Genomic DNA, 114,944 nt, shown 5'->3' with positions numbered 1-114,944 from the left:
CTGCACGGTCCGGGCCAGCCGCCGCCCGGTCTGCGCCTCGCTGCGCGCCAGGATCAGCAGCGCGTCGACCAGCCCGTTGGCCCGCTCCGACGCGTCGCGCACCACGTACGCCATCCGGCGGAACTCCTGCACGTCCGCCTCGTCGTCGGTCACGGTCACGTCGATCTCGGTCCGCATGACCGCCAGCGGTGTGCGCAGCTCGTGCGACGCGTTCGCCACGAACCGCTTCTGCGCCTCGAACGACTCGCCCAGCCGGTCCAGCATCGCGTCGAACGTGGCCGCCAGCTCCGCCACCTCGTCGTTCGCGCCGGTGTACCGGATCCGCTGGTCCAGCGTCTCCTCGCCGAGCCGCTGTGCCATCGCGGTGACCTGGTGCAGCGGCCGCAACGACCGGCCGGCCACCACGTAGGCCGCCACGACGCCGAACAGCCCTATCACGCCGAGCGCCACCAGGCCCTTGGCCAGCAGCTCCGCCCGGGACTGCGCGACGACGAGATCCTGCCACTCGCCGACCGGCAGCCGGGTGCCGTCGCCGAGCTCCACCTCGGTGCCGAGCCGCAGCGAGCTGGCCGGGTGCAGCACGTCGTCGATGGTCAGCCAGGCGACCGCCAGCATGATGGCGCCGGCGCCGACCAGCAGGATCCCGTTGAGCAGCGTCAGCCGCAGTCGCAGTGTGGGCCGCAGCGCCCGGAGCAGCGTGTTCATGCCGCGTCCGGTACGCGGTAGCCGGCCCCGACCACGGTCTCGATCAGCGGCGGGTCGCCGAGCTTGCGGCGCAGCGTGTTGATGGTGACCCGCACGGTGGTGGTGAACGGGTCGGTGTTCGCGTCCCAGACGCGCTCCAGCAGCTCCTCACTGGAGACCACGGCGCCGCGTGCCTTGAGCAGCTCCTCCAGCACGCCGAACTCCTTGTTGGTCAGTTCCAGCAGCGTGCCGGCCCGGGTGGCGATCCGCTTGGCCTGGTCGAGCAGCAGGTCGGCGACGCTGAGCACGGGCGGGGCCTGCGGTGTGGCCCGGCGGCCCAGCGCCTGCACGCGCGCGACCAGCTCCTCGAACGCGAACGGCTTGGGCAGGTAGTCGTCCGCGCCGAGCTGCAGCCCCTCGACCCGGCTTCCGACGCTGGCGCTGGCGGTCAGCATCAGCACGCGGGTGAGCGCGCCGGAGCGGACCAGGTCGGCGCAGATCTGATCGCCGGGCATGCCGGGCAGGTCGCGGTCGAGCACGACCACGTCGTACCGCGTCACGAACGCCATCTCGTGCCCGGTCAGGCCGTCGTAGGCGACGTCGACGGCCATGCCCTTGCGGCGCAGGCCGCGCACGATCGCGTCGGCCAGGTTCCGCTCATCCTCCACGACCAGAATCCGCATGATCCCGCCAATCCACAGAAGACACAGCAACCCGAGACAAGAGGACGCACCCGCCCGAAGCCAATCAGGCCCGGTGTTAAACCACCGTGAGGAAAGGTACTTGATCTTCAGCGGGAGATCGGCAGCTCCCACATCCCGACCTGGTTGTCCTGGGTGCGGCAGAGCAGCACCGTACCGGAGGAGGCGCAGTCCACGCCCACCTCGTGGATCTTCCCGAGCACCCGCAGGGTCAGCGCCCGCACGTCCAGCTCGGCCACGAGCATCTCGGTCGCCGTCGCGTTGACCTGCGTGACCAGCACGCTCTCCGCGGTGCCGTAACGCCCGTACCCGATCATCTGCCACCGCCCGAAGTCCCGCAGCGTCTGCCCGGTGCCGGGGTCGACCACGATCAGCGAGCCCTGTCCGTCCGGATGGCTGCTCGCGTCCGCTACCAGCACCGGCCCTAACCGCAGGTACCCGATCTGGGACGGCCTTTCCCAGCGCACGTCGCCGGTGGCCGGATCGAGCCCGATCGTGCGGTCATCGCCGGTGTGCAGGCAGAACACCGAGTCGTCGCAGTAGGTCCATCCCGTGACGGTCGCGAACTCGCGCTCCCAGGTCAGCCGCAGGTCCGGCAGCGAGTACCCGGAGAGCCGGTCGCCCACCGAGCCCACCGCCACGTTTCCCTGCGCGGTGAGCTGGAGATCCTCGGGGAACTCGGCCGAGGTGACCATCCGGTCGACGGTCGTCTCCCAGATCTCCACCCGTCCGCCCGGCAGCGTCGCCATGAACTGCTCGGCCTCGACATCCGACACCTGCAACTGCGTGCCGGACGGGAACTCGCGCCGCCACATTCGCTCGCCGGTCCCGGTTCGCACGCGCTCCCAGAAGACCGGGCCGTCACTGTCCGTATAGCCGCCGATCGTGAGGAGCAGGATGGACTCCGGCCCGGTGAACACCGGTCCGCCGGTGCCCTCCCACCGCAGCGCGCCGGTCCCGGCGTCCAGTGCGACGAACCGCTGCGCGCCGGGCTCGCCGCTGACGTAGGCCAGCACGACGTCGCCGGCCGCGAGCACGCCGAAGACGTGGTCCGTCGTCAGCGGGCTCTGCCAGCGCCGCTCGCCGCCGGGCACGGAGTGCGCCGTGATGGTCCCGTCGCCCAGCAGGTACAGCGTGCCGCCGTCCACGGAGTACGCATCGCCCGACCCGAGCGGCACGCGCACCTCGGGCAGCACCTGACGCTCAGACCGCGCGGACGCGCCGAGCAGCCCGGCGGCCAGCAGCAGGCAGACCGCCAGCGCGACGACGCGCCCCGGGCCGGGGCCCGGTGGGCGGGAACGCAGGTCCGGACGGTCGTCCGAGACCACGCCGAGATCGATCGAGATCGTCACGCGTCCATCCTAGGAACACGCCTCCATCCCGGGAACACGCCGCATCAGCGCACAGCCGACAGATCCCACATCCCGATCGCGCCGTCCTGAAGCCGGCAGAACAGCGCGTCGTGCTCCGCGTAGCACTGCCCCGCGACCGCTCTGACCTGCGCGAGCACCCGTACCGTCATCGTGGCCTGATCCACCTCGGCAATGGTCGCCGGCGCCGGCGCGAGTGCGAAGCGTGCCACCACCACCGGGTTCGCCGCCGCCTGCGGGGTCCGGGAGCCGATCACCCGCCAGCGCCCGAGGTCCCGGATCGTCCGTCCGGTCCTGATGTCGGCCGCGAGCAGCGACACGTCGCCGCGGTCGAAGGCCCCCACCCCGGCGGTACGGACCGGCCCGTCCGCCAGCAGGAGCGGCCCGGCGCGGGTCAGCCAGGAGTACTCGGCGCTCTCCCACAGCGCCTCCCCGGTGTCCGGATCGAGCGCCAGCACCCGGTCCTCCAGATCCGTCCCGGCGCAGAGCACCTCGGGGCCGCACGCGCCGAGACGCAGCCCGCCCTCGTACTCACGCGCCCACAACCGTTCCAGTCCGGGCAGCGCGTACGCGGTGACGTTCACCCGGTCGATCGTCGGCCACAGCACCAGCGCCCGGTCCCCGTCGATGCTGACGCCGGCCTGCGAGGACGCCTGTGCCGAGGACAGCATCCGGTTCTCCACCAGGTCCCAGACCTGGGCCTGATCGCCCGGCAGCATCACCAGCACCCGGCCGGGGTCGTCCGGGAACGGTGTCCAGTACGCCTCCGCCGGGAACTCGCGCCGCCACAGCCGCTCGCCGGTCGCGGTCCGCACCGCCTCCCAGGCGATCGGTTTCCCCGTCCCGTCGCCGCTCCGGCCGAAGACGGTGACCTCCCCCTCGGTGACCATCGGCCACCCGGCCTGCCGGCTCCACCGGGTCTCGCCCGTGTCCCGGTCCAGCGCGAGGGCGTGCTGCGTGTTGTCCCAGTTCTGCAGCATCGCCAGCAGCGTGTCGCCGCTGCCGGCCTCCACCCAGACGACCTGGAACCGCGGGGGCACCGGTTGCTGCCACAGCCGCTCGCCGCCCGGGACGGCGAAGGCGGTGAGCGTCGCCGGCCCGGCCACGTAGAGCCGGTCCCCGGCCGGGAAGAACGGGTCCACCTCGGCCGCCGGCACCCGCACGCCCGGCAGCGCCCCCTCCCCCGCCCGCGCCGACCCGGTGAGCAGCCCGCCGGCCAGCGCCACGCAGAGCGCCACCGCGACCGCCCGCCGCGTTCCCGGCGGAATCCCCCGGGAGACCGGCTCCGGCGGCTCCCCGGACATCACGCCGAGGTCGATGGTGACCATTCAGGCCGCTTCGGACGGCGAGATCCAGTGCATCAGCGCCCGTGCCGCCTCCAGCACCAGTTCCCGGTCGTGGGTGAGCGCGTACTCGAAGCGCCGCTCCGGCTCGCTCCCGCCGGTACCGAGGTCGCGGGCGGTGAGCGCGGCGGAGAAGTAGGGCCCGACCACGATCACGTTCCACTCGCCGCGCAGCGGATCGTCCTCGCTGAGCCGTGCGCCGCGCACGCCGGTCGCAGGCCGCTCGTCCAGCCCGACGCCGAGCACCGCGACGAACGCGGCCGTGCCCGCGGTCTCCGCGAACCGCTGTGCCACGGCCGGCGTGAAGAACCGGGCCTCCTGGAAGCAGGCGAGCAGCACCGGCGGCTCGACCTCGTCGCGCGCCTTGGACTCCAGGAACCGGCTGATCGGCGCGAGCCGTGCCTTCGTGGTCTGCAGCACCGGACGGGTCGCGGCGACGATCTCGAAGGGCGTCCTCGGCGGTACGGACACCGGCCCGACCCCGTCCGGCGACAGCAGCGGCACCCCGTCGGAGCACACCGAGGGCGGCGACGGCAGCGGTGCCGGCGCGCCGAAGAGCAGGCCCTGCCCGAGCGTGGCCCCCATGGTCCGGGCCATCTCCAGGTGTTCCTCGGTCTCGATCCCCTCCGCGAGGATCACCGCGCCGGTCCGCTCCGCATACGCTATGGCCGCGTTGACCACGTGCGCGACCTCGGCCCGGTGCGGGTTGTGCAGCAGTCCCATGTCCAGCTTGACCACGTCGGGCCGGACCAGCGGCATCAGCGCCAGCGAGGCCGGGTCGCTGCCCACGTCGTCGAACGCCACGCCCCACCCGATCGCCCGGCAGGCCGCGGCCGTGCTGAGCAGCGCGGACGGGTCGTCCCCGATGGCCCGCTCGGTGATCTCGGTGACCACGCGCAGCCGTCCCTGCGCCGCGACGGTGACCGGGAAGAGGTCGTCCGGGCAGGGTGTGCGCAGCGCCATCGGCTCGATGTTGACGAACAGCGTCATCGAGTCGTCGAGCCCGGCGGCCAGCGCGGCCTGATAGGCCCGGACGCGGCAGATCCAGTCCAGCTCGGCGGCGCGCCCGATCTCCCGGGCCGCCTCGAACAGCGCCATCGGCGCCTGCCAGGGCGTGCCGGCCGGGCCGCGGCTGAGCGCCTCGTAGCCGACCGGCTCGCGGCGGTCCAGGTCGACGAGCGGCTGGAACAGCGTGGTGACCGCGCGCGTGTCGATGATGTCGTCGACCGTGCGGATCTGCTGCGCGGAGCCGGTGACGGTCACGGCCGTACCCCCTCCAGCTGCCAGACCCGGATCTCCTCCAGCTCGGTGCGGCACGCGACCATGGTGACCGTGGACTGGCAGTCGAACGCGCCGGACGCGAGGCTGCCCAGCTCACGCGGCGCGCCGGACGCGGGCAGCGCGGCGAGCCACACCCGGCCGTCGCCGTCGCGGGTGAGCAGCACCGGCGCCTCGGCGGTCCGCCCGGACACGGTGGAGCTGGGCGGCACCAGCGTCCAGCCGGGCAGCGCCTCGGGGGTGCCGCCTGGCTCGGGCGCGATGCGCAGATCCTTCTCGTCCGTCTGCGGGACGAGCAGCGTGTGACCGCCCTGCCGGTGCACGGAGGCGGAGCGGACCGCGTAGGACACCGCGCCGGTCGCCGGGTCGAGCAGCCGCAGGTCGGAGACCTCGGTCGCGCAGGGCACGTCCTCGCAGCCGGTGACCACCATGTTTCCCGGCATGCGCAGGTGCCAGGCTTCTGCCAGCGTGTCCGGCCGGTACGCGAACGTCTGCCCGCCCCGCCGCCCGGACTGCTGCGCGATGATCAGCTCGTCCGAGACCGAGAACCCCTCGATCGCGAACCCGCCGGTGAGCAGCGTGGACCGCAGCACGTCGCCGCTGCGCGCGTCCAGCACCTGCACGCCGGACTGGTCCGCGACCACCACCTCGGTGGTGCCGGGCCGGGCCGCCTGCCGCGCGCTGCCGCCGAAGCTCCTGGTCCAGAGCGTGCCGCCGGTCGCGAGGTCGACCGCGCTGAGCGTGGTGGAGTCCGGCGCGGGGAAGAACCGGTTGCCGTTGGTGTCCAGGAACTCGGGGGCGCCGTCCGCGGGCACGCCGGTGAAGGCGGTGGCCGTGATCAGCCCGGTGCGGCCGTCGGCCAGCGGCTCGACCTGCGCGCCGAGCGACCACAGTTCGTCGCCGGTGAGCGCGTCGACGGCGGCGGTCTGGGCGGTGCCGGACCGGTTCACGTTGATCAGCAGCGTGTTGCCGGCCTCGCGCAGGAACACCGCGTCGCCGTAGCGGGACGCGGTCTGCCAGAGGCGCCGGCCGTTCAGCGTGTACGCGGACAGCGTCGGCCCGGCCCCGCCGGTGTAGATGTAGAGCCGCTGGTCGCTGAGCGTCATCGAGGCGCCGGCCGGCACCCGCAGCGTGGCGGTCTGATCCAGGTAGCGCGCGATCGGCACCGAGCCGGCCAGACCCAGCAATAGACATAGAGTGATTGCCGAGGCGACCCAGCGTGACCCGCGTATCCAGTCGCGCGGCGCCGGCGCCCCCTCCCGCACCGTCTCCTCGCGCAGGTCCAGCTCGATCACGCCGGCGCACCCACCCGCAGCACACGCTCAGTCAAGCGCCCACACCCCCAAGATCCCGCCCCCTTGACGGCAGGCCAGCACACCACCGCCGGCGCGACAACCGCCCGAGGCCGCGGGAATCGCGCCAAGGACACGCACCGACCGCCGATCGGAGGCCACCGTGGCGACGAGCGTATCCCCGCGGGCGGGGTCAGGGTGAGCCAACACGACGGCATCGGTCACACTCGTCACCTGCTGCCACGCGCTGAGGTCGAGCAGTGACCCACCGGTCATGGGTTCGACCAGGGCAAGCTGCGCGTCCACGCCGGTCGGTCGTCCATACGCGACCGTCACGTCACCCCACGTGAGCGCGCGCCGCCAGGACTGACTGACCCAGGCGTTCGTGCCGTCGTCCGCCCGGATCGCGCGTACCCCGATCGTGGTGCCCAGACAGACCAGCCCGCCGCACTCGTCCACGCTCTGCAGGCCGCCGACCGTGCGCGACCACAGCGGTTCCAGCGTGCCCGCGTCGTACCCGCTGATCCTGCTCGTGTTCTCCCCGGGGTGCCGCAACACGATCGTGTCGCCGACCAGCAACGGGTTGTCCGGCGCATACGCGGCGGCGGGAAACTCGCCGGACGCGCGCACCCCGGCGTCGGCCGCATCGCGGATCTCCACCGTGCCGTCGTCGCGCACCAGCAGGAACCGCCCGTCCGGCAAGGGCGTGACGACCGCGGTCGACGGCAGCACGATCGACCAACGGCGCATGCCGAACGCGTCCAGGCCGTCGATCGTGCCGGAGAGCCGCCGGCCGGAGGACGAGACGCTCGGCACGTCCGTCACGGCCAGCAGCACGTCCGAGCCGGGCAGCGTGATCAGCCGGCCCCCGTTCCGCCAGCGCGGGCGCCCGGTCGGCGCGTGCACCACGAGGCTCTCCAGCGCGCGGCCGATCCCGTTGAGCGCGCCGATCACCAGCAGGTCGCCGACGCGGGCCAGCGAGTGCCGCTCCGCCTCCGTCACCGGCAGTGTCCAGACCAGATCCAGATCCGGCACGCGGTACGCCGTGACCGTCGACTTCTCGGCCACCACCAGCAGGTCCCCGGCCAGTGCGAAGTCGTCCCCGGCCGCGATCGTCAGCTGACCCGTGCTCCACCCGGTGGTGGAGCGCACCGGCCCCGACCCGGCGACCGTGAACGCGACCAGCACCGCGAGCAGCGCGGCCAGCACCGTCCGGGACGGGCGGGGGAAGCCGTCAGCGCCGCCGGGCCCGTCCGGCTCGTCGATGGGAATGCCCAGGTCAATGGTCACCTCAGCCGGCACGAGGCGAATGTACCGCCCGCGGATGACAACACATCGAAAGCCGAGAATCCGATCGGTACGAAGGAGAACTTAAGGGACAGCTAACCGCCGGCCAATGGAGTCGTACCGCTGCGCATGATCTGGTATTTCTCAGCCGCTCGGCCCATGGCGGCGCCGTCGGCCGCACCGGAAAGCAGGAGTTATGCCCACAAAGAGGCGTCTCTACGCGGGCCTCGCCGCGACCGCCATCGTCGGGTTCACGACCGCCGCGCTCGCGCTGACCGTGCCGCCCGCGTCCGCGTCCACGCTGTTCAGTGAGGACTTCGAGGCCGGCGCACCGGCCGGCTGGTCCACCGCGGGCGGCGACTGGTCCGTGGTCGAGGACGGCTCACTGGCCTACCGGCAGTCCAAGGGCACCGGCGCGGCGGCCCGGGTCCTCGCCGGCGAGCCGGACTGGACCGACTACGCGGTCCGCGCCCGGGTCAGACCGATCACGGTGGACGGGGGCGGCTTCGCCGGGGTGGCGGTCCGCGCGTCCGACCCGGCCACCATGTACCGGCTGGTCCTGACCTCGGCCGGCACCGCGGAACTGCACGCGGTCCGGGGCGGCGAGGTCACGGTGCTGGGCGCGGCGCCGGTCGCTGCCGCGATCGGCACGTTCCACACGCTCGACGTGCGGGCGGACGACGACACGATCACCGGCTGGGTCGACGGCGCGCTGATCGGCACCGGCACCGCCGAGGCCTCCGACCGGGGCCGCCTCGGCCTGGTCACCTCGCTCGCCACCGCCTCCTTCGACGACATCTCCGCCGTCACCCCCGGCGAGGACGACCCCGCCCCCGGCCAGGACGGCAGCGCCCCGGTACCGACCCGGTCGTGAGGCGACCTCACCGGACGGGAAAGGGCCTCTCTCCGCACCCGGAGAAAGGCCCTTTTTCACACCATCAGAAACCTCAGTGGGTACGCACCGGAACCACCCGCGACGCCCACTTCACCACGTCGCGCGTCACGTCCTGCGCCGTGATGCCCAGGTCCGCCAGGATCTGCGCACGCGTGCCGTACGGGTGCCAGTCGTTGGGCACGCCGATGTCACGCAGCGGCACGTCCACCTCCGCGTCGCGCAGCGCCTTGGCCAGCGCGTCGCCGACGCCGCCGTTGCGCACGCCGTCCTCCAGCGTGACGACCAGGCGGTGCTCGCGGCTCAGCGCCACCAGCTCGATCGGCACCGGGCGGACCCAGCGCGGGTCGACCACGGTGACGCTGTAGCCCTGCGCGGCCGCACGCTCCGCGACCTCCATGCCGAGGTGCGCGAACGCGCCCACGGCGACGATCAGCACGTCCCTCGTGCCGTCGGACGAAGCACCGTGCTCGGCGAGGATGTCCACCCCGCCGGAGACGCCGTCCGAACCACCGATGCGACGCAGCGCCGGGAGATCGGCGGGGACCGAGCCGGTCGGGAAGCGCAGGATGGTCGGGCCGTCGTCGACCGTCACCGCCTCGCGAAGCTCCTCACGCAGCGTCGCCGCGTCGCGCGGGGCCGCGATCCGCAGGCCGGGAACCACGCCGAAGACCGCCATGTCCCAGACGCCGTAGTGACTCGGCCCGTCCGGTCCGGTGATGCCGGCCCGGTCCAGCACGAACGTGACCGGCAGCCGGTGCATGGCCACGTCCAGCAGCACCTGGTCGAACGCGCGGTTCAGGAACGTGGCGTAGACCGCGACCACCGGGTGCATCCCGGCCAGCGCGAGCCCGGCCGCGGAGGTGGCCGCGTGCTGCTCCGCGATGCCCACGTCGTAGACGCGCTCCGGGTACTTCTTCGCGAGCTTCGCGATGCCGGTCGGCTCGGCCATGGCCGCGGTGATGCCGACGACGTCGGGGCGCTCGTCCGCGACCGAGACCAGCTCGTCCGCGAAGACGCCGGTCCACTTGACGGAGGAGGACGCGAGCAGCTTGCCGCTCTCGGCGTCGAAGACACCGGGGCTGTGCAGGCAGTCCGCCTCGTCCTCCTCGGCCGGGCGGTAACCGAAGCCCTTCCGGGTCACCGCGTGCACGATCACCGGGCCGTTGAAGCCCTTGGCGCGGCGCAGCGCGGAGTCGACCGCGGCCTGGTCGTGCCCGTCGATCGGGCCGATGTACTTCAGGCCGAGGTCCTCGAACATGGACTGCGGCGCGACCGCGTCCTTGATGCCGCGCTTGACCGCGTGCAGCACCTCGTAGACCGGCTTGCCGACCAGCGGCGTGGCGCCGAGCGAGTCCTTGACCAGGTCGAGAACCTTCTCGTAGCCCGGGTTGAGCCGCAGCGTGGCCAGGTGGTCGGAGAGGCCGCCGATCGTGGGCGCGTAGGAGCGGCCGTTGTCGTTCACGATGATGACCAGGCGGTTGTCGGTGGCGGCGATGTTGTTCAGCGCCTCCCAGCACATGCCGCCGGTGAGCGCGCCGTCGCCGACCATGGCGACCACGTGCCGGTCCTCGCCGCGCAGCGCATAGGCCTTCGCCATGCCGTCCGCGTAGGAGAGCGCGGTGGAGGCGTGCGAGTTCTCGATGAGGTCGTGCTCGCTCTCGGCCTGCGAGGGGTAGCCGGAGAGGCCGCCGCGCTGCCGCAGCAGGTCGAAGCCGTCCTGACGCCCGGTCAGGATCTTGTGCACGTACGCCTGATGGCCGGTGTCGAAGAGGAACCGGTCGCGCGGCGAGTCGAACACCCGGTGCATGCCGAGCGTGAGCTCCACGACGCCGAGGTTGGGTCCCAGGTGACCACCGGTCCGCGAGACCTTCGCCACCAGGAAGTCCCGGATCTCCGCGGCCACCACCGACAGCTGTTCCGCCGTCAGGCGCTTGAGATCCTGCGGCCCGGCGATCGTGCCGAGAAGGCGGCCGTCAGTCACCTGATCCTCTTCAACGCTCATGAGGTGCCAGTCTAATGGTGGACGCCAGCCGGCCCACCTTCCGAGACCATCGCGTGATCAAGGAACAGGGCGAGCCGCATCACCCGAGCGGAGGACCAAAACCCCATAAAACCCCTAAAGGGGTACGATGGGCAGAGCTTTTTATCCAGAAGGTCGGTTTCATGAACGCTCAGTCGTCCGCACAACCTTCACCGAACCTCCCCCTGCCGAGCCGCCGGCCGACCGTGCCGCGCCCCTCCCACGAGACGCGACCCATGGACAACCCGCAGTCCGGCTGGAACCCGCACCCGGCCCCGCGCGACCTCCGCGGCGCGCCCGCGGCCGCCCACATCCTCGGGATGATCGCGATCGGCGTCCTCGCTGTCGCGCTGGCGCCGATCGCCATCCCGGTCATCCTCTGGATCCGCTTCCGCGACCGCCGCCGCTGATCCGCACGCCGCCGAGATCCGCACGGCACAGCCCGAGCCCGCACGCCGCGACAGAGGCCCGCGTGCCACGGCTGAGCCACACGCGTCGCTCAGCGCACCGGCGGCAGCAGCAAGCCCACGCACTCCACGTGGTGCGTCATCGGGAACAGGTCGAACGCGCGCAGCGACGCCAGCCGCCACCCCGCCGCCCGGAACCCGGCCACGTCCCGCGCGAACGCGGCCGGATCACACGCCACGTACGCCACCGCGCGCGCCTGCGTCCGCGCGATCGCCTTGACCACGGCCGCGCCCGCCCCGGACCGGGGCGGGTCCAGCACGATCAGGTCCACCGGTCTCGGCAGCCGCCCCTGGCGCAGCGCGGTCTCCACCTTCGCCTCGACCACCGCGACGCCCGGCAGGTCGGCCAGGTTGCGCCGGGCCGCGGCCACGCCCTGCGGCGCGGACTCGACCACGGTCACCGGCCCGGTCGGCCCGACCGCCTCGGCCAGTGCGGACGCGAACAGCCCGGCGCCGCCGTAGAGGTCCCAGGCCGCCTCGCCCGGCTGCGGTGCCAGCAACTCCAGCACGGTCGCGGCCAGCGTGTCCGCGGCGGCCGGGTGCACCTGCCAGAACGCGTCGCCCGGGATCGTCCACTCGCGGCCGGCCGCCTTCTCGCGCACCTCGCCGGAGGCCGCGGCGCCGTCCAGGACGTCTGATTCCTCACTCACGGACACCGCGCGCCGCGGTGTCACCAGCACGTCGCCGCCGCCGGACGCCACCACGTGCACCTCGTCCGCCTCCGGCCAGCTCCGGGACGTGACCGGCGCGTCCTGGATCGCCGGGTGCGCGATCAGGCACCGGTCGACCGGCACCACCTCGTGCGAGCGGTGCTTGAGCAGCCCGGCCCGGTCGCGGCCGTCGACCGCGTACCGCACGCGGGTGCGCCAGCCCAGCCCGTCACCGGGGAGCGGCTCCACCCGTACCCCCAGAGCCTGCACGTGATCCTGGGGCAGCTTCCCGATGCGGAGCAGCTGCTCGGTCACGACGGAGGCCTTCCAGGACAGCTGCGCGGGCGGCGCGACGTGCTGCAGGTCGCAGCCGCCACAGCCGTCCGGATGCGCGAACGCGCAGGGCGCGGTGACCCGGTCCGCGGACGGCGTCAGGATCTCCACCGCGTCCGCGCGCGCGAAGCCCCGGTGCACCTCGGTGACCTGCGCGATCACCCGCTCGCCGGGCAGCGCGTGCCGCACGAACAGCACCGGGCCGCCGTCGCCGCCGACCCGGGCCACGCAGTGCCCGCCGTGCGCCACCGCGCCGACCGTCACCTCGACGCGCTCGCCCTCGCCGGGCATCTCCACCTGTGTCACTTCTGCTCTGCTCCGGTTTCTTCCAACGTGGGGGCGCCGGCGCGCGGACCGCGTGCGGGCCCCCGGGTCAGCGCCTGGTCGAGCCGGTTCAGGTCACGGCCGGCGCTGGACTGCAGCTGCCAGGGCACGCTGGTGACCATGACGCCGGGCTCGAAGAGCAGCCGGGTCTTCAGGCGCAGCGCGCTCTGATTGTGCAGCAGGTTCTCCCACCACTTGCCGACGACGTACTCCGGGATGAAGACCGTGACCACGTCGCGCGGCGAGTCCCGCCGCACGCCCTTCACGTAGTCGATGATCGGCCGGGTGATCTCCCGGTACGGCGAGTCGACCACGGTCAGCGGTATCGGGATCTCCCGCGCCTCCCACTCCTGGAGCACCTGCCGGGTGTCCAGCGGGTCGACGCCCACGGTCACCGCGGTCAGCGTGTCCGGCCGGGTCGCCTGTGCGTAGGCCAGCGCGCGCAGCGTCGGCATGTGCACCTTGCTGACCAGCACGATCGCGTGGTTGCGGGACGGCAGTACGTACCGTTCCGCGGTCGGTGCCAGCTCGGCCGCGACCCGGTCGTAGTGCTTCCGGATGCCCAGCATGAGCACGAAGATGCACGCCATCGCCGCGATCGCGATCCACGCGCCGAGCAGGAACTTCGTGATCAGCACGATGACCAGCACCACGCCGGTGAGCACCATGCCGAACGTGTTGATCGCCTTCGACCGGTGCATGCGCCGCCGCTCGGCCGGGTCGCGCTCGGTACGCAGATGACGCGTCCAGTGCCGGATCATCCCGGCCTGGGACAGTGTGAACGACACGAACACGCCCACGATGTAGAGCTGGATCAGCCGGGTCACCTCGGCCTGGAACGCCACGATCAGCACCACGGCCGCGACCGCCAGGAACACGATGCCGTTGGAGAACGCCAGCCGGTCGCCGCGCGTGTGCAGCTGGCGGGGCAGGTACCGGTCCTGCGCCAGGATCGAGCCGAGCACCGGGAAGCCGTTGTACGCGGTGTTCGCGGCCAGGAACAGGATGAGTGCGGTCGCGCCGGCCACGACGTAGAGCATCACCGACCCGGCCCCGAAGATCGCCTCGCCGAGCTGGGTGGTGACCGTCTTCTGCACGTAGCCGGGCGGGCCGCCGACGATCTGCCGCATCGGGTCCTCGACGTACTGCAGGTGGGTCGCCTGCGCCAGCCAGATGATGCCGACCAGCATCCCGATCGCCACGGTCCCGAGCAGCAGCAGCGTGGTCGCCGCGTTCTTGCTCTTCGGCTCCTTGAACGCGGGCACGCCGTTGGAGATCGCCTCCACGCCGGTCAGCGCCGCGCAGCCGGAGGAGAACGTGCGCAGCAGCAGGAACACCAGGAACACGTCGGAGAGGTGCTCCTCCTCCGCACGGATCTCCAGGCTCGCGCTGGGCGCCTCCAGCGGCTGGCCGAGCACGACGATCCGGACCAGCCCGGTGAGGATCATCCCGACGATAATGATCATGAAGCCGTAGGTGGGGACCGCGAACGCGTTCCCCGACTCGCGGATGCCGCGCAGGTTCAGCGCGGTCAGCACCGCCACCGCGATCAGCGCGATCGTGACCTTGTGCGTGTCCACGAACGGCACGACCGAGCCCAGGTTCGCCACGCCCGACGAGACCGACACCGCGACCGTCAGCACGTAGTCGACCAGCAGCGCGCTCGCCACCGCCACGCCGTACCGCGGCCCCAGGTTGACGGTCGCCACCTCGTAGTCGCCGCCACCGGACGGGTACGCGTGCACGTTCTGCCGGTAGCTGGCCACCACGGTCAGCATCACGACCACGACCGCCAGCGCGACCCACGGCGAGTACAGGTACGCCGTGGCACCCGCGATCGACAGCGTCAGCAGGATCTCGTCCGGCGCGTAGGCCACGCTGGACAGCGCGTCGGAGGCGAACACGGGGAGCGCGATCCGCTTCGGCAACAGCGTGTGCTGCAGCCGGTCGGACCGGAACGGTCGCCCCAGCAGCAGGCGCTTCACGAGTGAGGTGGGACGGGCCACAACGGGTAAGGGTACGGCCACCGGATCACCACGGCGACGGGCGCGCCCGATGCCGCGGCAACCGCCGGATCATGGCACGCTTCCACTCGGACGCACGCCGCTGACAGGGGGCTTCGGTGCACATCGTGATCATGGGTTGCGGGCGGGTCGGTTCGACCCTCGCCCACAGCCTGGAGGAGCGCGGCCACTCGGTGGCCGTCATCGATCAGAACGCGGACGCGTTCCGCCGCCTCGGCCCGGAGTTCGGCGGCCTCATCGTCACCGGCATCGGGTTCGACCGCGAGGTGCTCCGCGAGGCCGGCATCGAGCGTGCGGACGGCTTCGCGGCCGTCTCCAGCGGCGACAACTCCAACATCATCTCGGCCCGGCTGGCCCGCGAGACGTTCGGCGTGCCGCGGGTGGCCGCGCGCATCTACGACCAGAAGCGCGCGGAGGTCTACGAGCGCCTCGGCATCCCCACGGTCGCCACCGTCCGCTGGACCGCGGATCGCATCCTGCGCCAGGTGCTCGCCACCGGCGGCCTGGAGGTGTTCCGCGACCCGACCAGCACGGTCTCGATCATCGAGGTGCCGGTGCACGACGCCTGGATCGGCCGCAAGCTCTCCGCGTTGGAGGCCGCGGCCGGCGCCCGTACCGCGTACGTGATGCGTTTCGGCCTCGGCCACCTCCCCACGGCGTCCACCATGGTCCAGGACGGCGACCAGGTCTTCATGCTGGTCACGGACGAGATCGCCGACACCGTCCGCCGCCGCACCGGCACCGCACCCGAAGGAGCGCACTGACATGCGCGTCGCCATCGCCGGAGCCGGCAACGTCGGCCGGTCCATCGCCCAGGAGCTGATCGGCAACGGCCACGAGGTCATGCTGCTCGAACGCGACCCGAAGATGCTGCGGCCCGAGCGCGTGCCGCAGGCCGAGTGGGTGCTGGCCGACGCCTGCGAGGTCGCCAGCCTGGAGGAGGCCGAGATCGCCCAGTGCGACGTGGTCGTGGCCGCCACCGGCGACGACAAGGTCAACCTGGTCGTCTCGCTGCTCGCCAAGACCGAGTTCGCGGTCGCGCGCGTCATCGCCCGGATCAACCGCGCCGAGAACGAATGGCTCTTCACCGACCAGTGGGGCGTCGATGTCGCGGTCTCCACGCCACGCCTGATGGCCGCGCTGGTCGAGGAGGCGGTCACGGTCGGCGATCTGGTCCGGCTGATGACGTTCCGCCAGGGCGAGGCGAACCTGGTCGAGATCACGCTCCCGCCGGACGCGCCCTACGTCGGCCACCCGGTCCGCACGGTCCCGCTCCCCCGCGACTGTGCGCTGACCGCGATCCTGCGCGGCAAGCGCGTCCTGGTCCCGCGCCCGGACGACCCGCTGGAGGCCGGCGACGAGCTCATCCTCGTCTGCATCGCGGAGGCCGAGGACGAGGTCCGCGCCGTCATCCTCGGCCCGGACGCACCCCACAACCTCTGAAAGCCTTTTTCCCGCTTCCGGCGTGGTCCGGCAGCGCTGCTCCCGCGGGCACCGGTCGGCCGCAGGCGGCCTCCCTGCCGGTCCCGCGGGGGTCCGGCAGATCAAGACCCCGTCGCGGGCGGGCCGGTGCGGCCACGTCACGCCGCCGGGTCGTCCGCTGATCCCGCGTCACACCGCCGACCGGGCCCGCGTCACCCTGCGGACCGGGCCCGCGTCACGCCGCCGACCGGGCCCGTCAGGCGCGGTCGGTCTCCGTCAGGCGCGGTCGGTCTCCGGGACCAGCGCCTCGGAGGCCCTGGTCGTGCGCCGGACGGCCCACACCGTCAGCGCCAGCATGCCCACGTAGATCGGCCAGCTGACCGCCAGCCGCGCCACGCCCAGCAGGTCCGGCTGCTTCGCGATGTAGAGCACCGCCTGCACGCCCGCCCGCACCACCAGCGACCCGGCCCAGGCCAGCGTCAGCCACTGAAACGTACGGAACAGCGCCGGGTTGTCCCGCCAGTCGTGCTTGCCGCCGGCCGAGATGATCGCCCAGATGTAACCGATCAGCGGCTTCCGCACCCCGACGGAGATGACCAGCGCCGCGGCCTGCGCGAACGTCAGCAGGATGCCCGGCAGGTAGAAGTCGCGGGCCTCGCCGGAGCGCGCCGCCAGGTATGCCCCCAGCGCGATGCCGAACAGCCCGTTCACCGCGTGGCGGATCGGCTGCTTGCGGATCAGCCGGTAGATCGCGATCGCCACCGCGGTGCCCACCGCGCCGAAGATCGCCGGGTACAGGTCCCACACGAAGTTGAGCAGCACGAACGCGCAGACCGGGATGCTCGACTCGATCAGCCCGCGGATGCCGCCGAGCTGCTCCGACATCTGCTCGGAGATCGTCGGGATCCGCTCCTCCTCCGGCTCCTCCTCCGGCTCCTCCTCGGGGTCCGGATCCGCTGATGCGGCCACCGCGTCCCGGACCGCGCCGGGCGAGTAAGGATCGTACGGATCGGCTGCTCTGTCGGGACCAGTCATGCTCACCTGGGCGCTTCCAGCTCGTAATGCGGGTTGTATATCACTTTACGGTCATCACGGACGGCGATCCGTCCGCGGGCCGTCAGCTGCCGGCCCGGCTCGATCCCGGCGATGTGCCGGCGACCGAGCCAGACCAGCGTGATCACGTCGCTGCCGTCGTAGAGGTCCGCCTCCAGCGTCGGCAGATTGGTCCGGGGTGTGTAGACGACCGTGCGCAGCCGGCCGGACACCGAGGCCAGCTGGCCGCGCAGACAGGTCCCGACCGGGGTGGCGCCGCACTCCGCGCTCTCCCGCTGCAACTCCTCCGCGTCCAGCTCGGCCTCGGAGGCGGTGAGCCGCTGAAGGAACCGGCGCAACGTCGACCGTCGCTCATCGATCGTCATGGTGCGGATGCCACCCTTCTCGGCCGGTCAGCGCGGCGATGCCGGTCCGGCCCTGGGAAACCCAGCCCCGATCCGCTGTCCGACCAGAGTACGCCCCGCGGGCCGCTACGACCGGGGACGCGGCGACGGCCTGCGGCGCTGCTCGTCCGCCGGGGGCTCGGCGGCCGGCACCGGGGCCTGCTGCGCCGCCACCTCCTTCGGCAGCCGCAGCGGCAGCGGCTCCTTCACCGGCTTCGCCTCGTTGCCCCGGTCCACGACCAGGCCGCGCAGGCACTCGCCGAGCAGCGGCGCGCTGGCCGGCGCGGTCGCCACCGGCCCCTGGAAGACCGCCTGCACCATCCAGCGCGGCCCGTCGACGCCGGCGATCCGCAGGTCGACCGGGCCGTTCGGGGTGGGCACGCGGGCCAGCAGCTCGACGCCGTACGGCCCCTCGGTCTCCTGCAGCTGCCCGCCCTGGGAGACCAGCGACGCGCCGACCTCCTCGCGGACCTCCTCCCAGATGCCCTCGCTGCGCGGCGCCGCTACCGCGATCAGCTGGAGCGTGCTCGGCCCCTCGCCCAGCACCACCTGCTGGACCTGGCCCTCGGGACCGGCCTGGACGCGCACCTCTACGCCCGGCACGGCCGGGATCTGCATGCTGCCCAGGTCGAGGCGCTGCACGCCCTCCGGCGCGTCGCTCACGTCGTACGGCCCGGTGGTCCCGGCCGACTCCGTGGCGGTCGGAATCGGGGTTTCCTCGGCACGCGCGTGACGCCCGCCCCGCGAGAAGATCGCCATGATCACCTTTCCGGATGAACCGAGATGTCGTTGATGGTCGGAGAACTCGGAGAACCTAGAGAGCCGCGTGCCCGCCGGTCGACCCGTGCCCGCCGTCGCCGCGCACGGAGTCCGGCAGCGCGTCGACGACCTCGAAGACGGCACGCGACACCCGCTGCACCACGAGTTGGGCGATCCGGTCGCCCCGCGCGATCTTCGCGGTCCGCGCCGGATCGTGGTTGATGAGATTCACCAGGATCTCGCCCCGGTAGCCGGCGTCGACCGTACCCGGCGCGTTCAGCAGCGTCACGCCCAGGCGGGCGGCCAGCCCGGACCTCGGGTGCACCAGCCCCACGAACCCCTCCGGCAACGCCAGCGCCACCCCGGTCTTCACCAGCGCGCGGTGGCCGGGCAGCAGCTCCACGTCCTCGGCGGCGTACAGGTCGGCGCCCGCGTCCCCCGGGTGCGAGTAGGCGGGAATCGGCAGGTCCGGGTCGAGTCGCTGCAGCGGCACGGGCACGGTCTCGGTCACGGGTTCGGATCCTCATCGTCGGCAGCACGTCACGAACCCCCTTATCCTGCCGTGCCGCCCCGCGCGAAGCACTCGTACCCTGGCTGACGTGGCACCCCCCGGCACCCGCACCCCGCAGACCGTCCTCCACCACGAGCGACTGACCGTCACGTGGTGGCTCTGGATCCCCGCGTTCGCGGCCGCGGCGGGCCTCGCCACCGAGGTCTGGATGGGCGCGCCCGGCGTCCGCGCCTGGCTGCCGTTCGCCGTGCTCCTGCCGCTCACCGCGCTCGGCCTGTGGGCGCTGGGCCGCATCCGGGTCGCGGTCGCCCCCGGCGAGTCCGGCGAGCCCGAGCTGCAGGTCGACGACGCACGCCTGCCGGTCCGGTTCGTCTCCGAGGTCGTGCCGCTGGACCTGGAGGGACGCCGCGAGATCCTCGGCGTGGCCGCGGACCCGATGGCGTTCGTGGTGCAGCGCCCCTGGATCCCCGGCGCGGTCCAGGTGCTGCTGAACGACCCGGCCGACCCCACGCCGTACTGGGTGGTCAGCACCCGCCACCCGATCGCGCTCGCACAGGCCGTCCTCGACGCCAAAGAACAGCACAAACCCTGACAACCGCATCGGGGGTACGACTCAGGAGCGCTTCTTCTCCGTACCCTCGATGATCTTGGGACTGCCTTTGATCTCGCGCCGTTGACGACGCAGATCCTCACGGAGCCGGTCACCGAGCCCGCGGGTCGCCCGCCGGTTCAGGTAGCTGGCCACGGCCGCGCCGGTGAGCAGCGGCCCCAGCGTGGTCAGGTTCCGGCCGAAGCGCTTGAGCAGCATCTCGCGCAGCTCGCGGCGCGCGGCCGTGCCGAGCACCGCCCCCACGCCCGCACCGGGCAGCAGCGGGTTCACGCCACGCTGGGTGGACCAGGCGTGCAGCATCGAGACCGCCCGCTCGCCCGCGGTGCCGGGGACCGGCTGCCCGTAGATCTCGTGCAGCTCGCCGATCAGCTTCAGCTCGACCGCGACCACCGCCACCGTCTCCGTGGCCAGCAGCACGGGCGTGGTGAGCAGCGTGGGCGGCACGGCCCACTCGATCGCGGAGACGCCACCTCCGGCGGCACCGATCCCGGCCGTGGCGCGGGACGCGTTGCGCACGAGACGGTCGGCGAGCGCCTCGTCGTCCAGGCCCGGGTGGTGCTGCCGCAGCGTCGCGAGGTCCCGGATCGGCACGTAGGGCGCGATCTGCCCGACCGAGTCGAGCATCCACTGGATCGCGACCTTGGGGCGGATCATCCGTCCCGCGCCGCTCGTCCGGACCTGCTGGACGAGACGGCCGAGCAGCCGGCGGCGGACCGGCGGCGGTAGCTCCTCGTCGGCCAGCTCCGCGAGGGCCTGGCTCAGACGCTCCGGGTCGCCGGTCTCGGCCGGCGGCACGCCCGGCTCGGTCACCGGCGCCAGATCGTCGATGTCCTTGCGCTGCTGGTGGCTGGCGTCCGTCATCTCGCCCTCCTGCCTCGATCCGTCGACCGGTACTACCCACGCGGAAGGCGCGGCAACCGGCCACAGCGGTGGATCGAGTCAACCAGATCCCCGCCACGCGCAGATGGCTGTCAAAGCCTTTAAAAGGCATCGCCGCGTCGCGGACCGCCACCACCTCAGGAGACCAGCCCCGCAGCGTGAAGCCTTAGCCAGGCATCGCCGCGTCGCGGACCGCCACCACCCCAGGGAACCAGCCCCGCAGCGTGAAGCTTTAGCCAGGCATCGCCGCGTCGCGGACCGCCACCCTCGGCCCGCAACGCGGTGTGTGCCCTATTCGGTTGTGCGATTGACGGTCCGATCCCCTGAGGCGGGGATCAGGCGCACTCGTGGCAGATCAGCTCGCCGTTTCGCTCGTGTGCGAGCTGGCTGCGGTGATGCACCAGGAAGCACCGCGAGCAGCGGAACTCGTCCTGCTGCATCGGCAGCACCTTGACAGTCAGTTCCTCGTCGGCCAGGTCAGCACCGGGCAGCTCGAAATTCTCGGCTACCTCGGCCTCATCCACGTCGACGGCGCCGGACTGCGAGTCGACGCGACGTGCCTTGAGCTCCTCAAGGCTGTCCTCGCCGAGGTCGACCTCGTCGCGACGCGGGGCGTCGTAGTCGGTGGCCATCGGTTGTCACTCTCCCGTATCGATGTGTCGTCCGGCGTCTGTAACGCCGGACGGCGATGTTCGGTTCCCTGGGGGCCAACGTTGGCACGAACTGCCACTGTGACGTCACCCTCAGCGACGATGCTGATAGTGACACCACGTCGTCAGCTCACCAAGAAACTCCCCCCAGCGAGCGCGGTACCTTACCGCTCTCGTGCGTTGCTTGTACGCCCCGGCCCGCCCAGATGTTCCCAATGTGATTCAGGCGACACCAAGGTAGGGGGTCGTCCGCGTCGATCATCGTCGGCGCGCCGGGACCGCTCGTCACTTTCCCGGGCGGGCCTCGCAGGCGATAACCTCAGCGGGACATCCGGAAACTACCGGGCGCTGACTTTCCGCGGGGAGCCTCCACCAACATGAGCTATGCGCGCATGCGGGCGCTCATCGTCCTGAGCGTGCTGACCGTCGCCGCGATCGTGTTCGTCGCGGTCGCGTTCGTGCGGGACAGCCAGACCGAGGCCACCGTCGCCGAGGAGTGCCCGGCCGGTTTCATCCGGGCGAACGTCGCGCTCCCGGAGCCCAAGGACGTGAAGCTGAAGGTGTTCAACGCGGCCGGCACCGACGGCCTCGGCGCCCGGGTCAGCACGGACTTCGGCAACCGGAAGTTCCAGGTGGAGAAGGCCGAGAACAGCGACAAGACCAGCGACGCGGTCGCCACCCTGCGGTACGGCCCGAAGACCGTCGGCGCCGCCCACCTCCTCCGGGCGTACTTCCTGGACAACGCGCGCACCGAGTACGACGAGGCCCGCGACGACGACGTGGTGGACGTCGTGATCGGCACCCGCTTCGAGCAGCTCGCCACCACGACCGAGGTCAACCAGTCCCTCGTGGAGCTCGGCCAGGCCAAGCTCCCCCCTGGCACCTGCGCGGCGTAAGACGCCCCCCGACGTTCAACCCGGGCTCGTGGAAGTTGCTCCTGCCCCCGGCGCGAGTCGGCCACGTCGTGAGACGCAGTCGACCAGAGATGGCGGGCCGGCATCAAGACACGCTTTTCGTCTTGATGCCGGCCTGTCATCGCCGGGAGTGGCGGCGAGCCCGGAGGAGCGAAGCGACGACCAGAAGCTCAAGCGCCGCCTGAGGCGTTCAGGGCCACCAGGTGGTCGTGGAGCGGGCCGAAGAGCGCGGGCGGGGCCGCGATCAGCATCGGCAGGCCCGGCTCCGCGCCGTTCAGGCCCTCGACGGTCAGACCGGCCTCGCGTGCGATCAGGCCGCCGGCCGCGTGGTCCCAGGGGTTCAGGCCCTTCTCGTAGTACGCGTCGATCAGCCCCTCGGCCGCGAAGCAGAGGTCCAGCGACGCCGCGCCCCACCGGCGGATGTCCCGCACGTGCGGCAGCAGCCCGGACAGCACGCCGGCCTGGTGCAGGCGGCGCGCCGCGTCGTACCCGAACCCGGTCCCGACCAGCGTCTGCGCCAGCTCGGTCTGCGCGGAGCCGCGGATCGGCCGCCCGTCGTGGAACGCGCCGCCGCCGAGCGTGGCCGTCCACTCGTCCCCGGTGGCCGCGTTGCGCACCACACCGGCCACGACCACGCCGTCCACCTCCGCGGCCAGCGACACGGCGTACTGCGGCAGGCCGTAGAGGTAGTTCACGGTGCCGTCGATCGGGTCGACGATCCACCGCACCGCGCTGGTGGAGGACGCCGTCGAGCCGTACTCCTCGCCGAGCAGCGCGTCACCGGGCCGCAACGTACGCAACTCCTCGGCGACCTGGCGCTCCACGGCGCGGTCGGCGGCGGTCACCACGTCGGTCGCGGTGCTCTTCGTGTCGATGGCCGAGCTGACCGCCTCGGCACGCATGCGCCGGGCCGTGTCGGCGGCGCGCCGGGCGATCTCGACGGCGGTCTTGAGCAGGTCCACGGGCTCGAGCTGGTTCAGGGGCTCAGGAGAAGTCTGTCGCACGCGGTCCATACTGCCGTCCCGCCGGATTCGTCCGCATGTCCGGCGGGGTAACATCGTCCGCAAACCCTGTCACCACCGACTTCTCGCGCCTCACGCCGTCGCCGGCGGCGCGGGGCGCAAGCTGTTTGCCTCAGACAGCGTTACAATTCACGCTGCCCACGTGTCACGGACGGTCGCCACGCCGGCCAGTCCGCGCCACAGGGGCCACTACATCACCGGCCCGCAGTCTGCTCGCGCTGCCCGCCGGATCGGCCGTGCTCGTTCTTCGCCTCCGGAAGGTCATCCGTGTCAGAAGCCCGCCACACCGGCGCCGACGTTCGCTCGCTCACCGACACCCTGATCGCCAGCGCCGCCAACGCCGGTGGCCAGTTGACGTCGGCCGAGCTCGCGCGCAGCGTCGAGGCTGCCGAGGTGACCCCGGCCCAAGCTAAGAAGCTCTTGCGAGCGCTGGCGGACGCCGGCGTGACCGTCGTGGTGGACGGCTCGGCCAGCACCCGCCGCCCACGGGTCGCCGCCGCCCGCTCGGCCACACCGGCCTCCAAGGCCACCACCGCAAAGACCACCAAGTCCACCGCCGCCAAGAAGGCCGCGCCCGCCGCGCCGAAGCAGGCCGCCCCCGCGGCGCCCGCCGACGCGAACGGCGCCGGTCCGGCCAAGCGTCCGGCGAAGGCCGCCGCCGCGCCGAAGACCGGCCCGGCCAAGGCCGTCCCCGCGAAGAAGGCCGCGGCCAAGACCGGGGCCAAGGGGCCTGACGGTGAGCCGCTCGAGGACGACATCGATCCCGAGGAGCTCGCCGCCGAGCTGGAGGACGTGGTCGTCGAGGCCGCGCCCGCCGAGGTCGCGGCCGCGACCGCGGATGCCCAGGCCGACAGCAACGACTTCGAGTGGGACGACGAGGAGTCGGAGGCGCTGAAGCAGGCGCGTCGCGACGCGGAGCTGACCGCGTCCGCCGACTCCGTCCGGGCTTACCTCAAGCAGATCGGCAAGGTCCCGCTGCTCAACGCGGAGCAGGAGGTCGAGCTCGCCAAGCGGATCGAGGCCGGCCTCTACGCCTCGGAGCAGCTGCGCGTCGCCGAGGAGGGCGGGGAGAAGCTGGCGTTCCAGCTGTCCCGCGACTACAAGTTCTCCACCTACGCCACCTGGTGGATCCGGCAGGCCATCACCCGCGCCATGGCCGACCAGGCCCGCACCATCCGCATCCCGGTCCACATGGTCGAGGTCATCAACAAGCTCGGTCGCATCCAGCGCGAGCTGCTCCAGGATCTGGGCCGTGAGCCCACGCCGGAGGAGCTGGCCAAGGAGATGGACATCACCCCGGAGAAGGTGCTGGAGATCCAGCAGTACGCCCGGGAGCCCATCTCGCTGGACCAGACGATCGGCGACGAGGGCGACAGCCAGCTGGGTGACTTCATCGAGGACTCGGAGGCCGTCGTGGCGGTCGACGCGGTCTCGTTCTCGCTCCTGCAGGATCAGCTGCAGCAGGTCCTGCAGACGCTCTCCGAGCGCGAGGCGGGCGTGGTCCGGCTGCGGTTCGGCCTGACCGACGGCCAGCCGCGCACGCTCGACGAGATCGGCCAGGTCTACGGCGTGACCCGCGAGCGGATCCGGCAGATCGAGTCGAAGACGATGTCGAAGCTGCGGCACCCGTCACGCTCACAGGTCCTCCGGGACTACCTGGACTGAGCCTGCCCCACCGCTTTCAGGCGACGGCCGTACCCCCGACGGGGTGCGGCCGTCGTCCGTTTCATGGTGATTCAAGGGGGACACCCGAACGGGCGATTTCGTTTGGCCGAACCGGCGAAGGTCCTGAATGCGACAAACGGACCATGGGGCGCATAAGATGCCGGAGTAGCGTAAAAATCGCCCGGTCCAGCGGTGCGCCCAACGATCAATTATCCGGATGCTGACTTCAGAGTCAACTTTCCGTGCCCGTTTGACCACCAACCGTACATCCTTCGGTGGTGATCAAAGAGTTGTGGGGTTGTGATCGTTGACGTGGCACCCTTGGTGCACGGCACACTGTCCATACCAGGTGTGACCTCGGTCCCCCGAGGGCACCATGGGAAGGCCGCACCCGGCAAGGGTGTTGGACAATGGGTGAAGCACAACCGAAGAACCTGTTCATCGGTGACGACCCGAGGAGGTAGGCGATGACCCCGACCCTCACGCCGCCGCCAGAAACGGCGGCTCCCCCAGCCGCCGATGAACGCTGCGATCGTTGCAGCGCGGCGGGCAAGTTGCGGGTGACCATTGCCGGCGGCAGTGAGCTGGTGTTCTGCGGACACCACGCGAACCGTTACGCCGACGATCTCGTCAAGATCGCAGTGCAGTACGTGTCCGAGCCGGAGTTCACCTGGCGCGGCGCGGACATGATGCGCCGCTAGGACTGGCGAAGTCACAACCGGTCCCGCCCCCGGGCGGAACCCGGCACAACCGAACGAGTCGACCCGATGACGGGGGCGCCCAGGTGTGGGGCGTCCCCGTTACCATCCCGGCTCCAGGCATCACACCGACCGTGCCTGGACCCAGACTCGTTCTAGGCCGGCCTCGGCATCCGGCCCGGCGACCCGGGCACGGCGGCGCCGAGCGCGGCCGACACGTCCCGCGCCGCGGCGATCACGTCCGGCGCACGCATCTCCAGCGAGCTCATGGTGCTGTCCATGGCCAGTGTGGAGATGGAGATGCCGCCGAGCACCTGACCGGTGTGGTCGAAGACGGCCGCGCCGACGCAGCGGATGCCCGGCTCGTTCTCCTCGTCGTCGACCGCGTATCCCAGCGCGCGGACCCGGGCCAGGTGGGTCAGCAGATCTTCCTCGCTGGTCAGCGTGTGCCTGGTGCGCTGGGTCAGGCCGGTCCGCCGGCAGATCGCCCGCACGTCCTCGTCGCTCAGCTGGGCCAGCACCGCCTTGCCGATCGCGGTCGTGTGCAGCGCGACGCCCATGCCGATCCGGGACGGCATCTGGTACGGCCGCCGCCCCTCCTGCTTGTCCACGTAGACCGCCTCGTCCGTGTTCCGGATCGCGAAGTGCGTGGTGTAGCCGGTGGCCTCGCAGAGCGCCCGCAGCGCGCCGGACGCCTGCCGCGCCGGATCGAACCGGTGCATCACCCGGCCCGCGAGCGTCAGGATGCGCGGACCGGGCTCGTAGCTGCCGAGTCCGTCGGGCCGGGCGAACCCCCACAGCACCAGCGCCTGCAGGATCCGGTGCACGGTCGACTTCGAGACGCCGGTCGCGGCCGCGATGTCGGTGACGCGGTGGTGCTCGGCGAGCGCCTCCAGCACCGCCAGCGTCTTGTCGATGGAACTGCCTTCCCTGGCCATGAGATCCAGCCTATCGGGGGTGGTGGCGGCGGGATCCGGCCTCCGTCACCGCAGGTCGCCGATGGAAACCGGCTCCACGTCCTCGTACGCCTGGTTCTCCCCGCCCATGGCCCACACGAACGCGTAGCTGCGCGTGCCGAACCCGCAGTGCACCGACCAGGACGGCGAGATCACGGCCTGCTCCGGCGCCACGATCAGGTTCCTGGTCGCGTCCGGCCGGCCCATCAGGTGCACCACGCGGTCGGACTCGGGCAGGCCGAAGTAGAAGTACACCTCGGTGCGCCGCTCGTGCGTGTGGGCGGGCATGGTGTTCCACATGCTGCCCGGCGCGAGCACGGTGACGCCCAGGACGAGCTGGCAGCTCTGGATGCCCTTGACGTGGATGTACTTGTAGATCGTGCGCTCGTTCGAGCCCTCGGCCGCGCCCAGCCGCACCGGTTCCGCGTCGTCGAGCGTCGCCTTCACGGTCGGGTGGCTCTCGTGCGCGGGCGTGGAGACCAGGTAGAACCGGCCGTCGAAGCGCACGTCGCGGGCGCCGCGGCCGACGTAGAGCACCTCCCTGGCGGCCAGCTCGTGCCGGACGCCGTCGACGGTGACCGTGCCGGGCCCGCCGATGTTGACCACGCCGAGCTCGCGGCGCTCCAGGAAGTACTCCGCGCGCAACGCGTCCGGGCAGGGCAGCGTGGCCGTGCCGTCCGCGCCGCCGATCACGATGCGGTCCTCGTGCGAGTACGTCAGCCGCACCTCGCCGGGCGCGAACAGATCCTCCACCAGGAAGCGCCGGCGCAGCTGCTCCGTGTCCATGCCCGGCAGCTGATCCGGGGCGGTGGCGTGACGTGAGTCCATGAAGAATCCTCCTCGGGTGGGGGCCGGAGAACATTCTCCGGCCCCGTCGCATCACGCCGCGGGCACCGGCTTCGCATCCGCGGCCGGGTCGTTCTCCAGCGAGTCGATCAGGTCGTCGCGGTCCGGCGTGCGCTCCGGGCGGAGCAGGCCGATCGCCACGTAGAGCACGAGCGAGGTGACCAGCGGCACACCGACCACCATGGTCTGGCTCGTCTCCTCCAGGATCCACTTGACCACCACCCAGACGCCGAGCCCGGCGGCCCAGGAGACCAGCGCCGCGGTCGGGCCGCTGCGCCGGAACCAGGGCAGCAGGCCGAGCATCAGCGGGATCGAGATCGGGCCCATGGTGGCGGCGACCAGGTCCACCACGATCTTGAGGACCACGCCCTGCCCCTCGGTGCTGATCGCGATGACCATGCTGACCACCACGAACAGGAACGTGGTGACCCGGGCGAAGGTCAGCTCCGCGCGCTCGCTGAGGTTGCGGACCGCGCGGACCAGCACGGGCGCGATGTCGCGGGTGATCACGGACGAGATCACGTTCGCGTCCGAGGAGACCATGGCCATCGTGTGCGAGAAGAAGCCGGCCAGCACCAGGCCGATCACGCCGGGCGGCAGCAGCACCTTCGCCAGCTCGACGTAGGCCTGCTCCGGGTTGGCCAGGCCGGGGACGATCAGCGGCGCCGCGATCATCGGGAGGAACAGGAACAGCGGCCAGACCAGCCAGAGCCCGCTGGACAGCAGCGCGGACCGCCGGGCCGCGGAGCCGGACGGCGCGGCCATGTAGCGCTGGGCGAGGTTCCACATGCCGCCGTTGTACTCGAACGTCTTGATGAACAGCAGCGCGAGGAAGAACGTCACCGTGTACGGCCCGCTGAACGGGTCGCCGTGGCCGGGCGGCAGCGCGTCCCACATCGTCCACAGTGCGGAGACGCCGCCGAGGTGGGACAGGAACGCGACGAACATCGCGACGCCGGCCACGCCCTGGATGACGAACTGCCCGAAGTCGGTGAGCACGTCCGCCCAGAGCCCGCCCGCGGTGATGTAGACGAGCGTGACCGCGCCGGTGAGCAGGATGCCCCAGACGATCGGCACGCCCGCGAAGCCGCGCAGCAGCACGGCGATCGCCACCCACTTGGCCGCGATGTCGACGACCTTGAGCAGCGCGCCGCTGTAGGCCAGCGCCTGCTGGGTGGGCAGGTTGTAACGGCGGGCCAGGTACTCCAGCGGCGAGGCCACGCCGTACTTGGAACGGAGCCGGTTCCACCGGGCGGCGAAGACGAACGCGCCGACCCCGACGCCGAGGCCGATGGTCAGCGCCCACCAGACGTACATGGCCAGCCCGACGTTGTAGGCGACGGCCGCGAAGGCGACGAACATGACGGCGCTGTATCCGGACATATGGTGTGAAATCCCCGACAGCCACCAGGGGATCATGCCTCGTGCGGTGAAGAAGTCGGCGACGCTGTGGATGCGGCCCTTGGCCCACAGGCCGATGCCGACCATCACCAGGAAATATCCGCTGAGAATTACCCAATCGAGCGTGGTCATGTGCGCTCCCTCCAGCGCTGTAACGCGGGCGTTACACGATGTTCCGGTACATGGAACATGCTGTCAACACATGGAACGCATCGGCTTTTGTGCATGCATGATCGAGTCGGGATGATCGGCGATCCGCCGCACGCCACCCGCCTCGACAGACGCGCCTTGCAGGCTTTAAAGATCTACATCGATAACAAAGACATCGACGATGGTACGACCCGGAGAGCCCTTGACGGCGTTCCGTTGTACGGGACAATGTTCTCGTCAACGAAACAGGGAGGGTCCATGCCCAACATCACCGTGGAGCTGCTGTCCGGCCGCTCGCTGGATCAGCGGCGGGAGTTCGCCGAGGCCGTCACCGCGGCCGCGGTCGACATCCTGAAGGCGCGCCGGGCCTCGGTGCGCATCCGCTTCGACGAGATAGAGCGCGAGGACGTGGCGAACGGCGGCACGCTGGAGTCCGACCGCACCGACTGAGCCCTGTGGACGGGCCCGCCCGGCGTCACATGGTCTGTATGGTGGCGATCCGCTCTTCGAGCTGTTCGATCGTCGCCTGGGCGCTGGGCGGGCCGCCACAGAGGCGCCGCAACTCAGCGTGGATCTTGCCGTGCGGCAGCCCGGTCCGGTGGTGATGCGCGGCCACCAGCGTGTTCAGCTTCCGGCGCAGCCCCACCCGGCGCTCGCCGGCGGTGAGCGGCGCGACCTTGGCCGGCGCCGGCTCGTCGTCCTTCTGCGCGGCCTTCCGCCGCTTCTGCGCGGCCAGCTGGTCGGCCTGACGCTTGTTGAGCAGCGTGGCGACCTGGTCCGGGCTGAGCAGGCCGGGCAGGCCGAGGTACTCCTCCTCCTCCGCCGTGCCCGTCTGGGCGCCGGTGCCGAAGGACGCGCCGTCGTAGATGACCTGGTCCAGCTCGGCCGTGGCGGAGAGCGCCTGGAAGCGCTTCTCCAGCTCGCCGGATGCGTCCTCCTTCTTCTGCGCGCGCTCCAGCAGCTCGTCGTCCAGCCCGTCCTTGTCCTTCGGCGCGCCGAGCACGTGGTCCCGCTGGACCTCCATCTCGCTGGCCAGGCCGAGCAGGTGCGGGACGCTGGGCAGGAAGACGCTCGCGGTCTCGCCCTGCTTCCGGGCGCGCACGAAACGGCCGATCGCCTGCGCGAAGTAGAGCGGCGTGGACGCGCTGGTGGCGTACACGCCGACGGACAGGCGCGGGATGTCGACGCCCTCGGACACCATCCGGACCGCGACCATCCAGCGCTGGTCGGAGTCGGAGAACGTGGCGATCCGCTTCGACGCGTCCGGATCGTCGGAGAGGACCACGGTGGCCCGCTCGCCGGTCAGCTTCTCCAGCAGCTTCGCGTACGACCGGGCGGTCTGCTGGTCGCTCGCGATGACCAGCCCGCCCGCGTCCGTGATGCCGTGCTTGCGGATGATCGAGAGCCGGTTGTCCGCCGCGCGCAGCACCTGCGGCATCCAGTCGCCGGCCGGGTCCAGCGCGGTGCGCCAGGCCTGCGCGATCAGATCCTGCGTCATCGGCTCGCCGAGCCGGGCGGACAGCTCGTCGCCCGCGTTCGTCCGCCATCGCGTCTCGCCGGAGTAGGCGAGGAAGATGACCGGCCGGACCACGCCGTCGCGCAGCGCGTCGGAGTAGCCGTACGACGAGTCGAACCGGGACTGCTGCAGGCCGCTGTCGTTGCGCTCGTAGAGCACGAACGGGATCGGGTTCTCGTCCGAACGGAACGGCGTGCCGGTCAGCGCCAGCCGTCGCACCGCGGGCTCGAACGCGGCCTTCACGCCGTCACCCCAGGTGCGCGAGTCGCCCGCGTGGTGGATCTCGTCCAGGATGACCAGCGTGCGGCGGGTCATGGTGCGCCGCCGGTGCACGTGCGGGGCCATGCCGACCTGCGCGTACGTCACGACGGCGCCGTGGAAGTCGGCGGCGGAGTGCAGGTCCGCGTTGCGGAACGCGGCGTCCAGCTGGATGCCGACCCGGGCCGCCGCGGAGGCCCACTGTGTCTTCAGGTGCTCGGTCGGCGCGACCACGGTGACCGCGTCGATCGTGCCGTCGACCAGCAGCTCCGCCGCGATGCGCAGTGCGAAGGTGGTCTTGCCCGCGCCCGGCGTCGCGACCGCCAGGAAGTCCTCGGAACCCTGCCGGAGGTACTTGACCAGGGCCTTGCGCTGCCAGGCTCGCAGCGGGGGGAAGGTCTCCAGCACCGGCGCCTTCGGACTCAACCCGCTCGCTCCCCCACCGTAAAGAACTGATTACACAAAAATGCCGCCGCGTCAATCGGCGCGGCGGCCCGGACCAGCATAGCCCCGCGCGAGGCTGACGGGCTGGCCGGAAGGAGACAGATCACCGCCGTGCCGCGCCGCCGGTCAGGTCAGCGACGGCGGGACCGGCGCGGACCAGGAACGCAGCAGCGCCACCACCCGGATGACGAAAATCAGGAACGCGGGCACGGCCAGCGCGAAGCCGTCGTGCTGCCCGGTCCGCACCAGCACCGCCACCAGCACGGCGCCGGCCAGCGCGGCCACCGCGTAGATCTCCCGCCGCAGCACCACCGGGATCTCGCCGAGCAGCATGTCACGGCCCACGCCACCGCCGATGCCGGTGATCATCCCGGCCAGGCAGGCGCCGACCGCGGGCAGCCCGGCGTTGAGCGCCTTGAGCGTGCCGGTGACCGTGATCAGTCCGAGGCCGGCCGCGTCCAGCAGCAGCACGGTCCAGCGGAGCCGGGAGAACTGCGGGTGCAGCCAGAACGTGGCGCCGGAGGCGATCGCGGCGGTGATCGCGTACCGCCAGTCCGCGAACGCGAGCGGCGGCACGGCGCCGATGATCAGGTCACGGACGATGCCGCCACCGAGCGCGGCCACGAAGCCGACGAAGATGACGCCGAAGAGGTCCAAGCGTTTCGCCACTGCCGCCGAGGCCCCGGACGCGGCGAAGACGGCCACGCCGGTCAGGTCGGCGATCAACAGGGCGCTGGGGGTGCTCACCGCCGCAGAGTAGATCAACTCCTCGGCGGCGCCAGAGAACCGCGCCGGTCACGTAACCGTCCCCCGGCGATCCGGCGCGGGTCAGGATCGGCCGTCGGTCAGTCCTGCAGGGACTCGTAGATCTCCTTGCACGCCGGACACACCGGTGAGCCGGGCTTCGGCGACTTGGTGACCGGAAATTTCTCACCGCAGAGCGCGATCACGTAGGTGCCCATCACAGCACTCTCCGCAATCTTCTCTTTCCGGACATAGTGAAACATCTCCGGTCCGGTATCGGCTTCCTTGATCTCAGGGCGCTCAAGGATCTGGGTCGTCATTTTGCCTCACACCTCCAAAGGTCCCAGTCTGACAGCTCACTCGGCACCGGTCCACCGGACTACGCGCAACCGCAGGTCCGTACCGTGGTGATCGTGAAAAACTCATCACTTCGCTACGGCGCCGAGGTGGCCGACGCGCTCCGCGACGGCCTCCCGGTGGTGGCCCTGGAGAGCACGATCATCTCGCACGGTCTGCCGCATCCGGACAACATCCGGGTGGCCGGCGAGATCGAGGATGCGGTCCGGGCCACCGGCGCGGTTCCCGCCACCATCGGCATGATCGGCGGTGAGCTGGTCGTCGGCCTGGACGCCGCGCAGATCAGCCACCTGGCCAGTGCCGACGACGTGGCGAAACTCTCGGTCCGGGACCTGGCCGTCGCGGCCGCCCGGCGCGCCGACGGCGCCACCACGGTCGCCGCCACCAGCGCGGTCGCGGCCGCAGCCGGGATCGGCGTGTTCGCCACCGGCGGCCTGGGCGGCGTGCACCGCGAGGCGAACATCACGTTCGACGAGTCCGCGGATCTGACCACGCTCGCCCGTACCCCCATCGTGGTGGTCTGTGCGGGTGTGAAGTCGATCCTCGACGTGCCCGCGACGCTGGAGCGGATGGAGACGCTCGGCGTCACCGTCGTCGGCTACCGGACCCGCCGGTTCCCCGGCTTCTTCATCACCGACAGCGGGTACGAGCTGGACTGGTCCGTCGACTCGCCGGAACAGATCGCGGAGATGGCCGCCGCGCAGGCCGCGCTCGGCGCCACCCTCGGCGCGACCGTGGTCGCGAACCCGCTGCCGGTCGACGAGCAGCTGGACATCGCGCTGCACGACAGGACGCTCGCGGACGGCCTCGCGCTGCTGGAACGGGACAAGATCACCGGCAAGGCCGTGACGCCGTTCCTGCTCTCCTACTTCCACTCCGCGACGGACGGCGCCAGCCTCGCCACCAACGTCCGGATCATCCTGCGCAACGCCACGCTGGCCGGCCAGATCGCGGTCGCCGCCGCCAAGCGGTCCTGACCGTGGGCCGCGTCCTCGTCGTCGGCGACGTGATCACCGACGTCGTGGCCGTGCTCGGCGGCCCGCTCGCGGCCGGCTCCGACACCCCGGCGGCGGTCCGCGTCGCCGGGGGCGGACAGGCCGCGAACACGGCCGCCTGGCTGGCCGCCACCGGCACGCCGGTCACGCTGGCCGGCGTGGTCGGCGACGACCCGGCCGGCGACGCGCGGCTGGCGGAGCTCGCGGCCGCCGGCGTCACCAGCGCGGTGCGCCGGGCGCCCGGCGCGGTCACCGGCACCATCATCGTGCTCAGCTCCGGCGACGACCGCTCGATGATCACGGACCGCGGTGCGAACCTGCTGCTCCGCCCGGCGGACGTGGACGCGGCGCACGCCGAGGACGTGGTGCACCTGCACCTGTCCGGTTACGCGCTGCTGGACGCGGACTCGCGGCCCGCCGCACGGCATGCGCTCCGCATCGGCGTCCCGGTCAGCGTCGACGCCGCCTCCGCCGCGCCGTTGCGCGAGATCGGGGCGACAACCTTCCTCGATTGGGTACGCGGCTGCGCGCTCCTGCTGGCCAACGCGGACGAGGCGCTGGTGCTGGCCGGCCCCGGCGACGCACACGACCAGGCGCTGGCCATCGCGGCCGCGACCGGCGGCGTCGCGGTCGTCAAGCGCGGCGCGGCCGGCGCGGTGCGGGCGTCGGCGGACGGCACGGTGATCGCGCTGCCGCCGTCGCTGGCGGTCGCCGTGGAGCCGGTGGACCCGACCGGCGCGGGCGACGCGTTCGCCGCGGGCCTGATCGCCGCACTGATCGGCGGCGCGTCCCCGCTGGACGCCCTGGCCGCCGCCCACACCCTCGGCGCCCGCGCCGTCACCACGATCGGCGCACGCCCGGCACGCTGACCCGGCGCACGCCCGGCACGCCAGCTCGGCGCACGCCCGGCACGCTGACCCGGCGCACGCCCAGCACGCCCGGCACGCCGGCTCGGCGCACGCCCAGCACACCCCAGCACACCCGGCACGCCGACTCGGCGCACGCCCGGCACACGGCCCACCACCATGCGACGGCTACGCACCACCGCGTGTGCAGCGCACCATGCGTGCCGCACTGCCACCGCGCGCACAGCACACCAACACGTGCCGCGCCGCCGTTGGGCGCGGCACGGGACGCGCCTCGATCGGCGCGAGCGCGACGGGGGTCGCGTGCTTTTCCCGGTGTCGCGCGGGACCGGCTCCGATGCCGGGAGGCAAGCGGAGCGCCAGCGAAGTCTTGGCGTACGGCGAGGTTTGCCCGCGGGAGCAGCGCTGCCGGACCACGCCGGAAGCGGGAAAATGAACTAGATCTTGAACTTGATCTGTTCCGTGAGGCTCGGCTAGGGCTCGTAGTCGATCGTGTGCGGCGCCTGCTGGGCCGGGAGGGCGGTCTGGCCGGGCGCGATGCGGTCGGTGGGGCGCCGCATGCGGTGTTTCTCCTTGGGCGGGCCGTCGTTCGCCAGGATCACGGCCAGCCAGGGCAGGATGACCATGCCGGCGGCGCACAGTGAGAGCCAGAGCGGCAGCCAGGGGGCCTGGACGCTGATCAGGATGCCGCCGACGATCAGGCAACCGGTGCGGATCAGCATCATCACGACATATCGAATCTGGCGGCCGCGCAGCTCCTCCTCGGGGTTGCGCGGCGCGTCGGTGATCAGGCTGGGCCTGCGCTCGTGGCGTCTCACCGAAACCCTCATTTCCGGGTGATCTTCGCTCCCGTCGACCCATCCTTCCACTTCTTTCCCGCGGTCACCGTCCGGGCCGCCGCCCTGAAACTTTTCTTCACCGAGATCCGTCTTCACGCATTCGCGAGCGACGTTCTTTTTTGCGTGTATAAAACACGACTCACCCGATTTAGGCGTGTTTGGAATTCCGATCATGGAGGGCGATAGGTACTAATTGGACGCAGCGGCTGATTGGGTCGCTAACCACATAAATCAGGAGTATTCATGCGTATCTCGAAGATCGTTGCCGGCGTTGCGCTGGCCGGTGTCGCCACGTTCGGCGGCTTCTCGATGGCCGCTCCGGCGATGGCGACCGGCGGCGGCCACGGTGGCGGCTCGAGCAGCACCACGCTGGTCGACATCACCGGGATCAACATCCTGAACGGCAACGAGATCACCCTGCTGCAGAACGTGCAGGTCCCGGTGGCGGCTGCTCTGTGCGGCGTCAACGTGAACGTTCTCACGCAGATCATCGACAACAACCAGATCTCGGACTGCTCGCCGTCCTCCAGCGCGACCGTCCTCAACAAGCTGCTGTTCAAGAACTTCAAGATCAAGAAGCACTGATCACGCACTTCCCCCGCGTGTTCAGCGCATCCCCCACCGATGGCCCGGCACTCCCAGTGCCGGGCCATCGGCCTGTCCGGTCCCCCGAAAGTGGCACGGGACGGCGGGAACCAGGAATCATCGGTACCGTGCACGGCGAAACGGAGGCCCACATGAGCGCAGCGACCGTCGGCGCCCAGATGCCACCCGAGATCACGCTCGATCACGTCGCCGCGATGGCGGCGGCCGACGAGCATCACCGCTACGAGCTCAGCCGAGAGGGAGTTCTGTCGATCATGCCGCCCGCGTCACCGGAGCATGCGCTGATCGTCTCGCGGCTCGTGCACTGGCTTTACCTGCACGGATTCGGACCCGAGGAGATCACGTCCGACTGCGGTGTCGACGTCGGCGGCGGCCGGCAGCCGGACCTGACCCTGTGGGCCAAGGGGAAACCGCCGCGGCGGGCCCGCTCCAGCTACGCCGGAACCGACGGTCTGCTGGTCGCGATCGAGGTGATCTCGCCGGACAGCGAGATCACCGACCGCGTGATCAAACGTGGGGAGTACGCGGCCGCGGGCATCCCCCGCTACTGGCTGGTCGAGCGCGATGAGGCGAACACCGTGCAGATGCTGCGGCTGGCCGCGGGCGGCTACGAGCCCGAGCAGGAGCCCCGACCGCTCGCCCGGCTGCTCAACGGGCCGATGATCGAGCTGACGTGATGGACGAATACGACCTCGGCCGGGCCTACTCCGAGGCCTGGGACGAGTGGGACGAATCGGTGTGGGAGTGCACGGTCGGCGACGGACTCGCGGGTCAGGACTTGGCGGCCTTGGCGGCGGCCTTGACCGACTGCTTGTACTCGCGGACCTGGGTCAGCGACGCCGGGTCCGTGATGTCCGCGACCGACCGGCGGGAGCCTTCCTCGCCGTAGGCGCCGCACGCCTCGCGCCAGCCCTCCGGGGTGACGCCGAACTGCTTGCCGAGCAGCGCGGCGAAGATCTGGGACTTCTGCTTGCCGAAGCCGGGCAGCTCCGCGATCCGCCTGACCAGCTCCTTGCCGGTGGTGGCTTCGTCCCACAGGCGCGCCGCGTCGCCGTCGTAGCGGTCGACCAGCATCGTGCACACCTCCTGCACGCGCGCGGCCATCGCCTTCGGGAAGCGGTGCAGCGCCGGCGTACGCCCGAAGATCTCGACGAGCGCCTCCGCGTCGAACTCGGCCAGCTCCCGCGCGGCCGGCTCGTGCCCGAGACGCTCGGCCAGCACGTGCGGCGACGAGAACGCCTTCTCCAGCGGGATCTGCTGGTCCAGCGTCATCCCGATCAGCAGCGAGAGCGGGTGCCGGTTGAGCAGGTCGTTCGCCGCCTGGTCGATGGGGAGGGAGAGCGCCATGACGGCATCATCTCAGACCTCCATGCGGCTGCGGGTGCGGGCGGGGCAGTGGAGAATGCGGGGATGAGCAGGTCGTCGATCGTTGCGGAGTTGGATCTGGCGCCGCACCCGGAGGGTGGCTGGTACCGGCAGACGTGGCGCAGCGGGCACGAGTTCGCGCCGGAGGGATATCCGGGGGTGCGCGCGGCCGCTACCGCCATCTACTTCCTGCTGCACCCGGGCGAGGAGGCGCGCTGGCACCAGGTCCGGTCGGACGAGCTGTGGCTGTGGCACTCGGGCGGGCCGCTGACGCTGCGGATGGGCGGGGACGGGGACGCGCCGAGCGAGTTCGTCCGGTCGCTGGTGCTGGGCGCGGAGCTGAAGTCCGGTCAGCGGCCGCAGGGGCTGGTCCCGGCCGGCACCTGGCAGGCCGCGTCGCCGGCCGGGCACGAACCGGCGCTGGTCACCTGCATCGTGGCGCCGGGGTTCGAGTACGAGGACTGGCGGCTCGGCTGACGACATCGCCGATGGGGAACAATGTGGGCGTGACCGACATGCTCCTCTCCGACGACGGCGTCCAGCGGCTCCGCGACACGCTCACCCGCACCGGCTACACCGCCAAGGGCATCGCGGACCGGCTCGGGCCGGACGCGACCGCCGCGGTCGGGCGCAACGACTTCCGGGCCGCGCTGCGCGTGACCGAGGACCGTGACCCGCTGGCCACGCTGATCCGGCTGTTCGTGTGCGGGCAGACCGAGTCCGAGCGGCACGTGGCGGACGCGCTGCCGCTGGCCGAGGCGCTGGAGGCGGGCATCGTCGAGAAGGACGGCGACGGGCTGCGCCAGGGCGTGGACCTCGAGCCGTACGGCGACGACTACTGGATCGTGTCGGACGTGCCGGCCCGTCCGGGCCGCCCGTTGCCGGCCGATCACGTGCTCGGCGTCGGCGGCGCCTCGACCACGCTGGCGGCCGCGACCATGCGCCGCCGGGTCGGCACCGCGCTGGACCTCGGCACCGGTTGCGGCATCCAGGCGCTGCACCTGCACGAGCACGCGGAGCACGTCACGGCCACCGACCTGAGCGAGCGGGCGCTGCGCTTCGCCGCGACCACGGCGGCGCTGAACGGCCAGCGCTGGGAGCTGCTGCGCGGCGACATGACCGAGCCCGTCAGGAATCGCAGGTTCGACCTGGTGGTGAGCAATCCGCCGTTCGTGGTCGGGCCGGGCGTGGCCACGCACACGTACCGGGACTCCGGCCGCCCCGGCGACGCGATCTGCGCGGAGCTGGCGGAGAAGGCGCCGAGCCTGCTCACCGAGGGCGGCACCATGCAGTTCCTGGCGAACTGGGAGCACGTGGCCGGCGAGGACTGGGAGGACCGGGTCGCGGGCTGGCTGGCCGGGACCGGGCTGGACGCGTGGGTGATCCAGCGCGAGGTCGCGGACCCGATGTCGTACGTGGACCTGTGGCTGGCCGACGCGTCCGACGGCGGCGACCCGCACCGCAAGGCCGCGTGGCTGGACTGGTTCGACGCGCACCGGATCGAGGCGGTCGGGTTCGGGCTGATCAGCCTGCGGCACACCGGCGCGGACGACCCGGCGGTCCGGATCGAGGATCTCCGGCAGCAGGTCGAGGGCACGCTCGGCGAGCGGGTACGCGACTGGTTCGGCCGGCAGGACTGGCTGCGCGGCCACGACCGGTCCGGGCTGCTCGCGACGCGCTACCGGCTGGCCGAGGGCACCCAGCTGCTGCAGGAGGCGACCATGGGCGACGAGGGCTGGCTGGTGGATCGGCAGGTGCTGCGCATGACCCAGGGCGCGCGCTGGTCCGAGGAGGTGGACCCGCTGGTCCTGGCGCTGGTCAGCGGCGCGGACGGCCGGGTGCCGCTCCGGGAGCAGCTGTCCGTGCTGGCGCTGGCGCACGACACCCCGGAAGAGGATCTCGTCGATGCGGTGCTGCCGCTGATCGGTCACCTGGTGGAACGGGGCATCGTCGTTCCGGAGTCATGACGAGCGAAAGCCTTGCGACCGGCGGATACTGTGCCTGAGAACCAGACAGAGATCCTACGGAGGACGTCGTGGTCTTCAAGCGGTTCATGCAGGCCCTGGGTGTGGGCGGCCCGTCGGTGGAGACGGTGCTCGCCAACCCGAACGCCCGGCCCGGCGGTCATCTCGAGGGTCAGGTCCACGTCCAGGGTGGCGATCACGCCGCCGACATCGAGTACGTCTCCCTCGGCCTGGTCACCCGCGTCGAGGTGGAGAGCGGCGACAGTGAGTACGACACCACGCAGGAGTTCCACCGCCAGCGCCTGACCGGGGCGTTCCGTCTGGAGCCGGGCCAGCGCTACGACATCCCGTTCCGCTTCGACGTCCCCTGGGAGACGCCGATCACGCACGTCTACCACCAGTACCTGCACGGCATGACCATGGGCCTGCGCACGGAGCTGGAGGTCGCCCGCGCGGTCGACAAGGGCGACCTCGATCAGGTGGCGGTCTTCCCGCTGCCCGCCCAGGAGCGCATCCTGGACGCGTTGCAGCAGCTCGGTTTCCGCTTCACCCGGGCGGACGTGGAGCGTGGCCGCATCTACGGCGTCGAGCAGACGCTGCCGTTCTATCAGGAGATCGAGTTCTACCCGCCGCCGCAGTACGCGTCCGGCATCAGCCAGCTGGAGCTGACGTTCGTGGCCACGGCCCGGCAGCTGCAGGTGGTGCTGGAGATCGACAAGCGGGGCGGGCTGTTCACCGAGGGCCACGACGCGTTCGGCCGTTTCAACGTCGACTGGGCCACCGCGGAACAGACCAACTGGACGGCGCAGCTGGACAACTGGCTCCGCCAGTCCGCCCAGCGTCGCGGCCTGTTCTTCTAGAACCCGAAAATCGTGCGAGGGTACGCCCCGGGCGCCCTGATCCCGCTCAGAGATCCAGGATCAGGGTGTTCGGGCCGGCGTTGACGGACTCGACCATCATCTGGGTCCGGAACCGGCCGGTCTCCACCTTGGCGCCCCGGTCGCGCAGCGCTTCCACCACCGCGGTGAAGAGCGGCTCGGCCACCTCGGCCGGCGCCGCGGCCGACCAGGTGGGCCGCCGCCCCTTCCGCGCATCGCCGTAGAGAGTGAACTGGCTGACCACGAGGATCCCCGCCCCGAGGTCGGCCGCGGATCTCTCCCCGGGCAGCAGCCGTACCTCGTGAATCTTGCGGGCCATCGACTCCGCGATCGCCGGCGTGTCCGTGTGGGTCACGCCGACCAGCACCAGCAGGCCCTCGCCGATCGCGCCCACCACCTCGCCACCCACGGTCACACTGGCCCTACTCACCGTCTGAATTACCGCTCGCATGGCCGCCACCCTGCCATAAAGCCGACTGAGGACTCCTCATCTACCCCGAACGCAGAGAAGCTCTCCCGGATTAGTGCCACAAGGGGTTCGCCTTACCTCCGCTTAACGGGGTTTGGAGAAAGCTGTCTCTCACCGGCACGACGTGTTGGTAACGCGCCACTTGTTGGAAGCGGGGAGGGGACTCACGGTGGTCCTGCAGATGATGACGGAGAACGCGATCAGCCCGGTCTTCACGGCCGGTGAGAAAATCACCGCGGCGGAGGACGTCGTGGACATGGTCGTCGACCTGGACGCCACCGACGAGCGCGGTGTCTCGGCCGACCTGGTGCGGGCCTACCTGAACGGGATCGGCCGCACGAAGCTGCTCACCGCCGTGCAGGAGGTCCAGCTCGCGAAGCGCATCGAGGCCGGGCTGTACGCCGAGGAGCTGCTCGGCGCCGAGGGCCACAGTGCGCCGACCGCGGAGCTGACCTACAAGTTCTCCACCTACGCCACCTGGTGGATCCGGCAGGCCATCACCCGCGCCATGGCCGACCAGGCCCGCACCATCCGCATCCCGGTCCACATGGTGGAGCAGGTCAACCGCATGGTCCGCGCGCGCCGCGAGCTGTCGGTGTCGCTGGGCCGCGAGCCGTCGGTCGCCGAGATCGCGGTCGCGATGGGCGTGCAGGAGTTCCAGGTCATCGAGCTGATCTCGTACGACCGGGAGCCGGTCAGCCTGGACCAGGCCGTCGGCGAGGACGGCGAGAGCGCGCTCGGCGACTTCGTGGCCGCGGACAGCGTCCAGCCCGGCGAGAGCACGTCCCCGGGCGAGCTGCGCAACGAGGTGGAGATCGTGCTCTCCTCGCTGTCGCAGCGCGAGCAGGCCGTGATCCGGCTCCGGTTCGGACTGGACGACGGCCGCCAGCGCACGCTGGACGAGGTGGGCCGCGAGTTCGGCCTGTCGCGCGAGCGCATCCGTCAGATCGAGAAGGTCACGCTGCTCAAGCTGCGTGACCCGAGCCGCGCCTCCCGGCTGGAGGCCTACGCCTGCTGAGCGGGCGACATGAACCACGGCAGACCGGTGGACGAGGGGGCCTCGGTCCACCGGAGCTGCCGCCGGTGCGCGTCGGCCGCCGGTCCGATCGGGGGGAGTGATCGGGCCGGCGGCCGCCGCGAGGTGCGGCTCCCGGGTGGGGTCGCGGGGGGAGGCGAGTCGCCCGGGGCCGCGTTTGCGGTGGATGTGGCCTGTGTGGTCAACCAGTGGGGGCGGGACCGGGGACGCGCACGCCGCGAACCAGCTCCGCGCGGACCAGGACGTGGCGGACCTCGCCCTCCGCGCCGTGCGGATCGAGCTCGACGCCGGTCAGACCGAGCCACTCCAGTGCCGGGTAGGCCGCGGGGTCCGCGCCCAGCCGCGTGATGCGCAGCGTCAGCGGGCCGTTGCCGTAGCAGTAGTCGGTCTGCCTGATGCGCAGGACGTCACCCCTGCCGAGCAGGTGATCGGCGGCCGGCAGGCGTAACTCCAACTCGATCCGGACATCATGGTCAATCATCGCGTCGTCCTTCGGGCAGGCCGATGCAGTCGATGCAGCCGTGAATCTCAGACCCGGGCGGCCCGGGATTACCGGTTTCCGCTGGACGTCACGGTTCGACGGGGATCTCTCCGTCCACTATTGACTGACTATCCCGAGTAAACAAGTGGTCACCATGAGTCGATCAATGCGACTTTGAGCATCTGGTGCACACAAACCATGGAAGTTGCAAATTGCACCTCGTCCGGGTGTCAAGATCCGTCGCGCAGGCGCCTCGGACCCGGGTCGCCGCGCTCCCACGGGCTGCCGACCTGCACGGACGCGTGAAGTACGACGCAGCCGTCCGGGCGGGCGAGCACCGGATTGAGTGACAGCGAGCGGATCTCCGGGTGATCGTCGACCAGCCGGCCGACCCGGACCAGCAGATCCGCCAGCGCGGCCCGGTCCACCGGCGCGGCGCCCCGGAACCCCCGCAGCAGCGGCGCGCTGCGCGGCTCGTCGACCAGCGCGGCCGCGTCCAGGTCGGTGAGCGGCGCGGCGCGCCAGGCCCGGTCGCCGAGCAGCTCCATCGCCACGCCGCCCAGCCCGAAGCCGACGATCGGGCCGAACTGCGGGTCCTCCACCACCTCGATCACGCACGCGACGCCGGGCGCCACCATCGGCTGCACGATCACCTCGGCGCCGAACGGGGACAGCTCGCGGTAGGCGTCCGCCACGGCCTCGGCGGAGCCCAGGCCCAGCCGGACCGCGCCGAGGTCGATGCGGTGCCGCAGACCGCCGCCGGCCGCCTTGAGCGCCACCGGGTAACCGTGCGCGTCCGCGGCCGCGACCACGTCCTCGGCCGTGTGCACGGTGGTGGACGGGACCACCGGGATGCCGTAGGCGGCCAGCAGGTCGCGCGCGCTCGGCGTACCCCCGGCGATCAGGGCTTGTGCCTTGTCGCGCGCGATGTCGCGCAGGGGCGGGAGCACACCGGTGGGGCGGCGCAGCCAGTCGGCGTAGGTCACGACGCGGGCCAGCGCGCGGACCGCCTCCTCCACGGAGGGATAGGAGGGGACGCGGGCCGGGAGCGTGCCCGCGAGGAACATCGCGACCGTGGGCTTCTCCCCCGCCAGCGCCACGCTCGCCACGGCGGAGGCGAAGTCCGCGTCCTCGTCCGCGTGCTGACCGGGCAGCGGCGGCGCGAACACCGCGACCAGCGCGTCCACCCGGTCGTCCGTGGCCGCGTCGGCCAGCGTGTCCGCGAACTCGTGCGCGCCCGCGACCGGCGGCACGTCGTGCGGGTAGCCCTCGGCGAGCGTCAGGCCGGACGTGTGCACCGCGGCGGCCGCGAGCGTGGTCAGCGCGGACGAGTTGCCGACCACGCCGATCCGGCGACCGGCCGGCAGCGGCTGGTGCGCGAGCAGCACGCCCACGTCGAACATCTCTGCCACGGTGTCCACCCGGATCACGCCGGAGCGGGCGAACAGCGCGGTGACCGTGGCCGGGTCCAGGCCGGGCACGTCCGGCGCGAGCGCGGGCGGGCGCCGGGAGGACGCGACCGCGACCACCGGCTTGGTACGGCCGGTGCGGCGGGCCAGCCGGGCGAACTTGCGCGGGTTACCGAACGTCTCCAGGTAGAGCAGGATGACGTCGGTCGCGGGGTCGTCCTGCCAGTACTGCAGCAGGTCGTTGCCGGACACGTCCGCACGGTTGCCGGCCGAGACGAAGCTGGACAGGCCCAGCCCGCGCCGGTCCGCCGCGTCCAGCAGCGCCACGCCGAGCGCGCCGGACTGGCTGAAGAAGCCGACCCGGCCCGCGGTCGGCAGGTGCGGCGCGAGCGTGGCGTTCAGCCGGACCTCGGAGGACGTGTTCGCGATGCCGAGACAGTTCGGGCCGATCAGCCGCATGCCGGCGTCCCGGGCCGCGCGCAGCAGGTCACGCTGGGCCTCGGCACCCTCGGGACCGGTCTCCGCGAAGCCGGCCGAGACCACCACCAGGCCGCGCACGCCGGCGCGCGCCGCGTCCGCCACCACCTCACCGACCGCCTGCGGGGGCACCGCGACCAGCGCCAGGTCGATCTCGGTGCCCGCGTCCACGGCGCTGCGCAGCGCGGGCAGGCCGGCCACGCGCGCGGCCGTCGGGTGGATCGGCAGCACCGGGCCGGTGAAGCCGCCGTCGCGCAGGTGGGCCAGGAGCGCGGCGCCGATGCCCTGGCCGCTGGCGCTGGCGCCGTAGACCGCGACCGCGCGCGGCGAGAGCAACGGCCCGATCGAGCGGGCCTCGGTACGGTGCTCGCGGCGTTCCTGCACCTCGAGCGAGGCCTCGGTGGGCGCGATCGGGAACGTCAGGTGGACGACGCCGTCCTCGTACTTGCGCCGGATCGAGTAGCCCGCGTCCGCGAACACGCGCAGCATCGCGCCGTTGGCCGGCAGCACCTCGGCCACGAACCGGGTGATGCCCTCGCGCCGGGCGGCCGCGGCCAGGTGTTCCAGCAGCACGGAACCGATGCCGCGGCCCTGGTGCGCGTCCTCGACCACGAACGCGACCTCGGCCTCGGGGGAGTCCGCGCCGAGGCGTTCGTACCGGCCGACCGCGAAGATCAGATCGCCCTGCGTCATCACCAGCGCCTCGCGGTCGCGGTGGTCGACGTTGACGAAGCGGCGCAGGTCCCGCTCGGGGATCCGCGGGTACGGGCTGAAGTAGCGCAGGTAGCGGGTGCGCTCCGAGAAGCGGGAGTGCATGGCGACGATGGCCGGGCCGTCCTCCGGCCGTATCTGCCGCAGACGGGCCGTGCTGCCGTCGCTGAGCAGGACGTCCGCGGCGCGGGTGGCGCTCATTCAGTCCCTCGGATCGTGCGGGTCCAGGCCGTGCAGCGGGAACACGGCCCGGCGGGTGGCCATCACGGCGCGGTCCACGCCGTCCGGCTCGCCCTCGGGCTCCCAGGGCACGTGGCTCGGGTCGACGCCGTCGGTCATGGTCTCCGGGATCTCCGCGTCGCCCAGGTGGCCCTGCGAGATGCGCTGCCGGGCGAACGCGCGCCACTCCGGCGGCGTGGGCTTCGCGGGGTCCAGCGGTGCGCCGGTCGCGATCGCCAGCAGATGCGTCCAGGTACGCGGGACCACCTCGACCAGCGCGTAACCGCCGCCGCCGGTGGCCAGCCAGCGGCCGTCGCACAGTTCGTCGGCGAGCGCGCGAAACGCCAGGTAGGTGGCCCGCTGCCCGTCGACGGACAGGCGCAGGTCGGCCAGCGGGTCCAGCCGGTGCGCGTCCGCGCCGCACTGCGTCACCAGCAGTTGCGGCCGGAACGCGCGCAGCAGGCCGGGTACGACCGCGTGGAACGCGCGCTGCCAGCCGGGATCCGTGGTGCCGGGCGGGAGCGCGACGTTGACCGCGTAGCCCTCCGCGCCGGGCGCGCCGGTCTCGTCCGGGAAACCGGTGTTCGGGAACAGCGCGAGCGGCGTCTCGTGCAGGCTGATCGTGAGCACGCGCGGGTCGTCGTAGAACGCGGCCTGCACGCCGTCGCCGTGGTGCACGTCCACGTCCACGTAGGCGATGCGTTCCGCGCCCAGGTCGAGCAGGCGCGCGATCGCGATGGCCGGGTCGTTGTAGACGCAGAAGCCGGCGGCGCGGGCGGGCATGGCGTGGTGCAGGCCGCCGGCCACGTTGACCGCGCGGGTGGCCTCGCCCTTCCAGATCGCCTCGGCCGCGGCGACGGTGGCGCCGGCGATGCGCGCGCTGGCCTCGTGCATGTTCTCGAAGACCGGGTTGTCCGGGCTGTTCAGCCCGTAGCCGGAGAAGAAGGGGTCGTTGATGGCGGTGCGGACCGCCTCGATGTAGTCCTTGGTGTGGACGCGCTCGATCAGCGCGTCGTCCGCGACCGCCGGTGCGATCATCCGGACGCCGGGGCGCCGCAGGATGCCCAGCTCGCGGGCGAGCGCCATGGTGAGCTCCACCCGGACCGGGTTGAGCGGATGGTCGCCGAGGTCGTACTGCAGGAGGGACTCGTCCCAGACGACGACCGTGCCGGCTGAACCTGATGTCGGGCTCTCCATGCGGTCATCGTCGCACGCGGAAAAGCCGGACAGCGGACCAGCTGTGAGACTTCTATTCACAAACCCCGATGACCCGCCGCCCTGAGTGCGCCGTCAAGCGCGCCCAGCGCCTGCGCGGTGATCACGGCGCGGTCCGGCTCGGGGTAGCCGCGCTCGGCCCAGCGCAGGCAGGCCGTGTCCATGAAGCCGAGGTAGCCGTGCAGCGCGTAGTCCAGCGACGGGTCGTCGGTCTCCAGCATGGCGCGCATGAGCCGCACGTAGTACGCCCGGCTCTCGGTGCGCAGCTCGGTGGCGACCGGTGGCTCGCCACCGGGTGAGCGCAGCGGCGTGACCCAGCCGACCGCCCAGGTGGTGACCGTGTCCAGGTAGACGCGGATGCTCTCGGCCAGGCGGTCGCGCGGGGTCGCGGCCTCCGGAAGCGAGGCGTCCGCGACGCGCTGGCGGTCGAGCAGCAGCCGGACCGCCTCGCGGACCGTGGCCAGGTAGAGGCCGCTCTTGCTGCCGAAGTAGCGGTGGACCAGCGCCTCGGACGCGCCGGCCGTGTCCGCCACGCGGGCCACGGCGACCTGGTCGTAGGGCGTGGCGGCGAAGGCCTGGCCGGCGGCGGCGAGGATCGCCTCGCGGCGGGCCGCCTCGCCGAGCCGTTGCCGGGGGCGGCGATCAGTGCGGGTCACGGGAGTCACGCTACCGCCTTATTGAGCTAGGCTCAGTAGGTTCGTGAATCTTTCTTCGGTACATCTGGGGTGACCTCATGGGCTGGGTCGAGCACGCGATCTTCTGGCACGTCTACCCGCTCGGCTTCACCGGCGCGCCCCGCGAGGCCGGGCCGCTGGTGCACCGCCTGCCGCACCTGGAGCGCTGGCTGGACTACCTGCTCGCGCTGGGCTGCAACGGCCTGCAGCTGGGGCCGATCTTCGCGTCGTCCACGCACGGCTACGACACCGTCAATCATCTCGCGATAGATCCCCGCTTGGGCGACGATTCCGATTTCGACCGGTTGATGGCCGCCTGCCGGGAGCGCGGGATCCACGTGCTGCTGGACGGCGTCTTCCATCATGTCGGGCGGGAGTTCCCGCTGTTCCAGGCCGCGCTCGGCGGGTCGGCGGGCGCGGCGAGCTGGTTCCGCCGGGACGGGGACGGCTGGGCCACGTTCGAGGGGCACGACGCGCTGATCGCGCTCAACCATGAGTCGGAGGCGGTGCGCGGGCACGTCATCAAGGTGATGAACCACTGGCTCGACCGGGGTGCGTCCGGCTGGCGGCTGGACGCGGCCTACGCGGTGCCGCCGGAATTCTGGCGCGCGGTGCTGCCGGCCGTGCGCGAGCGGCACCCGGACGCGTGGATCGTCGGCGAGGTCATCCACGGCGCGGAGTACCGGGAGAAGGCCGGCCTGGACGCGGTCACCCAGTACGAGCTGTGGAAGGCGATCTGGAGCGCGCTCAACGACCGGAACCTGTTCGAGCTGTCCTGGGCGCTGGGGCGGCACAGCCCGGACACGATGACGTTCGTCGGCAATCACGACGTGACGCGGCTGGCGTCCCGGCTGACCGATCCGGCGCACCTCGGGCACGCGCTGGCCGTGCTGTTCACGGTCGCGGGCGTGCCGAGCGTGTACTACGGGGACGAGCAGGCGTTCCGCGGCGTCAAGGAGGAGCGGGCGGGCGGGGACGACGAGATCCGGCCCGCGTTCCCCGAGACGCCGGACGGGCTGGCGCCGTTCGGGGCGGAGGTGTTCCGCACGCATCAGCGGCTGATCGCGCTGCGGCGGCGGAATCCGTGGCTGGCGCGGGCGGAGACGACGGTGGCGCACCTGACGAACCGGCAGATCGCGTTGCGGGCCACGGACGGGCGGTCGGTGGTGGTGACGCTGCTGAACCTGGACGAGGCGCCCTACCGCTTCCCGGCGATGGACGGCGGGCTGCGGGTGGCGGAGGCGTCCGGGGACGGCGGCGGGGATCCGCTGCTGGTGCCGGGCGGTGGGTGGGCGGTGCTGGACTGCTGAACGATGACGGGCTCGGCGCGGGCCGGGTACGCGGCGGCCGTACCGATGAAGGATTTTGATCTTTTGCCTGGTGGAACGGGCCGACCGGTGGGTTAGCGGGATCGGGCGGCGCGGGTAGCGTCGCCGGTCGGGGATGATCGGCGCGAGGAGTGGCATGGCCGGGTATGTGGTGATCGGGGCGGGGATCGTCGGGCTGGCGACCGCCCATCGTCTGACGATCGAGAACCCGGGCGCGACGGTGACCGTGATCGACAAGGAGTCCCGGGTCGCGGCGCACCAGACCGGGCACAACTCCGGCGTGATCCACGCGGGCGTGTACTACAAGCCGGGCAGTCTGAAGGCCACGCTGTGCCGGGCCGGGAGCGCGTCGATGGTCGCGTTCGCGGAGGAGCACGGGATTTCCGTGGAGACCTGCGGGAAGCTGATCGTGGCGACGTCCGCCGACGAGCTGCCGCGGCTGACCGCGCTGTTCGACCGCGCGACCGCGAACGGGCTGCCGGTGCGCATGCTGTCCGCCACGGAGGCGCGTGAGTACGAGCCGCACGTGTCCGCGGTGGCGGCGATGCACGTGGCGTCGACCGGGATCATCTCCTACACGGCCGTCTGCGAGAAGCTCGCCGAGCTGGTCACGGCCGCGGGCGGGCGGATCATGCTGGGCACGACGGTCACCGGGATCGGCGGCGGCATCGTCGCCACCTCGGCCGGGGACGTGCCGGCCGATTTCGTCGTCAACTGCGCGGGGCTGCAGTCGGACCGGATGGCACGCCTCGCGGGCATCCGGCCGGCCGCGCGGATCGTGCCGTTCCGGGGCGAGTACTACGAGCTGCGCGAGGACCGCCGGCACCTGGTGAGCGGGCTGATCTATCCGGTGCCGGACCCGCAGTTCCCGTTCCTCGGCGTGCACCTGACCCGCATGATCGACGGCAGCGTGCACGCGGGGCCGAACGCGGTGCTGGCGACCGCGCGCGAGGGCTACTCGTGGGGGCGGTTCAGCGCGCGGGACCTGGCCGAGGTCGCGGCGTTCCCGGGCATGTGGCGGCTCGCGCGGCGGCACCTGCGGTACGGGCTGACCGAGGTGCGGCGGTCGCTGTCGAAGCCGCTGTTCGCGCGCGGCCTGGCCCGCCTGGTCCCGGAGATCACCGAGGCGGACCTGGTACCGTCCGAGGCCGGCGTGCGGGCGCAGGCGATCCTGCCCAGCGGCGAGCTGGTCGACGACTTCCTGATCGAGTCACGCGGCGGGCAGGTCCACGTGCTGAACGCGCCCTCGCCGGCCGCGACCAGTTCGCTGGAGATCGCAAAGCACATCGTCTCGCAACTCGCGGCCGTTTAGACCTGCGGGACTTTCGTCCGGGCCGCTCACCCCGTACGGTTTCCCGCGTCAAACCCGATTGTGAGGAGTGGACGTGCGCAACCGGTTCACGGCGGCAACGCTGGGCCTATTGCTGACCGCCGCACTGCTCACCGGCTGCAACCAGTCCGACAATGGTTCGGATGAGGGGCCGCCGGTGAAGGCGCGGGTCGACGACTCCCAGGCGGAGATCGCCGGCGGCGCCTGTGAGCTGCTCAACTTCGGCGTCGTGCACGACTTCCTGGACGTGGAGTTCAACGTGTCCGCGGCCGGGGAGCAGAAGGAGACGATCACCTGTGTCCTGCAGCAGGGCGACGCTCCGTGGCCGGATCTCAGCCTTGCGGTCAGTGAGACGTCGGCGGATGCGGACGTGTTCGCGTCCGATGTGAAGCCGGACGGCGCGGCGGCGGTAAAAGGCCTGGGAAAGGCCGCTTATCAGATCATCGCGGACCCGTCGGGTGAGCACGGGCCGTCCGCGGAGATCGGCTGGCTGTCCAGCAACGGTCGCATTCTGATGCTGCGATACACGTTCGCAAAAGATCAGCAGAAGGCGGCCGCCACCGATCTCGCACCGGTGCTGGTCGACATGGCGAAAGATCTCGACGCCACGCTGACGGCCGATTGATCCCGTCAATGCGAAAACCCCCGGCGCACACAATCGCGACCGGGGGTTCTCATTCAATTACGCAGCGGCGACAAACACGCGCGAAGCGACCTCGCGCGGAAGCTTGACCTTGTCGCCGGAGCGGCCGATGGTCACCGCGTCCCGCTCCTGGGCCACGGTCACGGTCGCGCCCGGGTCCACGCCCGCGGCATGCAGCTGGCGCAGCACATCCGCATTCGTCTGGACGCTCTCGCAGATGCGCGAGACCACGACGTCGCCGGTCAGGCCCGGGAACGCGAGGTTCCGCTCGCCCGGACGTGCGTCGTCGTCGGTCAGCCCGTCACCCAGTGCCTCCAGGCCCGGGATCGGGTTCCCGTACGGCGACCGGCTCGGGCGGTTGAGCAGCTCGAAGACCCGCTTCTCCACGGCGTCGCTCATCACGTGCTCCCAGCGGCAGGCCTCGTCATGGGCCTCCTCGTAGGGCATGCCGATGATGTTGACCAGGAGAAGCTCCGCAAGGCGGTGCTTGCGCATGACCGAGACGGCGTGCGAACGCCCCGCCTCGGTCAGGTGCAGATGGCGATCGTTCTCGACCCGCAGCAGCCCGTCCCGCTCCATGCGGGCGACGGTCTGACTGACGGTGGGGCCGCTCTGGTGCAGGCGCTCCGCGATTCGCGCACGGAGCGCGGGCACACCCTCCTCTTCGAGCTCGAGGATGGTCTTCAAATACATCTCGGTGGTGTCGACAAGGTCGTTCACGACGGCAGCCCTCCCTGGATGGCGATTCTACCTTGCGAACCCGGCACCAGACTTGGCCGCAGAATGGTAAGGGCAAGTGCCGAAGGGTGGTGTTGACTAGGGACTTGTGACCCTACCCGACGATCTTCTTATCGATTCCCGAGCGCTCGACTCACTGATGCGCTCCGGCACGCCGCCCACGCTCCTCGACGTCCGCTGGAGTCTGACCGGGCCGCCCGGCCGGGACGCGTACGAGGCCGGCCATCTGCCCGGCGCGGTCTTCGTCGACCTGGACGACTCGCTCAGCGGCCCACCCGGGGAGAACGGCCGTCATCCGCTGCCGTCGCCGGACGCGCTCCAGAAGGTCCTGCGTGCCGCTGGAGTGTCCGATTCCCGCCCCGTCGTCGTCTATGACGGAGGCGACCAGTGGGCTGCGGCACGCACCTGGTGGACGCTGCGCTGGGCCGGGCACCCGCACGTGCGCGTGCTGGACGGCGGGTTCGCGGCGTGGGGCGGGGACGTGACCTCCCTCGTGCCGGAGCCGGTCGCCGGCGACTTCACGGTGCGGCCCGGCGGGATGCCGGTGCTGGACGCGGCCGGTGCGGCGGCGACGGCCTCCGGTGGCGTGCTGATCGACGCACGGGCGCCGGAGCGGTACCGGGGCGAGGTCGAGCCGATCGACGCCGCGGCCGGGCACATCCCGGGCGCGGTCAACGTGCCGACCGCGGGGAACACCGGGGCGGACGGGCGGTTCCTGCCGGCCGCGGCGCTGCGTGAGCGGTTCGCGGAGGCCGGTGTCACGGCGGAGGCCCCCGCGGTGGGGGCGTACTGCGGGAGCGGCGTCACGGGCGCGCACACGGTGCTGGCGCTGCATCTGGCGGGGCGGGCGGACGCGGCGCTGTACGTGGGGTCCTGGAGCGAGTGGATCACCGACGAGAAGCGGCCGCGGGCGCTCGGGGCGGAGTAGGCGGTCCTCGCGGGGTGCCGCCGGCGCCGCTCGGTGATCGGGGCGTCCCTCATGTCGTCGGGGACGCCCCGATCACCGAGAAGGTGCGGCGTCTGAGCGGCGCGGTCTCTGAGCGGCACGATCCGACGCCGTTCGCGGCGACCGGCGCGGACGCGGGCTCGGGGTGCCCCGGGCTCAGCGCCCCCGCAACGGGCGCAACGCCCCCTCCAGCCGGACCAGCTCGTCGAGCATCGCCGTCGCGGAGTCGTCGATCGCGGTCGTGGAGCTGAACACGCCGTCCGCGATGTGTTTCGCGACGAACGGGATGATCACGGACTCGGAGAGCGGGATCATCTTCAGGTACTGCAGCACCGGCTTCAACGCCTGCGCCGACCGCACCCCACCGGCCACCGACCCGTAGCTGACCAGCCCGACCGGCTTGTGCTGCCACTCCGCGAAGAGATAGTCCAGCGCGTTCTTGATCGGCGCGGGATAGCCGTGGTTGTACTCCGGCGTCACGATCACGAACGCGTCGGCCGCGTCCACCTGCGCGCTCCACGTCTTCGTGTGCGCGTGCGTGTACTTGCGCAGCCGCGGATGATTCGGCTCGTCCATCAGCGGCAGCCCGATCTCGGCCAGGTCCGCCACCTGCACGTCGAAGCCGCCGTGCGCGGTCGCGCGGTCGGTGATCCAGCGGCCGACCGGCTCACCGGCGCGGACGGGGCGGGTGCTGGCGATGATCACGGTGAGCTGTGGCACGAGGCTAGCTTATGTCCGGATTGCGGCGTTCGACGGCGAGTGCGGCCATCAGCAGGCAGCCGGTCATGGGAATCGCGAGCGGCAGGAGCTGCCAGGTGGTCACCGCGAGCACGCCCAGCCCGGCGACCAGCAGCAGCGAGCCGCTCGGGTCCGCGAGCGCGCGCCGGGCCGCGCGCGCGATCAGCACCGGCCACGCGGGTCCGACGCATCGCCAGGCCGCGGCCGCGCGCAGCACGACCACCAGCAGCCCGGTTCCGGCGAGACCACAGATCACGGCGACCGGGAGCGCGCCGGGCAGGCCGCGCCGGACCGCGACCAGGTCCAGCGCGAGCACGGCCAGCGCGAGCACCAGCAGCACGCCCGGCGCCAGACCGCCGCGACGCAGGGAGATCAAGAGCCGGCGGGGGTACGCGGAGAGCGCGGTAGACCGCCCGTCCACGTGCGCGGCGAGGTGGTCGCAGCCCGCGCCGAGCGCCGGCAGCAGCGTGACCAGCGGGAGCGCCGCGATCAGCGTGAGCAGTCCGACCAGCACGCACTCCGCGAACAGCGCCAGCCGCTCCCCCGGCGCGACCCGCGAGCGTGCGCCGGACCGTTTCTCTCCCGGCGCGGCCTGCGAGCGCGCGCCGGACCGCTCCTCGCGCGCCGCAGTGGCGCCGGTCGCCGGATGATCTGCGCGAGTCCGGGGCGCACGCCCGGAGCGCTCCGCCGGCGCGGGCCGCGCTCTCCCCCGTACCCCCATCAGCCTTTGATCCCGGACGTGGAGACGCCCTCGATCAGGAAACGCTGGAAGACGAGGAAGAACAACAGGACCGGGAGCAGCGCGAGCATGGACATGGCGATGAGCGCGCCGTAGTCCGTGGCCTCGGTCTGGTCGATGTAGAGCTGCAGCGCGAGCGGCAGCGGGTACGTGTCCGGGGTCGAGAGGTAGATGAGCGGGCCGAAGAAGTCGTTCCAGGTCCAGATGAACGTGAAGATCGACGTGGTGATCAGCGCGGGGCGGGAGAGCGGCAGCACGATGTTCCAGAAGATGCGGGCGTGGCCGGCGCCGTCGATGGTCGCGGACTCGTCCAGCTCGTGCGGCAGCGTGCGCATGAACTGGACCAGCAGGAACACGAAGAACGCCTCGACCGCCAGGAACTTGCCGACCAGCAGCGGCACGTAGGTGTCGATCAGGTCCAGGCGCTGGAACACGATGTACTGCGGGATGATCAGCACGTGGAACGGCAGCAGCAGCGTGCTGATCATGAGTGCGAACAGCGCGCCGCGGCCCCGGAAGCGCACCCGGGCGAACGCGTAGGCGGCCGGCGCGCTGGAGATCACGGTCCCGGCCACGGACACCACGGCCAGCAGCAGTGAGTTGCCGAACAGGCGCCACACGCTGATCCCGCCGACGCCCTCTGCCGCGGTGGCGTAGTTGCGCGTGGTGGGCGGCGCGGGCAGCAGGTCGAGGTCGCCGATGATGCTCCGCGAGTCCTTGAACGACGAGCTGATCATCCAGAACACCGGGTAGAGCACGACGACGAGCAGCAGGATCGCGCCCGCGTGCCACAGAAGTCGCTTCGCCGCGGCCTTTCCCCCGCTCGTCACGGCTTCTCCCCGCTCGTCACGGCTTCTCTCCGCTCGGCATGGGCGACTCCCCGCTCGTCACGGCTTCTCCCCCGCGTAGTGGACCCAGACGCGGCTGGTGCGGAACAACAACGCGGTGATCAGGCCGACGCCGAGCACGAGCATCCAGGCCATCGCGGACGCGTACCCCATGCGGAAATCACTGAAGCCCTTGTCGTAGAGGTAGACCGTGTAGACGAGCGTGGACCCGGCCGGGCCGCCGCCCCCGCCGACGCCGGTCGCGATCACGAACGCGGACGTGAACACCTGGAACGCGCCGATGATCTCCAGCAGCAGGTTGAAGAAGATGACCGGCGAGAGCATCGGCAGCGTGACCGCGCGGAACCGCCGCCACGGCCCGGCGCCGTCGACCGCGGCCGCCTCGTAGAGCTCGGCCGGGATCTGCTTCAGGCCGGCCAGGAAGATCACCATCGGGCCGCCGAACTGCCACGCGGCCAGCAGCACCAGCATCGGCAGCGACCACTGCGGGCGGCCGACCCAGCCGCCGGTGTGCAGGCCGATCGCGCCGAGGCCCCGGTCGACGATCGCGCCGTCCGAGAAGATGCTCTTCCAGACCAGCGACAGGCTGACACTGGCACCGATCAGCGACGGCGCGTAGAACGCGGACCGGTACAGTCCCTGACCCCGGCGCGGTTGATTCAAGAGCAGGGCAACCCCGAGGGCGGCAAGCATCTTCAGGGGTACGGCGAGCGCCACGTACCCCCCGGTGACCCTGACGGATTGCAGGTAGCGGGGGTCGTCGAACATCCGCCGGTAGTTCTCCAGCCCGATCCACTCCGGCGCGTCGAACAGGTTGTAGTCGGTGAAGGACAGGTAGAGCGAGGCGAGCATCGGGCCGATCGTGAGCAGCAGCATGCCGAGCAGCCACGGCGTGAGGAAGAGCAGCCCGGCTCCGGCGTCGCCGTGGCGCGTCCTGGTCATCCGGCCAGCGCGTCCTCGGCCTCGGCGAAGAACGCGTCGACCGCGTCCGGGACCGCGGAACGGCCGTAGCTGATCTCGTCCGCGATCCGGAGGAACGCGGCCTCGACCGTGCCGGCGCCCTTCGGCGGCGCGGGCGGCGCCTGCTGCAGCAGCGGCGCGATGGCCTCCTCGTAGGCCGCGATGGCCGCGGCCGGGCCCTCCAGCACCGCGGCCTTGCGCTGCGCGTTGGTGGCCGGGATGCCGCGGTTGCTGCCGAAGATCCTGCCGACCTGCGGGTCGTTGATCAGGAAGCTGATCAGCTTGGCGGACTCCTCCGGGTGGTCCGTGCGCGCGGACGCGGAGAGCAGCATCGCGGGCTTGAGGTACTGACCGGTGGCGCCGGGCGTGATCACCGGGACCGGTCCGATCTTGAGTTCGGCGTCGGTCTCGCCGGCGTAGCGGGCGAAGAAGTTGTCCCAGCGGAACTCGGTGGCGATCAGGTCCTTGACGATCGGCGAGGCGGGCTCGATCTGGGCGACCTTCTCCGCCGGGATGAACCGGCCGTCGTCGATGTACTGCTTGCCGACGGTCCAGTACGCGATCAGCTGGTCCCTGGTGAAGCCGAGCGTGCCGTCCTCGGTGTAGAGCCGGCCGCCCTGCTGGAGCAGCCAGGACTCGAAGCTGTAGATCACCGAGCGGTAGTTGCTGCCGCCGTAGGTCTTGCCCTTCTTCGACACCGTGTCGAGCAGCGCGTGGTACTGATCCCAGGTGATGCCGTCCTTCGGCTCCTCGACGCCGGCGTCCTTGAGCAGCGCCGGGTTGTAGAACATGCACCAGGTGTTGCCGCCGGTCGGGACGCCGTAGAGCGCGCCGTCCACCTCGCCGACGCCCTGGAACGCGGGGATCAGGTCGCCGACGTTCACGTCCGTCTTCTTGAGGTCGAGCAGGACGTTGCGGTCCGCGTACTCCCGCAGGTAGGCGAAGTCCATCTGGAGCACGTCCGGCGCGTTGCCGCCGGCGGTCTCGGTCGCCATCTTCTGCCAGTACGCCTCGAACTCCTGGAAGCTCGGCGTGACCTTGATCGTCGGATTCGCGGCCTGGAAGAGGTCGATCGACTGCTGCATGAGCGCGGCGCGGTCCGCGTTGCCCCACCACGAGAAGCGGAGCGTGACAGTGCCGCCCGCATCGTCGTCGCCGCCGCACGCGGTCAGGCCGGCGGCCAGCAGGATCGCCGCGGCAAGCGCTGTCCCGAATCGTCGCATCGACGCCCCCATTGATCTGTTTCGATCAGAGGCTAGGGGTTGATGTGATGCCCGTCAATGTCCGGATCGGGCCGCGGAAATCTTCGTACGATCGACCGTGACCGGGGGAAAGATCGGAAGGGGTGGCAGGATGACGGTTACCAAGGGACTGCTCGTGCGGCTGGAGGCGAAACCGCAGAAGGAGGACGAGGTCGAGCGCTTCCTCGAGGCGGCCATCGGGCCGGTGATGGACGAGGCCGGGACGACAGCCTGGTTCGCGATGCGGATGGGCCCGCAATCGTTCGGCATCTTCGACGCGTCGCCGGACGAGGCAGGGCGGCAGGCACACCTCTCCGGGCAGGTCGCCGCCGCGCTCCTGGCCCGCGCGCCGGAGCTGTTCACGCAGCCGCCGAGCATCGAGAAGGTCGACGTGCTGGCGAGCAAGCTGCCCGCCTGAGCGGATTCGCCCCGGCGCGCGTTCTGCTACGCGTAGATCTCGTTGAGCGCGGCCGGGGCCTTCTCCGCGGCCGGCGCGCTCGGGGCGTTCGCCGTGCCGTACTCGCTGAAGCTGATCTTCTGCACGTAGGCCGGCGTCTTCTCGGTCTTCTCGAACGTCCAGACCAGCTCCGAGATGCGGTTCCGGTCGTCCAGCTTCGCCGTGAACGCGATCGACTTCGCGGCGTCGCCCAGGTTCTGCACGAGCGTCTCGGTCTGCGGGTTCGGGTTGCCCTCGGCCGCGACCGAGAAGTCGAACGTGCCGCGGAACGCCTTGTCGCCGTCCCGCTCCGCCGTGACCACCGAGCTGTGGAAGTTCGGCTGGACCGGCGACAGCTCCTCGAACGTGTAGTCGAGCTTCTTCGCGACGGCGGTGTCCACCTCGTACCAGGTGCCGGCCTTGATGCCGAGCCGCTCGTTGCCCTCGGACCCGAGGTCCATCCGCACGAACGTCTTCCCGTCCGCGAAGATCGTGTCCGTGGTGAACGCGTTGCCGTCCACCTCGCCGACGTTGTGCGTGCTCGCGGACTTGGTCGGCGCGTAGACGATCCCGGTCGACTCGGTGCCGGACACGTTCACCGAGTACGCGTAGTGCCCGGCCTCCAGCGCCTTGTACGAGGCGAGGAACGCCTCCTTCGGGTCGGCCGGCGTGGTCACGGGCGCGGCCGCGGTCGCCTCGGCCCCGGCAGGCCCGCCCGATCCACCGGTGTCGCCGGTCCCACCGCACCCGGCGGCGACGCCCAGCACGGTGACGGCGGAGATCATGGCGAAGGTGGTCCTCAAGGACTTCACGTACGTGACTTTCCGTAGCAGGGCTGGAGGCTGGAAAACCTCCTAGCAGGCTAAACCAGCCCCGCAACCCGCGTGATCACGATCACTTTAAGCAACACAGGCGTTTTCGTCACACCCAATTTCTACTGTGGACACATGCGCGTACGATCCGATTTCTCCCTCCGGCTCCTCCTCGACAAGATCATCGAGCTGGGTGTCTCGGACCATGTCCGGAACCTGGTCGAGGATTCCCGTCGGCACATGGGCGATCGCAGCCCCTACCGCGGCGGGAAGACGCTGACAGACCTGTTGCGCCAGGCGATCGCGGCGGCTCGCGAGGAAGACGACGGGGACACCGCGGAACGGCTGGAAGACGCGCTGTCGTACTCCTCGGGTGTCATGCTCGGCCCCGACCTCGAGATCAAGTACCAGCTGCTCTCCCACTCGCGGGAGATTCATGGGAACGTGCTGCGATCCACCCTGTCCAGCGCCGCGATCTGGTTCGGCGACGGGGCTCGCACCTTCCTGAAGGACAAGCCGCAGGCGTCCGTGAACGACCTGCTGACGTTCCTGGACGGCCTACGGAGCATGGAGGTGCGCGAGCACCCTGATGCCCCGGGAACCTACTCGGCGATTCGCGGGACCCGCGAGACCATGACATGGCTGGAAGAGACGTTCCGGGATCGGCTTCGATTCCAGCCCGGCATCGGTGACGCGGTGGCGGCAGCGACGCCGGCATCGGCATCGGCATCGGTCGAGGAACTCGCCGACGCTGTCCTGCTCCGCGCCCGACGGCGTGCGCTGGACGACTTCCGGGCCGTGGTCCTCAACCGGCACAGCAGCGAGCGCGACCTGCAACGGGCGCTCGAGAACAACATCTGGATCTTCGGCGGTACGTATCTGACGCCGCACGGCCCGCGACGGATCAGCCGCGGCATCGAGCTCGATCTGACGCTTCTCCGGCCGGACGGCACCGTGCACGTCGTGGAACTCAAGCGGGCCGCCGTGCCGATCCTCACCCATCAACGCGGCCGGTACGTCCCGACGAACGAGGTGCACCGCGCCATGACCCAAACGATCAACTACCTAGTCACCCTCGATGAGGACCGCGCATCCCTCACCGCACGGGGAATCGACGTCCGACGCGCCTCGGCCACGGTGATCATCGGACATCCCGACTTCGAGCACAGTGCGAGCGAGCCCGAGGTCGACGAGGCGCTGCGGATCTACAACAGCCACCTGTCACGGGTCGAGGTCGTGACGTACAAGCAGCTCATCGACCGCGCCGCCCAATCGCTGCGCATGGTGCCGGTCGTCGAATGAACAGAATGCCTCCCACCCGCGTTCGGGTGGGAGGCATTCGCGCTACCTAAGCGGTACGGCGTCAGCTGCAGCCGGACGTGGAGCCGCAGCCCTCGCAGACGTAGCAGCTGCCGGCGGGGCGCATCTTGGTGCCGCAGGTGAAGCAGAGCGGCGCGTCGGCGGAGCGGCCCTGGACCAGCTCCAGCAGCTCCGTGTTGGTGCGGGCCTGGATCACCGGCTGGGGCTGGGACGGGACCTTCGCCTCGGCCTTCGGCGCCTCGGCGACCGGCTCCGGGGCCTTGGTGGGCACCGGGGCGGACGCGGCCATGCCGGCCAGGTCGACGGCGGCGTCCTGCTCGGCCTGGACCTGGGCCGCACGCTCGCGCGCGGTCAGGATGCCCAGGTCGGAGCGGGACTCGAAGTCCAGATAGTCCAGCGCCAGGCGACGGAAGATGTAGTCCATCACCGAGGACGCCATGCGGATGTCCGGGTCGTCCGTCATGCCGGCCGGCTCGAAGCGCATGTTGGTGAACTTGCTGACGAACGTCTCCAGCGGGACGCCGTGCTGAAGCCCTATCGAGATGGCCACCGAGAAGGCGTCCATCACGCCGGCCAGCGTCGAGCCCTGCTTCGACATCTTCAGGAAGACCTCGCCGAGGCCGCCGTCCGGGTAACCGGACGCGGTGAGGTAGCCCTCCGCGCCGGCGACCGAGAACGAGACGGTCTGCGAGGAGCGCTTCTTGGGGAGGCGCTTGCGGACCGGCCGGTACTCGACGACCTTCTCGACGACCTTCTCCACCACGGTCTCGACCGGGGCGGCGGCCTCCGGCTTCTTCAGCGCGGAGAGCGGCTGGCCGACCTTGCAGTTGTCGCGGTAGATCGCGAGCGCCTTCAGGCCGAGCTTCCAGCCCTGGAAGTACACCTCCTCGACCTCTTCGACGGTCGCCTCCTCGGGCATGTTGACCGTCTTGGAGATCGCGCCGGAGATGAACGGCTGGACGCCGGCCATCATGCGCACGTGGCCCATCGGGGAGATGGACCGCGCGCCCATCGCGCAGTCGAAGATCGAGTAGTGCTCCGGCTTGAGGCCGGGGGCGTCGATCACGTGGCCGTGCTCGCCGATGTGCTCGACGATCGCCTCGACCTGCTCCTCCTGGTAGCCGATGCTGCGCAGCGCGCGCGGGACCGTCTGGTTGACGATCTGCATCGAGCCGCCGCCGACCAGCTTCTTGAACTTGACGAGCGCCAGGTCCGGCTCGATGCCGGTGGTGTCGCAGTCCATCATCAGGCCGATGGTGCCGGTCGGCGCGAGCACGGAGGCCTGCGCGTTACGCCAGCCGTTCGTCTCACCGATCTTGTTGCCGAGCGTCCACTGCTCGCCGGCCGCCTCGCGGATCGCGTCGGAGACCGTGCTGAACGCCCTTATGTCGTCGTTCGCCGCGGCGTGCTTGCGCATGACGCGCTGGTGCGCCTTGGCGTTGCGGGCGTAGCCGTCGTAGGCGCCCACGATGCCGGCCAGCTCGGCCGAGCGGCGGTACGCGGTACCGGTCATCAGCGACGTGATGGCGCCGGCCACGGTGCGGCCGCCGTCCGAGTCGTAGGGCAGGCCGGACGCCATCAGCAGTGCGCCGAGGTTGGCGTAGCCGATGCCGAGCTGCCGGTACGCCCGGGTGGTGGCACCGATCCGCTCGGTCGGGAAGTCGGCGAAGCAGATCGAGATGTCCATCGCGGTGATGATGAACTCGACCGACTTGACGAACTTCTCGATCTCGAAGCCGCCGTCGGCCTTGAGGAACTTCATCAGGTTCAGCGAGGCCAGGTTGCAGGACGAGTCGTCCAGCGACATGTACTCCGAGCACGGGTTCGAGGCGGTGATCCGCCCGGTCTCCGGGTTCGTGTGCCAGTCGTTGATCACGTCGTCGTACTGGATGCCCGGGTCGGCGCACTCCCACGCGGCGAGCGCGACCTTGCGGAACAGGCTCTTCGCGTTGACGGTCGAGATGACCGAGTTGTCGGACCGGCTGCGCAGGCCGAACTCGGTGTCGTTCTCGACCGCGGTCATGAAGTCGTCCGAGACGCGGACCGAGTTGTTCGCGTTCTGGTACTGCACGGAGACGATGTCGGCGCCGCCCAGGTCCATGTCGAAGCCGGCGTCCCGCAGCGCGCGGATCTTGTCCTCCTCGCGCGCCTTGGTCTCGACGAACTCCTCGATGTCCGGGTGGTCGATGTCGAGGATGACCATCTTCGCCGCGCGCCGGGTGGCGCCGCCCGACTTGATCGTTCCGGCGGACGCGTCCGCGCCACGCATGAAGCTGACCGGGCCGGACGCGGTGCCGCCGCTGGAGAGCAGCTCCTTGGAGGAACGGATCCGGGAGAGGTTCACGCCGGAGCCGGAGCCTCCCTTGAAGATCAGGCCCTCCTCCTTGTACCAGTCCAGGATCGAGTCCATCGAGTCGTCGACGGAGAGGATGAAGCACGCGCTGACCTGCTGCGGCGACGTGGTGCCGACGTTGAACCAGACCGGCGAGTTGAAGCTGAACACCTGGTGCAGCAGCATCCAGGTCAGCTCGTGCTCGAAGATCTCGGCATCGTCCGTCGTCGCGAAATAGCCGTACTTTTCGCCCGCGGCGCGATACGTCTTCGCGACCCGGTCGATGAGCTGCTTGAGCGACCACTCACGCGCCGGGGTCCCCACCGCTCCCCGGAAATACTTCGTGGTGACGATGTTCGCGGCGTTGACGCTCCACGACGTCGGGTACTCCACGCCGCGCTGCTCGAAGTTGATCGAGCCGTCGCGCCAGTTCGTCATGACGACGTCGCGGCGCTCCCACTCGACCTCGTCATACGGGTGGACACCCTCCGTGGTCCAGACCCGCTCGACGGACAGACCCTTGAGGTCCTTCGAGTCCTTGGGCGCGGAGCCGTTGCTCTGCGTCGCCCGGACCCGCCCCTTGCCCGTCGTCGCGTTGCCTGTGGACGCGTTGTCCCCGGCCAATGTGCTTCCCCCTCGGCTAGCCGCGGCCCGACGCCGCGTTTACATCAAATCCTTGAAACCCTCGAAACCATCAGACGGTACGGCTGGCGGCCGCCGCTTCCGGTTCCTCGACGGTGGCTGTGCCGCCGCCCTGCTCGCGCGCGGCCTCGCGCGCGAGCGCCTCGTCACGCAACGTCTCGATCTCGCGCTCGAAATCCCCCAGCGAGTCGAACGACCGGTAGACGCTGGCGAACCGCAGGTAAGCCACGACGTCAAGCTCCCGCAACGGGCCGAGGATCGCGAGACCCACCTCGTTGCTCGGGATCTCCGCCGCGCCCCGCGACCGGACCGCGTCCTCCACCCGCTGGGCGAGCAGCGCCAGCGCGTCCTCGGTGACCGGGCGGCCCTGGCAGGCCTTGCGGACGCCGTTGGCGATCTTCGTCCGGCTGAACGGCTCGGTCACGCCACTGCGCTTCACGACCGCGAGAACGGCCTCCTCGACCGTCGTGAAGCGCTTGCCGCACTCCGGGCAGGACCGCCGCCGGCGGATCAGCTGACCGTCATCGGCCTCGCGGGAATCGACCACCCGGGAGTCGGCGTGCCGGCAATACGGACAGCGCATTGTCGGCGCCCCCTTCCCCCGCGGTAGGGCCGGCTCCCCCTCCAGCCTTACCCCGCGCACGCCGGACCGCAGCGAAAACGCCCGGTTGCGCCGGGCGGCCGCTGTGGTGAACAGGCTGGGAAGGTGGGGGTGAGGACCCCTACCAGTTGATGACTTACACCCGTGTCACTACTAGATGTTGTGACCGTAGGCCCCCCACGCCACAGATGCAAGCTCACCCGCCGCAACGGTCACAACTGTGCCTGCGGTCTCAACACCCGCGGTGGGAGACCGGTTACCGGCCGCGTGGGAGCGACTTCAGCGACCACGCGGAAGCTGCAGCTCCTGGCCCGGATGGATGGTGTAGCCGGGCAGATCGTTGATCGCGCGGATCTCCTCGACCATGGCGAACGGATCATCACTGGGACGGTATCGGGCCGCGATGTCCCAGAGCGTGTCGTTCTTCTGCACCACGGCGGTGGGCAGCGGGCCGGTCTCGGGCTCCGCCTGCGACGCGGTCGCGGCGAACACGCCGACCGCGACCCAGGCCAGCGCGATCAGGACGACCATCCGGACGATCCGGCCGCGCCGGGTGAGGCGCAACGGGCGTCGTGCGGGCTCGTGCGCACGGGCCGGGCGATCGGTCCCCCAACCGATCGCAGCCCTGGTGGGGGCGCTCACCGCGTCTACGGTGAGCGCCGAGGTAACAGCCGTCCCAGCCACGGGACCCCCCAGTAAAGATGATCTCACTCGAACAAGGGTTCGATAGAACGGACGTACGAAGGTCTACCAGAACATGCGTACGGATGTCGAGGCTCGAAAGCGCGACACGCCGCGTGAATCTCGTACAGATGTTTGAAGAAGTGGGATTTCACCATTACCGTTTGCGCACAGAGGGGTCACCACGCCCGATCGGCTTCCCCAATCCGATCCGGCGGGGCTTGCCTGCCGACCCGCGTCCGGTTTCGGCCGCTGCGGGTCGTCGGGGTTACTCCCGTACTAGTTGGTGGCGTTTCGCGCACTTCCCCACCGCGCGGACGCGACCACGGTGCCCCAGCGGCACTCACCGATCAGGGAGGACGGACGTGTCAACCGACGACCGGAGCAAGCATCCGGAGCAGGAGCAGCAGGGCAAGAGCGCGCCCTCCGCGGGCAAGCGCGGCGCCGGGCGGCAACGGGCCGCGGCCCCGCACCTGCGACCGGTGCAGCCGGTCAGCAGCTTCCCCGACCTGGTCTCCGCCGATCTCACCGCACGGCAGCGCCGCATCCTGGAGTTCATCCGCGAGTGGGTGGAGAAGTACGGATATCCGCCGAGCGTCCGGGAGATCGGCGAGGCGGTCGGCCTCGTCTCCCCGTCCTCCGTCGCGTACCAGCTGAAGGAGCTGGAGCGGAAGGGCTTCCTGCGCCGCGACCCGAACCGGCCGCGTGCCGTGGACGTCCGCCCGCCCGCCGACATGATGGACGACGAGGCGGCCCGCGCGCAGCGGCCCAAGCCGGCGTATGTGCCGATGCTGGGCCGGATCGCTGCCGGTGGCCCGATCCTCGCGGAGCAGGCCGTGGAGGAGGTCTTCCCGCTGCCGCGCGAGCTGGTCGGCGAGGGCGAGGTCTTCATGCTGAAGGTCAAGGGCGACTCGATGATCGACGCCGCGATCTGCGACGGTGACTGGGTGGTGGTCCGGCAGCAGCCGACGGCCGACTCCGGTGAGATCGTCGCCGCCATGCTGGACGGCGAGGCCACGGTGAAGACCTATCGCCGTCGCGACGGGCACGTGTGGCTGATGCCGGCGAACCCCGCGTTCGACCCGATCCCGGGCGACGACGCGTCCATCATCGGTCGCGTCGTGGCGGTGCTCCGCCGCATCTGAGATGCATCCGGGGTGTGGGCTCCGTCGGCCGTGGAGACCACACCCCGGTACTACCGTTGTTGCCGCGCTCAGCGACGCCGGTCGTCGTACGGCGGGTTCTGCGGGTAGTCGCCGCGCGGGCCGTCGCCACGGCGGTCGTAACCGCCGCTCTGCTCGCCACCGCGCTCGCCGCCACCGCCGCCGTAGACGCCGCCCGAGCCGCCGCCGTTCATGCCCTCGGGGCCGCCGCCGTAGACACCTCCGCCACCGCCCTGCTGGCGCGGGGGACGACCGCCCTGCTGAGGATTGCCGCCGCTCTGCTGCGGGCCACGGGGACGACCGCCCTGCTGCGGGTTACCGCCGCTCTGCTGCGGGCCACGCCCGCCCTGGCCACCGCCACCCTGGCCACCGCCACGAGGACCGCCGCCGCCACGGCCCTGGCCGCCGCCACCGCCGCCGCCTGCGCCGTAGACCGCGCCGGAGCCGCCGCCGTTCATCCCGCCGGGGCCGCCGGTGTAGACGCCGCCGCTCTGCTGCGGATCCTGCGGACCGCGACCGCGGGCCTGACCACCGCCGCCGCCCTGGCCGCCACCGCGAGGACCGCCGCCGCCCTGGCCACCGCCACGGCCCTGGCCACCGCCACCACCGCCGCCCGCGCCGTAGACCGCGCCCGAACCGCCGCCGTTCATGCCACCCGGCCCGCCGCCGTACGCGGCGCCGGACTTACCGCCGCCGCCCGCGCCGTAGACCGCGCCCGAACCGCCGCCGTTCATCCCGCCCGGCCCGCCGCCGTAGACGCCGCCACCGGCTGCGGCACCGCCACGCGCCGCGCCGGAGTTTCCGCCGCCACCGCCGTAGACCGCGCCGGACCCGCCGCCGTTCATCCCGGCCGGCCCGCCGCCGTACACCGCACCGGCTCCCGCGGCCGCCGGCTCCCGCCGGTTCGCCCCGGAGGACTCCGGCCCTCGGTCCGCGGCGCCGGACTCGGACTTGCCCTTGACCGGCTCGTCGTCCAGCGGCGCCGGGTTGCGGCGGCGGAACATCACGATGCCGGCCACGCCGGCGATCAGCAGGATCAGGCCGATGAGGCCGACCGAGACGATCGCGGCCGTGATCTGACCGAGCGACACGCGCTCCAGCAGGGACCGGTTGTCCGACTGCGAGTCGCCGCCGCTCGCGGCCTGGACCGCGTTGTGCTGCGGCGTGTACTTCAGCAGCGTGGGCGGGTCCTTGGCGAACGAGGAGCCGACCGGCATCTCGGACACGGTGACGTAGTTCGCCCCGTCCGCGGTGTAGGTGATCGCCTCACCGAACGGCTCGTCGGGCAGGCCGGTGATCCGCGGCTCGTTCTTGGTCACGGCCGCGACCACGTCGCCGTTCGTCACGTCCCACTCGAACGCGTCGGCATAGGTCCGGAGCGCCACCTTCGCGCCACCGGGCGCGACCGCGCCGCCGGTGACCGCCATCCGGCCGGCCACCCCGAGGTACGTGCTGGTGGTGGTCAGCGGGATCTTCCACTCGCCGACCTCCTTCAGCTCGACGCCCGCCTCCCCCTCCTCCAGCGGGACGCTGGGGATCCAGAGGTGGGCGAGAGCCGGCTCCTTGGTGACCACGATCGGCGTGCCGTCACCGTTGATCAGCAGCGCTTCGGCGTTGAACTTGTCCTTGCCGGGGTAGCGCAGCCGGTAGTAGACCGGCTTCGGGTCCTCCGCCGTGAGATCGATCTTGTAGACGCCGATCAGCGGGCGCTCTTTCTCGTTGTCGCCGATGTTGCCGACCCAGAGCGTGGTGCCGTCCGGCGAGAGGACCATGTCCTCGGTGTCCGGAGGCGTACCCGGATAGCCGATCGTGTCTTTGACCTTGCATTTGCCGTCGAGGAGGAAGATCTTCCGCGCCGCGTCGTTCTCCGTGCCGTCGTTGATGACGTAGTAGCCGTCCTTGTAGGCGGCAATGCCGGAGAGCTCGGACAGCAGCTCGTCGGAGATCTTGCAAACTGTCTCGCCCTTGGCGGGCTCAGCGGCTGCCGCCGCACTGGCTGCCCCGGGCATGGCCGCGACCAGCCCGAACGCCACAACAATCGATGAAACCGCACGCCGCATCGGGCTAGTCTCGCACGTCATCCTCGGACCTTGGTTACACGCCGATCAAAGCCGGCTGGCAGACACCGGGTGCGATGCCACTCTTACGCGTCGCATCGCACCCGCTAGATCCTACAAACCCGGACAAAGCCGAGAATCAGCCAGTCACCCAGGGTGACAGCTCGGCGGCGAGCGCCTCGTCGACGCGCACGTGGATCTCGGTGCCCTCCGCGGTGTGGAGCGTGCTGAGCACCTCGCCACGCCGGTGCACCTGCGCCACCAGATCACCCCGGTCGTACGGCACGGTCGCCCGCACCTCCACGGCCGGCCGCGGCAGGCGCGACTCGATCGCGGCGCGCAGCTCGTCGAAGCCCCGCCCGGTGTGCGCGGAGACGAAGATCGCATCCGGCCACTCGTGCTTGAGACGCAGCAGCGTCTCCTCGTCGGCCGCGTCGGTCTTGTTGACCACCAGCAGCTCGGGCAGCCGCTCGGCACCGACCTCGGCCAGCACCTCGCGCACCGCGCGCAGCTGCTCCTCCGGGTCCGGGTGCGAGCCGTCCACCACGTGGAGCACCACATCCGCCTCCGCGACCTCCTCGAGCGTGGAGCGGAACGCCTCCACGATCTGGTGCGGGAGGTGCCGGACGAAACCGACCGTGTCGGAGAGCGTGTAGACGCGGCCGTCGGACGTGAACGCCTTGCGCGTCGTCGGGTCCAGCGTGGCGAACAGCGCGTTCTCCACCAGGACGCCCGCGTTGGTCAGCCGGTTGAGCAGGCTGGACTTGCCTGCGTTCGTGTAACCGGCGATGGCCACGGCCGGCACGGCACGGCGCGACCGGCGGGCACGCTTGGTGTCACGGACCGTCTTCATGCCCTTGATCTCGCGCCGCAGCCGCGCGATCCGGGTGCGGATGCGCCGGCGGTCGATCTCCAGCTTCGTCTCACCGGGACCGCGGAGGCCCACGCCACCGCCGCCCGCGCTGCCGCCCGCGCCACCGGTCTGCCGGGACAGGGACTCACCCCAGCCCCGCAGGCGGGGCACCAGGTATTCCAGCTGGGCAAGCTCGACCTGCGCCTTACCTTCCTTGCTCTTCGCGTGCTGGGCGAAGATGTCCAGGATCAGCGCCGTACGGTCGACGACCTTGACCTTGACCTGCTGCTCCAGGTTGCGCAGCTGGGACGGGGACAGCTCGCCGTCGCAGATGACGGTGTCGGCGCCGGTCTCCCGTACCACCGCGCCCAGCTCTTCGACCTTTCCACGGCCGATGAACGTGGCCGCGTCCGGACGGCCGCGCCGCTGGATCAGGCCCTCCAGGATCTGGGAGCCGGCCGTCTCGGCCAGCGCGGCCAGCTCGGCCATCGAGTTCTCCGCGTCGGTGACGGACCCACCGGTCCACACGCCGACCAGCACGACCCGCTCCAGGCGCAGCTGCCGGTACTCGACCTCGGTGACGTCGGTGAGCTCGGTGCTGAGACCCGCCACGCGGCGCAGGGCGTGCCTGTCCTCCAGCTCCAGCTCACCGGTCGTCACATCATCATCGGTGTTCTGATCCTCGTCGTCCCACAGGTCGATCTCGTCGAAATCCGGGGACGACGTCGGTGCTGTGCGGTTATTAGGCAAGTAAGTCCCTCCTCAGACCTCGATGGTTGCACGCGATCCTGCCCGGCGCACTCATAAATCGCCCGGGGCGCGTCTACCCGTGAGTACGACCCCGGGAGGACCCTGTTCCGGTAGAGGACAAGAATCAGGATCGGTACATCGCCGTACAACCTGGGAGGACAGTTGTCCCCGACCCGCCTGCCGAGCGCAGGGTTCTCGATCACCATCCGGGTAAGCGTCGTCGCCGACGCGTCCGCGATCGGCCGTCTGACCACGTGCGTCGGCGAGGCCGGCGCGATCGTCACCGCGCTGGACGTGGTGGACTCCGACCCCCTGCGCGTCACCGTCGACCTCACCTGCGACACCGCCGACTCCGGGCACGCCGACCAGGTCGTCAAGAAGCTGGAGGACCTCGACGGCGTCGAGGTGCGCAAGGTCTCCGACCGTACGTTCCTGCTCCACCTCGGCGGCAAGATCGAGGTCACGTCCAAGGTCGCGCTGCGTAACCGTGACGAGCTGTCCCGGGCGTACACGCCCGGTGTCGCCCGCGTCTGCCTCGCGATCGCGGAGAACCCCGAGGACGCCCGCCGTCTCACCATCAAGCGCAACACGGTCGCGGTCGTCACGGACGGTTCCGCCGTCCTCGGCCTCGGCAACATCGGCCCGGCCGCCGCACTGCCGGTCATGGAGGGCAAGGCCGCGCTGTTCAAGCGGTTCGGCGGCGTCGACGCGTGGCCGGTCGTGCTGGACACGCAGGACACCGACGAGATCGTCGCCATCGTCAAGGCCATCGCGCCCGGCTACGGCGGCATCAACCTTGAGGACATCGCGGCGCCTCGCTGCTTCGAGATCGAGGCGCGGCTGCGTGAGCTGCTCGACATCCCGGTCTTCCACGACGACCAGCACGGCACCGCGATCTGCGTGCTCGCCGCGCTGACCAACGCGCTGCGCGTGGTCGGCAAGAACATGGCCGACATCCGCGTCGTGGTGTCCGGCGCCGGCGCAGCCGGCACCGCCATCATGAAGCTGCTGCTCCGCCAGGGTGTGGGCGACATCATCGCCTATGACCGTCCCGGCGCGCTGCACCGCGGGCTGCCCGACCTGAACCCGACCTGGCAGTGGCTGGCCGAGAACACCAACAAGTCCGGCTACGTCGGCGACCTCAAGGGCGCGATCAAGGGCGCGGACGTCTTCATCGGCGTCTCCGCCCCGAACCTGCTCACCGGCGACGACATCGCCACCATGGCCGAGAAGTCGATCGTGTTCGCGCTGGCCAACCCGGACCCGGAGGTCGACCCGCGCGCGGCCCGCGAGCACGCCGCGATCGTCGCCACCGGCCGCAGCGACCAGCCCAACCAGATCAACAACGTGCTGGCCTTCCCCGGCGTCTTCCGCGGCATGCTCGACGCCCACGCGGAGAACTTCACCGAGGAGATGGCGCTCGCCGCCGCCCGCGCGATCGCTGACGTGGTCGGCGAGGACAAGATCAACCCCACCGTCATCGTGCCCAGCGTCTTCGACAGCCGGGTGGCTCCCGCCGTCGCGGCCGCGGTCCGCCGCGCCGCCGCCGGCAACGCCGACGCCACCACCGACTTCGGCGGCCTGGACGCGGGCGAGGACACCAGCTTCGGCGTCCCGGAGAACTAGATCACCATGTGCTGACGGCCTGACGGCCTGAAAGGGCGCGGTCGCGGGAGATTCCCGCGACCGCGCCCTTTCTCATATCCGATAGACCCACTCACGCCGTGGTCGCGATCCGCATGCTCCCGCGGGCCGGCGGATCCGTGGGCGCACGGTCAAGACCCGTCCGGTCCGTCCGACTGCCAGGCCAGGAGTTCGGCGGGGCGGTTGGTGATGACGGCGGTGACGTGGAGGGCGGTCAGCGCCCGCCAGGTGTCCTCGTGGTCGGCGGTGTGGACCATGACGAGCAGGCCGGCGTCGCGCAGGGTGGTGGCCATGGACGGGGTGGCCAGGAGTGCCTCCACGCTCGGGTTGAAGGCGGCGCAGCCCAGCGCGCGGGCCTCGGCGACCGGATCGGCGTCGAACTCGTCGCGGAGCAGGCCGAGGCGGAGGGCGGCGGGGGCCAGGGCGCGGGCGTCGCGGAGGACGTTCGCGTCGTAGCTCTGGAGCAGCACCCGGGTGGTCAGGTCGCGGGCCACGATCTCGCCGACGATCGCGGCGGTCAGGGCGCGGGGCATGAACGGCTTGACCTCCAGCAGGAGGCCGGCCGGCGCGGCGGCGATCAGGTCGAGCACCTGGGCCAGCGCGGGCACCCGCTCGCCGCGGAACGGCGGGGAGTGCCAGGAGCCGGCGTCCAGCGCGGCCAGCTCGGCGGCGGTGCGGTCGGCGACGCGGCCGGTGCCGTTCGTGGTGCGTTCGAGCGTGTAGTCGTGGATGACCACGGGGACGCCGTCCGCGCTGGCATGCACGTCGATCTCCAGGTAGGCGGCACCGGCGCGCACGCCCGAGACCAGCGCGGCCATCGTGTTCTCCGGCGCGATCGAGGAGTTGCCGCGGTGCGCGACGATCAGAGGCCCGGTCTGCACGCCGCGGACGTTAACACGCAGGTCAGCGCGGCCGACGGCGACGGACCGGATGTTCATCCCGGTGTCGCCGGGAAGCGGCCGCCACCGCTTCGCAGCTACGTGCGGGCCGAGCCAGACTCGGGGCGGCCGTGAGTCCTGGTGATGCGTGCACCGCACGACGAGCCGGCCTTCCGATCTCGCCTGTCCCTGCAGGCCGTCACTCAGCCGATCCCGCCGAGCGCCTCTCACCGGTCCTGCGGTCCGTCGTTCAGCCGATCCCGCCGAGCGCCTCCGTCGCGACCTCGCCGGAGGCGACCAGCACGGCCGGCCCGGCCAGCGTCCAGCCCGCCTCGCCCCGCGTGGCGACGAGCCGGCCGCCCAGCAGCTCGACCGCGACCGTACCCATGGGGAGCCCGGCGTCGTGCAGTGTCACGGCCGCGACCGCGAGCGCGCCGGACCCGCAGGCCAGCGTCTCCCCCGACCCACGCTCGTGGACGCGCATGCGCACGTGCGCGTCGAAACCGGGAAGCGGCGCGAGCGGCGACACGAACTCGACGTTCACCCCCTCGGGGAACAGCGCCGGGTCGAAGCCGGGCTCGCGGGTCAGGTCCAGCCCGTCCAGGTCGACGCCGTCCGGGAGCACGCTGACCAGGTGCGGGTTGCCGACGTCGACCGCGGTGCCGGGCAGCGCGAGCGGCGCGATCGTGGCGGTGCCGGCGGCGCCGAGCCGCGGCGACGGCATGTCCACCGCGATGATGTCGCCGTCGATCACGGCCCGGACCAGCCCGGCCCGGGTCAGGATCGGGAACGAGTCACCGCCCGCCAGACCGGCCACGGCAAGGTAGCGCGCGAACACCCGGATGCCGTTGCCGCACATCTCGGCGATCGAACCGTCCGCGTTCCAGTAGTCCATGAACCACTCGGCGTCGGCCGCGTGACCGACCGCCTCGGGGTGCTTGGCGGTCCGGACCACGCGCAGCACACCGTCCGCCCCGATGCCGCGGTGCCGGTCGCAGAGCGCCGCGACCAGCGACGGCGTCAGCGCGAGCTGCCCGTCCGGGTCGTCGAGGATGACGAAGTCGTTGCCGGCGCCGTGGCCCTTGGTGAACTGCACCGGACCATCATTCCGCACCGACCGGGAGATCGACCAGCCGCAGCGCGGACTCGACCAGGTCGTCCGCGCCGCCGTCCAGCCAGCGCACCGAGGCGTCCCGGCGGAACCAGGAGCGCTGGCGCCGGACGAACCGGCGGGTGGCGGCCGTGGTCCTCTCCCTCGCGACGGATGCGGTGCAGACGCCGTCCAGCTGGTCGATCGCCTGCTGGTAGCCGAGCGCCCGGCCGGCGGTCCGGCCCTCGCGCAGTCCGCGCGGGAGCAGCCCGGCGACCTCCTCGACCAGCCCCTGCTCCCACATCAGGTCGACCCGCCGGGCGATCCGCGCGTCCAGCGCGGCCGTCTCCCGGTCGACGCCGATCCGCACGCTGTCGTAGAACGGGCGCGGCGACGTGGGCAGCGACGCGGTGAACGGCCTGCCGGTCAGCTCGATCACCTCCAGCGCCCGGACTATCCGCCGGCCGTTGCTGGGCAGGATCGCCTCCGCCGCGGCCGGGTCGAGCCCGCGCAGCCGCTCGTGCAGCACCGCGGGGCCGGCCTCCGCCAGCGAGGACTCCAGCGCGGATCGCACCTCCGGGGACGTACCCGGGAAGGAGAATTGTTCGAGAACCGCCTGGACGTAGAGGCCGGAGCCGCCGACCAGCAGCGCCACCCGGCCGCGGGACAGGATGTCGTCGATCGCGGCGCGGGCCAGCTCCTGATATTCCGCGACGGCCGCGGGCTCGGTCACGTCCCAGATGTCCAGCAGGTGATGCGGCACGCCGCGCCGCTCCGCGATCGGGAGTTTGGCCGTGCCGATGTCCATGCCGCGGTAGAGCTGCATGGAGTCGGCGTTGACCACCTCCCCGCCGAGCGCCTCGGCCAGCGCGAGGCTCAAATCCGACTTTCCGGTCGCCGTCGGTCCGACGACGGCCACGACGCGGGGGAAGACCCTGGATGCGGGGGGTGACGACACGCGACCTACGGTAACTGCACGGGCGTGAGGAACCGCCACACGGCCGACCTAGAACACCGTATGGTCACGGTCGTCAACAGGCACTCGACGGACACGGGGGAGTACCTGTGACAATGCCGGGAGAAGTTATTGGAAAACCTACTGCGCGGCGGCGGCATCCGGAGGAAGACGCACTTTCCCCGGACGCCGGGAAGAACGAGGATGGGCAGATGAGCGACTGGACCACCTACGGTCGGGTGGACGCCGACGGCACGGTCTACTGCAAGACCGCCGAGGGCGAGCGCGTGGTCGGGTCCTGGCAGGCGGGAACGCCCGAGGAGGGCCTCGCCCACTTCGCGCGCCGCTTCGCGGACAAGGTTACCGAGGTCGACCTCATCGAGGCGCGGCTGAAGTCCGGTGCGGCCGATGCGGCGCACTCCCTGACCAGCGTGAAGCGGCTTCGCACCGAGCTGGCCGAGGCCCACGTGGTCGGCGATGTGGACGGGCTCGCCGCCCGCCTCGACCGCCTCACCACGCTGGCCGAGGAGAGCGCGGCCACGGCGAAGGCCGCGAAGGAGACCGCGCGCACCGAAGCGCAGGCCCGCAAGGTCGCGCTGGTCGAGGAGGCGGAGAAGATCGCCGCCGAGTCGACCGGGTGGAAGGCCGCGGGCGACCGTCTCAAGGAGATCCTCGACGAGTGGAAGACCATTCGCGGGATCGACAAGAAGACGGACGGCGAGCTGTGGAAGCGGTTCGCGGCCGCCCGCGACGGGTTCACCCGGCGCCGGGGCGCGCACTTCGCGACGCTCGACGGGCAGCGCAAGCAGGCACAGGGCGCGAAGGAAGACCTGGTCAAGGAGGCGGAGTCCCTCTCCGAGTCCGAGGACTGGGCCGACACCGCCGCCCGGCTCAAGGACCTGATGACCCAGTGGAAGGCCGCGCCCCGCGCCTCGAAGGAGGCGGAGCAGAAGCTGTGGGACCGGTTCCGGGCCGCGCAGGACGCGTTCTTCTCGCGCCGCAGCGAGGTCTTCTCCGCCCGTGACGCCGAGCTCAAGGGCAACCTTGAGCTCAAGCAGGCGCTGCTGGCCGAGGCCGAGGCCGTCGACGTCGACGCGGACCCGAAGGGCGCGCAGAACAAGCTGCGCGAGATCCAGGGCCAGTGGCACGACATCGGCCGCGTCCCCCGGGAGAACATGGCGGGTCTCGACCGCCGCATGCGCGCGATCGAGGACAAGCTCCGTCAGGCCATGGATTCGGCGTGGCGCCGCACCGAGCCGTCCGCGAACCCGCTCCTCGCCCAGATGCGGGAGCAGGTCGCCGAGGCGGAGCAGCGTCTCGAGCGGGCGAAGGCCGCGGGCGACGCGAAGCGGGTCCGCGAGGCGGAGAAGGCGCTGGCCGGCAAGCAGCAGTTCCTCAAGCTCGCCGAGCAGGCAGGCTAAAAGCAAGATCAAGATCATGCGGGGGTACGCCGTGAGGCGGGCCCCCGCATTGTCATGTCCGGCGTTGCCCTGTCCGGCGTAGTCATCGGCGTTGCCCTGTCCGGCACATTGCCCTGTCCCAGCAGCGTCGTGCCTCGCATGGCCGTGCCTCGCATGGCCGTGCCTCGCATGGCCGTGCCTCGCATGACCGCGCCTCGCATGACCGCACCTCGCATGACCGCACCCCGCATGACCGCACCCCGCATGACCGCACCCCGCATGACCGCACCCGCGAAGCGTCATGTTCGCCCGATACCGGCGGGCGCTGGCACGCCCGAAATTTCGGTCTATTGGTTGCTCTGGGTGGCCTGGGTGCTGTCTTGCCTTCGGCGGGAACGAAACAGAGCCGGAAACCGAGGCCCGCGCTCCGGGCACCCGCGCCCGGAATGTCAGGAAATAGTGGCCGACTGTGACTACCTCGCCCTGAGACGGGGAGCGGCGGGCGTGGGTCAGCCGAGGGTGGCGAGTTCGGTGGGGCCGGCGTTGCCACCGGTGCACATGACGATGATGGTCTGGCCGGTGAACCGGTCGGGATGCCTCAGGATGCCGGCCAGGGCGGCGGCGCCGGCGCCCTCGGCGAGCGTGTGCGCGTGGGTGGCCAGCAGGCGGCGGGCGGCGCCGATCTCCTCGTCCGTGACCAGCAGGAAGTCTGCCAGGTGGTCGCGCAGGACGGACTGTGGCACGGCGAAACCGCGGCCGGTGGCCAAGCCCTCGACCGTGGTCTCGTTCGGGCGGTGCAGCAGGTCCCGGGCCCGCCAGGAGTCGTGGGCGGCGGGGGCGGATGACGACTGCACGCCGATCACCCGGCAGGCCGGTGCCAGCTGGGCGGCGACCAGGCAGGCGGCGGCCGCGCCGGTGCCGGCGCCGACCGGGACCACGATCGCGTCGGCGGCGGGCAGCTGGTGGAGAGCCTCCAGGTAGGCGCTGCCGACGCCGGCGATCAGCTCGGGTGTGTCGCCGGGGCTGACCAGGGTGAAACCGTTGCCGGCGGAGAGTGTGGTCGCGTGGCGTTCCATGTCGGCCATGTTCACGCCGTGCAGGGCGACCTCGGCCTTGAGCGCGCGCACGGCCCGGACCTTGCTCGGGTTGGCGGCCTCCGGCATCACGACGGTGCAGGGCGCGCCGAACTCGCGGGCGGCGTACGCGATCGCCAGCGCGTGGTTGCCGGTCGAGTAGGTGACCACGCCGCGCGCGAGGCCGGCCGGGTTCATCCGGCCGAGCAGGTTGAGGGCGCCGCGGACCTTGAACGCACCGGTCGGCTGCGTGTTCTCGTGCTTGATGTGCAGGCGCGCGCCGACCACGTCGCTGAGCTGCGGATATTCCCACATGGGGGTGGGCGGGAGGTGCGCGGCGACGATGGTTGCTGCGGTCTGGATGTCGTCGAAGCCGAGCGTGTTCTGCTGCGCGATGTCGGTCATGTCCCGATCATCCCGTGAGCTCGGCCGCAGGTGCGATAGCCGATTCCGTACCCGTGGACCGGTTTTGATCGTGGGGTTTGACTCTCCGCCGGGCGTCGATGAGAATCGATCTCGGAGCCGAGGGCAGCACCACAACGACACCCACCGTGGGCATGGGTCCGGGCATGTCCCCACCCACGAACGGAGCTCCATTTCATGTCACGCAGACGGTTCTCCGCGCTCGCCGCGGCCGTCCTCACCGCGGCGGGGCTGCTCGTCGCCACGGTGCACGCGCCGGCCGCGAGCGCGTCGACCGGCACCGGCTACCTGCACACCAGCGGGAACAGGATCGTGGACACGACCGGCGCCACGGTACGGATCACCGGCATCAACTGGTTCGGGATGGAGACGGACAACAAGACGTTCCACGGGCTGTGGTCGAACAACCCGTGGCGGAGCCAGCTCGACACGATGGCCCGGCTCGGCTACAACACGCTGCGCATCCCGTATTCGAACGACGCGCTGAAGGCCGGTGCGACCGCGACCGGCATCAACGACTTCGTCAACCCGGACCTGGCCGGGCTGAGCCCGCTGCAGATCCTCGATCGGGTGATCGAGTACGCCGGCGATAAGGGCATGCGGGTCATCCTGGACCGGCACCGGCCGACCTCCGCGGGGCAGTCGCCGCTCTGGTACACCCCCACGGTCACGGAGCAGACCTGGATCGACGACTGGCTGATGCTGGCCCGCCGGTACGCCGGGAACACCACCGTGATCGGCGCGGACCTGCACAACGAGCCGCACGCCGAGGGTACGAACCCGAACGCGACCGGCGCCTGCTGGGGCTGCGGCGTCACCACCCGGGACTGGCGGCTGGCGGCCGAGCGGGCCGGCAACGCGATCCTGGCCGTGCAGCCGAACTGGCTGATCTTCGTGGAGGGCGTGTCCTGCCCGAGCGGCGGACTGTCCGACGTGTGGGACGGCGATCCCGGCAACGACGAGGACTGCGGCTGGTGGGGCGGGAACCTGTCGCAGGCCGGCGCGTTCCCGGTGCGGCTGACCGTGGCGAACCGGCTGGTCTACTCGCCGCACGAGTACGCCACGTCGGTCTACCACCAGGACTGGTTCGACGACCCGGCGTACCCGGCGAACATGCCGGCGGTCTGGGACCACTACTTCGGCTACCTGCACAAGCAGAACATCGCGCCGATCATGATGGGCGAGTTCGGCACCACGCTGGCGAACGACATCGACCGGGTGTGGCTCACCTCGCTCATGGCCTACACCGGCACCGGTGTGACCGGCATGTCGTTCACGTACTGGTCGTGGAACCCGAACTCCGGCGACACCGGTGGCATCGCGAACGACGACTGGACCACGATCAACGAGGCCAAGCAGGCGATCCTCTCGCCGTACCTGATCGCTCCGGTCGGAGGCGGCGGCACGGCGACGCCGACGCCGACGCAGACCGGTGGCAGTAGCGCCTGCACGATCGCCTACACACAGGACAGCGCGTGGCAGGGCGGCTTCCAGGGCACGCTCACGGTCCGCAACACGGGCACGTCCGCGGCCAGCCCGTGGCGCGCCACCTGGACCTGGCCGACGGGCGTCTCGCTGGCCAGCGGCTGGAACGCCACGCTCACCCAGTCCGGCACCACGGTCACGGCCGCTGCCCCGGCCTGGAGCCCGTCGCTGTCCCCCGGTGCCTCCGTCGCCATCGGCTTCACCGCCAACGGCACCGCCGCCTCACCGGCATCGGTCGCGCTGAACGGCACTTCCTGCGTCAGTTGACGGAATCGCTCCGCCGCAAGGGCGGTGGCCGTCCGCCGTCCGGCGGCGACCACCGCCCTTCTTCCTCACCGTCATCGGATCAGCAGTCCGCCAAGCGTCGAACCGGACGTCACGCACCGGACATGAAGGCGACGACGAGCCACACGTCGGCCGATGCGTGACACGCCGTCCCCGCATTACGGTCCTGGAATCCACCAGAGAGGGCGTTCCGATGGACCTTGTCCTTCAACTCGTCAGCGGCACGATCTCCTTGATGTTCATGCTGGTCAAATTCGCATTCCAGCTGACCTTCATCGCAATTCGCGGCCTCCTGCAACTGCTCGGCGCACGGCAATCGGAGGTGTGACGACATGCTCGACCTGATGTCCATCATCGCCACCGGCGTGGTCATCGTGATCGGACTGTTCCTCGCCGTTCCGGCCGCCGCGGCCTGGAAGAAAACGGATCAGATCGAGAAGGAGGTCATCGGAGCGCTCGGCATCACCGTCGCCCCGTCGAAGACCCCATCGGAGCAGACCAGGGCGCACGCCGCGTTCGAGGCGCTCTCCCGCCCGTCCTCGGATTGTCCGGAGGCGCAGCGATCGGGGCAGGAGGCTTGTGCCGAGGCCTGTGCGATCCTCGCCAAGGCCGCCACCCACCAGGCCGACGGGCACGCCAGGCTGATCGTCAAGTACTACGCACAGGGCCATCAGCAGGCATTCGCCACCTTCGTGGCGAGCGTGGTCTTCGGGGTTGCGGGCTTCGGCGTGGTGATCGCGGCCTGCGTGTATCTACTCACCCACCCCGATCAGTCCGAGCCTGCGGGGATAGCCGGCGCGGTGGGGCTCGCGACGCAGGCGGTCAGTTTCCTGTTCTTCCGCCGGGCGGACGCTGCACGTTCGTTGATGCTGCAGCTGATCGACAAGCTGCGTGACGACCGCAAGAACGAGACCAGGTTCATCGCAGGTCTGCTGGCCGGCGAGGGCATCGGCTCGGCGACGCTGCGCGACGCAGTACGGGCAGCGACAGCATTGCAATATTCGAACTCCACGTTGACCCCGGAACAACTCAACGAGATCTCCTCGATCACCGGGCCGCCCGGCCGTACGAGCCGCCGACCCGGCGCCCGGATCAACTCGATGACGTCGAACGGCACTTCCGCGGACTCCCCGGACGATGCGTCACCGGTCGCGGCGTGACGCGCTCTACGCGTACCGATGGCGTCTCTGGGGTTGTGGGATTCTGGCAGCGGCCGCTGCCAGAATCCCGCAACGTGGTTGCCCGCTACTCGTCAATGGCGGGTATTGCCCGGACGCGCCGGTAGCGCGCCCGGGGCGTCCCTTCAGTGCGTCTGGCAGGCGTTGGCGGCGGCCGGGAGCGGCGCGGGAACGCCGATCGTCGGGAGACCCAGGTTGACGCCCGGCGTGCGCGGGCTGTGGCCCGCGGCCCAGGCGTCGCCCGCGCGGGTCGTGCGGTGGCTCAGGGGCGCGCCGTCCGCGTTGAGGTGGTGCGGGGCGGCGTAGGTGATCTCGGTGTGGACGATGTCGCCGGGGCGGATCGCGGGGCCGAGGTCGCCGGTGTTGAAGTGGACCAGCCGGCCGTCGCGGGCGCGGCCGGTCATCCGGCCGGTGCGCTCGTCCTTGCGGCCCTCGCCGACCGCGACCAGCAGCTCGACCTCGCGGCCGATCTGCTTGCGGTTCTCGGACCAGGTGATCTCCTCGACGACCTGCATCAGGCGGCCGTAGCGGTCCTTGACGACCTCTTTCGGGATCTGACCGTCCATGGTGGCGGCGGGCGTGCCGGGACGCTTCGAGTACTGGAACGTGAACGCGCTGGAGAAGCGGGCCTCACGCACCACGTCCAGCGTGGCCTCGAAGTCGGCCTCGGTCTCGCCGGGGAAGCCGACGATGATGTCCGTGGTGATGGCCGCGTCCGGCATGGCGGCGCGCACCTTCTCGATGATGCCGAGGTAGCGCTCCTGGCGGTAGGAGCGGCGCATCGCCTTCAGCATGCTGTCGGAGCCGGACTGCAGCGGCATGTGCAGCTGGTGGCAGACGGACGGCGTCTCGGCCATCGCGGCGATCACGTCGTCCGTGAAGTCCTTCGGGTGCGGGCTGGTGAAGCGGATCCGCTCCAGGCCGTCGATCTCGCCGGCAGCGCGCAGCAGCTTGCCGAACGCGTAGCGGTCGCCGAACTCGACGCCGTAGGAGTTGACGTTCTGCCCGAGCAGCGTCACCTCCAGCACGCCCTCGGCGACCAGCGCGCGCACCTCGGCCAGCACGTCGCCGGGGCGGCGGTCCTTCTCCTTGCCGCGCAGCGACGGCACGATGCAGAACGTGCAGGTGTTGTTGCAGCCGACCGAGACCGACACCCAGCCGGCGTAGGTCGACTCGCGGCGCGTCGGCAGCGTGGACGGGAAGACCTCCAGCGACTCGAGGATCTCCACCTCCGCGTCCGCGTTGTGGCGGGCGCGCTCCAGCAGCGCGGGCAGCGAGCCGATGTTGTGCGTGCCGAAGACGACGTCGACCCAGGGCGCCTTCGCGACGATGTCGCCGCGGTCCTTCTGGGCGAGGCAGCCGCCGACCGCGATCTGCATGCCGGGGTGGGCGTCCTTCACCGGGCGCAGGTGGCCGAGGTTTCCGTAGAGGCGGTTGTCCGCGTTCTCCCGGACCGCGCAGGTGTTGAAGACGACCACGTCGGGGTCTCCGTCACCGGGCGCGCGCACGTAACCGGCCGCTTCGAGCAGGCCGGATATGCGCTCGGAATCGTGCACGTTCATCTGGCAGCCGTAGGTGCGCACCTCGTAGGTGCGGGCCTCGGACGGCGCGGAAGGGGCTGCGGTAGTCATGGCGATGACCAGCGTATCCGGCGCGCCCGGCATTCCGTGAATCCGGTCCCGCCTCTATGCGTGCACCGTGTGGTTACCATCGGTGCCGCCATCGTGTGGTCACGGTCAAGTGTTGCCTCTCCGTGACCAACAAGGGTGCTTCTCGACACAAGGGCACCCCTAAAGTTTGCCGCACAAGGCCACAAGCATTTCAAGGGCCAGAGGCAATCAGAGGGTACGAGGGGGACGGTGACAAGCGTGGCAGAGGGCGAGCCGCTCATCGTGCTGGACCGGGTGAACAAGCACTACGGGCCCTTGCACGTGTTGCGAGACGTCAGCCTCTCGATCGATCGCGGCGAGGTGGTCGTGGTGATCGGCCCGTCGGGCTCCGGCAAGTCGACGCTGTGCCGGTCGATCAACCGGCTGGAGCCGATCAACGGAGGCACCATCACGTTCGACGGGCAGCCGCTCCCGGCGGAGGGCAAGGCTCTGGCCCGCCTCCGCAGCGATGTGGGCATGGTGTTCCAGTCGTTCAACCTCTTCGCTCACAAGACGATCCTGGAGAACGTGACCCTCGGGCCGGTCAAGGTCCGGAAGAGGAAGCCGGCCGAGGCCAAGGAGCGCGCGATGGCGCTGCTGGACCGCGTCGGCATCGCGAACCAGGCGGACAAGTACCCCGCGATGCTCTCCGGTGGACAGCAGCAGCGGGTCGCGATCGCACGGGCACTGGCCATGGACCCGAAGGCGATGCTCTTCGACGAGCCGACCAGCGCGCTCGACCCTGAGATGGTCGGCGAGGTGCTGGACGTGATGACGTCGCTCGCCGCCGAGGGCATGACCATGGTGGTGGTCACGCACGAGATGGGCTTCGCGCGTCACGCGGCGAAGCGCGTCGTGTTCATGGCCGACGGCCAGCTGGTCGAGCAGGCGCCGCCGGCGGAGTTCTTCGCCAACCCGCAGAGCGACCGGGCCAAGGACTTCCTGTCGAAGATCCTCACCCACTGACCTGCAGGTGCTTCGCATCTACTGACCCGGAACGTCCACTGCGGAGACGCCGCCTTCACGGCAGTCCCGTGACCTAGGAGGAGAACACAGAATGCGTATTTCGCGGATGGCGGCGGTCGCCACGGCGGCGGTCCTCGCCCTGTCTGTTGCCGCCTGCGGCGACGGCAGCGACGGCGCGGGCGGCAGCGGCTCCGGCGACGGCATCGTCGGCAAGGCCGCCGGCGGCAAGCTGGTCATCGGTGTCAAGTCGGACCAGCCGGGCCTCGGCCTGCAGACCGGTACGACGTACGAGGGCTTCGACATCGAGGTCGGCAAGATCATCGCCAAGGGCCTCGGCCTGGACGCGTCGAAGATCGAGTGGAAGACCACGGTGTCCGCCAACCGTGAGCCGTTCATCGAGCAGGGCCAGGTCGACCTCGTGATCGCCACCTACACGATCAACGACGACCGCAAGAAGAAGGTCGCCTTCGGCGGTCCGTACTACGTCGCCGGCCAGGACCTGCTGGTCAAGACCGACTCGACGGTCACCGGGCCGGAGGCGATGGAGGGCAAGAAGGTCTGCTCCGTCGCGGGTTCCACCCCGGCGAAGCGGATCAAGGAGGAGTACCCGAAGGTCGGCCTGCAGGAGTTCGACTCGTACTCCAAGTGCGTGCAGGCGCTCGGCACCGGCCAGGTCGACGCGGTCACCACTGACGACATCATCCTCGCGGGTTACGCGGCACAGGCCGAGTACGCGGGCAAGTTCAAGGTCGTCGGCAAGCCGTTCAGCTCGGAGCCGTACGGCATCGGTCTGAAGAAGACCGACACCGCGGGTTGCACCAAGATCAACGAGATCCTGAAGGCCGCCGCGGACGACGGCTCCTACAAGGCCGCCTGGGACGCCACGCTCGGTAAGGGCGGCACGCCCGCCCCGACGTTCGACGCCACCAAGCTGACCAACTGCCCCGCCTGACACATCCCCCATCGTTGCCCGAGGGGCCGGCCCTCTTCCTGGCCGGCCCCTCGTCGTACCCGGCGCTAGGAAGCGAGACATGGATCTCCTGAGCGATCCCGACAATCTGGATCTCTATCTCACCGGCTTCAGCTGGATCCTCCGCCTTACCGGCGCGGGAGCGCTCGGCGCGCTCGTGCTCGGCGTGATCCTCGCCGGCTTCAGGGTCTCCCCGATTCCGGTCCTGCGCGGCTTCGGCGCCGCCTGGGTGAACACCTTCCGGAACACCCCGCTGACCCTGATCGTGTTCTTCTGCTACTTCGGCCTGTACTCCACGCTCGGCCTGGAGCTCAGCGAAGAGATCGACCTGAACAACTTCTGGCTGGGCGTCGTCGGCCTCGCGGTCTACACGTCCTCGTTCGTCTGTGAGGCGATCCGCTCCGGCATCAACACGGTGTCGGCGGGCCAGTCCGAGGCCGCACGTGCGCTCGGGCTGTCGTTCTTCCAGGTGCTGCGCATGATCGTGCTGCCGCAGGCGGCCCGTGCGGTGATCGCGCCGCTCGGCAGCGTGTTCATCGCGTTGGCGAAGAACGCCACGATCGTCGGCACGATCGGCCTCGCGGAGTCCTCCAACGCGATGAAGACGCTGATCAACGACAACGGCAGCCAGGTCATCCTGATCTTCGTCATCTTCGCCGGTACGTTCGCGGCGTTCCTGATCCCCACCGGCTACCTCTTCGGCTGGCTGGCGAACCGTTTGGCGGTGAAGCGCTGACATGAGCACCGACGCGGTCCTCTACGACCACCCCGGCCCTCGTGCCAAGACCCGCAACATGATCCTCACCGTCGTGTTCGGGCTGGGTCTGCTCGCGCTGTTCTACTGGATCTACCTGAAGTTCGACGAGAAGGGCCAGTGGGCGCCCGAGCTCTGGAAGCCGTTCCTCGAGTCGAACACGTGGGTCAACTTCATCATCCCCGGCCTGATCCAGACGCTCAGCGCGGCGCTGGTCGCCATGGTGCTGTCGCTGACGTTCGGCATCGTGTTCGCGGTCGGCCGTCTCTCCGACCACTGGTGGGTACGGGTCCCGGCCGGCGCGGTGGTGGAGTTCTTCCGGGCCGTCCCGCTGCTGCTGATGATCTTCTTCATCTTCTACGGCCTGCCCTACATCAACGGCGGCGTCCCGGTCAGCGCGTTCTGGTCGGTCGTCATCGGTCTCACGCTCTACAACGGCTCGGTGCTGGCCGAGGCGTTCCGGGCCGGCGTCAGGTCGGTGCCGCGCGGGCAGGGCGAGGCCGCGTACGGCATCGGCATGCGCAAGAACCAGGTCATGCGGCACATCCTGATCCCGCAGGCCGCCCGTGCCATGCTCCCGGTCATCCTGAGCCAGCTGGTCGTCCTGGTGAAGGACACCGCGCTCGGCTACATCGTGGCCTTCCCGGAGCTGATGCAGCGCGGCGTCAACGACCTCGGCGCCAACCGGGCGAACGTGGTCGCGGCCGCGATCGTGGTCGCCGCGATCTACATCGCGGTCAACTCGCTGCTCACGTCGCTGGCGAACTTCGTCGACCGCCGTTCCAGCCGCCGCGGCATCCGCATGCAGCGGACGGCCCCGACGGAGAGCCTTCCCGCTCAGGCCCTCGACGCCTCGTTCAGCGCGGCCGACGGTGTCGCGGGGGCCCGCAACCAGGCTTGATCATGTAGTCACCGCACGACGGAAGAGGGCATCCCGGAGAGGGGGTGCCCTCTTCCTGCATCCGCGGAAGGGCCGTCCGCCGCCCGGTCCCGTGCGGCGATCGCGTCACCGGGGCTGTCGCCTTCATCCGGTCTCCGTCGCACATCCGGGCGGGTGCGATGCCGGGCCGGTGGACCACCGGGCGGGTTCTTGCCCGGCCACCCACGGCACCGGCAGGGAGGAGCGCCAGCGACGACCGGTGCCCGCGGGAGCATGCGGACCGCAACCACGCCGGAAGCGGGAAATCAGCTTGTAAGGTTTTGGGGTCTCAGCGGGCGATTTCCGTGACGCGGGATTCGCGGACGACGGTGACGCGGATCTGACCGGGGTAGGTCAGCTCCTCCTCGATCTGCTTGGCCACGTCGCGGGCCAGGACGGCGGCGGAGATGTCGTCGACGTCCTCGGGACGGACCATCACCCGGATCTCGCGGCCGGCCTGCATCGCGAAGACCTTGTCGACGCCGGTCTTCCCACCGGCGATCTCCTCGATGCGCTCGAGGCGCTTGACGTAGGCCTCCAGGCTCTCGCGCCGGGCGCCGGGGCGACCGCCGGAACAGGCGTCCGAGGCTTGGGTGAGGACCGCCTCGATGGTCTGCGGCGCGACCTCGTTGTGGTGCGCCTCGATCGCGTGCACCACGTCCTCGGACTCGCCGTACTTACGGGCCAGGTCCGCGCCGATCAGCGCGTGGCTGCCCTCGACCTCGTGGGTGAGCGCCTTGCCGATGTCGTGCAGGAACGCGCAACGCTTGATCGTGGGCACGTCCAGCCGCAGCTCCGCGGCCATCACGCCGGCGATGTGCGCGGTCTCGACCAGGTGCTTGAGCACGTTCTGCCCGTAGCTGGTGCGGTACCGCAGCCGGCCCAGGTAGGTGACCAGCTCCGGGTGGATGTCGGTGATGCCGACCTCGACCAGCGCGTCCTCGGCAGCGCGGAGGCAGAGGCGCTCGACCTCGTCCTTCGCGGTCTCGAAGACCTCTTCGATGCGGTGCGGGTGGATGCGGCCGTCGAGGACCAGTTTGTCCAGCGTGAGGCGGCCGATCTCGCGGCGGACCGGGTCGAAGCAGGAGAGCAGCACGGCCTCGGGCGTGTCGTCGATGATCAGGTTGACGCCGGTGACCGACTCGAACGCCCGGATGTTGCGGCCCTCGCGGCCGATGATCCGGCCCTTCATCTCGTCGCTGGGCAGGTGCAGCACGCTGACCACGCTCTCCGCGGTCTGCTCGCTGGCGACCCGCTGGATCGCGTCGACGACCAGGTGCCGGGCACGGTCCTCCGCGGTGTTGCGGGCGTCGCTCTCGATGTCGCGGATCAGGATCGCGGCCTCGCGCTTCGCCTGCGCCTCGATGCTCTCCACCACCTCGGCCTTGGCCGCGTCCGCGGTGATGCCGGCGACGCGCTCCAGCTCGCGCTGCTGCACCGCCTCGGCCTCGGCGACCGCGGCCTCGCGCGCGGCCAGCGAGGTCTCCCGGGCGCTGAGATCGCTCTCCCGATCGGCGAGCCTGCGCTCGCGCTCGATCAGCCGATCCAGCTCCTCGGTGTGCTGCCGCTCCCGCTCGTCGATCCTGGCGGCGCGGCGCTCGACCTCGGCGCCCTGCTCCTTGACCGTGGCGTTGAGCAGCGCGACCTCACGCTCGCCACTGCGCCGGGCCGCGGCACGGACCTGCTCCGCGTCGGACTCGGCCTGGCGGTGCGCCCGGTCCAGAATCGTGTCGGCCTCGGCGTGCGCGGCGTCCAGCACGCGGCGCGCCTCGGCACGGGCGGAGCTGGCCTCGGCGCGGGCCGCGGCGGACTCGGTGCGCGCGGCCGCGGTCTCGTTCTTCGCCTCCTCCACCGCGGAGGTGGCCTCGGCGGCGGCGGTCTGCAGCTTGGCGAGCGAGCGCTCCTGCTTGTCCTTCTGCGCGAGGAACGCGGGGTCGTCCTCGGCGGGGGCCGCGGGGGAAACCGGTTGCAGGCGGCGCAGGACGCGGACACCGTAAGCGAGGCCACCCGCCACCAGCAGCACGAGCACGAACACGAGCACGACGCTGAACAGCGCCACGGACTGGGCCGTCATCGTCGTGCCGGCTTTCCGGACCCGTCGGCGCCCTCTTCGGCGTGACCGTCCGCGTGCGATTCGATCGTCACCGCCGCCTCCCCTCCACCGTGTCGCCCGCATGGGACGCCCTTTGCAGCGGCTCATGCGCCGTATTGCGGCTCACGGACTGGCCCGACCGGGGCGGCTCGACCGTGGTTACGCCCCACCGGCCACACCCTTTCGGGCACGCTCCGGCAGGCCGCGGTATGTCATGCCACCGTCAGCACGGCCGAGCCGACGGTGGAAGGCATCAGGACGGGCGCGGACGCGACCTTGAAATGATGCCGTGTTGTTACGCGATCTATGTTGTGCGCTTAGCCTGCAATGGTCGGGCAATCCTCTTTGTACGCGAGGCTAGGTCGCAGAGGGCCGTTCGGTCAAGAAGACCTCATCCGGAAGCAGGTGGGACACACGGCACACGTATGCTCACACCCAGCTCATACTACCCACGGGTTTGCGGGGTCACGCATCGGGGGTTTCCGCCGATCATGGACCCGCGGGCAAACCTCGCCGTCCACCAAGACTCCGCCGGCGCTCCGCTTGCCTCCCGGCATCGGAGCCGGTTCCGCCGTGGCCGGGAAAGAGCACGCGACTCCCGCCGTGCGCGGCGATCGAGACGCGGTTCCGTGCCGCGCGGCGCCGTCCTCTCGGTGATCGGGGCGTCCCCCATGCCGTTCTAGCAGCATGTGAGGACGCCCCGATCACCGAAGCGGCGGGCTCGTGCCGTTCGACGGCGCGCGTCCGGCTAGGACCGAGATCCAGGCGTCGTTCACAGCCGCACGGGCGGGATCCGAGCCGTCTCAGGGCAGGGCCCAGTTCCGCGTGACGCGGGAAAGAGCACGCGACCTCTACCGGCGCTCACGGGCGCGGCGCGGCGGGCGCGGGGCGGGCACGGCGCGGCGCGGGCGCGGCGCAGGCGCGGCGCGGGGTAGTTCCACGCGACGTAAAAGAGTTGCACGCGCCCACAGCCCGCGCCCGGCGCGGGCCACGCCAGGGCCAGACGCCGGCCAGAGCCAGACACGACCAGAGCCAGACACGGCCAGAGCTGCCTCAGAGGGGGTCGGAGTCGCCTCGGGTGGAGTCAGCGAGGGCGTCGGGGTCGATCTGGCCGGCCAGTTCTGCGTAGCCGTCGTCCTCGGCCTCGGCGGCTTTGGCCTCCATCGCGGCCTTGACCGCGCGGATCGCCAGGCCGGCCGGGTAACCCTTGCGCGCCAGCATTCCCACCACGCGCCGGAAGACCGCGTCCGGCTCGCCGCGGGAGACCCGCACCTTCCGCTCGGCCAGCGCGAACGCCGTGGCCTCCTCGGACTCCGGGTCGATCTCGTCGAGCGCGGCGCCGGCCGTCTCCTTGTCGACGCCCTTGCGGCGCAGTTCGTCGGCGAGCGCACGGCGGGACAGACCGCGGCCCCGGTGCCGGGTGGCGACCCACTCCCGGGCGAACGCGGCGTCGTCGATCATGCCGACCTCGTCGTACCGCGCGAGGACGGACTCGATCACCTCGGCGGGGATCTCCCGCCTGGTCAAGACCGCGGTCAGCTCGGCCCGGGTGCGTGGCCGGGTGGCGAGCTGGCGGATGCAGATCTCGCGCGCCCGCTCGGCCTCGGCACGCAGGTCCGGCGCGGGTTTCTCGCCGGGACCGTCCTGGTCGCCGGCCGGCCCGTCCGTCCCGAACGGATCATCGTCCCGCGCGGCACCGGCCTCCTGCCCGGCTCGGCTGTCCCGCCCGGATCGGCCGTCCCGCCGGGACCAGCGGCCGCGGCCGGACGCGCCGGCCCGCCCGCCCCGAGCCGGCTGCTCGTCATCACCGTGCGATGCGGGCTGCTCGTCGCCGCGGAAGGGGTCCTCCGCCTCGGGGACGATGCCCCTCCCCGACCCTCGCCGGGACCAGCGACCGCGCCCGGGTCCGTCGGACCGCCGGTCACCCAGGACCGGCGCGGGCTGCTCATCGCCGTGGAAAGGGCCGCCCTCCACCTCGGAGGCGACCTCTCTCCCGGGCTCGTCGTCCCGCCGGGACCAGCCATCGCGTCCGGACCCCCCGGACCGCCGGCTGCCCCAGCCCGACTCGCCGGACGCGCCGGGCCGTCGGTTGTCCCAGCCTGACTCGCCTGACCCTCGGCTGCCCCAGCCCGACTCGCCGGGCGTGCTGGATCGTCGGCTGCCCCGGCCTGCGTCGCCGGACCGCTCCGGTCGTGCGACCGTCTCCCCCGCGCCACCGCTCAGCCCCGGCAACCCGGCCAGGAACTGCTCGGCCGAGCCGAACGTGCCCGCCGCCGCCCGGCCGGTGCGCCGTGGGCGCTCTCCGTCGGCCCGCCCCTGCCCGCCGGGCCCCACGCCCCCGCGAACCTCGCCGCCAGAAGCCTCGGCACCGGAGGCCGCAACGCCAGAGGCCGCGCCACGAGAGGCCGCGATGCCAGAACTCGTGGCGCCGGGATCCGGCCGGTCGTTCAGGCCGGACAGCCCCGGCTCGCCGGTGGGATCGGACGGCTCGGGCTCCTCCGCACCACCGGACGAGCCCGAGTGCCCGAACGACTCGTAGATCTCATCGGCCTCGTCCCGCTGCCGGGCAGCGGATGAGGACGATCGGCGCGCCCGGGGCGGCGCGGCATCCCAGCCCCGCCCCGAACGCGCTCCGCGTCGGCCTGCCATCTAACCGGCCGCCGACTAGAAGTCGACCGGCGGCAGCTCCGGGCCACCCGCGGCATCGCCGCTGGTCACGCCCACGCCGAGCTTCTCCAGGATCTTCTTCTCGATCTCGGCGGCAACGTCCGGGTTCTCCTTGAGGAACTCGCGCGCCTTCTCCTTGCCCTGGCCGAGCTGGTCGCCGTCGTACGTGTACCACGCACCGGACTTCCGGATGATGCTCTGCTCCACGCCGACGTCGATGAGCGAGCCCTCGCGGGAGATGCCCTTGCCGTACATGATGTCGAACTCGGCCTGCTTGAACGGCGCCGCGACCTTGTTCTTCACGACCTTGACGCGGGTGCGGTTACCCACCACGTCGGTGCCGTCCTTCAGGCTCTCGATGCGACGCACGTCGAGCCGGACCGAGGCGTAGAACTTCAGCGCGCGACCACCGGTCGTGGTCTCCGGCGAGCCGAACATGACGCCGATCTTCTCGCGGAGCTGGTTGATGAAGATCGCCGTGGTGTTGGAGTTGTTGAGAATACCGGTGATCTTGCGGAGCGCCTGGCTCATCAGGCGGGCCTGGAGGCCGACGTGGCTGTCGCCCATCTCGCCCTCGATCTCGGCGCGGGGCACCAGGGCCGCCACGGAGTCGATGACGATGACGTCGAGCGCGCCGGACCGGACCAGCATGTCGACGATCTCGAGCGCCTGCTCACCGGTGTCGGGCTGCGAGACCAGGAGCGCGTCGGTGTCGACGCCGAGCGCCTTCGCGTATTCCGGGTCGAGCGCGTGCTCGGCGTCGATGAACGCGGCGATGCCGCCGGCCTTCTGCACGTTGGCGACCGCGTGGAGCGCCACCGTGGTCTTACCGGAGGACTCCGGGCCGTAGACCTCGACGACCCGGCCGCGGGGCAGACCGCCCACGCCGAGCGCCACGTCGAGCGCGATGGAGCCGGTCGGGATGATCTCCATCTGGACATGCGGCTTCTCGCCGAGCCGCATCACGGAGCCCTTGCCGAACTGCTTGTCGATCTGCGCTAGAGCGAGCTCCAGCGCCTTTTCGCGGTCAGGACCTGCCGCCATTGAACCCACCCCTACATTCGCCGACTTCGCGGGCGTCTTCGAAGAACCTTTCGTCACGCGCAACACGCTAGGCGCTGGGTATGACAAAAACAGCCTCCGGGGGCCGCCGATGCCGAACCCTTACCCGGAAACGCACGATAGCCGAACACCTGTACGAGATCCACGCGACACGCGCCGAACGGGTGTTCTATTCACAAAACTTACTTACCGTAGCGTCGTCGGCACGCGATCGGGATATGCAGCACAAACGGCACGCCAGACGGTGACGGTCTCGACGCCCGAATCCAACGCTTCGCGCACGGTCTTTCCACCCAGCGTGGTCAGCACCTGATCGGTCGCGATGCTCGGCGCGTAACCCGCCCCGAAAACCGCATCCATCCGCTGCCAGAAATCGGTCAGCCGCAACTCACACAATCCTCTCGGCAAAAGTCAGGAAGAAGCCCTGGACCGCAACGCTAGCGCCAGCACCGGCAGCGCGGCCATCGCGGCCACCACCGTCAGCGTGCCATAACCCGCGAACGCCACCACCACGCCGCTGAGCGCGCCCGCGGCCGCGCCGGCAATGCCCATGACCAGGTCGGACAGCCCTTGCACCGCCGGTCGCGACGCGGGCGGGACCGCGGCGGAGAGCAGCGTGGAGCCGCCCACCATGGTGCCGGACCAGCCCAGCCCGAGCAGCGCCAGGCCGAGCGTCAGCATCGGGGTGTCGTGCCCGGCCGTGCCCGCGACCACGCACGCCGCGATCAGCAACGCGAGCCCGCCGATGATCACCGGGACCGGCCCGCACCGGTCGGCGAGCCAGCCGGTGACCGGCGACAGCCCGTACATGCCGGCGATGTGCACGCTCAGCACGATGCCGACGACGCGCAGCAGGTCCGCGTCGGAGTGCCCCTCGCCGAGGTGGACCGGTGTCATGGACATCACCGCGACCATCACCACGTGCCCGGTGGCGACGGCCGCGACCGCGAGCCGGGCCACCGGCAGCCCGGCCACGATCCCGGCGCCCGCGCGTACCCCCGAAGGTCTTTCGAGATCAACGGCGGAAGAGCCGGCCACGGTACGCGCGAGCAGCAGCGGATCCGGCCGGAGCAGCACCAGCAGCACGAGCGCGGCCAGCGCGAACGCCGCGCCGCTGACCACGAACGCGCCGCTCAGCAGCGGTAGCCGCAGCCCGGCCACGGCCCGGTCCGCCAGATCTGCCAGGTTCGGCGCGGTCACGGACCCGATCGTGGCGGACCACACCACCAGCGACAGGTCCCGTCCGCGGCGCTCGGGCGCGGCGAGGTCCACCGCGACGTACCGTGCCTGCAGGTTTGCCGCGGTGCCGCCGCCGAACAGGAACATGCCGAGGAACAGCAGCGGCACCGATCCGGCCACGGCCGCGAGCACGACGAGCAGCGCGCCGAGCGCACCCACCAGGTACGCCAGGACCAGGCCCGGCCGTCGCCCGCGCGCCTGCACCAGCCGGGTGACCGGGACCGCGAGCAGCGCGCCGCCGATGACCGCGCCGCTGCCGGGCAGGCCGGAGAGCCCGACGCCGGCCATTCGCGCGGACAGCAGCGCGCCGACCGTGATGCCGATCGCCACGCCGATCCCGCCGATGATCTGGGTGGCCGCCAGCAGGAGAAGCACCCGCCGCTGGACCCGTGCCACCGTCACCCTCATGTGAACCCCCGACCACGGTGAGAAACATTCACGGTAGCCGGGGAATCGATCATGTCAATGCGGCGGCCGCCACCCTCAGGTCCGCGACCAGCCCGTTGTACGCCGCCTCCCGATCGTCCGCCCGCAGCACCGCGGACGGGTGGATCGTGGCCATCGCCGTCGCCTCGTGGTCGCTCGGGAAGTCCTGCGGGCGCTGCGCGGACGCGGGCCAGGGCATGAGCTGCCCGCGCGACCGGGTGACCCGGAACGACGGGCCGAGCACCGCCTTGGCCGCGGTCGCGCCGAGCAGCACCACCAGCTCCGGCCGGAGCAGCGCGAACTCACCCATCAGCCACGGGTGGCAGGCGGTGATGTGCTCCTGCTCCGGCGTCTTGTGGATGCGCCGCGCGCCGCGCCGCTCGAACCGGAAGTGCTTCACCGAGTTCGTGATGTAGAGGTTCGCCACCGGCAGGCCCGCGTCGTCGACCGCGCGCCGGAGCAGGTGCCCGGCCGGACCGATGAACGGCAGGCCGTGCTGGTCCTCCACGTCGCCGGGCTGCTCGCCGACGAAGATCACCCGGGCGTGCTCGTCGCCCCGACCGAAGACCACCTGAGTGGCGGGTTCCCACAGCTCACAGCCGCGGCAGCCGGGGGCGGCGGCGCGGAGCTCCGCGATCGAGGTCGCGTCCGTGGGTACGAATTGGACAGCCGTCTGCATAGCAGCATGTTCTACCCCAGCGGTACGACAGAAACCGTCACGCCGTGAGCGCCACCGAGGACCGTGCCGGGACCGGGTCGAGCGCGGCCGCGGCGGCCACCGCATCGGCCAGCGGCGCGATGTCGTCGTCGGACAGCGGGCTCACCGTGATCCGGATGCCGGGCGGCGACGCGAGCCGGAACAGCGCGCCCGGCGCCACCACGTAGCCGGCGTCGCGCAGCGCCGCGACGGCCCTCGTCTCGTCCGGCACGCTGACCCACACGTTCAGCCCGGTGCGGCCACGCGCGTCCAGCCCGTGCGCGGAGAGCGCGGCGCGCAGCGCGAGGCGCCGGGTGACGTAGCCGTCCCGCGCCCGGATCACGCCGTTGATCACCTCGTCGTCCCGCCACAGGTAGAGCACGACCTGCTGGAGCAGCGTGGACACCCAGCCGGCGCCGACCCGCATGCGGCCCACCACGCGCGCGATGGTCACCTCGTCGCCGGCCACGACCGCGAGGCGCAGATCAGGCCCGTACGGCTTGGAGACGGACCGCACGAACGCCCACGATCCGGCGGCCCCGGCCAGCGTGTGCAGCGTAACCGGCGCCAGCTCGGCCGCGTGATCGTCCTCGATGAGCAGCACGGACGCGTGCTCGGCCAGCACCGCGCGCAGCTCCGCCGCCCGGTAGGCGCTCACGGCCGCGCCGGTCGGGTTCTGCGCGCGGGTGGTGACGATGACCGCGCCGGCGCCGGACGCGAGCGCGGCCCGCATGCCCTCCGCGGTCGGCCCCTCGTCGTCGACCGGCATCGGCACCGCGGTCAGGCCGAGCGCCGCGATCAGGTCGAGCGCGTTGGCCCAGCCCGGGTCCTCGACCGCGACCTTGTCGCCGGGCCGCAGGTGCGCGGAGAGCAGCCGCTCCATCGCGTCGAGCGCGCCGCTGGTGACCGTGATCTCCGCATCGCCCATCGGGATGCCGTCGCCGGCGAACCGCTCCCGGGCCAGCGCCACCAGCTCGGGCAGCGCGCCACCGCCGGAGTAGTTGGTCGGCGTGAACTCCGCGGCCGCGAGCCGGGCCAGCCGGGGGCCGAGCGCGGGCATCAGCGCGAGGTCGGGCTCGCCGGTGGAGAGGTCGATCGCGCCGGGCGGCGAGGGCAGCCGCAGCGAGGACCGGCCGGACGTGGCGATCGGCGGCCGTTCCCGCACGCGGGTGCCGTTGCGGCCCGCGGTCTCGATCAGGCCGCGCTGCCGCAGGTGCTGGTAGGCCTTTGCCACGGTGGCCGGGCTGCAGCTCAGCGACTTGGCGAGCGCGCGCACGGGCGGCAGCGCCGCGCCGGGGCCGAGGGAGCCGGAGCGCACGCCCGCTTCCACGCTCTCCGAGATCTCGGCGGCCGTGGACCCTACGATCTGATAATGTGCTGCCACAGTTTTCCTACTGTACTAGAACAAAGCTGAGGTGGCTACCCGTGGGGGACGACTTCTCACCTACTCATCGGACCACGGCGCTGCGTGACAAGGGGCGGATTCGCTACGACCGGGCCACCGCGCACGCGATCCTGGACGAGTCCTTCGAGGGGCATCTGGCGTTCGTGGTCGACGGCGAGCCGCGCGTGCTGCCCACGCTGATCGTGCGCGTCGGCGACACGCTGTACCTGCACGGATCCACCGGCAGCCGCCCGATGCTGGCCGCCCGCGGAGAGGGCCTGCGCGTCTGCGTCGAGGCCACGATCCTGGACGCGCTGGTGCTGGCACGCTCCCAGTTCAACCACAGCGCGAACTACCGGTCCGTGATCGTCCACGGTACGGCCGTGCCGGTCACCGACCTCGCGGAGAAGGAACGCGTGCTCACCGCGCTGGTCGACAAGATCGCGGCAGGCCGTGCCGCGGACTCCCGGCCGGGCACGAAGAAGGAGCTCGGCCAGACCACCGTGCTGGCGCTGCCGCTGGCCGAGGTGTCGACGAAGGTCCGCGCACACGGCGTCGGCGAGGAGGAGGACGGCGACGAGGCGCTGCCGCACTGGGCCGGGCTGCTCCCGCTGCGCCGGGTGCGCGGCCTGCCGGAGCCGGACGAGCGCGTCACCGTACCCGTGCCGGCCTATCTGAGGTCTGACACCGGCCCGTGGGTGACGGCGGAGCCGCTGGCCGGCGCGCACGTGATCCTGGAGCCGCTCGACCTCGCGCACGCGGAAGGGCTGCTGGCGAGCTGCGGCGACCCGGCCGTCTGGCGGCACATGCTGGTCGATACGCCCACCACGGTGGACGAGATGCGCGCCTACCTGCGACATCGGCTGGCGGCCCCGCACGCGATGTGGGTGCAGAAGGACGCGCGCACCGGCGCGATCATCGGCAGCACGTCGTACTACGACGTCAACGAGACGCACCGGACGCTCGCGATCGGCCACACGTTCCTCGCGCCGAGCCACTGGCGCACCGGCGTCAACACCGAGTCCAAGCTGCTGCTGCTCACCCGCGCGTTCGAGCAGCTCGGCGCGGTCCGGGTGGAGTGGCACACCGATGTGCGCAACGTGCGCTCACAACAGGCGATCGCGCGGCTCGGCGCGGTCCAGGAGGGCGTGCTGCGCCGGCACCGGCGGCGGCCGGACGGCACGTGGCGGGACACCGCGCTGTTCGCGATGACGGACGACCAGTGGCCGGACTCACGGTCCACGCTCCGGCAGCGGCTTCAGGATCACGGCGCGGACGGCGCATGATGCAGGGCGTGCTGGGAGTGACCGACATCTGGACCTATGTGATCGGCACGGTGGCGATCGTCCTGCTACCGGGGCCGAACTCGCTGTTCGTGCTCTCCGTCGCCGCCCGCCGGGGCGTCGGCGCGGGCTACCGGGCCGCGGGAGGTGTGTTCCTGGGCGACGCCGTGCTGATGGTGCTGTCCGCGGCCGGCGTGGCGTCGCTGCTGCGCGCGTACCCGCCGCTGTTCCTGGTCATCAAGTACGCGGGCGCGGCCTACCTGTGCTGGGTGGGGCTGAACATGCTGCGTGCGGCCTGGCGTCGCCGCCGGGCCGAGGAGCCGGCCGCGGCGGAGGCCCCGATCGGCCGGCCGTTCCGCAAGGCGCTGGTGATCAGCCTGATGAACCCGAAGGCGATCCTGTTCTTCGTCTCCTTCTTCATCCAGTTCGTCGACCCGGGTTATGCGTACCCCGCGCTGTCGTTCCTGATCCTGGGCCTGATCGCGCAGCTGTGCAGCGCGCTCTACCTGACCGCGCTGATCTTCTCCGGCAGCTACCTGGCCGCGCAGTTCCGCCGGCGGCGACTGCTCGCACGGGCCGGGACCACCGCGATCGGCGCGCTCTTCGTCGCATTCGGCGCCAAGCTCGCCACCGCGACCCTTTAAAAGCTTTCGGGGGTACGGAGCGCGCGCTCCGTACCCCCGAAAGCTTCAGATCTTTATTCCTCGTCGCCGCCGTCGAACATGTCGCCCATGGCCTCGCCGAGGATCATGCCGCCGATGAGGCCACCGGCCGCGCCCGCGACGACACCGCCCATGCCGCCGCCGTGCCCGCGGTGCCGCTGGTGCCCGTGGTAACCCCCGTGGCCGCCATGCCCGTATCCGGGCGCCTGCCCGTAACCCGGGGGCTGTCCGTAACCAGGGGCGTAACCGGGCTGCTGGCCGTAGCCGCCGGGCGCCGGGTACCCGGGCGGCGGGTAACCGCCGGGCGCGCCGTAGCCGCCGCCGTGGCTCGCGCGCATCGACGAGTAACCGCTGGTCGCCTGCTGCATCCAGCCGTCGACGACCTGCGCCCAGTCCGTGCTGTCGGCCTGCGCGTGCGAGACCTGGTAGCGCCCGTAGGTGTCCCGGCCCTCGGTGAAGAAACCGCCGCGCTTGTCGAACTCCAGCACGATGTCCATGCCCTGCGGGTTGGTCACGAAGGTCAGCTCGACCTCGTTGATCGTGCCCTGGTACTGCGCGGGCGGGTAGAACTCGATCTCCTGGTAGAACGGCAGCTGCTGGTTGACGCCGGTGATCCGGCCGCGCTCCAGGTCCGCGTTCTTGAAGTGGAAGCCGAGCCGCATGAACGCGTCCAGGATCTTCTCCTGGATCGGCAGCGGGTGCACGTAGATCGGGTCGAGGTCGCCCTTGTCCACCGCGCGCATCACGGACAGCTCCGTGCGCAGGCCCATGGTCATGCCGCGCAGCCGCTGGCCGTAGACGTCGGTGACCGGCGTCTCCCACGGGATCGGGAAGCGGACCGGCAGCTGACGCCGCTCGTTCGCTTCCAGGCGGAACGCGCCGGCGACGACCACGCGGTGGAACTCCATGACCGAGTCCCACTCGGTGTCGTGGCCCTCGACCTCGACGCGCGTGACCAGGCCGAGCGCCACGTGCTCGATGTCCACCGCGGTGGTGCCGCCGATGATGTTGACCTGGCCGTCGAGCGTGAGGCCGGGCCGGGTGTTCGGGTTGGCGAGCACCGTGTCGATGGACGGGCCGCCCACACCGAGGGCGCTGAGCATCTTCTTGAAGACCATGTTCTTCGTCCTCCTTGACCTAAAAGTCCGTTATATCGCGATAAAACTGGGCGTTAGCTGTGACTCAGCGCATCCGGCGTCCGCGCGGCACGTCGTCGGTCTCGTCGTCGAACTCGCCGATGACCTCCTCCAGGAGATCCTCCAGCGCGACGAAACCGACCGTCGCCTCCGCGTCCGCCACCAGCGCGAACTGCGCCCGCTCGGCCCGCATCCGGCCCACCGCCTGCATCAGCGTCTCGTCCGCGGACAGCGTGAACGGCGCCGACATCAACTCGGACGCGGTAGCGCCGCTCGCCCCGGCCGTGGCCCGGACCGCGTCCCGCACGTGGACCATGCCCAGCACGCCCGGCGCGGCCGGATCGATCACGGCCAGCCGGGAACGACCGGTCGCGTGCGACACCTCCTCGATCCGGAACGCGGTGTCACCCGGCGACACGCTCACCATCTCCGCGGCCGGCGTGGCGATCTCCGCCACCGTCGTCCGCTGGAGCGCGAGCATGCTGGTGAGCAGCGCGTGCTGATCCACCGGGAGCGTGCCGTGCTGGCGCGACTGCTCGAGCAGCATGCGCAGCTCCTCCGGATCATGCACCTGCGCAAGCTCGGTCTGCGGCTCGATCCGGAAAAGTCGCAGGATCGCGTTCGCCGACGCGTTCAGCGCGGTCAGGATCGGGCGCACCGCGCGGGCGAACCCGCGGAACGGCAACGCCAGCAGCCGCGCCGAGTTCTCCGGGTGGCTGATCGCCCACGACTTCGGCATCATCTCGCCCAGCACCAGGTGCAGGAACGTGACCAGCAGCAGCGCGAACAGGAACGCGATCACGTGGCTCGGCGCGTCCGGCAGACCGGCCGCGTGCAGCAGCGGGCTGACCAGGTGCTCGATCGCGGGCTCGGCCAGCGCGCCCAGGCCCAGCGAGCAGAGCGTGATGCCGAGCTGCGCGCCGGCCAGCATGACCGTCAGCTCACGGCTGCCGGCCAGCGCGGCCCGGTCCGCCGCGTCGCCGCCGACGGCCGCGTGCTCCAGCCGGTAACGCTTGCTGGCGATCAGCGCGAACTCCGCGGCCACGAAGAACGCGTTACCGGCCAGCAGGACGAACGAGAACACTATCGCCCACGTCGTACTCACGCCGCCTCCTCCGCTTCGCTCCCCCGTCGGCATGAGTTCAGACGCCGCACTACCGATTCACTCGCAAGCTCGCTCATGCCCGGACCTCCACCCGCACGGTGCCCGGCACGTGCCGGTCCACCGAGATCACGCTGACCAGTGCCCGCTCCTCGGTCTCGACGCCCGGGAGCGTCAGCTCCAGCGCGTCACCGACCTCCGGGATGCGGCCCAGCTGGCGCATGATCAGGCCGGAGACCGTGTCGTACTCGTCCGCCTCGGGCAGCGCGATGCCGGTCGCGTCCGCGACCTCGTCGATCCGCCAGCGGGCCGGGACCAGCCAGGACCCGTCGTCCTGCTTGACCGGCGAGGCCTCGGGCAGGTCGTCCTCGTCACGGATCGGGCCGACCAGCTCCTCGGCGATGTCCTCCAGCGTGATGACGCCGGCGAAACCGCCGTACTCGTCGACCACGATGGCGAGCTGCCGGTGGCCGGCACGCAGCCGGTCCAGCACGGCCGGGACCGGCAGCGACTCCGGCACCATCAGCGGCGGCGACGCGATCTCGCTCACCGGCACCTCGGACCGCCTCGCCGGCGGGATCGCCAGCACGTCGTTGATGCCGACCACACCGGTGACGTCGTCGACGCCCGCGGCGCCGCGCACCGGGAACCGGGAGTGGCCGGACGCGAGCAGCTCGACCACCCGGCTGACCGGGTCGTCCGCGCGCACGCTGGCCACGTCGACGCGCGGCACCATCACCTCGCCGGCGGTCAGCCGGCGGAAGTCCAGACCGCGGTCGAGCAGCGCGGACGTCTCGGCGTCGAGATGTCCTTCCTTCTGCGCCTCCGCGATGATCTGCGTCAGATCCTCCGCGGTCGCGCCCTCCGGCAGCTCCTCGACCGGCTCGATGCCGATCCGGCGCAGCAGCCGGCTGGCCGCCAGGTCGAACAGCTTGATCACCGGCCCGAACACGGTGAGGTAGATCAGCGTCGACCGGCTCAGCGCCTTGGCCAGCGCCTCCGGCCGCGCGATCGCCAGGTTCTTGGGAGCGAGCTCACCGAAGATCATCTGCACGATCGTTGCGAACGTCAGCGCCAGCGCCATGGACAGCGGATAGCTGACCGCGGCCGGCAGGCCGGTGCCGCCGAACAACGCGTTCAGCCCGCCACCCAGGTAGGGCTCCGCGACGTAACCGACCAGCAGCGCGGTCACGGTGATGCCCAGCTGCGCGCCGGAGAGCATGAAGGAGAGCCGCTCGGTGACCTTCAGCGCCCGCGCGGCGGCGGCGTCGCCCGCCTCCGCCTCCTGGCGCAGCTTGCCACGGTCCACGGCCACGTAACCGAACTCCTGGGCCACGAAGTACCCGGTAGCGACGGTCACCACGAAAATGAGGAGCAGCCCGACCACGATCAACACGGGGAATCACCCTCGGTGTCACCGGATCCGCGCGATGCACGAGAGGCATCGGGGCTGAGAAGCACAGGCCGGGGCTCACCCGGCTGGGGACTACAGCCCTCTGGGCTGGGGTCGATCATGCAGGCACCCTACCAGCGGACGCTGGATGGTGGCTGTGAGACAAATTCAAGATCCCCGCACCCCGGCCCGGAATAATCCGCGCCCGGCCGCCTCCCTGCCGGCGCTTCCTCACGACCACACCACGAACAAAGATCAAAATCCCGGAGCAGATTTCCCACTTACGCGGTGGTCCCGTTCCGCGCGCTCCCGCGGCCTCGGATCCGTGGGTGGTCACCCACCACCCCGCACCGTCACCATCCACCCATCCCTGCGTTCATCGCAGGGGGCAGGCACGGAAAGCACTGCACAGAGGCACCGACAAGGGCAGCCTGCGGATCAGGCGCGGAGGCGCAGGCCGCGAGGGGTGGCGCGGAAGCCCGCCGCGGCGAGCGCGTCGCGCAGCGGCGACGCCCGGAGGGACTCGCCGTCCGCACGCTCCACCGACAGTGAGCCGAGCGCGCCGGAGTGGACGGCGCCGGCCAGCGCCTTCGCGGCGGCGGCGAGCGCGTCCGGCTCCTCGGTGAAGGAGAGCAGTGTCCGGCCGCCGCGCTCGACGTAGAGGACGAGGTCACCGCCGACCAGCGCGACCAGCGCGCCCGCCTTGCGTCCGGCCCGGTGCCCGGTGCCGCGGCCGGACGGGGCGGCCGTTTCTCCCTCGTACGCCGCGATACCGCCGCGTCCCCCGGTGCCGCCCGCTGACGCGGTCCCGCCGGATTCCGCTCTTCCGTCACCACGCACCGCGGCCTCACCGCCCGGCGTGATGCCATCGCCGTGCACCGCGGCACCCCTGGCCGGCGCGGCTCCACCGGATACCGGCGTTCCGCCGCCGCGGGTCGTGCCGGCGGCAGCGGGGACGTCCCTTGGGCCGGTGGACGACGCGACACCACCGTCGCCGGAGTCGACCGCGCGGTCCGGCCAGGGCAGCGCGGCGCCGAACGGGTTCGCCGGGTCCGTCGCGGCCAGGATCAGTGCGGGGCCGCCGGTGGTGCGGCGACCGGGATCGTCGGTCTTGTCGGCGAGCGCGCGCAGCCGGTCGACCGCGCCCGGCACCGCGAACTGCGCCGCGCCCAGCCCTTCCACGAAGTAGCCGCGGCGCGCCGCCCCGCGCTCCTCCATGGCCGCGAGCACCGGGTAGACGCCGGCGAATCCGCCGGGCGGGCCCTCGGCCGCGACCGCGCCGCGGGTGACCACGCCGTGCCGTTCCAGCAGCAGGTCCGCGGTGGCGGCGGCACGCTGGGTCGGGTCCGTCTCCCGGTCCGGCAGCAACGACCAGCGGCCGGCCATGGTCGGCGGCCCGGTCCTGCCGGGCAGCGCCGGCCGGCCCGGCCGCCGGTATCGCCCGCGCGATGCGACCGGCTTCGTCCTGTGCGTGCCGCCGGAGCCGAGCAGTGCGCGGACCGGCGCGAGCGTGTCGTTCGTCAGGTATCCGGCCCAGACCAGATCCCAGATCGCCGCAGCCATCTCACCGTCGTCGACCACCGTGCTCTTCGGCGGCGGCGCCCAGGTCGTCTCCGCATCCTGTGGGCCGTCCCGCCGGCCGGTGGTCGTGTGATCAGCCGCCGGATCGGGCACGGCCGTGGACGGCGCCGCGGTCACACCGGCATGCGCGTGACGGCCGCGCGTGCCCGCGCCATCGGCCGCGTGGCCGGGACCCGCGGACGGTGTCTCGGCATCCGAGCCCGCCGGATTCGCACGCCGACCGGTTCGCCTGCCGCCCGCGCGGCCGTCGCCGGTAACGGCGGCCTCGACATTCGTCGCCGACGCCGCATCTGCGGCCAGCGCCTGGATCGCGCGGTCCGAGAGCGCACGGAAGAACAACGCCTGCCCGTCCCCCAGCACGCCCAGGATCGCGCGGTGCAGCGGCGTCAGCGGCAGCGCGTCGTCGACCGGCGGCAGGACCAGCGGCGCCGCGTCCGCATAGGCCAGCGTCAGCCAGCCGTCATGACCGGGCAGCGTGCCCGCGCCGGACCAGAGCACCTCACCGGTCGCGCACAGCTCGTCGAGGTGGCCGGGCGTGTAGTCGCCGACGCGCGCGGGCAGGATCAGGCGCTCCAGCGCGGACGCGGGCAGCACCGCGCCCTGCAGCTGGTCGATCGCGGCGGCGACGGCCTCGACGCCGCGGGCCGCCCCGCCGACCTGCTGCCAGCGGGGCAGGAACGAGGCGAGCGCGCGGGCCGGAACCGGTTCGATCTCGCGGCGGAGCGCGGCCAGGGAGCGGCGGCGGAGCAGGCGGAGCACCTCGGCGTCGCACCACTCGCTGGTGCCGGCCGCGCCGCCCGCGACCGGGGAGAACTCGCCGGTGACCACGCGGCCGGCCGAGGCCAGCCGGCGGAGCGCCTGCTCGACCACGAACACGCCGAGACCGAAGCGGGCGGCGCAGGTCGCGGCCGAGAACGGCCCGTGGGTGCGGGCGTATCGCGCGACCAGGTCGCCGAGCGGATCCGGGACGGACGCGAGGAAGGCTTCGGGCAGTCCGACCGGCAGCGCGACGCCGAGCGCGTCCCGTACCCTCCCGGCGTCCTCGATGCCGATCCAGCGTTCCTCGCCGGCGAGGCGCACCAGGACCGCGCGCCGCGACGAGGCCAGCGACTCGGCCCAGGCGGCGGGCGCGCCCCGCAGCGCCAGCTCGGCCGGGGACAGGTCGCCGAGCAGGCGCAGCAGCTCGGCCACGTCCTCCGCGTCGCGCGGCGCGCGCTCCTCGGTGAGCCATTGCAGGCGCGACTCGGTCTCCCCGACCACCGCGGGGTCGAGCAGTTCGCGCAGGTCGACGCGGCCGAGGAGCTCGCCGAGGAGCGTGGCGTCGAGCGCGAGCGCGGCGGCCCTGCGCTCGGCCAGCGGTGCGTCGCCCTCGTAGAGGAACGCCCCGACGTACCCGAAAAGCAGTGATCTGGCGAACGGGGAGGGCCGCGGCGTCTCCACCTCGACCACGCGGACCTTGCGACCGGCCAGGTCACGGGCGAGGCCGACCAGGCCGGGCAGGTCGAACACGTCCTGCAGGCACTCGCGCGCGGCCTCCAGCGTAACCGGAAAATCCGCATATTCCCGGGCGACGTCGAGCAGCTGGGCGGCCCGCTGCCGTTGCTGCCACAGCGGCTGACGGCGGCGCGGGTCGCGGCGCGGCAGCAGCAGCGCACGGGCGGCACACTCACGGAACCGGGACGCGAACAGCGCGGACGTGCCGACCGACTCCTCGACCAGCTGGGTCAGCTCGTCCGGCTCGAAGACGATCAGGTCGGCGCCGGGCGGCGTGTCCATCGTGTCCGGCAGCCGGACCACGATGCCGTCGTCGGACGGCACGACCTGGGCGTCCACGCCGTACCGCTCGGTGAGCCGCCGTCCGATCGCGAGCGCCCAGGGCGCGTTGACCTTGGCGCCGAGCACGCAGTGGACGGCCATCCGCCAGTCGCCGAGCTCGTCGCGGAACCGCTCGACCACCACGGTGCGATCGTCGGGCAGCGAGCGGACCGCGTCGCGTTGCTCACGCAGGTAGGCCACCAGGTTGTCCGCGGCCCAGTCGTCGAGCCCCTCGGCCCGCAGCGCCGCACCCGCGGCGTCGTCACCGGCCTTGACCAGCGCGCGCAGCCGGGCGCCGATCGCGCGGCCCAGCTCGATCGGGCGGCCGGGCGAGTCGCCCTTCCAGAACGGCATGCGCGCCGCCTGGCCGGGCGCGGGCGAGACCAGCACCCGGTCCGGCGTGATGTCCTCGATCCGCCAGGACGACGAGCCGAGCAGGAACACGTCGCCGACCCGGGACTCGTAGACCATCTCCTCGTCGAGCTCGCCGACGCGGGCGCCGGGCACGCCACCGGCCAGGAACACGCCGAACAGCCCGCGGTCCGGGATGGTGCCGCCGCTGGTGACCGCGAGCCGCTGCGCGCCGGGCCGGCCGGTGAGCACGTCGCCGGCCCGGTCCCAGACCAGGCGCGGGCGCAGCTCCGCGAACGCGGTGGACGGGTATCGCCCGGAGAGCATGTCGAGCGTGGCGTGCAGCGCGGAGGAGGGCAGCTCCGCGAAGGGCGCGGCGCGGCGGAGCAGCGACTCGAGGTCCGCCACGGTCCAGGAGTCCATCGCGACCATGGCCACGATCTGCTGCGCCAGCACGTCGAGCGGGTTGCGCGGGTAGCGCATCTCCTCGATCGCGCCCGCGGTCATCCGCTCCGCGACCACGGCGCAGGAGAGCAGGTCGCCGCGGTGCTTGGGGAAGACGATGCCGCGGGAGACCGCACCCACCTGGTGCCCGGCACGGCCGACGCGTTGCAGCCCGGCCGCGACCGTGGGCGGCGCCTCGATCTGCACGACCAGGTCGACCGCGCCCATGTCGATGCCGAGCTCCAGCGAGGAGGTGGCGACGACCGCGGGCAGGTCGCCGGACTTCAGCGACTCCTCGATCTGCTTCCGCTCGGTGCGGGAGACGCTGCCGTGGTGGGCGCGCGCGATGACCGTGGGCGCGCCGTGCGACTGCCCCGACTGCGCCATGATCTCGGCCGGTAGCCTCGCCGCGCCGGCCGCGGAGGGTCCAGAGCCCTCGGGGGTACGACCAGGGCCCTCCGCATGCTCCGCCGCCAGCTCGTTGAGCCGCGCGCACAGCCGCTCCGCCCCGCGCCGCGAGTTGGTGAACACGATCGTCGACCGGTGCTCCGTGATCAGCCGGTAGACCCGCTCCTCCACCGCCGGCCAGATCGACGGCCGCGCCCGCCCGGGATCCGGCGGCCCGCCGTCCGGCTCCGGGCCGGCCGCGAAATCCTCGCCGAGCGCGGTCATGTCCTCCACCGGGACCTGCACGCTGACCTCGATGGTCTTCGTGGAGGGCGGCTGCACGACCTCGACCGCGGCCGCGCCGCCGAGGAACCGGGCGACCTCGTCGATCGGCCGGACCGTGGCGGAGAGCCCGATCCGCTGCGCGGGTTTCGGCAGCAGCGCGTCGAGCCGCTCCAGCGAGAGTGCGAGGTGGGCGCCGCGCTTGGTGGCCGCGACCGCGTGCACCTCGTCGATGATCACGGTCTCGACGCCGCGCAGCGACTCCCGCGCCGCGGACGTGAGCAGCAGGAACAGCGACTCGGGCGTGGTGATCAGGATGTCCGGCGGCGTGCGCGCGAAGCCCCGCCGCTCGTCCGCCGGGGTGTCGCCGGTGCGCATGCCGACCGTGATGTCCGGCGGGGGCAGCCCGAGCCGGGACGCGGCGTGCCGGATGCCGGTGAGCGGCGCGCGCAGGTTGCGCTCCACGTCGACCGCGAGCGCCTTGAGCGGGCTGATGTAGAGCACGCGGCAGCGCTGCTTCGCGTCGGCCGGCACCGGCTCGCGGGCGAGGCGGTCGAGCGAGGCGAGGAACGCCGCGAGCGTCTTGCCGGAGCCGGTCGGCGCCACGACCAGCGCGTGACGCCCGGCCGCGATGGCACGCCAGGCACCGTCCTGCGCCGGGGTGGGCGCGGCGAACGCGGCGGCGAACCACTCCCTGGTCGCCGTCCCGAATCCCGCCAACGCCATCTCCACGCCCTCCATCCTGCCCGCCCGGTACGACATTTCCCGTCCGCGCCGCGCGAAACCCACCGGGCACCCGAAATAGACCGGTTTTTCAGGACATGGTGACGCCGGCACGCAAGGTCCACATCGACGCGTCACAGTGGACGCCAGCTGGCTTTTCATGCACCGTGAATCCGTCACTAAAGCGCGAAACCGGCACCATCCACACCAGACTGACACCTCCCGTACTGCCTGCCTGGCAAGGGTTTGGTGGCATTGCGTGCTGGATCGCTTACCGATCATCCGGTACGGTGTCGCGTTGGCGCTGATCGATGCAGTGGTCCGTGATGTTTTGTTCGAGTCGCGGCCGACTTCTCCCGACAATCGATGGTAGGGAATGAAGTGGCATCACATTTTTCGTCCGACCTGGGGGGGCGATGCTCGACTCAAGGGGCCGCAAGGTGCCCACGCTACGCGCGCAATGGCTCGGCCGGGAGCTGCGCGACCTGCGTGAACGGCGCAACCTGACGCTTCGTCAGGTCGCAGAGCACCTGAAACGGAACTTCTCCGCGCTGAGCCGTTTCGAGAACGCGGAATGGCCGATTCCGCGCCACGATGTGCAGATGCTCCTCGATCTCTACGGAGTGACGGAGCGACGGGAACGGACCCGGTTGACCCGGCTGAGCGAGGAGGTCTGGCGCCGGGACGACTGGATCGACGAATTCTCCGATGTGATTTACGACCCAACCTTCTGCGATCTCATCTGGCTGGAGCAGCGGGCGAAGCGGGTCGCCACCTACGACGCGCTCTACGTGCTCGGCCTGCTCCAGACCCCGGCCTACGCGGAGGCGATGATCCGCACCACCGAGGGCCCGGACGCGGACGACGACCGGGTCGCCCGCTGGGTCCAGCTGCGCCTGCGCCGCCAGCGTGCGATCGAGGGCCCCAAGCCCACGAAGATCGCCGCGATCATGGCGGAGTCGGCGCTGCGCAACCCGGTCGGCGGGCCGGAGGTGATGCGTGAGCAGCTGACCCACCTGGGCCGGCTGGCACGACGACGGCACATCGAGATCAGCGTGCTCCCGGCGGGGGCGGGCGCGCACCCGGGTCTGGACGGCGCGTTCCTGCTGTGCGAGATGCCCGACCCGTTCCCCGACGTGGCGTACACGGAGACGCTCGCCGGGCGCACGTTCCTGGAGGGGTCCCGCACGGACCGCTTCGCGTCCGCCTACCGCGTGCTGCGCGGCGCGGCTCTGGAACCGGCCGACTCCACCCGGCTCATCGCCGACATAGCGGACGAGTTCAAGAGCTGAAAACACGACAAGCAATCCACGAGGGTACGGGAGGCGCGCGCGAGATGCGGGGCAACGGGTTCGTCCCGGAGGTGGCCGGGTGGCGGAAGAGCAGCCGCAGCCAGGGCTCGGGCGGCAACTGCGTCGAGGTGGGCCGGGCGGCGGACGGGCGGGCGGCGATCCGGCACAGTCGCCGTCCGGCCGAGGCGATGCTGCTCTGTTCCGCGGACGGCTGGCGCGCGTTCGTGGCCGGTGTGCGCGGGGACACGTTCGGCTGAGGTCCCGGATCGTCGCGGTCTGGGAAAATCCGCGACGTGGCATTGACGGCATCACGGGCGTTGGTCCGGCAGACCGAGCGCTGGTTCGTACGCCGGGGCGTCCCGCTCATGATCGAGGATTACCGGTTCCGGCGGCATGTGCTTCCCCGCATGCTGCCGTTCCTGGCGTTCGTCTCGGTGACCAGCCTGCTCTGGCTGGTACGCCGCTGGGCGGACCAGGACTACTGGTGGTGGGTGCTGGCCGGCACGCTCGCGGTCGGCACGCTGGTCTGGACCGGGCTGACCGCGTTCGGCCGGCGGCTGCCGCGCTTCTCCCGGAAGACGGCCGGCGCGATCCTGGTCTGCTATGCGGTGATGCCGGTCATCGTGCCGCTGCTGGAGTTCCTGATCTCCCGATCCAACTCGTCGCCCGGCGTCGGCGTGGGCGAGCGGATCAGCGAGCAGCACACCTCGTTCGCGGGTGCGGTGGCCGCGTTCCTGAGCATCTTCGCGGTGCTGTTCGCGGCCGCGTGGCTGGCCACCACGTACGGCGTGGTCCCGCTCGTCCGGCGCGGCCTGCGGCACGCCGTGCACGACATGCGCAACAGCGTGCGGATCCAGGGCCGGGCGCTGCCCACGCTGCTCTTCGTCACGCTCTTCTTCTTTTTCACCGGTGAGCTGTGGCAGGCGACGGACCGGCTCTCCTGGAGCCGGGTCTGGGCCGTGGTGGTGCTGCTCGCGTCCGTGACCGTGCTGGCCACCGCGACCCGTCTGCGCGACGAGATCGGCCGGGTGGAGCAGGAGCTGCACCCGGCGCGGCTGAGCAAGGACTGCCGTCGTACGCCGCTGGCCGAGCTGCCGATGGAGGAGATCGCGCCGGACGGTGCGCTCAAGCCGGTCCCGCTCAAGCCGCAACAGGTCGGCAATCTGCTGCTGATGCTGGCCACCCGCCAGCTGATCCAGGCGACCGTGGTGGGCGTCGGCCTGTTCACGTTCTTCCTGATGCTCGGCTGGCTGGTGGTGCTGCCGGAGACCGCGGAGCAGTGGATCGGTGCGCCGCCGCGGCTGTCCGCCGCCACGTTCGGCCTGCCGGTGGCGCTGCTGCGGAACGCGCTGATCCTGGCCGCGTTCGGCAGCATGTACTTCGCGGTCACCTCGATGAGCGACGCCGAGCACCGCCGTCAGTTCTTCGCGCCGATCCTGGACGAGGTCGAGCGCACGCTCGCGGTCCGCGCCGTCTACCTCGCGGTCCGCGACATCGTCCTCCCCGCCCCGTCACCGCCCCACATCCCGAGCCAGCCCACATCAGCCCCCACCACCCCGGACCCCACCACCGATGCTCTCGGCAGTTCCCCCTGACCCGCCACGAACTCGGCCACGCCGTGAGACGCAGTCGACCAGAGATGGCGGGCGGACTTTCAGACACGCTCTTCGTCTGAAAGTCCGCCTGTCATCGCCGGGAGTGGCGGCGAGCCCGGAGGAGCGGAGCGACGACCAGAATCACAGGTGCGGGGCGATCTCTGACGCCACCACGTCCAGGTGGTCCAGGTCGGACAGGTCCAGCGTCTGCAGGAACATCCTGCTCGCGCCCAGCGCCTTGTACTCCTGGATCCGCTCGATCACCTGGTCCGGCGTGCCGACGACGCCGCCGTTCCCGCGCATCTCCTCCACGTCCCGGCCGATCGCGTCCGCCCGGCGCCGCACGTCCGCGTCGTTCTTCCCGACGCACAGCACCACCGCGGCCGACAGCGTCGGCAGCTCGGCCCGGCCGGCCTCCGCGCACGCCGCGCGTACCCTCTCGAAGGCCTTTCCTGCGTCCGGGACCTTCACGAACGCCACGTTGTACTCGGCCGCGTACTTCGCGGCCAGCGCCGGCGTCCGCTTCTTCCCGGAGCCGCCGATGATGATCGGCACCGGCGACTGCACCGGCTTCGGCAGCGCGGGCGAGCCGGTGAGCTGGTAGTGCTTGCCCGCGTAGGAGAACGTCTCGCCGGCCGGCGTCGCCCACAACCCGGTGATGATCTCCAGCTGCTCCTCGTAGCGGTCGAAGCGCTCGCCGACCGGCGGGAACGGGATGCCGTAGGCGGTGTGCTCCGCCTCGAACCAGCCGCTGCCCAGGCCGAACTCGATGCGCCCGCCGCTCATCTCGTCGACCTGCGCGACGCTGACCGCGAGCGGCGCCGGCAGCCGGAACGTCGCGGAGGTGACCAGCGTGCCGAGCCGGATCCGGGACGTCTGCAGCGCGAGGCCGGCCAGCGTCACCCAGGAGTCGGTCGGGCCGGGCTTGCCGGTGCCGCCCATCGAGAGGTAGTGGTCGGAGCGGAAGAACGCGTCGAAGCCGTTCTCCTCGGTACGCTGGGCCACCCGCAACTGATCGGCGTAGCTGGCGCCCTGCTGGGGTTCGGTGAAGATACAGAGCCTCATGCCGACAACTCTGCCATCCGGATTATCCGCGCGTCACACATCCCCGTCGATAACCGCGTTCCGTACTGGGCAGGAAACCGTGCGTAGGGATACGGTGCCATTCATGGCCGGCTACGCATGGATCAGCCTCATCACCGACTACGGTCTCTCGGACGGGTTCGTCGCCTCCTGCCACGGCGTGATCGCCCGCCTGGCGCCCGAGGCCCGGATCATCGACGTCACGCACGCGGTCGCGCCCGGCGACATCCCGCGCGCCGCGTCCGTGCTGGCGCAGACCGTCCCCCACCTGCCGCCCGCGGTGCACGTCGCGGTCGCCGGCCCCGGCGATCGGCGCCCGATCGGTCTGCTCACCCCCGGCGGCGTGCTGCTCGGCCCGGACAACGGCCTGCTCCCCTGGGCCGCGGACGCGCTCGGCGGCATCCGGACCGCGGTGGCGCTGACCCGCACGGACTGGTTCCAGCCCTCCGCCTCCGGCACGCTCCCCGGCCGCGACGTGTTCTCCCCGGTCGCCGCGCGGATCGCCACCGGCGCCGCGCTCACCGACGCCGGCCCGGAGATCCCGGCCACCGGCCTGGTCCGGCTGCCGGACCCGGTGGTCGCGTCCGGCGACGGCTGGCTCGAGGCCGAGGTCACCATGATCGACCGCTTCGGCAACGTCCAGCTCGCCGCGCCCGGCACCGTCATCGGCGACCTGACCGGCACGCTGATGGTCGGCGGCGTCCACGCGGTCCGCGGCGCCACCATCTCCGATGCCCCGCGCGGCGGCCTGGTCGTCTACATCGACTCCGCCGACCGCGTCGCCATAGCCGTCCACGGCGGCCGCGCCGCCGTGGTCCTCTCCGTCGTCCCCGGCGACCTCCTCCGCGTCGCCCGCGGGTAGGTCCTATGGAAGCGGGACGAAGGACAGCCCGCCGAACGCCTCGCCGACCGGTGTCCAGGTAGCCGGGTCGGCCGGATCCGCGAGCGTCAGGCCGTCCAGGATCTGTTCCATCTCGCCCCTGGTCAGACCGCTCTCGCGGTCGGCGAGCATCAGCGTGTACGGCTGCTCGCCGAACGGCTTCCGGCACAGCGTGTACTCCGCGGTGTTCGCACACTCGCGCTCGGCGACCTCCCGGGACGGCAGCCGCAGGATGCCGATCGCCAGCCCGGGGCTCATCGGATCCGTCGCGCCCGCCGCCAGCATGTTGACCCACGACAGCACGGCATGGTCCTTGCCCCACGGGTGGCCGTGGACGACCTGGGTCAGTCCCAGGCCGTCCGGCAGCCGACCGGCACGGAACGGCACGGTCATCTGCGCCGGCGTCTCGCCCGGTACGAACGCCGTCGCGATCGCGGTCAGATCCGCCGTGGTGGCGTCGTACATCCGGACCTCCGCCCAGAGCCCGTCCGCGTACTCCCAGAGCAGCCGGCGCATCTCCGGATCTCCGGCGTAGGAGGTCAGCGCCAGGCCCTCACGGCCGCCGATCACGACGCGCTCGGCGTCGGTGGCGACTCCCCGGTCCGGGCGCCATCCCGGGACGTGCAGCACCAGGTCGCCGGGCTTCCGCGCCTGCCAGACCGCCGCGCGCGCGGTGAGGTCGTCCGGCGGCGGGCCTCCCCGCCACACGGCCGCGGTCGTATAGTCCCGGTAGGCGATGACCGGCTCCCCGACGTAGAACCCCGGCGCCTCGAACGGGGCCGCGAGCACGGGCGCGGGCGGCGGCGCAGGCGCAGCCGGAGAGGGATCGGCCGAGGCCGACGGCGAGGCCGACGGCGCCGCGCGCGTGTCACCGCCCCACCCGATCGCCGCCGCCACACCGAGCGCGATCACCACGCCGGCCGACACCGCCGACGCCACCCACAACCGACGCTCCACCGCGCACCTCCCATTCATTCAGATCAACCTAAACGGGTCCGTGTGCGGGTCTGGGGCGGTTGTCCGGAAACCGTCGGAAACAATGGGGTCATGCCCGAAGGCGACACCGTCTGGAACACCGCCCGCGTCCTCCACCGTGCGCTGGCCGGGCGCGTGCTGACCGCCTCGGACTTCCGGGTTCCGCAGCTGGCGACCGAGTCGCTCACCGGCTGGACCGTGCGCGAATCGGCCGCGCGGGGCAAGCACCTGCTGCTGCGGATGAGCGAGTCCGGCAACGGACCAGCACTGACGCTGCACTCGCACCTGCGGATGGACGGCGCCTGGCGGGTCTACACGACCGGTGAGCGGTGGGCCGGGCGGCCCGCGCACCTGATCCGGGTGGTGCTGCGAACGGCCGAGAGCATCGCGGTCGGCTACCACCTGCACGACCTGGCGCTGATCCCGGGCGAGCGGGAGGACGAGCTGGTCGGGCACCTCGGCCCGGACCTGCTCGGGCCGGACTGGGACGCGGACGAGGCCGTGCGCCGGATCGAGGACGCGCCGGACCGGGAGATCGGCGAGGCGCTGCTCGACCAGCGGAACCTGGCCGGGATCGGCAACCTCTACAAGTGTGAGCTGCTGTTCCTGCGCGGTGTGAACCCGTGGACGCCGGTCCGCGACGTGCCCGACCTGACCGGCATGGCCGCGCTGGCCCAGCGGCTGCTGGCCTCGAACCGCGGACGCTGGCTGCAGACCACCACCGGGTCACTGCGCAAGGCCGAGGCGAACTACGTCTACGGCCGCCGTGCGCAGCCCTGTCGTCGCTGCGGCACCGCGATCGCGAAGCACGCGCCGGACGGGGAGACCGCGGCGGAACGCATCACCTACTGGTGCCCCCGCTGCCAGCCGGGGCCTGGCCCGGCGGGCGCAGCTCGGTCAGCGCGTCCGTGACGCCGCGCAGCAGGTCGGCCGCCTCGGTCAGCCGGGTGGCCGTGCCGGCGTCGCCGAGGTGGGCGCCGGCGCGCGCGTCCTCCGCGACGTAACCGGCCGAGGCCGCGACCAGCGTCTCGTAGGCCGTGACGCCGTCGGTGAGCTGGGTGAGCAGCGTGCGGTGCGCGTCCTGGAGGCCGTCGCGGCCGTCCGGCGGCGCGAACCGCAGCGCACGCTCCACGCCGGCCACCCGGTGTGCCAGGTCGCGCAGCGAATGCTCGGCGGACGCGGCCTCGGGCAGCACGGCCGCGCCGTGGCCGGTGAGCCGCGGCGCGAGGCCGGCGAGCGTGCCCGCGGCCCGGTCGAGGCGCAGCCAGGGGTCGACCGCGGCCGACCCCTTCAGCTCCGCACGGGCGCGGTGGCGGCGCAGCTCCTGGAGGGCGGTGCGCCCGGCCGGGAACTGCTCGACCACCGAGGTGAGCCGCGCCTGCCTGGCAGCGGCGAGCGCGGCAGGAGGCAGCGCGGCCGGGACGGGCTCGGCGTGGTGTCGGCGAAGGTCAGCCCACCGCCAGGCGGCGAGCATGACGGAACCGCCGGCGGCCGCGGCCCACGCGGCGTCCGGGAGGCCGAGTCCCGCGTACGGCGTGAGGACCGCCGCCGCGCCGGTGAACATGCCGCCCAGCACGCTCCACCGGCGTGCGGAGCCGCGCAGCCTGCGCGCCTGCCGCAGGTACCGTGACCGCTCGTCCGCCACCATGGTGATCAGCCCGCGGCGCTCGCGTCGCCGGACTTCTTCTCCCGGGCCATGCTGGCGCGGATCTCGTCCAGCCGGGCCACGTGCGCGGTGCTCTCGGACGGCTTGGCGGCCTCGGCGGCCGGGGTCTGCTGGCCGGTCGCGCCGCCGAGCTGGTTGCCCGACATGCTGGCGCGGATCTGGTCCAGCCGGGACTCGCCGGCCAGGTCGAGCGTCGACTTCTGCACCTCGAGCATGCGGCCCTCGACGGAGTTGGACGCGAGTTCGGCCCGGCCCATCGCGGTCGCATAGCGCTTCTCGATCTTCTCGCGGACCTCGTCGAGCGACGGCGTGTTGCCGGGCGCCTGGAGCGACGACATCGACTCCAGCGACTTGGCCACGGTCTCCTGCATCTTGGCCTGCTCGAGCTGGCTGAGCAGCTTGGTCTGCTCGGCGAGCCGCTGCCGGAGGATCATGGCGTTGTTCTCCACGGCCTGCCGGGCCTGCCCTGCGGCGGCCAGCGACTGGTCGTGGAGCGTCTTGGTGTCCTCCATCGTCTGCTCGGCGGAGACCAGCTCGGTGGCGAGCGTCTGCGCGGTGCTCTCGTACTTCTGCGCCTCCGCCTCGTCGCCCTCGGCCCGCTTGCGGTCGGCCAGCACGAGCGCCTGGCGCGCCATGCCCTGGAGCCGCTCGACCTCGGACATCTGCCGGGAGAGCTTCATCTCCAGCTGACGCTGGTTGCCGATCACGGCCGCGGCCTGCTGGACCAGTCGCTGGTGCTGGCGCTGGGCCTCTTCGATCGCCTGCTGAATCTGCACCTTGGGATCGGCATATTCATCGATCTTGGCGCCGAACAGCGCTAAAAAGTATCGCCAGCTCTTGACGAACGGGTTCGCCATATCGCGCTATCCCCTCGGTGAACGTCTCGCGCCGCGGAACACGGCATGGTCTCCATCGTGGCAGGTGAAAACCAGCCCGTCATGCGACCTCGGGGGGATATCAGGGTGCCCCCGATCCCACGACATTACGCCTGGCATCCAAGCGGAAACCAGGCGTGGGGTCGGACGGGAAGAATCAGGCGGCGTAGATCACGTCGCGGCCGCGGTCGCCCGGACGGGGCTTGCGGGTCGCGCGGAGCGTGGCCTTGAGCGGCGTGTCCTGCCGGACCGAGACGGAGACGTCCCCCTCGGCGTGGACCTTGCGGATCGCGTGCTCCTCGGACGGCGCCTTCGCCTCGTCCTGCACGGGAACCAGCACGCCCTGCATCTGCTCGGCCAGCATCAGCGTGTCGCTGACCTCGCGGAGCACCTCGGAGAGCTGTGCGCCGAGCGCATCGCAGATGGCGGCCAGCAGCTCACTGGACGCTTCCTTCTGCCCGCGCTCGATCTCGGAGAGATATCCGAGGCTCATGTTGGCCGCGGTCGACACCTCGCGCAGGGTCCGGTGCTGTCCCTGTCGGCGCGCACGAAGTGCATCACCGATCACCCGGCGTAGCAGGACCATCGCACCTCCTCCTGCGAGGGCCGCCGGCAAGCGCCGGAAGCCTTCCCGCAACCGTACCCGTTGGTCGTGGCAGCTGACAGCTCACCCCGCCGCCGAACCATCGGCCCCACCCCGGAGGGTGAGAGCGCGGCGACCCCAGTCTACGGAGCGCCGCCACCGGTTTCCGGCCTGCGGGGACAACCACCCACGAAAATCCCCAACCACCGAAAATCAGAGATCATTCCCGGGTACGCGCAGCGTGTGCCACCTGCGTGCGGAGGCGGATCGCCCGTGCGGCAGTCATCCCCGGCAATGCCCCCGCACCGCGCGGCGGCCGTGGCGAACCGCGTCCGTGCGATCACCGGCCGTGCCGTCCCGTTCGCTACAAGCGTGATCGCGACACCACCCTTGACGCCGGGCCCGCGCTATGCGGTGCCACTCTGCAGCACGCCGACCTTCAACCGGTCGGCCAGCAGCCGCAGCACCTCGGCGACCGTGGCCGCCCGGATCGCGGCCCGGTCGCCGCCCAGATCGAGCCGCCGCACCTCGGTGCCGCCCGGCCCGGCCACGGCCACGTAGACCAGCCCGACGGGCAGACCGCCCTGCGGGTCCGGCCCGGCCACGCCGGTGGTCGCCACTGCCCAGTCCGCACCGCACCGGGCCCGCGCGCCCTCGGCCAGCGCGGCCGCCACGTCCGGATCGACCGGTCCGCGCTCGGCCAGCAGCGGCGCGGAGACGCCGGCCAGCGTCGCCTTGAGCTCGGTCGCGTAGACCACCAGGCCGCCGCGGAAGACCGCGCTCGCGCCGGGCACGTCGACCAGCGTGGCCGAGACCAGGCCGCCGGTGAGCGACTCGGCCGCCGCCACGGTCTGACCCGCGCCGGCCAGCCCGTGGATCACCGCGGCGGCGACGGACGCACCATCAGGCACCCAGGTCCCCTTCCCGGACGGCCGCGCCCGCGCGGGCGGGCTCGCGCGGGGTGTCGCGCAGCCGGACGGCCTGCCGCACGTAGTCCACCCCGGTGATCACGGTGACCGCGACCGCGGCCCACATGACCCACTCCGCGATCGTATCCATCCAGCCGGGGAGCGGGCAGAGGTACAGCACGATGGCGAGCGTCTGCAGCGCGGTCTTCAGCTTGCCGCCGCGGCTGGCCGCGATCACGCCGTACCGGATGACCCAGAGGCGCAGCAGTGTGATGCCCCACTCGCGGACCAGGATCACGCCGGTGGCCCACCACGGGAGCAGGCCGTAGAGCGAGAACAGCACGAGCGCGGCGCCGGTCAGCGCCTTGTCCGCGATCGGGTCGGCGACCTTGCCGAGCTTGGTGACGTAGCCGAACCGGCGGGCCACCCAGCCGTCCACGAAGTCGGTCAGCGACGCGATCACGAAGACCGCGCAGGCCAGCGCCTGGAGCAGTGACTCGTCGAACTCGGACCACACCACCAGCACCACGAACACCGGCACCAGTACGAGCCGGAGCAGCGTCAGGATGTTGGCGGGGTTGTGGATCGCCGCCTCAGGTGGTTCCGCGGCGGTCGGCGTCGGGTCACCCGACGACATCACCGTGCGGCCGCCGCGGAGATCATCTCGATCGGCACCGCCACCAGATCCACGCCCTCGGTCCCGGTCACGGTCGCGCGGACCAGGTCACCCGGCCGCAGCGCGCCCACGTCCACACCCTGGTCGCCCGCGACCAGCATCGTCGAGCCGTCGACCTCGGGCGCCTGGTGGTGCGAGCGGCCCTCGACCTCGCCGTGCTCGATCGTGTCGACCAGCACCTCGACCGTGGAGCCGATCCGCTCCTCGGCGCGCTGGTTGACCAGCTCGTCCACGAGCGCGACGACCTCGTCGTACCGCTTCTTGATCGTGTTCTTGCGGACCTTGCCGGTCAGGCCGGCGGCCTCGGTGCCGTCCTCGTCGCTGTAGTCGAACACACCGACCGCGTCCAGCCGGGCCTCGGTGAGGAAGCGCATCAGCTCGTCCACGTCCGCCTTCGTCTCGCCGGGGAAGCCGACGATGAAGTTGCTGCGCGCGCCCGCCTCCGGGGAGAGCTTCCGCGCGGACGCCAGCAGCTCCAGGAAGCGCTCGGTGGAGCCGAACCGGCGCATCCGGCGCAGCACCGGCTCGCTGGAGTGCTGGAACGACAGGTCGAAGTAGGGCGCGACGCCGGGCGTGGTGGCGATCGCCTCGACCAGGCCGGGGCGGGTCTCGGCCGGCTGCAGGTAGCTGACCCGGACACGCACGATGCCGGAGACGGCCGCCAGCTGGGGCAGCAGCTTCTCCAGCAGGCGCGGGTCGCCGAGGTCCTTGCCGTACGACGTCGAGTTCTCGCTCACCAGGACCAGCT

General features: G+C 71.4%; 104 protein-coding genes and 2 pseudogenes (2 of these 106 only partly in view). 39 read left to right on the top strand and 67 right to left on the bottom strand.

Annotated elements, in window-relative coordinates; translation table 11 throughout:
- From OP04_RS38090 to OP04_RS38060, 7 genes are all read right to left on the bottom strand, one after another.
- Positions 1-705, bottom strand: partial view of a sensor histidine kinase gene (locus tag OP04_RS38090; protein WP_033344804.1) — the 5' portion only. The gene continues 444 nt to the left of window position 1, outside the view; only the first 705 of its 1,149 coding nucleotides appear in the window; it begins with the start codon at positions 703-705; the stop codon falls past the left edge of the window.
- Positions 702-1,367 carry a response regulator transcription factor gene (locus tag OP04_RS38085; RefSeq protein ID WP_033344803.1) on the bottom strand — a complete coding sequence of 222 codons (666 nt, stop codon included), beginning with the start codon at positions 1,365-1,367 and terminating at the stop codon, positions 702-704. Before OP04_RS38085 ends, OP04_RS38090 begins: the two co-directional genes overlap by 4 nt.
- A 107-nt stretch (positions 1,368-1,474) precedes the next feature.
- A complete protein-coding gene (locus OP04_RS38080) occupies positions 1,475-2,737 on the bottom strand; it encodes an outer membrane protein assembly factor BamB family protein (RefSeq protein ID WP_033344802.1) in 1,263 nt (420 codons plus the stop codon).
- 44 nt (positions 2,738-2,781) lie between these two features.
- A complete protein-coding gene (locus OP04_RS38075) occupies positions 2,782-4,083 on the bottom strand; it encodes a PQQ-binding-like beta-propeller repeat protein (protein ID WP_033344801.1) in 1,302 nt (433 codons plus the stop codon).
- Entirely contained in the window at positions 4,084-5,361 is a 1,278-nt protein-coding gene (locus OP04_RS38070; protein WP_232323887.1) for a sensor domain-containing phosphodiesterase, read from the bottom strand.
- Entirely contained in the window at positions 5,358-6,671 is a 1,314-nt protein-coding gene (locus tag OP04_RS38065) for an outer membrane protein assembly factor BamB family protein (RefSeq protein ID WP_157240909.1), read from the bottom strand. The genes OP04_RS38070 and OP04_RS38065 overlap by 4 nt, the downstream gene beginning before the upstream one ends.
- Positions 6,672-6,698: 27 nt before the next feature.
- Positions 6,699-7,970 carry a PQQ-binding-like beta-propeller repeat protein gene (locus OP04_RS38060; RefSeq protein WP_033344799.1) on the bottom strand — a complete coding sequence of 424 codons (1,272 nt, stop codon included), beginning with the start codon at positions 7,968-7,970 and terminating at the stop codon, positions 6,699-6,701.
- Between the two features lie 181 nt (positions 7,971-8,151).
- Here OP04_RS38060 and OP04_RS38055 point away from each other — a divergent pair, with 181 nt between their 5' ends.
- Positions 8,152-8,829 carry a family 16 glycoside hydrolase gene (locus OP04_RS38055; RefSeq protein ID WP_051799704.1) on the top strand — a complete coding sequence of 226 codons (678 nt, stop codon included), beginning with the start codon at positions 8,152-8,154 and terminating at the stop codon, positions 8,827-8,829.
- A gap of 73 nt (positions 8,830-8,902) precedes the next feature.
- Here the strand turns inward: OP04_RS38055 and dxs are convergent, their stop codons facing one another.
- Positions 8,903-10,852: a 1-deoxy-D-xylulose-5-phosphate synthase gene (gene dxs / locus OP04_RS38050; protein WP_033344798.1), complete on the bottom strand. Its 1,950-nt coding sequence runs from the start codon at positions 10,850-10,852 to the stop codon at positions 8,903-8,905.
- Between the two features lie 254 nt (positions 10,853-11,106).
- On the opposite strand from dxs, the gene OP04_RS53990 reads away from it, so the two are divergent.
- A complete protein-coding gene (locus OP04_RS53990; protein ID WP_198154123.1) occupies positions 11,107-11,280 on the top strand; it encodes a hypothetical protein in 174 nt (57 codons plus the stop codon).
- A gap of 89 nt (positions 11,281-11,369) precedes the next feature.
- Here the strand turns inward: OP04_RS53990 and OP04_RS38045 are convergent, their stop codons facing one another.
- Both OP04_RS38045 and OP04_RS38040 read right to left on the bottom strand, forming a co-directional pair.
- Positions 11,370-12,626 carry a class I SAM-dependent RNA methyltransferase gene (locus OP04_RS38045; protein ID WP_033344797.1) on the bottom strand — a complete coding sequence of 419 codons (1,257 nt, stop codon included), beginning with the start codon at positions 12,624-12,626 and terminating at the stop codon, positions 11,370-11,372.
- Positions 12,623-14,650, bottom strand: coding sequence for an APC family permease (locus OP04_RS38040; RefSeq protein ID WP_051799703.1), 2,028 nt, complete (start codon positions 14,648-14,650; stop codon positions 12,623-12,625). The genes OP04_RS38045 and OP04_RS38040 overlap by 4 nt, the downstream gene beginning before the upstream one ends.
- Positions 14,651-14,766: 116 nt before the next feature.
- Here OP04_RS38040 and OP04_RS38035 point away from each other — a divergent pair, with 116 nt between their 5' ends.
- Together OP04_RS38035 and OP04_RS38030 are read left to right on the top strand one after the other, a co-directional pair.
- A complete protein-coding gene (locus OP04_RS38035; protein ID WP_033344796.1) occupies positions 14,767-15,432 on the top strand; it encodes a potassium channel family protein in 666 nt (221 codons plus the stop codon).
- A gap of 1 nt (position 15,433) precedes the next feature.
- Positions 15,434-16,111: a potassium channel family protein gene (locus tag OP04_RS38030; protein ID WP_033344795.1), complete on the top strand. Its 678-nt coding sequence runs from the start codon at positions 15,434-15,436 to the stop codon at positions 16,109-16,111.
- 255 nt (positions 16,112-16,366) lie between these two features.
- Here the strand turns inward: OP04_RS38030 and OP04_RS38025 are convergent, their stop codons facing one another.
- The 4 genes from OP04_RS38025 to dut all read right to left on the bottom strand — a co-directional run bounded on the left by OP04_RS38025 (position 16,367) and on the right by dut (position 18,796).
- The gene (locus OP04_RS38025; protein WP_085067087.1) at positions 16,367-17,125 is read right to left on the bottom strand and encodes a DUF3159 domain-containing protein; all 759 of its coding nucleotides are present in this window, start codon (positions 17,123-17,125) and stop codon (positions 16,367-16,369) included.
- Between the two features lie 2 nt (positions 17,126-17,127).
- Positions 17,128-17,508, bottom strand: coding sequence for an OB-fold nucleic acid binding domain-containing protein (locus tag OP04_RS38020; protein WP_033344793.1), 381 nt, complete (start codon positions 17,506-17,508; stop codon positions 17,128-17,130).
- Between the two features lie 105 nt (positions 17,509-17,613).
- Complete coding sequence (locus tag OP04_RS38015) at positions 17,614-18,285, bottom strand: DUF3710 domain-containing protein (RefSeq protein ID WP_085067107.1); 672 nt, start codon at positions 18,283-18,285, stop codon at positions 17,614-17,616.
- Between the two features lie 55 nt (positions 18,286-18,340).
- A complete protein-coding gene (dut, locus tag OP04_RS38010; RefSeq protein WP_033344792.1) occupies positions 18,341-18,796 on the bottom strand; it encodes a dUTP diphosphatase in 456 nt (151 codons plus the stop codon).
- A gap of 88 nt (positions 18,797-18,884) precedes the next feature.
- Here dut and OP04_RS38005 point away from each other — a divergent pair, with 88 nt between their 5' ends.
- Positions 18,885-19,388, top strand: coding sequence for a DUF3093 domain-containing protein (locus OP04_RS38005; protein WP_033344791.1), 504 nt, complete (start codon positions 18,885-18,887; stop codon positions 19,386-19,388).
- A gap of 21 nt (positions 19,389-19,409) precedes the next feature.
- Here OP04_RS38005 and OP04_RS38000 read toward each other — a convergent pair whose 3' ends face one another.
- Positions 19,410-20,267, bottom strand: coding sequence for a hypothetical protein (locus OP04_RS38000; RefSeq protein ID WP_051799702.1), 858 nt, complete (start codon positions 20,265-20,267; stop codon positions 19,410-19,412).
- A gap of 353 nt (positions 20,268-20,620) precedes the next feature.
- Positions 20,621-20,917, bottom strand: a complete 297-nt coding sequence (locus OP04_RS37995) for a DUF4193 domain-containing protein (RefSeq protein ID WP_033344790.1) — start codon at positions 20,915-20,917, stop codon at positions 20,621-20,623.
- Positions 20,918-21,327: 410 nt separating this feature from the next.
- Here OP04_RS37995 and OP04_RS37990 point away from each other — a divergent pair, with 410 nt between their 5' ends.
- Complete coding sequence (locus OP04_RS37990) at positions 21,328-21,831, top strand: LytR C-terminal domain-containing protein (RefSeq protein WP_033344789.1); 504 nt, start codon at positions 21,328-21,330, stop codon at positions 21,829-21,831.
- Positions 21,832-22,019: 188 nt separating this feature from the next.
- Here the strand turns inward: OP04_RS37990 and OP04_RS37985 are convergent, their stop codons facing one another.
- Positions 22,020-22,853 (bottom strand): inositol monophosphatase family protein, encoded by an 834-nt coding sequence (locus tag OP04_RS37985; protein WP_408606827.1) that lies wholly within the window; start codon positions 22,851-22,853, stop codon positions 22,020-22,022.
- Between the two features lie 285 nt (positions 22,854-23,138).
- On the opposite strand from OP04_RS37985, the gene OP04_RS37980 reads away from it, so the two are divergent.
- The gene (locus tag OP04_RS37980) at positions 23,139-24,536 is read left to right on the top strand and encodes an RNA polymerase sigma factor (protein ID WP_033344788.1); all 1,398 of its coding nucleotides are present in this window, start codon (positions 23,139-23,141) and stop codon (positions 24,534-24,536) included.
- Between the two features lie 467 nt (positions 24,537-25,003).
- A complete protein-coding gene (locus tag OP04_RS37975) occupies positions 25,004-25,237 on the top strand; it encodes a DUF7455 domain-containing protein (protein ID WP_033344787.1) in 234 nt (77 codons plus the stop codon).
- Between the two features lie 152 nt (positions 25,238-25,389).
- Here OP04_RS37975 and OP04_RS37970 read toward each other — a convergent pair whose 3' ends face one another.
- From OP04_RS37970 to OP04_RS37960, 3 genes are read right to left on the bottom strand one after another with little or no spacing between them, the layout of a single operon-like run.
- Entirely contained in the window at positions 25,390-26,172 is a 783-nt protein-coding gene (locus tag OP04_RS37970; protein ID WP_051799700.1) for an IclR family transcriptional regulator, read from the bottom strand.
- A 45-nt stretch (positions 26,173-26,217) separates the two neighbouring features.
- Positions 26,218-27,018 (bottom strand): 5-dehydro-4-deoxy-D-glucuronate isomerase, encoded by an 801-nt coding sequence (gene kduI / locus OP04_RS37965; RefSeq protein ID WP_033344786.1) that lies wholly within the window; start codon positions 27,016-27,018, stop codon positions 26,218-26,220.
- 51 nt (positions 27,019-27,069) lie between these two features.
- The gene (locus OP04_RS37960) at positions 27,070-28,569 is read right to left on the bottom strand and encodes a sodium:solute symporter family protein (protein ID WP_033344785.1); all 1,500 of its coding nucleotides are present in this window, start codon (positions 28,567-28,569) and stop codon (positions 27,070-27,072) included.
- A gap of 276 nt (positions 28,570-28,845) precedes the next feature.
- Here OP04_RS37960 and OP04_RS37955 point away from each other — a divergent pair, with 276 nt between their 5' ends.
- Positions 28,846-29,037, top strand: coding sequence for a tautomerase family protein (locus OP04_RS37955; RefSeq protein ID WP_033344784.1), 192 nt, complete (start codon positions 28,846-28,848; stop codon positions 29,035-29,037).
- Positions 29,038-29,062: 25 nt separating this feature from the next.
- Here the strand turns inward: OP04_RS37955 and OP04_RS37950 are convergent, their stop codons facing one another.
- The 3 genes from OP04_RS37950 to OP04_RS37940 all read right to left on the bottom strand — a co-directional run bounded on the left by OP04_RS37950 (position 29,063) and on the right by OP04_RS37940 (position 31,869).
- The gene (locus OP04_RS37950) at positions 29,063-30,787 is read right to left on the bottom strand and encodes a DEAD/DEAH box helicase (RefSeq protein WP_033344783.1); all 1,725 of its coding nucleotides are present in this window, start codon (positions 30,785-30,787) and stop codon (positions 29,063-29,065) included.
- A 144-nt stretch (positions 30,788-30,931) separates the two neighbouring features.
- The gene (locus OP04_RS37945; RefSeq protein WP_033344782.1) at positions 30,932-31,552 is read right to left on the bottom strand and encodes a trimeric intracellular cation channel family protein; all 621 of its coding nucleotides are present in this window, start codon (positions 31,550-31,552) and stop codon (positions 30,932-30,934) included.
- Between the two features lie 98 nt (positions 31,553-31,650).
- Positions 31,651-31,869 carry a DUF3039 domain-containing protein gene (locus tag OP04_RS37940; RefSeq protein ID WP_033344781.1) on the bottom strand — a complete coding sequence of 73 codons (219 nt, stop codon included), beginning with the start codon at positions 31,867-31,869 and terminating at the stop codon, positions 31,651-31,653.
- A gap of 93 nt (positions 31,870-31,962) precedes the next feature.
- Here OP04_RS37940 and OP04_RS37935 point away from each other — a divergent pair, with 93 nt between their 5' ends.
- Together OP04_RS37935 and OP04_RS37930 are read left to right on the top strand one after the other, a co-directional pair.
- Positions 31,963-32,883 carry a pseudouridine-5'-phosphate glycosidase gene (locus OP04_RS37935; protein ID WP_033344912.1) on the top strand — a complete coding sequence of 307 codons (921 nt, stop codon included), beginning with the start codon at positions 31,963-31,965 and terminating at the stop codon, positions 32,881-32,883.
- On the top strand, positions 32,880-33,770 hold the full coding sequence (locus OP04_RS37930; protein ID WP_033344780.1) for a carbohydrate kinase family protein: 891 nt from the start codon (positions 32,880-32,882) through the stop codon (positions 33,768-33,770). The genes OP04_RS37935 and OP04_RS37930 overlap by 4 nt, the downstream gene beginning before the upstream one ends.
- A 470-nt stretch (positions 33,771-34,240) precedes the next feature.
- On the opposite strand, the gene OP04_RS37925 is transcribed toward OP04_RS37930, so the two are convergent.
- Positions 34,241-34,585: a DUF3099 domain-containing protein gene (locus tag OP04_RS37925; RefSeq protein ID WP_033344779.1), complete on the bottom strand. Its 345-nt coding sequence runs from the start codon at positions 34,583-34,585 to the stop codon at positions 34,241-34,243.
- Between the two features lie 264 nt (positions 34,586-34,849).
- Here OP04_RS37925 and OP04_RS37920 point away from each other — a divergent pair, with 264 nt between their 5' ends.
- Complete coding sequence (locus OP04_RS37920) at positions 34,850-35,191, top strand: hypothetical protein (RefSeq protein ID WP_033344778.1); 342 nt, start codon at positions 34,850-34,852, stop codon at positions 35,189-35,191.
- Positions 35,192-35,343: 152 nt separating this feature from the next.
- Positions 35,344-35,889, top strand: a complete 546-nt coding sequence (locus OP04_RS37915; RefSeq protein ID WP_033344911.1) for a Uma2 family endonuclease — start codon at positions 35,344-35,346, stop codon at positions 35,887-35,889.
- Between the two features lie 94 nt (positions 35,890-35,983).
- Here the strand turns inward: OP04_RS37915 and OP04_RS37910 are convergent, their stop codons facing one another.
- On the bottom strand, positions 35,984-36,559 hold the full coding sequence (locus OP04_RS37910; RefSeq protein WP_033344777.1) for an HhH-GPD-type base excision DNA repair protein: 576 nt from the start codon (positions 36,557-36,559) through the stop codon (positions 35,984-35,986).
- Positions 36,560-36,622: 63 nt separating this feature from the next.
- Here OP04_RS37910 and OP04_RS37905 point away from each other — a divergent pair, with 63 nt between their 5' ends.
- The 3 genes from OP04_RS37905 (at position 36,623) to OP04_RS37895 (ending at position 39,401) form a co-directional block, all read left to right on the top strand.
- Positions 36,623-37,054: a cupin domain-containing protein gene (locus OP04_RS37905; RefSeq protein ID WP_033344776.1), complete on the top strand. Its 432-nt coding sequence runs from the start codon at positions 36,623-36,625 to the stop codon at positions 37,052-37,054.
- A gap of 38 nt (positions 37,055-37,092) precedes the next feature.
- Complete coding sequence (locus tag OP04_RS37900) at positions 37,093-38,544, top strand: DUF7782 domain-containing protein (RefSeq protein ID WP_033344910.1); 1,452 nt, start codon at positions 37,093-37,095, stop codon at positions 38,542-38,544.
- A 68-nt stretch (positions 38,545-38,612) separates the two neighbouring features.
- On the top strand, positions 38,613-39,401 hold the full coding sequence (locus OP04_RS37895; protein WP_033344775.1) for a sporulation protein: 789 nt from the start codon (positions 38,613-38,615) through the stop codon (positions 39,399-39,401).
- A 46-nt stretch (positions 39,402-39,447) separates the two neighbouring features.
- On the opposite strand, the gene dtd is transcribed toward OP04_RS37895, so the two are convergent.
- Positions 39,448-39,870: a D-aminoacyl-tRNA deacylase gene (gene dtd / locus OP04_RS37890; protein WP_033344774.1), complete on the bottom strand. Its 423-nt coding sequence runs from the start codon at positions 39,868-39,870 to the stop codon at positions 39,448-39,450.
- Between the two features lie 187 nt (positions 39,871-40,057).
- On the opposite strand from dtd, the gene OP04_RS37885 reads away from it, so the two are divergent.
- Positions 40,058-40,906, top strand: a complete 849-nt coding sequence (locus OP04_RS37885; RefSeq protein ID WP_408606826.1) for a sigma-70 family RNA polymerase sigma factor — start codon at positions 40,058-40,060, stop codon at positions 40,904-40,906.
- 199 nt (positions 40,907-41,105) lie between these two features.
- Here OP04_RS37885 and OP04_RS37880 read toward each other — a convergent pair whose 3' ends face one another.
- The 4 genes from OP04_RS37880 to OP04_RS37865 all read right to left on the bottom strand — a co-directional run bounded on the left by OP04_RS37880 (position 41,106) and on the right by OP04_RS37865 (position 46,092).
- A complete protein-coding gene (locus tag OP04_RS37880) occupies positions 41,106-41,405 on the bottom strand; it encodes a hypothetical protein (protein ID WP_033344773.1) in 300 nt (99 codons plus the stop codon).
- A gap of 230 nt (positions 41,406-41,635) precedes the next feature.
- Positions 41,636-44,203, bottom strand: coding sequence for a bifunctional acetate--CoA ligase family protein/GNAT family N-acetyltransferase (locus OP04_RS37875; RefSeq protein ID WP_033344772.1), 2,568 nt, complete (start codon positions 44,201-44,203; stop codon positions 41,636-41,638).
- Positions 44,204-45,418, bottom strand: a complete 1,215-nt coding sequence (locus tag OP04_RS37870) for an acetoin utilization protein AcuC (protein WP_033344771.1) — start codon at positions 45,416-45,418, stop codon at positions 44,204-44,206.
- Between the two features lie 56 nt (positions 45,419-45,474).
- Positions 45,475-46,092 (bottom strand): TetR/AcrR family transcriptional regulator, encoded by a 618-nt coding sequence (locus OP04_RS37865; protein WP_033344770.1) that lies wholly within the window; start codon positions 46,090-46,092, stop codon positions 45,475-45,477.
- Positions 46,093-46,169: 77 nt separating this feature from the next.
- Here OP04_RS37865 and OP04_RS37860 point away from each other — a divergent pair, with 77 nt between their 5' ends.
- The 3 genes from OP04_RS37860 to OP04_RS37850 all read left to right on the top strand — a co-directional run bounded on the left by OP04_RS37860 (position 46,170) and on the right by OP04_RS37850 (position 49,393).
- Positions 46,170-47,420 carry an alpha-amylase family protein gene (locus OP04_RS37860; protein ID WP_033344769.1) on the top strand — a complete coding sequence of 417 codons (1,251 nt, stop codon included), beginning with the start codon at positions 46,170-46,172 and terminating at the stop codon, positions 47,418-47,420.
- 154 nt (positions 47,421-47,574) lie between these two features.
- Positions 47,575-48,750: an L-2-hydroxyglutarate oxidase gene (gene lhgO / locus OP04_RS37855; protein WP_033344768.1), complete on the top strand. Its 1,176-nt coding sequence runs from the start codon at positions 47,575-47,577 to the stop codon at positions 48,748-48,750.
- 73 nt (positions 48,751-48,823) lie between these two features.
- Entirely contained in the window at positions 48,824-49,393 is a 570-nt protein-coding gene (locus tag OP04_RS37850; RefSeq protein ID WP_157240906.1) for a hypothetical protein, read from the top strand.
- A gap of 57 nt (positions 49,394-49,450) precedes the next feature.
- Here the strand turns inward: OP04_RS37850 and OP04_RS37845 are convergent, their stop codons facing one another.
- On the bottom strand, positions 49,451-50,131 hold the full coding sequence (locus OP04_RS37845) for a metal-dependent transcriptional regulator (protein ID WP_033344767.1): 681 nt from the start codon (positions 50,129-50,131) through the stop codon (positions 49,451-49,453).
- Between the two features lie 106 nt (positions 50,132-50,237).
- Here OP04_RS37845 and OP04_RS37840 point away from each other — a divergent pair, with 106 nt between their 5' ends.
- A complete protein-coding gene (locus tag OP04_RS37840; protein WP_033344766.1) occupies positions 50,238-51,077 on the top strand; it encodes a sulfurtransferase in 840 nt (279 codons plus the stop codon).
- 174 nt (positions 51,078-51,251) lie between these two features.
- Here OP04_RS37840 and OP04_RS37835 read toward each other — a convergent pair whose 3' ends face one another.
- Genes OP04_RS37835 through OP04_RS37815 form a run of 5 tightly spaced genes read right to left on the bottom strand, consistent with a single transcriptional unit; the run spans position 51,252 to position 55,603 of the window.
- Positions 51,252-51,815 carry an NADPH-dependent FMN reductase gene (locus OP04_RS37835; protein ID WP_033344765.1) on the bottom strand — a complete coding sequence of 188 codons (564 nt, stop codon included), beginning with the start codon at positions 51,813-51,815 and terminating at the stop codon, positions 51,252-51,254.
- Positions 51,816-51,819: 4 nt separating this feature from the next.
- Positions 51,820-52,554: a hypothetical protein gene (locus tag OP04_RS37830; protein WP_157240904.1), complete on the bottom strand. Its 735-nt coding sequence runs from the start codon at positions 52,552-52,554 to the stop codon at positions 51,820-51,822.
- Positions 52,554-53,402, bottom strand: coding sequence for a carbohydrate ABC transporter permease (locus tag OP04_RS37825; RefSeq protein WP_033344764.1), 849 nt, complete (start codon positions 53,400-53,402; stop codon positions 52,554-52,556). The genes OP04_RS37830 and OP04_RS37825 overlap by 1 nt, the downstream gene beginning before the upstream one ends.
- 57 nt (positions 53,403-53,459) lie before the next feature.
- Positions 53,460-54,362 carry a carbohydrate ABC transporter permease gene (locus tag OP04_RS37820; RefSeq protein WP_033344763.1) on the bottom strand — a complete coding sequence of 301 codons (903 nt, stop codon included), beginning with the start codon at positions 54,360-54,362 and terminating at the stop codon, positions 53,460-53,462.
- Complete coding sequence (locus tag OP04_RS37815; protein ID WP_033344906.1) at positions 54,359-55,603, bottom strand: ABC transporter substrate-binding protein; 1,245 nt, start codon at positions 55,601-55,603, stop codon at positions 54,359-54,361. The genes OP04_RS37820 and OP04_RS37815 overlap by 4 nt, the downstream gene beginning before the upstream one ends.
- 130 nt (positions 55,604-55,733) lie before the next feature.
- Here OP04_RS37815 and OP04_RS37810 point away from each other — a divergent pair, with 130 nt between their 5' ends.
- Entirely contained in the window at positions 55,734-56,039 is a 306-nt protein-coding gene (locus tag OP04_RS37810; RefSeq protein ID WP_033344762.1) for a putative quinol monooxygenase, read from the top strand.
- Positions 56,040-56,065: 26 nt separating this feature from the next.
- Here OP04_RS37810 and OP04_RS37805 read toward each other — a convergent pair whose 3' ends face one another.
- Entirely contained in the window at positions 56,066-56,869 is an 804-nt protein-coding gene (locus OP04_RS37805) for a hypothetical protein (RefSeq protein ID WP_157240902.1), read from the bottom strand.
- Between the two features lie 72 nt (positions 56,870-56,941).
- On the opposite strand from OP04_RS37805, the gene OP04_RS50525 reads away from it, so the two are divergent.
- Positions 56,942-58,171 carry a Shedu anti-phage system protein SduA domain-containing protein gene (locus OP04_RS50525; RefSeq protein ID WP_157240901.1) on the top strand — a complete coding sequence of 410 codons (1,230 nt, stop codon included), beginning with the start codon at positions 56,942-56,944 and terminating at the stop codon, positions 58,169-58,171.
- A gap of 61 nt (positions 58,172-58,232) precedes the next feature.
- Here OP04_RS50525 and OP04_RS37795 read toward each other — a convergent pair whose 3' ends face one another.
- From OP04_RS37795 to OP04_RS37785, 3 genes are all read right to left on the bottom strand, one after another.
- Positions 58,233-61,037: a vitamin B12-dependent ribonucleotide reductase gene (locus OP04_RS37795; RefSeq protein ID WP_033344904.1), complete on the bottom strand. Its 2,805-nt coding sequence runs from the start codon at positions 61,035-61,037 to the stop codon at positions 58,233-58,235.
- 178 nt (positions 61,038-61,215) lie between these two features.
- Complete coding sequence (gene nrdR, locus OP04_RS37790) at positions 61,216-61,746, bottom strand: transcriptional regulator NrdR (protein ID WP_051799693.1); 531 nt, start codon at positions 61,744-61,746, stop codon at positions 61,216-61,218.
- 297 nt (positions 61,747-62,043) lie between these two features.
- Complete coding sequence (locus OP04_RS37785; RefSeq protein ID WP_157240899.1) at positions 62,044-62,406, bottom strand: LysM peptidoglycan-binding domain-containing protein; 363 nt, start codon at positions 62,404-62,406, stop codon at positions 62,044-62,046.
- A 404-nt stretch (positions 62,407-62,810) separates the two neighbouring features.
- On the opposite strand from OP04_RS37785, the gene lexA reads away from it, so the two are divergent.
- Entirely contained in the window at positions 62,811-63,590 is a 780-nt protein-coding gene (lexA, locus tag OP04_RS37780; RefSeq protein ID WP_033344760.1) for a transcriptional repressor LexA, read from the top strand.
- Between the two features lie 68 nt (positions 63,591-63,658).
- Here the strand turns inward: lexA and OP04_RS55000 are convergent, their stop codons facing one another.
- Together OP04_RS55000 and hflX are read right to left on the bottom strand one after the other, a co-directional pair.
- Positions 63,659-65,641, bottom strand: coding sequence for a hypothetical protein (locus tag OP04_RS55000; RefSeq protein WP_051799691.1), 1,983 nt, complete (start codon positions 65,639-65,641; stop codon positions 63,659-63,661).
- Positions 65,642-65,804: 163 nt separating this feature from the next.
- The gene (gene hflX / locus OP04_RS37770) at positions 65,805-67,220 is read right to left on the bottom strand and encodes a GTPase HflX (RefSeq protein ID WP_157240937.1); all 1,416 of its coding nucleotides are present in this window, start codon (positions 67,218-67,220) and stop codon (positions 65,805-65,807) included.
- Between the two features lie 210 nt (positions 67,221-67,430).
- Between hflX and OP04_RS37765 the strand changes: the two are divergent.
- Positions 67,431-68,925, top strand: a pseudogene (locus OP04_RS37765) (malic enzyme-like NAD(P)-binding protein).
- A 118-nt stretch (positions 68,926-69,043) separates the two neighbouring features.
- Here the strand turns inward: OP04_RS37765 and OP04_RS37760 are convergent.
- The 3 genes from OP04_RS37760 to miaA all read right to left on the bottom strand — a co-directional run bounded on the left by OP04_RS37760 (position 69,044) and on the right by miaA (position 71,838).
- Positions 69,044-69,793, bottom strand: coding sequence for a glycerophosphodiester phosphodiesterase (locus tag OP04_RS37760; RefSeq protein ID WP_198154121.1), 750 nt, complete (start codon positions 69,791-69,793; stop codon positions 69,044-69,046).
- 247 nt (positions 69,794-70,040) lie between these two features.
- Complete coding sequence (gene dapF / locus OP04_RS37755; protein ID WP_033344758.1) at positions 70,041-70,886, bottom strand: diaminopimelate epimerase; 846 nt, start codon at positions 70,884-70,886, stop codon at positions 70,041-70,043.
- A 7-nt stretch (positions 70,887-70,893) separates the two neighbouring features.
- On the bottom strand, positions 70,894-71,838 hold the full coding sequence (gene miaA, locus OP04_RS37750; protein WP_232323886.1) for a tRNA (adenosine(37)-N6)-dimethylallyltransferase MiaA: 945 nt from the start codon (positions 71,836-71,838) through the stop codon (positions 70,894-70,896).
- Between the two features lie 209 nt (positions 71,839-72,047).
- Between miaA and OP04_RS37745 the strand changes: the two genes are divergently transcribed.
- The gene (locus OP04_RS37745; RefSeq protein ID WP_033344756.1) at positions 72,048-73,256 is read left to right on the top strand and encodes a DUF349 domain-containing protein; all 1,209 of its coding nucleotides are present in this window, start codon (positions 72,048-72,050) and stop codon (positions 73,254-73,256) included.
- 14 nt (positions 73,257-73,270) lie between these two features.
- Here the strand turns inward: OP04_RS37745 and OP04_RS56875 are convergent.
- Positions 73,271-73,519 (bottom strand): annotated as a pseudogene (locus tag OP04_RS56875) (pentapeptide repeat-containing protein); the annotation flags it as partial.
- A 225-nt stretch (positions 73,520-73,744) separates the two neighbouring features.
- The gene (locus OP04_RS37740) at positions 73,745-74,713 is read right to left on the bottom strand and encodes a threonine ammonia-lyase (protein WP_033344755.1); all 969 of its coding nucleotides are present in this window, start codon (positions 74,711-74,713) and stop codon (positions 73,745-73,747) included.
- 195 nt (positions 74,714-74,908) lie between these two features.
- Here OP04_RS37740 and OP04_RS37735 point away from each other — a divergent pair, with 195 nt between their 5' ends.
- Positions 74,909-76,483 (top strand): cellulase family glycosylhydrolase, encoded by a 1,575-nt coding sequence (locus tag OP04_RS37735; RefSeq protein WP_033344754.1) that lies wholly within the window; start codon positions 74,909-74,911, stop codon positions 76,481-76,483.
- A 350-nt stretch (positions 76,484-76,833) separates the two neighbouring features.
- Positions 76,834-77,661 (top strand): TRADD-N-associated membrane domain-containing protein, encoded by an 828-nt coding sequence (locus OP04_RS37730; protein WP_033344753.1) that lies wholly within the window; start codon positions 76,834-76,836, stop codon positions 77,659-77,661.
- 143 nt (positions 77,662-77,804) lie between these two features.
- Here the strand turns inward: OP04_RS37730 and miaB are convergent, their stop codons facing one another.
- Positions 77,805-79,316 carry a tRNA (N6-isopentenyl adenosine(37)-C2)-methylthiotransferase MiaB gene (gene miaB, locus OP04_RS37725; RefSeq protein ID WP_198154126.1) on the bottom strand — a complete coding sequence of 504 codons (1,512 nt, stop codon included), beginning with the start codon at positions 79,314-79,316 and terminating at the stop codon, positions 77,805-77,807.
- Between the two features lie 231 nt (positions 79,317-79,547).
- Between miaB and OP04_RS37720 the strand changes: the two genes are divergently transcribed.
- The 4 genes from OP04_RS37720 (at position 79,548) to OP04_RS37705 (ending at position 82,919) form a co-directional block, all read left to right on the top strand.
- Positions 79,548-80,294, top strand: coding sequence for an amino acid ABC transporter ATP-binding protein (locus OP04_RS37720; RefSeq protein ID WP_033344752.1), 747 nt, complete (start codon positions 79,548-79,550; stop codon positions 80,292-80,294).
- A gap of 91 nt (positions 80,295-80,385) precedes the next feature.
- The gene (locus OP04_RS37715) at positions 80,386-81,246 is read left to right on the top strand and encodes a glutamate ABC transporter substrate-binding protein (RefSeq protein ID WP_033344751.1); all 861 of its coding nucleotides are present in this window, start codon (positions 80,386-80,388) and stop codon (positions 81,244-81,246) included.
- Positions 81,247-81,325: 79 nt separating this feature from the next.
- Positions 81,326-82,000 (top strand): amino acid ABC transporter permease, encoded by a 675-nt coding sequence (locus OP04_RS37710; protein ID WP_033344750.1) that lies wholly within the window; start codon positions 81,326-81,328, stop codon positions 81,998-82,000.
- A 1-nt stretch (position 82,001) separates the two neighbouring features.
- Positions 82,002-82,919, top strand: a complete 918-nt coding sequence (locus OP04_RS37705) for an amino acid ABC transporter permease (RefSeq protein WP_085067080.1) — start codon at positions 82,002-82,004, stop codon at positions 82,917-82,919.
- Between the two features lie 307 nt (positions 82,920-83,226).
- Here OP04_RS37705 and rny read toward each other — a convergent pair whose 3' ends face one another.
- The 7 genes from rny to OP04_RS37670 all read right to left on the bottom strand — a co-directional run bounded on the left by rny (position 83,227) and on the right by OP04_RS37670 (position 92,504).
- Complete coding sequence (gene rny / locus OP04_RS37700) at positions 83,227-85,011, bottom strand: ribonuclease Y (RefSeq protein ID WP_033344749.1); 1,785 nt, start codon at positions 85,009-85,011, stop codon at positions 83,227-83,229.
- 1,071 nt (positions 85,012-86,082) lie between these two features.
- Entirely contained in the window at positions 86,083-86,643 is a 561-nt protein-coding gene (locus OP04_RS56045) for a regulatory protein RecX (protein ID WP_033344896.1), read from the bottom strand.
- A gap of 1,050 nt (positions 86,644-87,693) precedes the next feature.
- Positions 87,694-88,740: a recombinase RecA gene (recA, locus tag OP04_RS37690; RefSeq protein ID WP_033344748.1), complete on the bottom strand. Its 1,047-nt coding sequence runs from the start codon at positions 88,738-88,740 to the stop codon at positions 87,694-87,696.
- Positions 88,741-88,944: 204 nt separating this feature from the next.
- On the bottom strand, positions 88,945-89,145 hold the full coding sequence (locus OP04_RS37685) for a DUF3046 domain-containing protein (RefSeq protein ID WP_033344747.1): 201 nt from the start codon (positions 89,143-89,145) through the stop codon (positions 88,945-88,947).
- Positions 89,146-89,169: 24 nt separating this feature from the next.
- Entirely contained in the window at positions 89,170-90,405 is a 1,236-nt protein-coding gene (locus tag OP04_RS37680; RefSeq protein ID WP_033344746.1) for an MFS transporter, read from the bottom strand.
- Positions 90,406-90,454: 49 nt separating this feature from the next.
- Complete coding sequence (locus OP04_RS37675; protein ID WP_033344745.1) at positions 90,455-91,102, bottom strand: UdgX family uracil-DNA binding protein; 648 nt, start codon at positions 91,100-91,102, stop codon at positions 90,455-90,457.
- 37 nt (positions 91,103-91,139) lie between these two features.
- A complete protein-coding gene (locus tag OP04_RS37670) occupies positions 91,140-92,504 on the bottom strand; it encodes an aminotransferase class I/II-fold pyridoxal phosphate-dependent enzyme (protein ID WP_033344744.1) in 1,365 nt (454 codons plus the stop codon).
- Positions 92,505-92,545: 41 nt separating this feature from the next.
- Between OP04_RS37670 and OP04_RS37665 the strand changes: the two genes are divergently transcribed.
- Positions 92,546-93,790 carry a bifunctional pyridoxamine 5'-phosphate oxidase family protein/GNAT family N-acetyltransferase gene (locus OP04_RS37665; RefSeq protein WP_033344743.1) on the top strand — a complete coding sequence of 415 codons (1,245 nt, stop codon included), beginning with the start codon at positions 92,546-92,548 and terminating at the stop codon, positions 93,788-93,790.
- Positions 93,787-94,431 carry a leucine efflux protein LeuE gene (gene leuE, locus OP04_RS37660; RefSeq protein WP_033344742.1) on the top strand — a complete coding sequence of 215 codons (645 nt, stop codon included), beginning with the start codon at positions 93,787-93,789 and terminating at the stop codon, positions 94,429-94,431. Before OP04_RS37665 ends, leuE begins: the two co-directional genes overlap by 4 nt.
- Positions 94,432-94,484: 53 nt before the next feature.
- On the opposite strand, the gene OP04_RS37655 is transcribed toward leuE, so the two are convergent.
- The 4 genes from OP04_RS37655 to OP04_RS37640 form a co-directional block, all read right to left on the bottom strand.
- Positions 94,485-95,567, bottom strand: a complete 1,083-nt coding sequence (locus tag OP04_RS37655) for a sporulation protein (protein WP_033344741.1) — start codon at positions 95,565-95,567, stop codon at positions 94,485-94,487.
- A gap of 64 nt (positions 95,568-95,631) precedes the next feature.
- A complete protein-coding gene (locus OP04_RS37650; protein WP_033344740.1) occupies positions 95,632-96,690 on the bottom strand; it encodes a hemolysin family protein in 1,059 nt (352 codons plus the stop codon).
- Positions 96,691-96,763: 73 nt separating this feature from the next.
- Positions 96,764-98,083, bottom strand: coding sequence for a hemolysin family protein (locus OP04_RS37645; RefSeq protein WP_033344739.1), 1,320 nt, complete (start codon positions 98,081-98,083; stop codon positions 96,764-96,766).
- Between the two features lie 435 nt (positions 98,084-98,518).
- Entirely contained in the window at positions 98,519-103,681 is a 5,163-nt protein-coding gene (locus tag OP04_RS37640; protein WP_085067104.1) for an Lhr family helicase, read from the bottom strand.
- A 422-nt stretch (positions 103,682-104,103) separates the two neighbouring features.
- Here OP04_RS37640 and OP04_RS37635 point away from each other — a divergent pair, with 422 nt between their 5' ends.
- The 3 genes from OP04_RS37635 to OP04_RS37625 are packed head-to-tail and all read left to right on the top strand — an operon-like array spanning position 104,104 to position 106,550.
- Positions 104,104-104,955 carry a DUF5753 domain-containing protein gene (locus OP04_RS37635; RefSeq protein ID WP_232323885.1) on the top strand — a complete coding sequence of 284 codons (852 nt, stop codon included), beginning with the start codon at positions 104,104-104,106 and terminating at the stop codon, positions 104,953-104,955.
- Between the two features lie 44 nt (positions 104,956-104,999).
- Positions 105,000-105,212 carry a DUF397 domain-containing protein gene (locus OP04_RS37630; protein WP_033344737.1) on the top strand — a complete coding sequence of 71 codons (213 nt, stop codon included), beginning with the start codon at positions 105,000-105,002 and terminating at the stop codon, positions 105,210-105,212.
- 36 nt (positions 105,213-105,248) lie between these two features.
- Positions 105,249-106,550 carry a hypothetical protein gene (locus tag OP04_RS37625; RefSeq protein ID WP_157240893.1) on the top strand — a complete coding sequence of 434 codons (1,302 nt, stop codon included), beginning with the start codon at positions 105,249-105,251 and terminating at the stop codon, positions 106,548-106,550.
- Between the two features lie 141 nt (positions 106,551-106,691).
- Here the strand turns inward: OP04_RS37625 and OP04_RS37620 are convergent, their stop codons facing one another.
- Positions 106,692-107,615 carry an LLM class F420-dependent oxidoreductase gene (locus OP04_RS37620; RefSeq protein ID WP_033344735.1) on the bottom strand — a complete coding sequence of 308 codons (924 nt, stop codon included), beginning with the start codon at positions 107,613-107,615 and terminating at the stop codon, positions 106,692-106,694.
- Between the two features lie 103 nt (positions 107,616-107,718).
- On the opposite strand from OP04_RS37620, the gene OP04_RS37615 reads away from it, so the two are divergent.
- On the top strand, positions 107,719-108,495 hold the full coding sequence (locus OP04_RS37615) for an SAM hydrolase/SAM-dependent halogenase family protein (RefSeq protein WP_033344734.1): 777 nt from the start codon (positions 107,719-107,721) through the stop codon (positions 108,493-108,495).
- A 3-nt stretch (positions 108,496-108,498) separates the two neighbouring features.
- Here the strand turns inward: OP04_RS37615 and OP04_RS37610 are convergent, their stop codons facing one another.
- The gene (locus OP04_RS37610; RefSeq protein WP_157240891.1) at positions 108,499-109,470 is read right to left on the bottom strand and encodes a hypothetical protein; all 972 of its coding nucleotides are present in this window, start codon (positions 109,468-109,470) and stop codon (positions 108,499-108,501) included.
- A 90-nt stretch (positions 109,471-109,560) separates the two neighbouring features.
- Here OP04_RS37610 and OP04_RS37605 point away from each other — a divergent pair, with 90 nt between their 5' ends.
- Positions 109,561-110,400: a DNA-formamidopyrimidine glycosylase family protein gene (locus tag OP04_RS37605; protein ID WP_033344732.1), complete on the top strand. Its 840-nt coding sequence runs from the start codon at positions 109,561-109,563 to the stop codon at positions 110,398-110,400.
- On the opposite strand, the gene pspM is transcribed toward OP04_RS37605, so the two are convergent.
- The 6 genes from pspM to rimO all read right to left on the bottom strand — a co-directional run.
- Entirely contained in the window at positions 110,330-111,133 is an 804-nt protein-coding gene (gene pspM, locus OP04_RS37600) for a phage shock envelope stress response protein PspM (RefSeq protein ID WP_033344894.1), read from the bottom strand. The genes OP04_RS37605 and pspM overlap by 71 nt on opposite strands.
- An 8-nt stretch (positions 111,134-111,141) precedes the next feature.
- A complete protein-coding gene (locus OP04_RS37595) occupies positions 111,142-112,011 on the bottom strand; it encodes a PspA/IM30 family protein (RefSeq protein ID WP_033344731.1) in 870 nt (289 codons plus the stop codon).
- 175 nt (positions 112,012-112,186) lie between these two features.
- The gene (locus OP04_RS37590) at positions 112,187-112,615 is read right to left on the bottom strand and encodes a helix-turn-helix domain-containing protein (protein WP_033344730.1); all 429 of its coding nucleotides are present in this window, start codon (positions 112,613-112,615) and stop codon (positions 112,187-112,189) included.
- 404 nt (positions 112,616-113,019) lie between these two features.
- Complete coding sequence (locus OP04_RS37585) at positions 113,020-113,523, bottom strand: CinA family protein (RefSeq protein WP_033344729.1); 504 nt, start codon at positions 113,521-113,523, stop codon at positions 113,020-113,022.
- Positions 113,516-114,160: a CDP-diacylglycerol--glycerol-3-phosphate 3-phosphatidyltransferase gene (gene pgsA, locus OP04_RS37580; RefSeq protein ID WP_408606825.1), complete on the bottom strand. Its 645-nt coding sequence runs from the start codon at positions 114,158-114,160 to the stop codon at positions 113,516-113,518. The genes OP04_RS37585 and pgsA overlap by 8 nt, the downstream gene beginning before the upstream one ends.
- Positions 114,157-114,944 carry the 3' portion of a 30S ribosomal protein S12 methylthiotransferase RimO gene (gene rimO, locus OP04_RS37575; protein ID WP_033344728.1) on the bottom strand. It continues 676 nt past the right edge of the window, so only the last 788 of its 1,464 coding nucleotides appear in the window; the start codon falls outside the window, past its right edge; its stop codon occupies positions 114,157-114,159. The genes pgsA and rimO overlap by 4 nt, the downstream gene beginning before the upstream one ends.

Origin of the sequence: Catenuloplanes japonicus (genome assembly GCF_000717135.1) — a bacterium.
In the GTDB taxonomy this organism is placed as follows: Bacteria; Actinomycetota; Actinomycetes; order Mycobacteriales; family Micromonosporaceae; genus Catenuloplanes; species Catenuloplanes japonicus.
This window is presented reverse-complemented; position numbering and strand designations above follow the sequence as displayed.

Coding starts and splice junctions, on each gene's coding strand:
- OP04_RS38085 (WP_033344803.1), bottom strand. CDS start 1,367: ATGCGGATTCTGGTCGTGGAGGATGAGCGGAACCTGGCCGACGCGATC.
- OP04_RS38075 (WP_033344801.1), bottom strand. CDS start 4,083: ATGGTCACCATCGACCTCGGCGTGATGTCCGGGGAGCCGCCGGAGCCG.
- OP04_RS38055 (WP_051799704.1), top strand. CDS start 8,152: ATGCCCACAAAGAGGCGTCTCTACGCGGGCCTCGCCGCGACCGCCATC.
- dxs (WP_033344798.1), bottom strand. CDS start 10,852: ATGAGCGTTGAAGAGGATCAGGTGACTGACGGCCGCCTTCTCGGCACG.
- OP04_RS53990 (WP_198154123.1), top strand. CDS start 11,107: ATGGACAACCCGCAGTCCGGCTGGAACCCGCACCCGGCCCCGCGCGAC.
- OP04_RS38030 (WP_033344795.1), top strand. CDS start 15,434: ATGCGCGTCGCCATCGCCGGAGCCGGCAACGTCGGCCGGTCCATCGCC.
- OP04_RS38025 (WP_085067087.1), bottom strand. CDS start 17,125: ATGACTGGTCCCGACAGAGCAGCCGATCCGTACGATCCTTACTCGCCC.
- OP04_RS38020 (WP_033344793.1), bottom strand. CDS start 17,508: ATGACGATCGATGAGCGACGGTCGACGTTGCGCCGGTTCCTTCAGCGG.
- OP04_RS38015 (WP_085067107.1), bottom strand. CDS start 18,285: ATGGCGATCTTCTCGCGGGGCGGGCGTCACGCGCGTGCCGAGGAAACC.
- OP04_RS38000 (WP_051799702.1), bottom strand. CDS start 20,267: ATGACGGACGCCAGCCACCAGCAGCGCAAGGACATCGACGATCTGGCG.
- OP04_RS37995 (WP_033344790.1), bottom strand. CDS start 20,917: ATGGCCACCGACTACGACGCCCCGCGTCGCGACGAGGTCGACCTCGGC.
- OP04_RS37990 (WP_033344789.1), top strand. CDS start 21,328: ATGCGGGCGCTCATCGTCCTGAGCGTGCTGACCGTCGCCGCGATCGTG.
- OP04_RS37975 (WP_033344787.1), top strand. CDS start 25,004: ATGACCCCGACCCTCACGCCGCCGCCAGAAACGGCGGCTCCCCCAGCC.
- OP04_RS37970 (WP_051799700.1), bottom strand. CDS start 26,172: ATGGCCAGGGAAGGCAGTTCCATCGACAAGACGCTGGCGGTGCTGGAG.
- kduI (WP_033344786.1), bottom strand. CDS start 27,018: ATGGACTCACGTCACGCCACCGCCCCGGATCAGCTGCCGGGCATGGAC.
- OP04_RS37960 (WP_033344785.1), bottom strand. CDS start 28,569: ATGACCACGCTCGATTGGGTAATTCTCAGCGGATATTTCCTGGTGATG.
- OP04_RS37955 (WP_033344784.1), top strand. CDS start 28,846: ATGCCCAACATCACCGTGGAGCTGCTGTCCGGCCGCTCGCTGGATCAG.
- OP04_RS37940 (WP_033344781.1), bottom strand. CDS start 31,869: ATGACGACCCAGATCCTTGAGCGCCCTGAGATCAAGGAAGCCGATACC.
- OP04_RS37920 (WP_033344778.1), top strand. CDS start 34,850: ATGCGTATCTCGAAGATCGTTGCCGGCGTTGCGCTGGCCGGTGTCGCC.
- OP04_RS37915 (WP_033344911.1), top strand. CDS start 35,344: ATGAGCGCAGCGACCGTCGGCGCCCAGATGCCACCCGAGATCACGCTC.
- OP04_RS37910 (WP_033344777.1), bottom strand. CDS start 36,559: ATGGCGCTCTCCCTCCCCATCGACCAGGCGGCGAACGACCTGCTCAAC.
- OP04_RS37905 (WP_033344776.1), top strand. CDS start 36,623: ATGAGCAGGTCGTCGATCGTTGCGGAGTTGGATCTGGCGCCGCACCCG.
- OP04_RS37900 (WP_033344910.1), top strand. CDS start 37,093: ATGCTCCTCTCCGACGACGGCGTCCAGCGGCTCCGCGACACGCTCACC.
- dtd (WP_033344774.1), bottom strand. CDS start 39,870: ATGCGAGCGGTAATTCAGACGGTGAGTAGGGCCAGTGTGACCGTGGGT.
- OP04_RS37880 (WP_033344773.1), bottom strand. CDS start 41,405: ATGATTGACCATGATGTCCGGATCGAGTTGGAGTTACGCCTGCCGGCC.
- OP04_RS37875 (WP_033344772.1), bottom strand. CDS start 44,203: ATGAGCGCCACCCGCGCCGCGGACGTCCTGCTCAGCGACGGCAGCACG.
- OP04_RS37870 (WP_033344771.1), bottom strand. CDS start 45,418: ATGGAGAGCCCGACATCAGGTTCAGCCGGCACGGTCGTCGTCTGGGAC.
- OP04_RS37860 (WP_033344769.1), top strand. CDS start 46,170: ATGGGCTGGGTCGAGCACGCGATCTTCTGGCACGTCTACCCGCTCGGC.
- lhgO (WP_033344768.1), top strand. CDS start 47,575: ATGGCCGGGTATGTGGTGATCGGGGCGGGGATCGTCGGGCTGGCGACC.
- OP04_RS37830 (WP_157240904.1), bottom strand. CDS start 52,554: ATGGGGGTACGGGGGAGAGCGCGGCCCGCGCCGGCGGAGCGCTCCGGG.
- OP04_RS37820 (WP_033344763.1), bottom strand. CDS start 54,362: ATGACCAGGACGCGCCACGGCGACGCCGGAGCCGGGCTGCTCTTCCTC.
- OP04_RS37815 (WP_033344906.1), bottom strand. CDS start 55,603: ATGCGACGATTCGGGACAGCGCTTGCCGCGGCGATCCTGCTGGCCGCC.
- OP04_RS37810 (WP_033344762.1), top strand. CDS start 55,734: ATGACGGTTACCAAGGGACTGCTCGTGCGGCTGGAGGCGAAACCGCAG.
- nrdR (WP_051799693.1), bottom strand. CDS start 61,746: ATGCGCTGTCCGTATTGCCGGCACGCCGACTCCCGGGTGGTCGATTCC.
- OP04_RS37745 (WP_033344756.1), top strand. CDS start 72,048: ATGAGCGACTGGACCACCTACGGTCGGGTGGACGCCGACGGCACGGTC.
- OP04_RS37740 (WP_033344755.1), bottom strand. CDS start 74,713: ATGACCGACATCGCGCAGCAGAACACGCTCGGCTTCGACGACATCCAG.
- OP04_RS37735 (WP_033344754.1), top strand. CDS start 74,909: ATGTCACGCAGACGGTTCTCCGCGCTCGCCGCGGCCGTCCTCACCGCG.
- OP04_RS37730 (WP_033344753.1), top strand. CDS start 76,834: ATGCTCGACCTGATGTCCATCATCGCCACCGGCGTGGTCATCGTGATC.
- OP04_RS37715 (WP_033344751.1), top strand. CDS start 80,386: ATGCGTATTTCGCGGATGGCGGCGGTCGCCACGGCGGCGGTCCTCGCC.
- OP04_RS37710 (WP_033344750.1), top strand. CDS start 81,326: ATGGATCTCCTGAGCGATCCCGACAATCTGGATCTCTATCTCACCGGC.
- OP04_RS37705 (WP_085067080.1), top strand. CDS start 82,002: ATGAGCACCGACGCGGTCCTCTACGACCACCCCGGCCCTCGTGCCAAG.
- rny (WP_033344749.1), bottom strand. CDS start 85,011: ATGACGGCCCAGTCCGTGGCGCTGTTCAGCGTCGTGCTCGTGTTCGTG.
- recA (WP_033344748.1), bottom strand. CDS start 88,740: ATGGCGGCAGGTCCTGACCGCGAAAAGGCGCTGGAGCTCGCTCTAGCG.
- OP04_RS37680 (WP_033344746.1), bottom strand. CDS start 90,405: ATGAGGGTGACGGTGGCACGGGTCCAGCGGCGGGTGCTTCTCCTGCTG.
- OP04_RS37675 (WP_033344745.1), bottom strand. CDS start 91,102: ATGCAGACGGCTGTCCAATTCGTACCCACGGACGCGACCTCGATCGCG.
- leuE (WP_033344742.1), top strand. CDS start 93,787: ATGATGCAGGGCGTGCTGGGAGTGACCGACATCTGGACCTATGTGATC.
- OP04_RS37655 (WP_033344741.1), bottom strand. CDS start 95,567: ATGGTCTTCAAGAAGATGCTCAGCGCCCTCGGTGTGGGCGGCCCGTCC.
- OP04_RS37640 (WP_085067104.1), bottom strand. CDS start 103,681: ATGGAGGGCGTGGAGATGGCGTTGGCGGGATTCGGGACGGCGACCAGG.
- OP04_RS37630 (WP_033344737.1), top strand. CDS start 105,000: ATGCGGGGCAACGGGTTCGTCCCGGAGGTGGCCGGGTGGCGGAAGAGC.
- OP04_RS37620 (WP_033344735.1), bottom strand. CDS start 107,615: ATGAGGCTCTGTATCTTCACCGAACCCCAGCAGGGCGCCAGCTACGCC.
- OP04_RS37615 (WP_033344734.1), top strand. CDS start 107,719: ATGGCCGGCTACGCATGGATCAGCCTCATCACCGACTACGGTCTCTCG.
- OP04_RS37605 (WP_033344732.1), top strand. CDS start 109,561: ATGCCCGAAGGCGACACCGTCTGGAACACCGCCCGCGTCCTCCACCGT.
- OP04_RS37595 (WP_033344731.1), bottom strand. CDS start 112,011: ATGGCGAACCCGTTCGTCAAGAGCTGGCGATACTTTTTAGCGCTGTTC.
- OP04_RS37590 (WP_033344730.1), bottom strand. CDS start 112,615: ATGGTCCTGCTACGCCGGGTGATCGGTGATGCACTTCGTGCGCGCCGA.